Annotated in this window: 110 protein-coding genes (2 of these 110 only partly in view); 53 read left to right on the plus strand and 57 right to left on the minus strand. The window is 63.8% G+C overall.

Annotated features, from left to right (window positions below; all coding sequences use genetic code 11):
- From ACGYKA_RS01895 to coxB, 9 genes are all read right to left on the minus strand, one after another.
- Positions 1–545, minus strand: the 5' portion of a protein-coding gene (locus tag ACGYKA_RS01895; protein ID WP_271689988.1) for a GNAT family N-acetyltransferase. The gene continues 40 nt to the left of window position 1, outside the view; the window shows 545 of its 585 coding nt (coding positions 1–545); it begins with the start codon at positions 543–545; its stop codon lies off the left edge, out of view.
- Positions 542–1,804, minus strand: a complete 1,263-nt coding sequence (locus tag ACGYKA_RS01900; protein ID WP_271693184.1) for a pitrilysin family protein — start codon at positions 1,802–1,804, stop codon at positions 542–544. Before ACGYKA_RS01900 ends, ACGYKA_RS01895 begins: the two co-directional genes overlap by 4 nt.
- Positions 1,801–3,189: a threonine synthase gene (thrC, locus tag ACGYKA_RS01905; protein WP_394411245.1), complete on the minus strand. Its 1,389-nt coding sequence runs from the start codon at positions 3,187–3,189 to the stop codon at positions 1,801–1,803. Before thrC ends, ACGYKA_RS01900 begins: the two co-directional genes overlap by 4 nt.
- Positions 3,190–3,193: 4 nt before the next feature.
- The gene (locus ACGYKA_RS01910; RefSeq protein WP_394411248.1) at positions 3,194–3,880 is read right to left on the minus strand and encodes an SURF1 family protein; all 687 of its coding nucleotides are present in this window, start codon (positions 3,878–3,880) and stop codon (positions 3,194–3,196) included.
- Between the two features lie 95 nt (positions 3,881–3,975).
- Positions 3,976–4,782 carry a cytochrome c oxidase subunit 3 gene (locus tag ACGYKA_RS01915; RefSeq protein WP_271688018.1) on the minus strand — a complete coding sequence of 269 codons (807 nt, stop codon included), beginning with the start codon at positions 4,780–4,782 and terminating at the stop codon, positions 3,976–3,978.
- 35 nt (positions 4,783–4,817) lie between these two features.
- Positions 4,818–5,393, minus strand: coding sequence for a cytochrome c oxidase assembly protein (locus ACGYKA_RS01920; protein ID WP_394410158.1), 576 nt, complete (start codon positions 5,391–5,393; stop codon positions 4,818–4,820).
- Complete coding sequence (locus ACGYKA_RS01925; protein ID WP_271688021.1) at positions 5,393–5,560, minus strand: cytochrome C oxidase assembly protein; 168 nt, start codon at positions 5,558–5,560, stop codon at positions 5,393–5,395. Before ACGYKA_RS01925 ends, ACGYKA_RS01920 begins: the two co-directional genes overlap by 1 nt.
- A complete protein-coding gene (cyoE, locus tag ACGYKA_RS01930; RefSeq protein ID WP_209219111.1) occupies positions 5,560–6,495 on the minus strand; it encodes a heme o synthase in 936 nt (311 codons plus the stop codon). The genes ACGYKA_RS01925 and cyoE overlap by 1 nt, the downstream gene beginning before the upstream one ends.
- Before the next feature lie 60 nt (positions 6,496–6,555).
- Entirely contained in the window at positions 6,556–7,473 is a 918-nt protein-coding gene (gene coxB / locus ACGYKA_RS01935; RefSeq protein ID WP_394411251.1) for a cytochrome c oxidase subunit II, read from the minus strand.
- A 179-nt stretch (positions 7,474–7,652) separates the two neighbouring features.
- Between coxB and tldD the strand changes: the two genes are divergently transcribed.
- The 6 genes from tldD (at position 7,653) to ACGYKA_RS01965 (ending at position 15,410) form a co-directional block, all read left to right on the plus strand.
- On the plus strand, positions 7,653–9,074 hold the full coding sequence (gene tldD / locus ACGYKA_RS01940) for a metalloprotease TldD (protein ID WP_394411254.1): 1,422 nt from the start codon (positions 7,653–7,655) through the stop codon (positions 9,072–9,074).
- 99 nt (positions 9,075–9,173) lie between these two features.
- Entirely contained in the window at positions 9,174–10,328 is a 1,155-nt protein-coding gene (dprA, locus tag ACGYKA_RS01945; protein ID WP_394411257.1) for a DNA-processing protein DprA, read from the plus strand.
- A gap of 243 nt (positions 10,329–10,571) precedes the next feature.
- The gene (gene topA, locus ACGYKA_RS01950) at positions 10,572–13,241 is read left to right on the plus strand and encodes a type I DNA topoisomerase (RefSeq protein WP_394411260.1); all 2,670 of its coding nucleotides are present in this window, start codon (positions 10,572–10,574) and stop codon (positions 13,239–13,241) included.
- Between the two features lie 158 nt (positions 13,242–13,399).
- Positions 13,400–13,987 carry a L,D-transpeptidase gene (locus ACGYKA_RS01955; RefSeq protein WP_271688028.1) on the plus strand — a complete coding sequence of 196 codons (588 nt, stop codon included), beginning with the start codon at positions 13,400–13,402 and terminating at the stop codon, positions 13,985–13,987.
- Positions 13,988–14,082: 95 nt separating this feature from the next.
- Positions 14,083–14,787: a CoA transferase subunit A gene (locus tag ACGYKA_RS01960; protein WP_271688029.1), complete on the plus strand. Its 705-nt coding sequence runs from the start codon at positions 14,083–14,085 to the stop codon at positions 14,785–14,787.
- Positions 14,787–15,410: a CoA transferase subunit B gene (locus ACGYKA_RS01965; RefSeq protein ID WP_067267257.1), complete on the plus strand. Its 624-nt coding sequence runs from the start codon at positions 14,787–14,789 to the stop codon at positions 15,408–15,410. Before ACGYKA_RS01960 ends, ACGYKA_RS01965 begins: the two co-directional genes overlap by 1 nt.
- 45 nt (positions 15,411–15,455) lie before the next feature.
- Here ACGYKA_RS01965 and ACGYKA_RS01970 read toward each other — a convergent pair whose 3' ends face one another.
- Positions 15,456–16,271 carry a lytic transglycosylase domain-containing protein gene (locus tag ACGYKA_RS01970; protein WP_394411263.1) on the minus strand — a complete coding sequence of 272 codons (816 nt, stop codon included), beginning with the start codon at positions 16,269–16,271 and terminating at the stop codon, positions 15,456–15,458.
- Between the two features lie 359 nt (positions 16,272–16,630).
- On the opposite strand from ACGYKA_RS01970, the gene ACGYKA_RS01975 reads away from it, so the two are divergent.
- The 15 genes from ACGYKA_RS01975 to ACGYKA_RS02045 all read left to right on the plus strand — a co-directional run bounded on the left by ACGYKA_RS01975 (position 16,631) and on the right by ACGYKA_RS02045 (position 32,700).
- Complete coding sequence (locus ACGYKA_RS01975) at positions 16,631–16,834, plus strand: Flp family type IVb pilin (protein ID WP_394411265.1); 204 nt, start codon at positions 16,631–16,633, stop codon at positions 16,832–16,834.
- A 417-nt stretch (positions 16,835–17,251) separates the two neighbouring features.
- The gene (cpaB, locus tag ACGYKA_RS01980; protein ID WP_394411271.1) at positions 17,252–18,112 is read left to right on the plus strand and encodes a Flp pilus assembly protein CpaB; all 861 of its coding nucleotides are present in this window, start codon (positions 17,252–17,254) and stop codon (positions 18,110–18,112) included.
- A 204-nt stretch (positions 18,113–18,316) separates the two neighbouring features.
- Positions 18,317–19,744: a type II and III secretion system protein family protein gene (locus ACGYKA_RS01985; protein ID WP_394411274.1), complete on the plus strand. Its 1,428-nt coding sequence runs from the start codon at positions 18,317–18,319 to the stop codon at positions 19,742–19,744.
- Positions 19,745–19,748: 4 nt separating this feature from the next.
- Complete coding sequence (locus tag ACGYKA_RS01990; RefSeq protein ID WP_394411277.1) at positions 19,749–20,426, plus strand: OmpA family protein; 678 nt, start codon at positions 19,749–19,751, stop codon at positions 20,424–20,426.
- Between the two features lie 289 nt (positions 20,427–20,715).
- The gene (locus ACGYKA_RS01995; RefSeq protein ID WP_394411280.1) at positions 20,716–21,960 is read left to right on the plus strand and encodes a CpaE family protein; all 1,245 of its coding nucleotides are present in this window, start codon (positions 20,716–20,718) and stop codon (positions 21,958–21,960) included.
- 24 nt (positions 21,961–21,984) lie between these two features.
- The gene (locus ACGYKA_RS02000) at positions 21,985–23,454 is read left to right on the plus strand and encodes a CpaF family protein (RefSeq protein WP_394411283.1); all 1,470 of its coding nucleotides are present in this window, start codon (positions 21,985–21,987) and stop codon (positions 23,452–23,454) included.
- Positions 23,455–23,465: 11 nt separating this feature from the next.
- A complete protein-coding gene (locus ACGYKA_RS02005) occupies positions 23,466–24,428 on the plus strand; it encodes a type II secretion system F family protein (protein WP_394403748.1) in 963 nt (320 codons plus the stop codon).
- A 10-nt stretch (positions 24,429–24,438) separates the two neighbouring features.
- Positions 24,439–25,416 carry a type II secretion system F family protein gene (locus tag ACGYKA_RS02010; protein WP_394411286.1) on the plus strand — a complete coding sequence of 326 codons (978 nt, stop codon included), beginning with the start codon at positions 24,439–24,441 and terminating at the stop codon, positions 25,414–25,416.
- Positions 25,416–26,015, plus strand: coding sequence for a tetratricopeptide repeat protein (locus ACGYKA_RS02015; RefSeq protein ID WP_394411289.1), 600 nt, complete (start codon positions 25,416–25,418; stop codon positions 26,013–26,015). The genes ACGYKA_RS02010 and ACGYKA_RS02015 overlap by 1 nt, the downstream gene beginning before the upstream one ends.
- 27 nt (positions 26,016–26,042) lie before the next feature.
- Positions 26,043–26,894 carry a tetratricopeptide repeat protein gene (locus tag ACGYKA_RS02020; protein WP_394411292.1) on the plus strand — a complete coding sequence of 284 codons (852 nt, stop codon included), beginning with the start codon at positions 26,043–26,045 and terminating at the stop codon, positions 26,892–26,894.
- A gap of 3 nt (positions 26,895–26,897) precedes the next feature.
- Positions 26,898–27,392 (plus strand): prepilin peptidase, encoded by a 495-nt coding sequence (locus ACGYKA_RS02025; RefSeq protein ID WP_394411295.1) that lies wholly within the window; start codon positions 26,898–26,900, stop codon positions 27,390–27,392.
- A gap of 121 nt (positions 27,393–27,513) precedes the next feature.
- Complete coding sequence (locus ACGYKA_RS02030) at positions 27,514–28,821, plus strand: ATPase (RefSeq protein WP_271688044.1); 1,308 nt, start codon at positions 27,514–27,516, stop codon at positions 28,819–28,821.
- 45 nt (positions 28,822–28,866) lie between these two features.
- The gene (locus ACGYKA_RS02035; protein WP_271688045.1) at positions 28,867–31,320 is read left to right on the plus strand and encodes a ligase-associated DNA damage response DEXH box helicase; all 2,454 of its coding nucleotides are present in this window, start codon (positions 28,867–28,869) and stop codon (positions 31,318–31,320) included.
- Positions 31,321–31,606: 286 nt separating this feature from the next.
- A complete protein-coding gene (gene pdeM, locus ACGYKA_RS02040) occupies positions 31,607–32,278 on the plus strand; it encodes a ligase-associated DNA damage response endonuclease PdeM (protein WP_271688046.1) in 672 nt (223 codons plus the stop codon).
- Positions 32,278–32,700 (plus strand): PaaI family thioesterase, encoded by a 423-nt coding sequence (locus tag ACGYKA_RS02045; RefSeq protein ID WP_271688047.1) that lies wholly within the window; start codon positions 32,278–32,280, stop codon positions 32,698–32,700. The genes pdeM and ACGYKA_RS02045 overlap by 1 nt, the downstream gene beginning before the upstream one ends.
- Here ACGYKA_RS02045 and folD read toward each other — a convergent pair.
- From folD to ruvC, 17 genes are all read right to left on the minus strand, one after another.
- Positions 32,697–33,587, minus strand: coding sequence for a bifunctional methylenetetrahydrofolate dehydrogenase/methenyltetrahydrofolate cyclohydrolase FolD (gene folD, locus ACGYKA_RS02050; RefSeq protein WP_271688048.1), 891 nt, complete (start codon positions 33,585–33,587; stop codon positions 32,697–32,699). The genes ACGYKA_RS02045 and folD overlap by 4 nt on opposite strands.
- 74 nt (positions 33,588–33,661) lie before the next feature.
- A complete protein-coding gene (locus tag ACGYKA_RS02055) occupies positions 33,662–35,338 on the minus strand; it encodes a formate--tetrahydrofolate ligase (protein WP_394411298.1) in 1,677 nt (558 codons plus the stop codon).
- 111 nt (positions 35,339–35,449) lie between these two features.
- On the minus strand, positions 35,450–36,034 hold the full coding sequence (locus ACGYKA_RS02060) for an MOSC domain-containing protein (RefSeq protein WP_394411301.1): 585 nt from the start codon (positions 36,032–36,034) through the stop codon (positions 35,450–35,452).
- 40 nt (positions 36,035–36,074) lie between these two features.
- Entirely contained in the window at positions 36,075–36,728 is a 654-nt protein-coding gene (locus tag ACGYKA_RS02065) for a hypothetical protein (RefSeq protein ID WP_394411304.1), read from the minus strand.
- 146 nt (positions 36,729–36,874) lie between these two features.
- The gene (gene ftsH / locus ACGYKA_RS02070) at positions 36,875–38,791 is read right to left on the minus strand and encodes an ATP-dependent zinc metalloprotease FtsH (RefSeq protein WP_067262909.1); all 1,917 of its coding nucleotides are present in this window, start codon (positions 38,789–38,791) and stop codon (positions 36,875–36,877) included.
- A gap of 101 nt (positions 38,792–38,892) precedes the next feature.
- Positions 38,893–40,164, minus strand: coding sequence for a tRNA lysidine(34) synthetase TilS (gene tilS, locus ACGYKA_RS02075; protein ID WP_271688053.1), 1,272 nt, complete (start codon positions 40,162–40,164; stop codon positions 38,893–38,895).
- A 6-nt stretch (positions 40,165–40,170) separates the two neighbouring features.
- Positions 40,171–41,049 (minus strand): tol-pal system protein YbgF, encoded by an 879-nt coding sequence (ybgF, locus tag ACGYKA_RS02080; RefSeq protein WP_394411765.1) that lies wholly within the window; start codon positions 41,047–41,049, stop codon positions 40,171–40,173.
- 73 nt (positions 41,050–41,122) lie between these two features.
- A complete protein-coding gene (gene pal / locus ACGYKA_RS02085; RefSeq protein ID WP_067262930.1) occupies positions 41,123–41,647 on the minus strand; it encodes a peptidoglycan-associated lipoprotein Pal in 525 nt (174 codons plus the stop codon).
- A 98-nt stretch (positions 41,648–41,745) separates the two neighbouring features.
- Positions 41,746–43,089 (minus strand): Tol-Pal system beta propeller repeat protein TolB, encoded by a 1,344-nt coding sequence (gene tolB / locus ACGYKA_RS02090; protein ID WP_209273931.1) that lies wholly within the window; start codon positions 43,087–43,089, stop codon positions 41,746–41,748.
- 1 nt (position 43,090) lies between these two features.
- Positions 43,091–44,182, minus strand: coding sequence for an energy transducer TonB (locus tag ACGYKA_RS02095; protein ID WP_394411307.1), 1,092 nt, complete (start codon positions 44,180–44,182; stop codon positions 43,091–43,093).
- A gap of 60 nt (positions 44,183–44,242) precedes the next feature.
- Positions 44,243–44,716, minus strand: a complete 474-nt coding sequence (tolR, locus tag ACGYKA_RS02100) for a protein TolR (RefSeq protein ID WP_394411309.1) — start codon at positions 44,714–44,716, stop codon at positions 44,243–44,245.
- A 3-nt stretch (positions 44,717–44,719) separates the two neighbouring features.
- Positions 44,720–45,415, minus strand: a complete 696-nt coding sequence (gene tolQ / locus ACGYKA_RS02105; protein WP_394411312.1) for a protein TolQ — start codon at positions 45,413–45,415, stop codon at positions 44,720–44,722.
- 130 nt (positions 45,416–45,545) lie between these two features.
- Complete coding sequence (locus ACGYKA_RS02110; RefSeq protein ID WP_394411315.1) at positions 45,546–45,944, minus strand: YbgC/FadM family acyl-CoA thioesterase; 399 nt, start codon at positions 45,942–45,944, stop codon at positions 45,546–45,548.
- The gene (locus ACGYKA_RS02115) at positions 45,941–46,564 is read right to left on the minus strand and encodes a hypothetical protein (protein ID WP_394411768.1); all 624 of its coding nucleotides are present in this window, start codon (positions 46,562–46,564) and stop codon (positions 45,941–45,943) included. The genes ACGYKA_RS02110 and ACGYKA_RS02115 overlap by 4 nt, the downstream gene beginning before the upstream one ends.
- Before the next feature lie 30 nt (positions 46,565–46,594).
- On the minus strand, positions 46,595–47,614 hold the full coding sequence (gene ruvB / locus ACGYKA_RS02120) for a Holliday junction branch migration DNA helicase RuvB (RefSeq protein ID WP_271693148.1): 1,020 nt from the start codon (positions 47,612–47,614) through the stop codon (positions 46,595–46,597).
- 76 nt (positions 47,615–47,690) lie between these two features.
- Complete coding sequence (gene ruvA / locus ACGYKA_RS02125) at positions 47,691–48,368, minus strand: Holliday junction branch migration protein RuvA (protein WP_067263546.1); 678 nt, start codon at positions 48,366–48,368, stop codon at positions 47,691–47,693.
- A complete protein-coding gene (gene ruvC / locus ACGYKA_RS02130) occupies positions 48,365–48,871 on the minus strand; it encodes a crossover junction endodeoxyribonuclease RuvC (RefSeq protein WP_067263543.1) in 507 nt (168 codons plus the stop codon). The genes ruvA and ruvC overlap by 4 nt, the downstream gene beginning before the upstream one ends.
- A 353-nt stretch (positions 48,872–49,224) precedes the next feature.
- On the opposite strand from ruvC, the gene ACGYKA_RS02135 reads away from it, so the two are divergent.
- Positions 49,225–49,443 carry a DUF1127 domain-containing protein gene (locus tag ACGYKA_RS02135; protein WP_209218191.1) on the plus strand — a complete coding sequence of 73 codons (219 nt, stop codon included), beginning with the start codon at positions 49,225–49,227 and terminating at the stop codon, positions 49,441–49,443.
- Between the two features lie 89 nt (positions 49,444–49,532).
- On the opposite strand, the gene ACGYKA_RS02140 is transcribed toward ACGYKA_RS02135, so the two are convergent.
- From ACGYKA_RS02140 to ACGYKA_RS02155, 4 genes are all read right to left on the minus strand, one after another.
- Complete coding sequence (locus ACGYKA_RS02140; RefSeq protein WP_394411317.1) at positions 49,533–49,877, minus strand: hypothetical protein; 345 nt, start codon at positions 49,875–49,877, stop codon at positions 49,533–49,535.
- A gap of 110 nt (positions 49,878–49,987) precedes the next feature.
- The gene (locus ACGYKA_RS02145; RefSeq protein WP_271688066.1) at positions 49,988–50,860 is read right to left on the minus strand and encodes a 50S ribosomal protein L11 methyltransferase; all 873 of its coding nucleotides are present in this window, start codon (positions 50,858–50,860) and stop codon (positions 49,988–49,990) included.
- Positions 50,861–50,942: 82 nt separating this feature from the next.
- Entirely contained in the window at positions 50,943–52,175 is a 1,233-nt protein-coding gene (locus tag ACGYKA_RS02150) for an MFS transporter (RefSeq protein ID WP_394411319.1), read from the minus strand.
- Between the two features lie 249 nt (positions 52,176–52,424).
- The gene (locus ACGYKA_RS02155) at positions 52,425–54,614 is read right to left on the minus strand and encodes a primosomal protein N' (RefSeq protein ID WP_394411321.1); all 2,190 of its coding nucleotides are present in this window, start codon (positions 54,612–54,614) and stop codon (positions 52,425–52,427) included.
- Between the two features lie 122 nt (positions 54,615–54,736).
- On the opposite strand from ACGYKA_RS02155, the gene fsa reads away from it, so the two are divergent.
- Positions 54,737–55,390, plus strand: a complete 654-nt coding sequence (fsa, locus tag ACGYKA_RS02160; protein WP_067263530.1) for a fructose-6-phosphate aldolase — start codon at positions 54,737–54,739, stop codon at positions 55,388–55,390.
- 63 nt (positions 55,391–55,453) lie between these two features.
- On the opposite strand, the gene ACGYKA_RS02165 is transcribed toward fsa, so the two are convergent.
- Positions 55,454–56,374 carry a nitrilase-related carbon-nitrogen hydrolase gene (locus ACGYKA_RS02165; protein ID WP_394411324.1) on the minus strand — a complete coding sequence of 307 codons (921 nt, stop codon included), beginning with the start codon at positions 56,372–56,374 and terminating at the stop codon, positions 55,454–55,456.
- 271 nt (positions 56,375–56,645) lie between these two features.
- Between ACGYKA_RS02165 and ACGYKA_RS02170 the strand changes: the two genes are divergently transcribed.
- From ACGYKA_RS02170 to ACGYKA_RS02180, 3 genes are all read left to right on the plus strand, one after another.
- Complete coding sequence (locus ACGYKA_RS02170; RefSeq protein ID WP_067263525.1) at positions 56,646–57,353, plus strand: DUF484 family protein; 708 nt, start codon at positions 56,646–56,648, stop codon at positions 57,351–57,353.
- Positions 57,350–58,294, plus strand: a complete 945-nt coding sequence (locus ACGYKA_RS02175; protein WP_271688070.1) for a tyrosine recombinase XerC — start codon at positions 57,350–57,352, stop codon at positions 58,292–58,294. Before ACGYKA_RS02170 ends, ACGYKA_RS02175 begins: the two co-directional genes overlap by 4 nt.
- 106 nt (positions 58,295–58,400) lie before the next feature.
- Entirely contained in the window at positions 58,401–58,829 is a 429-nt protein-coding gene (locus tag ACGYKA_RS02180; RefSeq protein ID WP_394411327.1) for a PACE efflux transporter, read from the plus strand.
- Here the strand turns inward: ACGYKA_RS02180 and meaB are convergent.
- Entirely contained in the window at positions 58,826–59,800 is a 975-nt protein-coding gene (gene meaB / locus ACGYKA_RS02185; protein WP_394411330.1) for a methylmalonyl Co-A mutase-associated GTPase MeaB, read from the minus strand. The two genes, ACGYKA_RS02180 and meaB, sit on opposite strands and share 4 nt — an antisense overlap.
- A gap of 61 nt (positions 59,801–59,861) precedes the next feature.
- Between meaB and hrpB the strand changes: the two genes are divergently transcribed.
- The gene (gene hrpB, locus ACGYKA_RS02190; RefSeq protein WP_394411771.1) at positions 59,862–62,303 is read left to right on the plus strand and encodes an ATP-dependent helicase HrpB; all 2,442 of its coding nucleotides are present in this window, start codon (positions 59,862–59,864) and stop codon (positions 62,301–62,303) included.
- Between the two features lie 54 nt (positions 62,304–62,357).
- Here the strand turns inward: hrpB and msrB are convergent, their stop codons facing one another.
- From msrB to ACGYKA_RS02210, 4 genes are all read right to left on the minus strand, one after another.
- Positions 62,358–62,840: a peptide-methionine (R)-S-oxide reductase MsrB gene (msrB, locus tag ACGYKA_RS02195; RefSeq protein WP_394411333.1), complete on the minus strand. Its 483-nt coding sequence runs from the start codon at positions 62,838–62,840 to the stop codon at positions 62,358–62,360.
- 82 nt (positions 62,841–62,922) lie between these two features.
- The gene (locus ACGYKA_RS02200) at positions 62,923–63,477 is read right to left on the minus strand and encodes a fasciclin domain-containing protein (RefSeq protein WP_067268384.1); all 555 of its coding nucleotides are present in this window, start codon (positions 63,475–63,477) and stop codon (positions 62,923–62,925) included.
- A gap of 171 nt (positions 63,478–63,648) precedes the next feature.
- Positions 63,649–64,341: an anti-sigma factor domain-containing protein gene (locus ACGYKA_RS02205; RefSeq protein ID WP_394411336.1), complete on the minus strand. Its 693-nt coding sequence runs from the start codon at positions 64,339–64,341 to the stop codon at positions 63,649–63,651.
- Entirely contained in the window at positions 64,338–64,838 is a 501-nt protein-coding gene (locus ACGYKA_RS02210; protein ID WP_209218390.1) for a sigma-70 family RNA polymerase sigma factor, read from the minus strand. The genes ACGYKA_RS02205 and ACGYKA_RS02210 overlap by 4 nt, the downstream gene beginning before the upstream one ends.
- 256 nt (positions 64,839–65,094) lie before the next feature.
- Between ACGYKA_RS02210 and ACGYKA_RS02215 the strand changes: the two genes are divergently transcribed.
- The 4 genes from ACGYKA_RS02215 to ACGYKA_RS02230 are packed head-to-tail and all read left to right on the plus strand — an operon-like array spanning position 65,095 to position 69,184.
- Positions 65,095–66,297: an NAD(P)/FAD-dependent oxidoreductase gene (locus tag ACGYKA_RS02215; RefSeq protein ID WP_394410260.1), complete on the plus strand. Its 1,203-nt coding sequence runs from the start codon at positions 65,095–65,097 to the stop codon at positions 66,295–66,297.
- Entirely contained in the window at positions 66,294–67,073 is a 780-nt protein-coding gene (locus ACGYKA_RS02220; RefSeq protein ID WP_394411339.1) for an HpcH/HpaI aldolase/citrate lyase family protein, read from the plus strand. Before ACGYKA_RS02215 ends, ACGYKA_RS02220 begins: the two co-directional genes overlap by 4 nt.
- Positions 67,074–67,085: 12 nt before the next feature.
- Positions 67,086–67,928 (plus strand): NAD-dependent epimerase/dehydratase family protein, encoded by an 843-nt coding sequence (locus ACGYKA_RS02225; RefSeq protein ID WP_394411342.1) that lies wholly within the window; start codon positions 67,086–67,088, stop codon positions 67,926–67,928.
- 23 nt (positions 67,929–67,951) lie between these two features.
- Positions 67,952–69,184: a mandelate racemase/muconate lactonizing enzyme family protein gene (locus tag ACGYKA_RS02230; protein WP_394411345.1), complete on the plus strand. Its 1,233-nt coding sequence runs from the start codon at positions 67,952–67,954 to the stop codon at positions 69,182–69,184.
- Positions 69,185–69,408: 224 nt separating this feature from the next.
- On the opposite strand, the gene ACGYKA_RS02235 is transcribed toward ACGYKA_RS02230, so the two are convergent.
- Positions 69,409–71,583, minus strand: a complete 2,175-nt coding sequence (locus tag ACGYKA_RS02235; RefSeq protein ID WP_394437808.1) for a thiamine pyrophosphate-dependent enzyme — start codon at positions 71,581–71,583, stop codon at positions 69,409–69,411.
- 125 nt (positions 71,584–71,708) lie between these two features.
- A complete protein-coding gene (locus ACGYKA_RS02240; protein ID WP_394411351.1) occupies positions 71,709–72,932 on the minus strand; it encodes an acyl-CoA dehydrogenase in 1,224 nt (407 codons plus the stop codon).
- Between the two features lie 97 nt (positions 72,933–73,029).
- Between ACGYKA_RS02240 and ACGYKA_RS02245 the strand changes: the two genes are divergently transcribed.
- Both ACGYKA_RS02245 and ACGYKA_RS02250 read left to right on the plus strand, forming a co-directional pair.
- A complete protein-coding gene (locus ACGYKA_RS02245) occupies positions 73,030–73,929 on the plus strand; it encodes a LysR substrate-binding domain-containing protein (protein WP_271688083.1) in 900 nt (299 codons plus the stop codon).
- Positions 73,930–74,018: 89 nt separating this feature from the next.
- A complete protein-coding gene (locus tag ACGYKA_RS02250; protein WP_394411354.1) occupies positions 74,019–74,348 on the plus strand; it encodes a hypothetical protein in 330 nt (109 codons plus the stop codon).
- Positions 74,349–74,418: 70 nt separating this feature from the next.
- On the opposite strand, the gene ACGYKA_RS02255 is transcribed toward ACGYKA_RS02250, so the two are convergent.
- Together ACGYKA_RS02255 and ACGYKA_RS02260 are read right to left on the minus strand one after the other, a co-directional pair.
- Positions 74,419–74,832, minus strand: a complete 414-nt coding sequence (locus ACGYKA_RS02255) for a VOC family protein (protein WP_271688085.1) — start codon at positions 74,830–74,832, stop codon at positions 74,419–74,421.
- Between the two features lie 178 nt (positions 74,833–75,010).
- Positions 75,011–76,570 carry a bifunctional metallophosphatase/5'-nucleotidase gene (locus ACGYKA_RS02260; protein WP_394411357.1) on the minus strand — a complete coding sequence of 520 codons (1,560 nt, stop codon included), beginning with the start codon at positions 76,568–76,570 and terminating at the stop codon, positions 75,011–75,013.
- 129 nt (positions 76,571–76,699) lie between these two features.
- On the opposite strand from ACGYKA_RS02260, the gene ACGYKA_RS02265 reads away from it, so the two are divergent.
- Genes ACGYKA_RS02265 through arsC form a run of 3 tightly spaced genes read left to right on the plus strand, consistent with a single transcriptional unit; the run spans position 76,700 to position 78,428 of the window.
- Complete coding sequence (locus tag ACGYKA_RS02265; protein ID WP_394411360.1) at positions 76,700–77,050, plus strand: DUF952 domain-containing protein; 351 nt, start codon at positions 76,700–76,702, stop codon at positions 77,048–77,050.
- The gene (locus ACGYKA_RS02270) at positions 77,047–78,090 is read left to right on the plus strand and encodes a quinone-dependent dihydroorotate dehydrogenase (protein WP_394411363.1); all 1,044 of its coding nucleotides are present in this window, start codon (positions 77,047–77,049) and stop codon (positions 78,088–78,090) included. Before ACGYKA_RS02265 ends, ACGYKA_RS02270 begins: the two co-directional genes overlap by 4 nt.
- Complete coding sequence (arsC, locus tag ACGYKA_RS02275) at positions 78,087–78,428, plus strand: arsenate reductase (glutaredoxin) (RefSeq protein WP_394411366.1); 342 nt, start codon at positions 78,087–78,089, stop codon at positions 78,426–78,428. The genes ACGYKA_RS02270 and arsC overlap by 4 nt, the downstream gene beginning before the upstream one ends.
- Here the strand turns inward: arsC and ACGYKA_RS02280 are convergent.
- Genes ACGYKA_RS02280 through ACGYKA_RS02290 form a run of 3 tightly spaced genes read right to left on the minus strand, consistent with a single transcriptional unit; the run spans position 78,425 to position 80,731 of the window.
- Positions 78,425–79,777, minus strand: coding sequence for an MATE family efflux transporter (locus ACGYKA_RS02280; protein ID WP_394411774.1), 1,353 nt, complete (start codon positions 79,775–79,777; stop codon positions 78,425–78,427). The two genes, arsC and ACGYKA_RS02280, sit on opposite strands and share 4 nt — an antisense overlap.
- 22 nt (positions 79,778–79,799) lie before the next feature.
- Complete coding sequence (locus ACGYKA_RS02285; protein ID WP_209218213.1) at positions 79,800–80,312, minus strand: PaaI family thioesterase; 513 nt, start codon at positions 80,310–80,312, stop codon at positions 79,800–79,802.
- Complete coding sequence (locus tag ACGYKA_RS02290; protein WP_067261213.1) at positions 80,309–80,731, minus strand: PaaI family thioesterase; 423 nt, start codon at positions 80,729–80,731, stop codon at positions 80,309–80,311. Before ACGYKA_RS02290 ends, ACGYKA_RS02285 begins: the two co-directional genes overlap by 4 nt.
- A 119-nt stretch (positions 80,732–80,850) precedes the next feature.
- Between ACGYKA_RS02290 and ACGYKA_RS02295 the strand changes: the two genes are divergently transcribed.
- Positions 80,851–81,231 (plus strand): MerR family DNA-binding transcriptional regulator, encoded by a 381-nt coding sequence (locus ACGYKA_RS02295; protein ID WP_067261191.1) that lies wholly within the window; start codon positions 80,851–80,853, stop codon positions 81,229–81,231.
- A gap of 9 nt (positions 81,232–81,240) precedes the next feature.
- Here the strand turns inward: ACGYKA_RS02295 and ACGYKA_RS02300 are convergent, their stop codons facing one another.
- Positions 81,241–81,465, minus strand: a complete 225-nt coding sequence (locus ACGYKA_RS02300; RefSeq protein WP_271688094.1) for a hypothetical protein — start codon at positions 81,463–81,465, stop codon at positions 81,241–81,243.
- A gap of 99 nt (positions 81,466–81,564) precedes the next feature.
- Positions 81,565–82,326 carry a LuxR C-terminal-related transcriptional regulator gene (locus ACGYKA_RS02305; protein ID WP_394411369.1) on the minus strand — a complete coding sequence of 254 codons (762 nt, stop codon included), beginning with the start codon at positions 82,324–82,326 and terminating at the stop codon, positions 81,565–81,567.
- A gap of 185 nt (positions 82,327–82,511) precedes the next feature.
- Between ACGYKA_RS02305 and ACGYKA_RS02310 the strand changes: the two genes are divergently transcribed.
- From ACGYKA_RS02310 to ACGYKA_RS02340, 7 genes are all read left to right on the plus strand, one after another.
- Complete coding sequence (locus tag ACGYKA_RS02310; protein ID WP_067261195.1) at positions 82,512–82,913, plus strand: MerR family DNA-binding transcriptional regulator; 402 nt, start codon at positions 82,512–82,514, stop codon at positions 82,911–82,913.
- A gap of 52 nt (positions 82,914–82,965) precedes the next feature.
- Positions 82,966–84,747 carry an acyl-CoA dehydrogenase C-terminal domain-containing protein gene (locus tag ACGYKA_RS02315; RefSeq protein ID WP_394411371.1) on the plus strand — a complete coding sequence of 594 codons (1,782 nt, stop codon included), beginning with the start codon at positions 82,966–82,968 and terminating at the stop codon, positions 84,745–84,747.
- A 49-nt stretch (positions 84,748–84,796) separates the two neighbouring features.
- On the plus strand, positions 84,797–85,009 hold the full coding sequence (locus ACGYKA_RS02320) for a hypothetical protein (protein ID WP_067261198.1): 213 nt from the start codon (positions 84,797–84,799) through the stop codon (positions 85,007–85,009).
- Between the two features lie 23 nt (positions 85,010–85,032).
- Positions 85,033–86,181 carry an acyl-CoA dehydrogenase family protein gene (locus ACGYKA_RS02325; RefSeq protein WP_394411374.1) on the plus strand — a complete coding sequence of 383 codons (1,149 nt, stop codon included), beginning with the start codon at positions 85,033–85,035 and terminating at the stop codon, positions 86,179–86,181.
- A 134-nt stretch (positions 86,182–86,315) separates the two neighbouring features.
- Positions 86,316–86,954, plus strand: coding sequence for a glutathione S-transferase family protein (locus tag ACGYKA_RS02330; RefSeq protein WP_271688103.1), 639 nt, complete (start codon positions 86,316–86,318; stop codon positions 86,952–86,954).
- A gap of 15 nt (positions 86,955–86,969) precedes the next feature.
- Positions 86,970–88,184 (plus strand): acetyl-CoA C-acetyltransferase, encoded by a 1,215-nt coding sequence (locus ACGYKA_RS02335; RefSeq protein ID WP_394411377.1) that lies wholly within the window; start codon positions 86,970–86,972, stop codon positions 88,182–88,184.
- Between the two features lie 20 nt (positions 88,185–88,204).
- Positions 88,205–90,406, plus strand: a complete 2,202-nt coding sequence (locus tag ACGYKA_RS02340; protein WP_394411380.1) for a 3-hydroxyacyl-CoA dehydrogenase NAD-binding domain-containing protein — start codon at positions 88,205–88,207, stop codon at positions 90,404–90,406.
- 225 nt (positions 90,407–90,631) lie between these two features.
- Here the strand turns inward: ACGYKA_RS02340 and ACGYKA_RS02345 are convergent, their stop codons facing one another.
- Positions 90,632–91,273, minus strand: a complete 642-nt coding sequence (locus tag ACGYKA_RS02345) for a sulfotransferase family 2 domain-containing protein (protein WP_394411383.1) — start codon at positions 91,271–91,273, stop codon at positions 90,632–90,634.
- Complete coding sequence (locus tag ACGYKA_RS02350) at positions 91,270–92,202, minus strand: DMT family transporter (RefSeq protein WP_209218225.1); 933 nt, start codon at positions 92,200–92,202, stop codon at positions 91,270–91,272. Before ACGYKA_RS02350 ends, ACGYKA_RS02345 begins: the two co-directional genes overlap by 4 nt.
- Before the next feature lie 94 nt (positions 92,203–92,296).
- Between ACGYKA_RS02350 and ACGYKA_RS02355 the strand changes: the two genes are divergently transcribed.
- Together ACGYKA_RS02355 and ACGYKA_RS02360 are read left to right on the plus strand one after the other, a co-directional pair.
- Positions 92,297–93,922, plus strand: coding sequence for an AMP-binding protein (locus ACGYKA_RS02355; protein WP_394411386.1), 1,626 nt, complete (start codon positions 92,297–92,299; stop codon positions 93,920–93,922).
- 84 nt (positions 93,923–94,006) lie between these two features.
- Positions 94,007–95,020 (plus strand): hypothetical protein, encoded by a 1,014-nt coding sequence (locus ACGYKA_RS02360; protein WP_394411389.1) that lies wholly within the window; start codon positions 94,007–94,009, stop codon positions 95,018–95,020.
- 69 nt (positions 95,021–95,089) lie between these two features.
- Here ACGYKA_RS02360 and ACGYKA_RS02365 read toward each other — a convergent pair whose 3' ends face one another.
- The 5 genes from ACGYKA_RS02365 to ACGYKA_RS02385 form a co-directional block, all read right to left on the minus strand.
- A complete protein-coding gene (locus ACGYKA_RS02365; RefSeq protein ID WP_394411391.1) occupies positions 95,090–96,523 on the minus strand; it encodes an SPOR domain-containing protein in 1,434 nt (477 codons plus the stop codon).
- 87 nt (positions 96,524–96,610) lie between these two features.
- On the minus strand, positions 96,611–97,252 hold the full coding sequence (gene upp / locus ACGYKA_RS02370) for a uracil phosphoribosyltransferase (protein WP_067263778.1): 642 nt from the start codon (positions 97,250–97,252) through the stop codon (positions 96,611–96,613).
- A gap of 70 nt (positions 97,253–97,322) precedes the next feature.
- Positions 97,323–98,513, minus strand: a complete 1,191-nt coding sequence (locus ACGYKA_RS02375; RefSeq protein ID WP_394411394.1) for a phosphopentomutase — start codon at positions 98,511–98,513, stop codon at positions 97,323–97,325.
- Entirely contained in the window at positions 98,513–99,817 is a 1,305-nt protein-coding gene (locus tag ACGYKA_RS02380; RefSeq protein ID WP_394411397.1) for a thymidine phosphorylase, read from the minus strand. The genes ACGYKA_RS02375 and ACGYKA_RS02380 overlap by 1 nt, the downstream gene beginning before the upstream one ends.
- Before the next feature lie 4 nt (positions 99,818–99,821).
- A complete protein-coding gene (locus ACGYKA_RS02385) occupies positions 99,822–100,214 on the minus strand; it encodes a cytidine deaminase (RefSeq protein ID WP_394411399.1) in 393 nt (130 codons plus the stop codon).
- Positions 100,215–100,434: 220 nt separating this feature from the next.
- On the opposite strand from ACGYKA_RS02385, the gene ACGYKA_RS02390 reads away from it, so the two are divergent.
- A complete protein-coding gene (locus ACGYKA_RS02390) occupies positions 100,435–102,708 on the plus strand; it encodes an NADP-dependent malic enzyme (RefSeq protein ID WP_394411401.1) in 2,274 nt (757 codons plus the stop codon).
- Positions 102,709–102,750: 42 nt separating this feature from the next.
- Here ACGYKA_RS02390 and ACGYKA_RS02395 read toward each other — a convergent pair whose 3' ends face one another.
- Positions 102,751–103,512 carry a MipA/OmpV family protein gene (locus tag ACGYKA_RS02395; RefSeq protein ID WP_394417180.1) on the minus strand — a complete coding sequence of 254 codons (762 nt, stop codon included), beginning with the start codon at positions 103,510–103,512 and terminating at the stop codon, positions 102,751–102,753.
- Between the two features lie 190 nt (positions 103,513–103,702).
- Between ACGYKA_RS02395 and ACGYKA_RS02400 the strand changes: the two genes are divergently transcribed.
- The 3 genes from ACGYKA_RS02400 (at position 103,703) to ACGYKA_RS02410 (ending at position 108,177) form a co-directional block, all read left to right on the plus strand.
- Positions 103,703–105,595: a propionyl-CoA synthetase gene (locus tag ACGYKA_RS02400; RefSeq protein ID WP_394411405.1), complete on the plus strand. Its 1,893-nt coding sequence runs from the start codon at positions 103,703–103,705 to the stop codon at positions 105,593–105,595.
- 225 nt (positions 105,596–105,820) lie between these two features.
- Positions 105,821–106,915, plus strand: coding sequence for a carboxynorspermidine decarboxylase (locus tag ACGYKA_RS02405; protein ID WP_394411408.1), 1,095 nt, complete (start codon positions 105,821–105,823; stop codon positions 106,913–106,915).
- 20 nt (positions 106,916–106,935) lie between these two features.
- Positions 106,936–108,177 carry a saccharopine dehydrogenase family protein gene (locus ACGYKA_RS02410; RefSeq protein ID WP_271688118.1) on the plus strand — a complete coding sequence of 414 codons (1,242 nt, stop codon included), beginning with the start codon at positions 106,936–106,938 and terminating at the stop codon, positions 108,175–108,177.
- Positions 108,178–108,241: 64 nt separating this feature from the next.
- Here ACGYKA_RS02410 and ACGYKA_RS02415 read toward each other — a convergent pair whose 3' ends face one another.
- The gene (locus ACGYKA_RS02415; RefSeq protein ID WP_067267282.1) at positions 108,242–108,439 is read right to left on the minus strand and encodes a CsbD family protein; all 198 of its coding nucleotides are present in this window, start codon (positions 108,437–108,439) and stop codon (positions 108,242–108,244) included.
- Between the two features lie 123 nt (positions 108,440–108,562).
- Complete coding sequence (locus ACGYKA_RS02420) at positions 108,563–109,324, minus strand: NAD kinase (protein ID WP_067267283.1); 762 nt, start codon at positions 109,322–109,324, stop codon at positions 108,563–108,565.
- Positions 109,325–109,505: 181 nt separating this feature from the next.
- Here ACGYKA_RS02420 and glyA point away from each other — a divergent pair, with 181 nt between their 5' ends.
- On the plus strand, positions 109,506–110,783 hold the full coding sequence (gene glyA, locus ACGYKA_RS02425) for a serine hydroxymethyltransferase (RefSeq protein WP_259945921.1): 1,278 nt from the start codon (positions 109,506–109,508) through the stop codon (positions 110,781–110,783).
- A gap of 276 nt (positions 110,784–111,059) precedes the next feature.
- Positions 111,060–111,458 carry a cupin domain-containing protein gene (locus ACGYKA_RS02430; protein WP_271693095.1) on the plus strand — a complete coding sequence of 133 codons (399 nt, stop codon included), beginning with the start codon at positions 111,060–111,062 and terminating at the stop codon, positions 111,456–111,458.
- A gap of 18 nt (positions 111,459–111,476) precedes the next feature.
- On the opposite strand, the gene ACGYKA_RS02435 is transcribed toward ACGYKA_RS02430, so the two are convergent.
- Entirely contained in the window at positions 111,477–111,851 is a 375-nt protein-coding gene (locus tag ACGYKA_RS02435; RefSeq protein ID WP_394411411.1) for a hypothetical protein, read from the minus strand.
- Between the two features lie 53 nt (positions 111,852–111,904).
- Here ACGYKA_RS02435 and ACGYKA_RS02440 point away from each other — a divergent pair, with 53 nt between their 5' ends.
- A protein-coding gene (locus ACGYKA_RS02440; RefSeq protein ID WP_394411414.1) for an alpha/beta fold hydrolase crosses the window boundary here: on the plus strand, positions 111,905–112,672 show its 5' portion. It continues 18 nt past the right edge of the window; 768 of the gene's 786 nt are visible here — the first part of the coding sequence; its start codon is at positions 111,905–111,907; the stop codon falls past the right edge of the window.

Consider the following 112,672-nt stretch of genomic DNA (forward strand, 5'->3'; position numbering starts at 1 on the left):
GAGGCGTAGAGCACATGGGTCCGCCAGCGGCCATCGATTTGCAGATAGCTCTGCGCGACACCCTCGTATTTGAAGCCCGCCTTTTCAAGCAGGCCGCGGGAGGCTTGATTTTCCGGCAGGCAGGCGGCCTCGATGCGCGACAGGTCGAGGCGGGTGAAGGCCTGATGCACCGTCGCTTCGATCGCCTCGCGCATGTAGCCTTGGCGGGCAAAGGGTTCGCCCGTCCAATAGCCCAAGGTGCCGGATTGGGCCGGCCCCCGGCGGATGTTGTCGAGGGTGATCGCACCGACAAGGTTTTGATCGCTGCGCCGGATCAGGAAGAGCGGCATGGCATTGCCCGAGGAGACCGAGCGCTGCGCCCAGTAGACGCGGTTGGTGAAAGCCTTGCGGGTGAGGTGATCCTCGGCCCATGTCGGCTCCCACGGGCGCAGGTAGTCGTTGCTGGCGCGGCGCAGGGCCGCCCAGGCGCGGAAATCGGCGTGGATCGGCGGGCGCAGGGTCAGCCGTTCCGTTTCAATCCGCAGTTTGCGTCGCCCCAGCATCAGGCGGCGCGTCGGTTGTGAAGGTCGTCCAGCGTCGGGGCGGCGTCGACCGGACCGTAGAGCGCGAGAGCCGCCGGGGCTTGCGTGGCCATGCGTTCGGCGAAGTCGCGCACGTCGCCGGTGGTCACCGCGTCGATCTGCGCGACGGTTTCTTCCAGCGGCGGCACGCGGTCCCAGATCTGGATCAGCCGGGCAAGACGTTCGGCACGGTTTGAGGGGCTTTCCAGCCCCATGAGCAGCCCGGCCTTCATCTGCGCGCGGGCGCGGGCGACTTCGGCAGGCGACATGTCGGAGGCCGCGCGCTTCATCTCGTCGATGGTGATATTGGCCAGTTCGGGCAGTTGTTCGGCGCTGGTGCCGGCGTAGATCGTGGTCATGCCCGTGTCGGCATAGGCGCCTGCTTGGGCGAAGATCGTGTAGCAAAGGCCGCGATTCTCACGAATCTCTTGGAACAGGCGGGAGGACATGCCGCCGCCCAGAGCTGAGGCGTAGATTTGGGCGATGTAGATGTCGTCGGAGCGGTACCCGGGGCTTTCAAAGCCGAGGGCGAAATGGGCCTGTTCCAGCTGTTTGACCTGTCGATATTCGCCGCCGCCGAAACGGGCGCTGTCGATCTGGTAGAGCGTCTTGGCGGGCATGTCGCCAAAGAGGCTTTCGGCGAGTTTGACGATTTTGTCGTGGTCCACCGCACCGGCAGCCGAAAGGATCATCTGCTCGGGCCCGTAGTGATCGGCGATGAAACGTTGCAAGTCATCGCGCGAGAAGGCGGAGACCCGCTCGCTCGGCCCAAGGATCGTGCGACCGATGGGCTGATCCGGGTAGGCCTGCTCTTGCAGCCAGTCGAAAATCACATCGTCGGGCGTGTCGAGCGCTTGGCCGATCTCTTGCAGGATCACGCCGCGTTCGACTTCGACTTCCGAAGGGTCCAGTACCGGGTTGCGCAGAATGTCGGCAATCACGTCGAGGCCGAGCGCCACGTCATTTTCCAACACGCGGGCATAATAGGCCGTCACTTCGCGCGAGGTATAGGCGTTGATATAGCCGCCCACATCCTCAATCGCCTCGGCGATTTGCAGCGAGGAACGGGTCGCGGTGCCTTTGAACGCCATATGTTCAAGGAAATGCGCGATACCGTTTTGCTGCGGGGTCTCGTGGCGCGCGCCTGCGTTGACCCAGACGCCGATGGCGGAGGAGGCAAGCCCCTCCATATGTTCGGTGACGATGCGAAAGCCGTTGGGCAATGTGGTCTGTTGTAGGCTCACGCGGAGAGGTTTCCTTTGATATGCGCTTTGAGCGCGTCGAGGTCGTTGGGCAGCCGGGTGAAACGTTCTTCCCGGTCGAAAAGGTCCGCCATGCGGGGCGGCAGGCCCGGGCGAATGCCGGTTGCGGCTTCGACCGCGTCGGGGAATTTGGCCGGATGGGCGGTGGCGAGGGTGACCATCGGCGTGGCCGGATCGCGCAGATCATCCGCGACTTTCACACCGACAGCGGAATGCGGGCAAAGCAGCTCGCCGGTGGTGCGGCGGCGGTCGGCGATGGTGGCGGTGGTTTCCTCTTCGGAGACGCGGCCCGAGCGGTAGATGTCTTGCAGCGCTTGCATCGCCCCTTGAGAGACGTCGAAACCGCCCTGCCCCAACTCGTCCATCAACTGCGCCACGGCACCGGCGTCGCGGTCATAGGCGTCAAAGAGGGCGCGTTCGAAATTCGAGGAGACCTGAATGTCCATCGAGGGGCTGATTGACGGGGTCACGCTCCCCTTGTGATAGCCCTGGCCCGAGAGGCAGCGGTGTAGGATGTCGTTCTGGTTCGTGGCAACGACGAGATCGGCGATGGGCAGGCCCATGCGCTTGGCGATATAGCCTGCGAAAATGTCGCCGAAATTGCCGGTGGGCACGGTGAAGCTGATCTCACGCAGGGGCGCGCCGAGGCTGGTGGCGGCAGTGAAGTAATAGACCACCTGCGCCAGCACCCGGCCCCAGTTGATCGAGTTCACGCCCGCCAGCCGCACGGAATCGCGGAAGTCGAAATCGTTGAACATGTCCTTAAGGCGGGCTTGGCAATCGTCGAAATCTCCGTCGATGGCCAGCGCGTGCACGTTGGATTCCGCAGGCGTGGTCATCTGGCGGCGCTGCACGTCAGACACGCGGCCATGGGGGTAGAGGATGAAGACGTCGACATTGTCGAGCCCCTTGAAGGCTTCGATCGCGGCGGAGCCGGTGTCACCCGAGGTGGCGCCCACGATGGTCACCCGCTCGCCCTTGCGGCCCAAGGCGGCTTGGAACATCTGGCCGATAAGCTGCATGGCGAAGTCTTTGAACGCCAGTGTCGGCCCGTGGAACAGCTCAAGCAGGAAGTGGTTCGGGGCGAGTTGCACCATGGGCGCGCGGGCGGTGTGGCCGAAGCCCTCATAGGCGCGGGCGATGATGGCGCGGAATTCTTCGTCCGTGAAAGTGTCGCCGATGAAGGGGCGCATAACCGTAAATGCGACCTCTTCGTAGCTCTGGCCCTGCATGGCGCTGATTTGTTCCGCGCTCAGCGTCGGGATCGTTTCGGGGACGTAGAGGCCGCCGTCACGGGCAAGGCCGGTCAGCATCGCCTCTTCGAAGGACAGAACAGGGGCGGAGCCACGGGTAGAGATATAGCGCATAGGGTCAGTCGACTTTCGGCGTTGCAGGGGCGCGGCGGCGGCGCAGGAAAAGGACGGTCATCGCCAGCCAGATGGCGGCGAGGGAAAACCAGGTGATCGCATATTGCAAGTGATCGTTGGGGATGCGGCCGGTATCGACGGGCAGCGGGGTGATCTTTGGTTCCGGTCCGGCGCCTTCGCGCATGACGATCAAAAGCGGTTCGGTGTCGAGGGTTTCGGCCATGACATCCACATCGCGGGCGAACCAGATGTTGCGATCCATGTCGGCCTCGGGCGTGAAGCTGTCGACCTCTTGCGGCCATTGCAGGTTGCCGGTCAGTGTGGCGGTGCCAGCGGGGGCGATGGCGTCTTTGTTCGACGTGGCGGTAAAGCCGAGGTCGATGAGCACGCGCCGCCCGCCTTCCAGTTCCATGGGTGCGATGACGCGGTAACCTGCGCCTTTCTGCTTTTGGCTGACCAGCACATGCAGCGCCTGCTCCCCGATCTCTCCGCTGACGGTGACGGGCAGATAGGCGTCGGCTTCCGGGTCAGGATCGGCGGGCAAGGCAACGGGCGTGGCGGCGATGCGGTTGTTGATGTCGGCGATGACCGCCTCTTTCCACGCCAGCCGCTGCACCTGCCAGACCCCGAGTGCGACGAGGATGGCTGCCCCGCCAAGGCCGACGATGATGAAGAACAGGCTGCGCCGCATTCGAATCTCTCTGGCTGAAACGACAAACGCGCGAAGAGGGCTTCGCGCGTTTGGGTTTTACGGGTGTGGGGCGCGGATGCAACCCCGCCCTATGGTCAGGGCTGGCCCCACATGTAGACGGCGAAGAAGAGGAACAGCCAGACCACGTCAACGAAGTGCCAGTACCACGCCGCCGCCTCGAAGCCGACATGGCGTTCGGGGGTGAAGTGGCCGCGCATGGCGCGCAGCAGGCAAACGAAGAGGAAGATCGTGCCGATAATCACGTGGAAACCGTGGAAGCCGGTCGCCATGAAGAAGCTGGAGAAATACATGTCGCCGCCGAATGTCCAATCGTCATGGACCAGCAGTTCATAGTATTCGTAAGCCTGCAGCGCGGTGAAGAGCACGCCGAGGATCACCGCGATGGTCAGGCCCGAGATCAGGTCTTTGCGGTTGTTCTCATGCGCCAGCGCGTGGTGCGCCCATGTCACGGCACAGCCCGACAGCAGCAGAACCAGCGTGTTGATCAGCGGCAGGTGGAAGGCATCGACCGCATGAATGTCGGGCTGGACGTATTCCGTGCCGACATATTCATACATCGGGTAAAGGGCCTGTTTGAAGAAGGACCAGAACCACGCCACGAAGAACATGACTTCGGACATGATGAAGAGGATGAAACCATAGCGCAGGCCGATGCGCACCACGCCGGTGTGATCGCCCACTTCGCTTTCGGAGACCACTTCGGCCCACCATCCGAACATGACGTAGAGGGTGGCCACCAGACCGCCCAAGAAGACGAAGGGGGTCATCCCGTGCATCCACAGGACAGCGCCCGCCAGCATGACAAATCCGCCTACCGACCCCAGCAGCGGCCAGGTCGAGGGGGGGAGAATATGGTAGTCGTGGTTTTTTGCATGGGCCATGGTTGCGGGTCCCTCACCTTTGTTCAATCAGGTCGTTAATTGGTTGTTGTGGCGCTGTCCTGATCAAGGGCGGCATAGCCCTCGGGCAGGTCAATTTCGTAGAATGTATAGGACAGAGTGATGGTATGTACAAACTTCCCATCACGGTCTTCGACCATTTCCGGGTCGACGAAAAAGCTTACCGGCATCTGCACGCGCTCGCCTGGGGCCAGCACCTGTTCGGTAAAGCAAAAGCAGTCGATCTTCTCGAAGAAGGCCCCGGCGGTATACGGGGTGACGTTATAGCTCGCCTGCCCCGCCACCGGTTTGTCGGTCGGGTTGTACGCCTCGTAAAAGGCCAACCCGGTCTCGCCGATGCGGATCTCCATTTCGCGGACCACGGGTTTGAATTCCCACGGCATGCCGTCGTTCAGGGAGCCGTCGAAACGGACCTTGACCGTCTTATCCAGCACGTCGGCGCTGGCGGCAGAGACCTGCCCCGGCGTGCCGCCAAAGCCGGTGACGCGGCAGAACCAGTCGTAAAACGGCACCGACGCCCAGGCGAGCCCGCCCATGAGCACCACCACGCCGACGGTTTGCATCACTGTTTTCTGAGGACCGGAAAGCGCCATTACTGTGTCACCTCGCGTTGCTCCGGGGGGAGTTCGAAATCGGTCTGGGTGATCTTGACGTAGGTCAACGCCATAATCAGCACCACGAAGGCACCCAGCATCAGGCCCACGCCGATGTTGCGGCCGCGGCGGCGATTGTGAAGCTCATGCTCTGGTCGGATGCCCATTACCAGCCTCCCAAGCCAAAGGTGCGCAGGGCCGCTTCGCCCAGGATCGCGCCGAAGTGCAAGAAGAGATAGGCCAGCGACAGGCGGAAGAACTTGCGCTCTTCGGCATAGTCGTCACCCTCGGCCATGACCTCATCCCGCTTCCAGATACGGTAGGCCCCCAAGAGGAAAGCCGCGTTCAGCACCAGCGCCACGGCGAAATAGAAGATGCCGCCGATGGCCGTGAAGGCCGTGCCAATGGCCAGAGCGGCCAGAAGGACGGTGTAGACGAGGATATGCAGCCGCGTGGCCGGGCGGCCATGGGTCACGGTCAGCATCGGCACCTTCGCGTCGTCGTAATCCGAGCGCATGAAGAGCGCCAGCGCCCAGAAATGCGGCGGTGTCCACATGAAGATCAGCGCGAACATCAGCCATGCCTCGACCGAGAAACTGCCCGTGGCGGCGACCCAGCCGATCACCGGCGGGAAGGCCCCCGCGGCACCGCCGATGACGATGTTCTGCGGCGTCAGACGCTTGAGCCACATGGTATAGAAAACAGCGTAGAAAAGGATGGTGAAAAGCAGCATCCCGCCCGCCAGTAGGTTGGTCGCCAGCGCCAGCATCATCACCGACAGACCCGAGAGCGCAACGCCGAGCGTCAGCGCCTCTCCGGGTTGGACCCGGCCCGAGGGGATCGGGCGCCCGCGCGTGCGGCGCATCACCGCGTCGATATCGGCATCCCACCACATATTCAGCGCGCCCGAGGCTCCGCCGCCAATGGCGATGAACAAGATCGCGCAAAAGCCGATGACGGGATTGACCGAAACCGGCGCGGCCAACAGCCCCACGAAGGCCGTGAAGACGACCAACGACATGACGCGCGGTTTCAGCAGGGCGAAGTAATCCCCCAGCTGCGCGTCGTATTCACTTGTTGGCGTATTGGTGATGTCAGTCATCCCGAACCTTCCAAGGGTAAACACGGGGCATGGGCCTGCGCCCTGCCCCGTGGCACTGGCTTACTTAGAGGCGACGGTCAGCGGCTGTTCGATGCCAGCATATTCCGCCTTGGCATTGCCAAGCCATTCCGCATAGGCCTCTTCCGAAACCACTTTGACGGTGATCGGCATATAGGCGTGCGCCTGACCGCAAAGCTCGGAACACTGGCCGTAGTAGACGCCTTCCTGCTCGGCGGTGAACCACAGTTCGGCCAGACGGCCCGGCACGCCATCCTGTTTCACGCCGAAGGCGGGGATGGTCCAAGAGTGGATCACGTCGCTGGCGGTCACCTGCACGACGATGGTCTTGCCCACGGGGATCACGACGGATGTGTCGGTGGCCAGCAGGAAGTCGTCGCGGCTATAGCCTTCGTCTTCGAGCTTGGCGACCATCGCGTCATCCAGCACGAAGGGGGTCACGTCCTCATCACCGTCGCCCAGCGTCGCCGGAGCGCCGATCATGTAGCTGTCAAAGGCGATCTCTTCGTCGACATATTCATAGGTCCAGTACCACTGGTTGCCGATGGCCTTGATCGTGATGTCCGCTTCGGGGATTTCCTGCTGACGGAACAGGATCGGCAGCGAATAGGCACCGATCAGCACAAGGATGAGAATCGGCCCGATCGTCCAGGCGATTTCGATCGGGGTGTGGTGGGTAAAGGACGAGGGGTTCGGGTTCCGCTTTTTGTTGTAGCGGATCATGACCCAGATGATCAGGCCGGTCACGAAGACGGTGATCGCGGCGATGATCACCAGAATCAGGTGATCCAAATCATGGATATCCCGCGCCAATTCGGTAACGGCGGGTTGAAAGCCTGTCTCGCCGTCAACAGGTCTGCCGATGACATCAAGCCCGTCAATGCGCAGGCTGTCCTGTGCCAATGCAGGCAGGGCGGCAAGGCTGGTCAAAAGACCGGAAAGGGGGAGTAGATGTTTCATATGTCGTCCTGATCTTGTGACCATTAAGAAGCCGATAAGCACCCCAAACCGCGGCTGCGATCCGGTGCCGTTGTAATCCTGGGTGCTTACAATCATATTCTGCCTACAAGATAAAGTCACATGCTTGCGTCATAGAGCCGCGCGAGACAGTTTTGTGACAGCAAGCAAGGATACCCCCGATGAGCCGCGCGCATTTCACCCCCTTCGAGGCCGATCTGGACCGAGAAACCGCTCTGAGCGTGCTGCGCGAGGCCGTGGCCGGCGCCGATGACGGTGAATTATTTCTCGAACGGCGCCGCTCTGAGGCGCTGGTTTTCGACGACGGACGCCTCAAAACCGCCAGCTATGATGCCGCCGAGGGCTTTGGCCTGCGCGCCGTGCGCGGTGAGGTGGCAGGCTACGCCCATTCGACCGAGCTGAGCGAAGCGGCCCTGCGCCGCGCGGCGGAAACGGCGCGGCTGGCGGTCGGCGATGGCGGCGGCACTTGGGCAGATGCGCCTCAGGCCAGCAACACGCGTCTCTATACGGACGAAGACCCCATTGCGGGCCACGCCTTCCCGGTCAAGGTCGATACCCTGCGCGAGATCGACGCCTATGCCCGCAGCCTCGATTCCCGCGTGGTACAGGTGAGCGCTACGATCGCCGCCAGCATTCAAGAAGTCGAGATTCTCCGCCCCGAGGGGCATTCGGTGCGTGACGTGCGCCCGATGACGCGGGTCAATGTCTCGGTCATTGTCGAGCAGGATGGCCGCCGCGAGAGCGGCGGTGTCGGCGGCGGCGGGCGGATCGGGCTCGACGGGATGCTGGCCCCCGAAGACTGGCAGGCGAAGGTCCGCGAAGCCCTGCGCATCGCCTGCGTGAACCTTGAAGCCGTCCCCGCGCCCGCGGGCGTGATGGACGTGGTGCTTGGCCCCGGCTGGCCCGGCATCCTGCTCCACGAAGCCATCGGTCACGGGCTTGAGGGCGATTTCAACCGCAAGGGCTCCAGCGCCTTTGCCGGGTTGATGGGCCAACAGATCGCAGCCAAGGGCGTGACCGTGCTAGACGACGGCACGATCCCCGACCGGCGCGGCTCGATCTCTGTCGATGACGAGGGCACCCCCTCGGCGCGCAATGTGCTGATCGAAGATGGTAAGCTGGTCGGCTATATGCAGGACCGTCAGAATGGGCGGCTGATGGGCAGCGCCTCAACGGGCAACGGGAGGCGGCAATCCTATGCGCATATCCCGATGCCGCGCATGACCAACACCTATATGCTGGGCGGCGACGCGGCACCGGGCGATATCGTGGCCGACCTCAAGGACGGGATCTATGCCGTGGGCTTCGGCGGCGGCCAGGTCGATATCACCAATGGCAAATTCGTCTTCTCCTGCACCGAGGCCTACCGTGTGCAGAACGGCAAGATCGGCGCGCCGGTCAAAGGCGCGACCTTGATCGGCGATGGGGCCACGGCCTTGCAAAAGATCCGCGCCATCGGCAACGACCCGACGCTCGACCCCGGCATGGGCAACTGCGGCAAGCAGGGGCAGTGGGTGCCGGTGGGTGTGGGCCAGCCCACTCTGATGATCGGCGGGCTGACCGTCGGCGGGGCCGCGACCTGACGGTGGCACGCTGGGGTTGAATCAAATACGCGGGAAAATCTTCATAGGTTGTTAAGCACTAAATCCTATACCTGATTCTGCAACGGACGGAGTTTCGGGATGACTGACAAGGACCTACATCCTTCTTCCACTCACCCCCCACTCCCACCCACCCAGGAAGATGAACAGTTTGCCCGGCTTCGTCTGTTGCGCTCTCGCCGTGTGGGTATTTCGACCTATCGGCGCTTGCTCGATGAACATGGCTCTGCCCAAGAGGCGCTGAAGGCGCTGCCGGAAGTCGCGCGTGCCGCCGGAATATCAGACTACCGCATCTGCCCCGAAGGGGTCGTTCAGGCGGAACTCAACGCCGCCCGCCGCGACGGGGCCCGGCTGTTGGTTGAGGGTGAGGCACCCTACCCGCGCCTGCTCAGCGACCTTCCCGATGCGCCGCCCTTCCTATGGCTGATCGGCGACCCGGCATTGCTGGGCCGTCCGATGATCTCCCTCGTGGGCGCGCGAAACGCCTCTTCGCTTGGGCTGCGCATGGCCCGCAGCCTCGCCGCCGAACTGGGCGAAACTGGCTTCGTCGTGGTCTCCGGCCTTGCTCGGGGCATCGACGCGGCGGCTCATGAGGCCGCATTGCCCCGCGGCACCATCGCCGTGCAGGCGGGCGGGGTCGACATTATATACCCTAATGAGAACACCGCGCTGGCCGGTCAAATTGCCGCGCAGGGGCTGCGGCTGTCAGAGCAACCGATGGGGCTGCAACCGATGGCCCGGCATTTCCCCCGCCGAAATCGCATCATCTCGGGCCTGAGCCGTGCAACGGTGGTGGTTGAGGCGGCGGCCCGCTCGGGCAGTTTGATCACCGCCCGCGACGCTCTCGATCAGGGCCGTGACGTGCTGGCGGTCCCCGGCCATCCGATGGACGCCCGCGCGGCAGGCTGCAACATGCTAATCCGCGACGGCGCGGTGCTGGTGCGCTCTGCCGCGGATGTGTTGGAGGTTTTGCCGGATGAGAAAACTCAGCCCCCGCTACCCCGCAGCAAGCCCCCCGCGGCCCCGCGCCCGGAAACGCCGCCGCGAAACCAAAGCCCTGTCGCGAAGCTCCATGCGCAGATCCTCTCTCGTCTCGGCCATGCGCCGGTTGCGGAGGATCAGCTGATCCGCGACTTGCAAGTGCCGAGTAGCGATGTCGCCCCCGCGCTCCTCGATCTTGAGATGGAGGGGGAAATTCAGCGCCAACCCGGCGGGCTGCTCAGCCGCTCCGCCTGACGCCGCGAAGGAGCGCGGCCCGGTCAAAGCGCCGCGAAATCGGAGACCAACCGCGGGGCAGTTGGTCGGGCCAATCAAGCCTCGCAAGCCGACCGTCGATGCCGGCGAAACGGCCCATCCGGCCTGCGAAACCGCTGCGCCGCAAACCCGTGTTACGCAGCAGTTGCATTGACAAACACCCCTGCAATCCCACATGAGACAGCGCAAAGCCGCCCCCGTTTTTGATCTAAGGTGCCTGTATTTATGCCCGTCGTCGTCGTCGAATCCCCAGCCAAGGCCAAAACGATCAACAAATATCTGGGCGACGATTACACCGTTCTCGCCTCCTACGGCCACGTCCGCGACCTGCCGCCAAAAGACGGCTCGGTGGATACCGACGCCGATTTCGACATGAAATGGGAGGTCGCCAGCGACAGCAAGAAACACGTCAAGGCCATCGCCGATGCGCTGGCCCAAGACAACGCATTGATCCTCGCGACTGACCCCGACCGCGAAGGTGAGGCGATCAGCTGGCACCTGCAAGAGGCGCTGACCAAGCGCAAATCGATCAAGAAAGACACGCCCGTCAGCCGCGTGGTCTTCAACCAGATCACCCAGAAGGCGGTGACCGAGGCGATGCAGAACCCGCGCCAGGTCGACATGCCGCTGGTTGAGGCCTACCTCGCCCGCCGCGCGCTGGATTATCTGGTGGGCTTCAACCTTTCCCCCGTCCTCTGGCGCAAGCTGCCCGGCGCCAAATCCGCGGGCCGCGTGCAATCGGTAACCCTGCGCCTCATCGTCGAGCGCGAGATGGAGATCGAGGCGTTTCGCGCCCGCGAATACTGGTCGGTGAAGGCGCTGCTCGCCACACCGCGCGGTCAGGAATTCGAGGCCCGCCTCGTCTCGCTCGCCGGGAAAAAACTCGAGCGCTTCGATCTGGCCGACGCCACGCAGGCCGAGATGGCCGTGCAGGCGATCACCTCCCGCGCGCTGAAGGTCATGAACGTCGAGGCGAAGCCGGCCAGCCGCAACCCCTCGGCCCCCTTCATGACCTCGACCCTGCAACAGGAAGCCAGCCGCAAATTCTCCATGGGCGCGCGCCAGACCATGTCGACCGCGCAACGCCTCTACGAGGCCGGCCACATCACCTACATGCGGACCGACGGTATCGACATGGCGCCAGAGGCCGTCTCGATGGCGCGCGATGCGATCAAGGACCGTTTCGGCGCGGATTACGTGCCGAAAGAGCCGCGCATTTACAAGAACAAGGCGAAGAACGCGCAGGAAGCCCACGAATGTATCCGCCCGACGGATATGACCAAGGACGCCAAGGCGCTGAATCTCGACGCCGATCAGGCGAAACTCTATGACCTGATCTGGAAACGCACCCTCGCCTGCCAGATGGAAAGCGCCCGACTGGAGCGCACCACCGTTGAGATTGGCAGCGACGATGCGCAGGTCGGCCTGCGCGCCAACGGCCAGGTCGTGCTCTTCGACGGCTTCCTGCGGGTCTACGAAGAAGGCCGCGACGATGTCGTCGACGAGGACGACAAGCGCCTGCCCCAGATCAGCCAAGGTGACGCGATGGACAAGCGCAGCGTCACGCCCGAGCAGCATTTCACCCAGCCCCCGCCGCGCTACACCGAGGCGACGCTGGTCAAGAAGATGGAAGAGCTCGGCATCGGCCGCCCCTCGACCTATGCCAGCATCGTCACCACGATTCAGGACCGCGAATATGTTCGCAAGGATGGCAACCGCCTGATCCCCGAGGACAAGGGCCGTCTGGTGACCGCCTTTCTTGAAAACTACTTCCGCCGCTACATCGGCTATGACTTCACCGCCGATCTGGAAGACCAACTCGACAAGGTCAGCGCCGGGGATGCCGCCTATAAGGAAGTGCTGCGCCGCTTCTGGCGCGATTTCTCGGCGGCCATCGCCGAGACATCCGAGCTGCGCATCACCGAAGTGCTGGAAAAGATTAACGAGGTGCTGGAGCCGCATCTCTTCCCGCCCACCGAAGACGGCAGCGACCCGCGGCTTTGCCCCAATTGCGAGATTGGCCGCCTGTCGATGCGCACCGCGCGCTCGGGCGGTGCCTTCATCGGCTGCTCGAACTACCCCGAATGCCGCTATACCCGCCCCTTCGGCCCGCCCGACCCGGAGGCCGAAGCCTCAGCCATCCCGCCCGACGGCAAGCTGCTGGGTGAGGATCAGGGCGACGAGATCCGCGTTTTCAAGGGCCGTTTTGGTCCTTATGTCCAGCGCGGCCCCGTCACCGAAGAGAACAAGAAACCCCCGCGCCAGTCGATCCCCAAGAATTGGGTGCCCGAGGATCTGACGCTGGAGCAGGGCGTAATGCTCTTGTCGCTCCCTCGTGAAATTGGCCCCCACCCCGAGGATGGCGTCATGGTCTGGGCCAACATCGGGCGCTATGGGCCTTACATCAAGCACGCCGAAAGCACCTCGCATCGGGGCGGCACCAATGCCAATCTCGAAGGCATCGATGAGGTTTGGACCGTCGGCATGAATCGCGCGGTGCAGTTGTTGGCCGAGAAAGTCGCCAGCCGCGGTGGCCGCGGCAAGGCCGCGAAACCGATCCGCGAGATGGGCGAGCACCCGGATATGGGCGGCGCGGTCAACGTCATGGAGGGCAAATACGGGCCTTATGTGAAATGGGAAAAGGTCAATGCCACGATCCCCAAGGAGATCGAACCGGCAGACCTGACCATGGAGCGCGCGGTGGAGTTGATCGAAGAGAAGCTCGCCAAATCCCCCGCCAAACGCAAAGCGGCGACGAAGAAGGCACCGGCCAAGAAGACGGCAGCCAAAAAGCCCGCGGCGAAAAAGACGGCCACCAAAAAGGCCCCGGCAAAGACGGCGACCAAGAAACCTGCGGCCAAGAAAACAACCGCGAAAAAAGCCGACAGCGCGTAAGCCGCGCATAGGCACAGCAACCGCGCCGGGGGATCGGCGCGGTTCCGCCTGTGGCCTGCAACCTGCCTTTATATCCAGCATCATGAATATGTGATTTGCCATTCGCCTTCGATTTTCGGATCAGGGGCGGCGGCAAGACCACTATGAAAGGCAGATCAATGTCAGGCATGAAATTTACCCGGCGCGGGCTGATCGCCGCGAGCAGCGCGGCGCTGATGACGCCCCAGATCCTGCGCGCGCAGGAACCCGGCCAAGCGCCCCGCGAATATTCCGCCGAACCTCCGGTGTCGCGCAACACGTCGAGCTTTGCCACCCAGCGTTGGCAGGACCATTTCGACAGCCTTGGCAAAGGCGCGATCGTGGCCGACACCACCAGCCGCGCCCTGCATTACTGGAGCGCGGACGGCCAGACCTACAAGGTCTACCCCACCTCGGTGCCCGCCACCGAAGAGTTGACCAAGCGCGGCTATACCGAGATCGTGCGCAAGAAAGTCGGCCCTGATTGGACGCCCACCGCCTCGATGATGGAGCGTTTCCCGCACTACAAATACATGCCGCCGGGCCCGGACAATCCGCTCGGCACCCATGCGATGTATCTTAGCTGGCCTGCCTATATCATCCACGGCACCCATGACACGCGCAAGATCGGGCGGCGGTCCTCGGACGGTTGCATCGGGCTTTATAACGAGAAGATCGAAGAACTTTTCGGCCTCTGCCCCGTGGGCACGCAGGTGCGCATCATCTGACCTTCCGGGCGGCCTTTCCTGCGTAGCACCACGTAATTGACACTGCCACGACGCAGGGTCACATATGGCGCAGCGAAACTGTAGGGAGGTCGCCCGTGAACAAAATCTATGGATCCGCCGCCGAGGCGCTGGAAGGCGTTCTGTCGGATGGCATGCTGATCGCCGCCGGGGGCTTTGGCCTTTGCGGCATTCCGGAATTGCTGTTGCAGGCGATCAAGGAAAACGGGGCCAAAGACCTCACCTTTGCGTCCAACAATGCGGGCGTCGATGACTTCGGCATCGGCATTCTGCTGCAATCGCGGCAGGTGAAAAAGATGATCTCCTCCTATGTGGGGGAGAATGCCGAGTTCATGCGCCAGTATCTGTCGGGCGAGCTGGAATTGGAATTCAACCCTCAGGGCACATTGGCCGAGCGCATGCGCGCGGGTGGTGCGGGCATTCCGGGTTTCTACACCAAGACCGGCGTCGGCACCCAGATCGCCGAGGGCAAGGAAGTGAAACAGTTCCACGGTGAGGATTACATCCTCGAAGAGGGCATCTTTGCGGATCTGTCGATCGTGAAAGCGTGGAAGGCCGATGACACCGGCAACCTTGTCTTCCGCAAGACCGCGCGCAACTTCAACCCGCCCGCCGCCATGTGTGGCAAGGTCTGCATCGTCGAGGTCGAAGAGATTGTCCCCCGCGGAAGCCTCGACCCCGACCACATCCACCTGCCGGGCATCTATGTGCATCGCATCATTCAAGGCGAGCATGAGAAACGCATCGAGAAGGTCACGACACGCAAGCGGGAGGAAGCCTAATGCCTTGGGATAGAGATCAGATGGCGGCACGCGCCGCAGAGGAACTCGAAGACGGCATGTATGTGAACCTCGGCATCGGTATTCCGACGCTGGTGGCGAACTATGTCGGCGACAAGGACATCACGCTTCAGTCGGAAAACGGCATGTTGGGCATGGGCCCCTTCCCTTACGAGGGCGAGGAAGACCCCGACCTCATCAACGCCGGCAAGCAGACCATCACCGAGCTGAGCCGCACCGCTTACTTCGACAGCGCCATGTCCTTTGGCATGATCCGCGGCGGCAAGATCGCGGCGGCGATCCTCGGCGCCATGGAAGTGGCTGAGAACGGCGATCTGGCGAACTGGATGATCCCCGGCAAGCTCGTTAAGGGCATGGGCGGCGCGATGGACCTCGTGGCCGGTGTCCGCAAGGTCATCGTGGTGATGGACCACCAGAACAAAGCCGGTGACTCGAAGGTGCTGAAAGAATGCACCCTGCCGCTGACCGGCAAGGGTGTGGTCGACCGGATCATCACCAACCTCGGTGTGCTCGATGTGGTCGAAGGTGGCTTGAAAATCGTCGAATGCGCCGATGGCGTGACCGAGGACGAGCTGCGCGCCGCGACCCAAGCGACCATCGTTTGAGAAAACAGCCCTCGGCGGCATCCGCCGGGGGCATGCCCGTCGCGCTCAGTTCATCGCAGCAAAGACGCAGCCATCGCTGATCAGTTCCGGCGGTGTCAGGCAAAGCCCCTGCGCCACTTGGAACGCCGCCAGCACCTTGGGCACATAGTCGCGCGTCTCAGCAAAAGGCGGCACGCCCGCATGTTTGCGCACCGACCCCTCACCCGCGTTATAGCCCGCCAGCACGAGAATCGGATCGCGGTCGAACTCCCCCATCAGCCAGTTGAGATATTTGACCCCGCCTGAGATATTCTCGGCCGCGACCATACTGTCACGCACGCCAAAACGGGCGGCGGTATCGGGCATCAGTTGCATCAGGCCAGCCGCCCCCGCCCGGCTCACCGCATCGGCACGCCCTGCGGATTCCACGCTGATCACCGCCAGCACCAGCGCGGGCGAGACATTGGTGCCAACCGTGGCGCGCAGAATATCCACCCCATTGCTGCGCGCGATATCTTGCAGATGTTGCAAGCGCGGCGCGGGCACTTTGCCGCCGGACAGCGCCGCCATCGCAGGGGCCAACCGCCCTGCCCCGCTCCGCTCAGCCGCGGGAGAGATTTTATCCCAGAACCAATCGAACTGCCCAGCATTCAATGGCGCAATCGCGCCGCTCGGGGTGGCGGCAACGGCGGGGCCTGTATCCACCTCCGCCGCTGCCGCGGCGCGGGCCGCCGGATCGATTTGCACCGTGATGCGTTTGGCCCCCTTCTTGGGCGGGCCGACCCGTTTGGCCGAGAACTCAGGGAACGGTTTCGGCCCCTCTGCCATGGCGGCAGGGGCCATGAGAGCCGTGACCAGCGAGAATGCCAATATGCGATACATGCCTGCTCTACCTTGCGTCTGACGCGCCTTTGCGCGGCAATATCACACGAATCGTGGAATCGGGCCAGCGCTTGAAGCGGGGATCATGGCAATTTCGCCGCAATTGCGGTGTTAGACGGTGGGAAAGAGCAGCCGGAAGACCCGACACAAGAATTAAAGCGCCATTAAACAGAGGGTTAACATGTTTCCGAAAGAAAAGCACGGACAGTCCGGAAAAGGCACGTTTGCTGCCAAATTCGCGCCCCAATCTGACGGCTATATAGGGTCATACCAAGTCGGACAGCTTCAAATGAGAGAACGAGGCAAACCGGACGGCGAGGTTAAGACCTTTTACTCAGTGATCCTTGGAGGGACATGACATGATGAACTTTATCAAAAACTTCCGCAAAGACGAAGACGGTGCCGTGACAGTTGACTGGGTCGTTCTGACCGCTGCGATCGTTGGCTTGGCCGTGGTTGCTTTCAACACAATCGGTGACAATACAGCGGATCTGACCACCGAAATTGGCACCGCCATCGATGGCGTTTCGGCAACTCGCGCAGCCGATGATTCCGGCTCTTAAGTCTACACCTGGGCAAAACCTATAGGTTCTACGAAGATTTAGGACCGCCTCCCTCTTGGGGCGCGGTCCTTTTTCAATGCTAGGGTAAAGCACATCCATTCATAGGGTACGTATGCGCAGCCATTTCAAGAAATTCTTCTGCGACCAAAACGGGGCGGTCAGCGTCGAATGGGTTGTCCTGACCGCGGCGCTCGTGAGCCTAGCGATCTTCGTGCTGAGCGTATTCTCAGACAGCCTAGACGGACTTGTCGAATACATCCGGGTCCAACTGACGACTTAAGACGCCCCCACAAACGCGACACGGCAAGCATCTTCGCATCGCCGCCATGGGAACCAATTCTCGCCATATTCGGCAGCTAACTTTCTGGGGTGATAAAAGCGAGCCGAGATTCGCTTCCATAGCAAAGAGGTAACATCATGCGAGCCGTATTCGGATTGGTTCTTTTGGTAGGTGTCGCACTTGCCGGCGGGGCCGTATATCTGGCGAAAGACCGGATTTCACAGTATCAGGCAGCCAACGCGCAGGCTCAGGCCGCGCTGGCGCAGGTCGTGCCAACGAAAACCGTTTGGGTGGCCGACAAGCCTTTGAAATACGGACAGCCCCTCACCCGCGAAGACGTTCGCGCCGTGAAATGGCCAGAGAATGCCATTCCTGAGGGTTCATTCTTCGAAGAAACCGTATTGTTCCCTGAGAACACAAAAGAACAACGCATCGTGCTGCGCAACATCGAGAAAGATGAAGCGATCATGGCCGTGAAGGTGACCGAGCCGGGCGAGGACTCTGGCCTTACCTCCCGCCTTGCGCGCGGAATGCGGGCCTTTGCACTTAAAGTTGATGTTTCCAGCGGCGTTTCGGGCTTCCTGCGCCCCGGTGACCGGGTGGATATCTATTGGACGGGCCGCGTAAACGTTGGCAACCAATCCAGCAATGGAGATGTCACCAAGCTAATCGAATCTGGCGTGCAGCTGATCGCCATCGACCAGAGCGCCGATGCGCTGGTGATGGAAGAAGCCTCGATCGCCAAGACAGTGACGGTGGCCGTGAAGCCGCAACAGGTCGCCGCCCTCGCCCAAGCGCAATCGACCGGCAAACTCTACCTCTCCCTCGTCGGCACAAATGACGACACCGTGGCCGAAGCCATCGAAGTCGACCAACGCTCGCTTCTGGGAATCGAGGCACAAGAGACCATCGCCGAAGTTACCAAAGAGAAGGTTTGCACGATCCGCACCCGCCGCGGGGCCGAGGTGGTAGAACTGCCGATCCCCTGCACAAACTGACCTGAAAACAACCTCTTGCTAAGTTAATGAAGGCGCCGCACTCCCATGCGGCGTCTTTCATTTTTGCAGGTATGTTGCGCATAGCCCACATGCACAGCGCCCGCGAAGAGCTTGATTCTTGCAATAAATTTGGAATTGCCGCAGAGTGTTGCCAAACGAGGGCAAAAAGACCCATCCCGAGGCGTGATCAAAAAGGCAGGTCACATGAAAATCGATAGATTTCTTAAAGCGGTCCTTCTGGGGCTGACACTGGGCGCAATGCCGATGGCATTGACCCTGCCCAGTTCAGCTAGCGCCGACACGCTGCGCGTTGTCAAACGCGGCACTAATTCCAGCCTCGACGTCCCGATGAACCGCGCCGTGGTGGTGGAAAGCGACATTCCCTTCGCGGAACTCAGCATCGCCAACCCCGGCATCGCGGATATCTCCTCCCTGTCTGACCGTACGATCTATGTGTTGGGCAAATCGCCGGGGCTGACCACGCTCACGCTGCTCGACGCGGCGGGACAGCTGATCACCAATGTCGATGTCCGCGTCGCGGCGGATGTCTCTGAATTCAAAGAACGGCTGCGTCAAATCCTGCCGGGTGAGAAGATCGAAGTGCGCACCGCAAATGACGGTATCGTGCTGTCGGGCATCGTCTCTTCCACGCAACGGCTGCAACGCGCGCTCGATCTGGCCGAACGCTACGCTCCCGAACGGGTCAGCAACCTGATGAGCGTGGGCGGCATTCAGCAAGTCATGATGAAGGTCCGTTTTGCCGAGATGCAGCGCAACGTGTCGAAATCGCTTGGCTCTTCACTGGCAATCAACGGCGGCTCCGATTTCAGCGCGGGCACCGGCAGCACCAATACGTCAGGCGGGGTCGCGACCTCGCTTGGCGGGTCGATCCCATCGGCAAACCAGAACGCAGGCGCGGTGCTTTTCGGCTTCAACGCAGGCTCTACCCAAGTGGGCATCCTGTTGGAAGCATTGGAAGAAAAAGGCGTCGTGCGGTTCCTGGCAGAGCCGAACCTCGTGGCGCTTTCGGGGCAAGAGGCCAAGTTCCTCGCCGGGGGCGAATACCCGATCCCGGTCGCCCAAACCAGTGATACGGTGTCGGTGGAGTTCAAACCCTTCGGCGTAGAACTCGCCTTTATTCCGCGCGTCGTCGACAAGGATATCATCAATCTTGAGATGAACGCCGCCGTTTCGGCCATCGACGCAAGCAACAGCATTTCATTGGGCAACGGCATCGAGATTTCCGCCTTCACCCGGCGCGAGACATCGACCACGGTCGAGATGCGTGACGGCGAAAGCTTTGCCATCGCGGGCCTTTTGACCGACGACTTCACCGACAGCACGCGTCAACTGCCGTGGATCGGCGATGTGCCGGTGCTGGGCGCGCTGTTCCGGTCGGCAGATTACCAGCGCAGCCAGACCGAATTGGTCATTATCGTCACCGCCCATCTGGTCACCCCGACCCGTGGCGAAGCGCTGGCCCTGCCCACGGACCGCATCAAACCGCCCTCTGAGAAAGACCTGTTCCTGCACGGTCGCACGGCGGATGGCACCCGCACCCCCAGCCGGGGTGCTGCGGGCGAAGTGGCCAAGCAGGACTTCCGCGGTTCCTACGGTTATGTACTGGATTGATCCGATGACACGCAGACATATCACGTTGATCGCGGGCACCGCGGCCCTTGCCGGGCTCGCCGCCTGCGCGCCCAGCAACGATCCGGTCTATACGCAGTTCTACCGCGAGGCGGGGTCGGTCGTGGACACGGGCCAATTCGGCAATGCCACATTGCACAACCGCCAAGTCATGACCGGCGAAAAGCGTGTGACCTTTGATCTGGCGAACCGTTTCTCTAATGAAGTCCGCTCGACCGTGACCTTCGCCTTCAACTCGGCCCGACTGGACGCGAATGCGAAAGCCATCCTGCGCCAGCAAGCCAGCTGGATTCGCCAATTCCCCGAGATTCGCTTCCGCGTCTATGGCCACACCGATCTGGTCGGCTCGCAGGCCTATAACCGCGCCTTGGGGCTGCGCCGGGCGCAGGCCGTGGTGCGCTATCTCTCGACCTTGGGAATCAGCCCCAGCCGTTTGGAAGCCGTTGTTTCCTTTGGCGAAACTCAGCCTCTGATCGTGACCCAGGGCCGCGAGCGTCGCAACCGGCGCACGGTGACCGAGGTCAGCGGCTTCGTCCAGGGCCACCCGATGCTGCTGGACGGCAAATATGCGCAGATCATCTACCGCGAATATGTAGCCAGCGCCGTGCCCCCCTCTCAGCTAAGCTCCGGTGCCACCGAAGCAGGTGGCGGCGGCGGGGAGTAAGGGTAAGCCCTTCTTTCGCATATAAAATATCCCCCCGCGCCTTCGGGCCGCGGGGGTTTTCGTCTCTGAAAAGCCATGTCCAATCGGGCGCGAATGGACGTATCGTTTCAAGATACCCAACAATAGAGGCTTTTTGGCCCCAATCTCGCCCCAGTTGGGGGTGATATTCGACGCAGAAGGATAAATGTGCCCGGCTCAAGAGCCGCGCATGAGGCAGAGGTCAGAGCGTTCGCAGCGACAGAATATCGCCGCCCTCCGGCCAAACCGTTGATGTAAAGGACAAAAGGTCATGAGCAGCACTATGCCACAACCCGAAGCAGCGCCGATCGTTGCCTGCACAATCAGCCGTGATGTACAGAACTTCGACCTTTTGATCGAAGATATGGAAGCCACTTTGGGCGAAAGCTGGGGTGATCTGGGATTCGCCGAGGCGCTAGCCTTCTTCAGCCAACCCGAAGCCGAGGCGATGGAATTCGTCGCCCTCGCCATGGATGAGACCGACGAGGACAACCTCGTTTTGATGAGTGAAATCATCACGCAGGCCAAGGCGCGCGACATCCGGGTGATCCTGATCGCCGAAGACATGACCCCCGCCGCATTGCATTCGCTGCTGCGGAAGGGGGCGGATGAGTTCGTCCCCTATCCACTGCCCGAAGGCGAATTGGCACAGGCCATTGCCCGCGTCCGCGCCGGAGAGAACGCCCCCCCTGCCCCCACAGCCGACAGCAGTGCGCCGCAGTTGAAGGCCGGTGCGCAAAAGGACGGCGCGCTGATCGTGGTGCATGGCTTGGCCGGTGGCACTGGGGCCACGACCCTTGCGGTAAACCTTGCTTGGGAACTGGCCAATGCAGACAAGAAAAACCCGCCCTCGGTCTGCCTGCTGGATTTCGACCTGCAATATGGCTCTGTCGCGACCTTCCTTGATCTGCAACGCCGCGAGGCGGTCTATGAGATGATGTCCGACACGGAATCCATGGATGAAGAGATCTTTGGCCAAGCGCTGCAAACCTTTGAAGACAAGTTGCATGTGCTGACCGCCCCGGCAGAGATGCTGCCGCTCGACATCGTGACCAACGAAGATATCGACCGCATCCTCAACATGGCGCGCAACCAGTTCGACTATGTCATCGTCGACATGCCCTCGACGCTGGTACAATGGTCCGAGACCGTGCTGACCAGCGCGCATGTCTACTTTGCCATGCTGGAACTCGACATGCGCTCGGCCCAGAACGCGCTGCGCTTCAAACGGGCGCTGCAGTCTGAGGAGCTGCCCTTTGAAAAGCTGCGCTATGTGATGAACCGCGCGCCGAAATTCACCGATCTCAGCGCCAAGAGCCGGGTCAAGCGCATGGCCGAATCGCTGAGCATTTCGATCGACGTGCAGATGCCCGATGGCGGCAAGGCGGTGACCCAGGCCAATGACCACGGGCTGCCGCTGGCCAATTCCGCCCCGAAAAGCCCACTGCGCCGCGAAATCGCCAAACTGGCAAGCTCCATCCACGATCTCAAGGGCGAGCAGGCCAAAGCCGCCTGAGCCCCCTAGCGAAAGAGCGTACCGATGTTCTCGAAATACAAGAAGCCAGCCTCTGCCACCCCGAAAGCCGCCGCCCCCGCGCCGGCGCGTGAGGCCAAGCCCGCCAAAGCCGCCCAGCCCGCCCCCGCGGCACCTGCGCCCGCGCCGGCGGCCAAACCGGTTTCAATGCGCCGCGCGGTCAAACCCGCCGCCGCTTCCCCCGAGGACCGTGAGGTCAAGCGCAAGCAGCGGATGAGTGAGATCAAGCTCGAATTGCACCGCGCGCTCTTGGACAACCTCAACCTCGCCGCGCTGGAACATGCCTCGGAAGCTGATTTGCGGCAGGAAATCAACGATATCGCCGTCGAGATCCTTTTGGAAAAGAGCATCGTGCTCAACCGCGAAGACCGCATGACGCTGAACTCCGAGCTTTATGACGAGGTCACCGGTCTTGGCCCCCTGGAGACGCTGCTGAAAGACGACAGCGTCAACGATATTCTGGTGAACGGCCCGCAACAGATTTTCGTCGAACGCGACGGTAAGCTGCAATTGACCGACATCACCTTCAAAGACGAAAAACACCTGCTGCGGATCATCGACAAGATCGTCTCGGCGGTGGGGCGTCGGGTGGATGAAAGCAACCCTTACGTTGACGCGCGTCTCAAGGATGGCTCGCGTTTCAACGCCATGGTGCCCCCGGTGGCCGTCGATGGCTCGCTCGTGTCTATTCGTAAGTTCAAGAAAGACAAGCTGGGCATCGACGATCTGGTGAACTTCGGCGCCTTCTCGGAAGAGATGGCCGCCTATTTGCAGGCCGCCGTGGCCACGCGTCTTAACATCATCGTGTCGGGCGGTACGGGGTCGGGTAAGACCACCACGCTCAACGCGCTGTCGTCTTTCATCGACAATGCCGAACGCATTCTGACCATCGAAGACACCGCCGAATTGCAACTGCAACAGACCCACGTGGGCCGGATGGAAAGCCGCCCGCCCAACGTCGAAGGCAAAGGCGAAGTCTCCCCCCGCGACTGTCTGAAAAACGCCCTTCGGATGCGCCCCGACCGCATCATCGTCGGCGAGACGCGCGGCGAAGAGGTCATCGACATGTTGCAGGCGATGAACACTGGCCACGACGGCTCCATGACCACGATTCACGCCAACTCGGCCCGCGATGGCATCAGCCGTCTGGAAAACATGATTGCCATGGCCGGGATCGAAATGCCGCTCAAGGCGATGCGCAGCCAGATTTCCTCGGCTGTGAACCTGATCGTGCAGGCCAGCCGCTTGCAAGACGGCTCGCGCCGGATGACCTCGATCACCGAGATCACGGGCATGGAGGGCGAGGTCATTTCGATGCAAGAGATCTTCCGCTTCCAGCGCGTCGGCCTGACGCCCGAGAACAAGATCATCGGCCATTTCACCGCCACCGGCGTGCGCAGCCACTTCTCTGAGCGGTTCCGCATGTGGGGCTATGACCTGCCCGCCTCCATCTACGAACCCGTGGCGGCCCAGTAAGGATTGATGCAATGAGTGCCGAACCAATCATCTATGGTCTGATCTTCATCGGCGTTCTGGTGCTGGTCGAGGGGCTGTACCTTGTCGCATTCGGCAAATCCATTAGCCTCAACAGCCGCGTGAACCGCCGCCTTGAGATGCTGGAGAAAGGCGCCCGCCGCGAAGAGGTGCTCGATAAGCTGCGCAAGGAAATGCAGCAGCATATGAACGCCAAGTCGATCCCGCTCTACTCCCTGCTGTCAGAACGTGCGCAGAAGGCCGCGATTGCCTTCACGCCGCAGCAGTTGTTGATGATCATGGCCGGGTTGGCCGCTTTGGCCTTTCTGGGGCTGACCATCGGCACCGATACCTCCGTGTCGGTGCGCGCGCTGATGTCCATCGCCATGGGCGTGGGCGCGGTTTTCTTCTGGGTGTCGCATAAGGCCAGCAAACGCATGGCGATGATCGAAGAACAGCTTCCCGATGCGGTGGAGCTGATGGTGCGCAGCCTGCGGGTGGGGCACCCTTTCTCCAACGCGATCTCCATCGTGTCGAAGGAAATCCAAGACCCGCTTGCCTCGGAATTTGGCGTAATCGCCGATGAAGCCGCCTATGGCCGCGATCTGGGCGAGGCGCTGAAAGATATGGCCGAACGGCTCGACATGCAGGATTTGCGCTTTCTTGCTGTCGCCGTCACCATCCAGCAGCAATCGGGCGGCAACTTGGCTGAGATCCTCGCCGGTCTGGCCAAAGTGATCCGCGCCCGTTTTCGCCTGTTCCGCCGTGTCAAAGCAATCACGGCCGAGGCGAAATGGTCGGGCAAGTTCCTATCGGCCTTCCCGCTCGCCGCGCTGGTGGTGATCAACCTCGGCGATCCGCATTACTACGACGAGGTGCGCGATCACCCCTATTTCATTCCCGCCTGTTTCCTTGTGGGGATCTTCCTTGTGCTGAACCTTTTCGTGATGCGCATCCTTACCAATATCAAAGTCTGAGAGGCCGGTGATGGAATTTTTCAATCAGCTTAACGATCAGATCAACCAAGCCTTGGGGCCGATGGGGCTGATCATCATCATCGGCACTCTGGGCGTCGCCTTGGTGGCGATCACGCTGGTCTTGATGCTGCGCCAGCCCGAAGACCCGCTGACCAAGCTCAAACGCACCAGCTCAGCCCCGACCGGCGACAGTTCGCGCGAAAAGCTGCGCCAATCGGATCAAAACGCGCAGTTGCAGAAATTCGCCAAGTTTCTTGAGCCTGAAGACGTGGCCGAACTTAGCGCCAAACAGTTGATGCTGCGCCAAGCGGGCTATCGTTCGCGCGATGCGGTGCGGCTTTATTACTTTGCCCAATTTGCCCTTGGGATGCTGGGGCTGGTCGGCGGTCTGGTCTATACCAATGTCTTGGGCGGCGGCGAAGGGCAGACCACGCAGCAGACCATGATGTGGGCCATCGGCCCCGGTGCAATTGGTTACTACCTGCCGAAATACTGGGTCCGCCGCCGGGTCGATTCCCGCAAAGAAGAGATCACCCGCGGCTTTCCCGACGCGCTGGATATGATGCTGGTCTGCGTCGAAGCCGGGCAATCGCTGGACCAATGCATCGTCCGCGTCGCCCGCGAGTTGCGCGCCTCCTACCGCGCCCTTTCCGAAGAGTTCGAGATGGTCGCCTATGAGATGAAAGCCGGTAAGGACAAAGTATCGGTGCTCAACGACATGGGCGAGCGATGCGGCGTGCAGGATGTCTCCTCTTTCGTGACCGTGCTGATCCAATCGGCAGCCTTTGGTACCTCCATCGCCGACGCCCTGCGCGTCTACGCCGCCGAGATGCGCGACAAACGCGTGATGCGGGCCGAGGAAGCGGCAAACAAGTTGCCAACCAAGATGACCCTTGCCACTATGGGCCTCACCGTGCCGCCGCTGCTGATTATTCTGATCGGCCCCTCGGCACATGGCATCTCGCAACTGGGTCAGGTAGGGAATTAATGACGGGCAAAATTCGGCGCAGCCTCACCCGCGCCGTTTTCATCGGGCCGATCTTGGGCCTTGCTCTGGCCGCCTGTTCGACAGGCGGCTTTTCCGCATTGCGTGGGGATCAGACATCCGAAAACCTCTATGCCCCCGGCGTGAACCAACGGGCCGAGGCGGTTGATGGGATCGAGGTGGGCCATAGGCTCATCGCGGCGGGGCAATATGAACTGGCCATCAAATCCTTCAACCGCGCCGCGCTGGAGCATGGGCTCACGGGTGAAATCCTCTCGGCCCTCGGCAGCGCCAACCTCGGGCTCGGGCGTTTGGGACAGGCGGAAACCCTGCTGCGCCGCGCCGTTGAGAAAGACGCCGCCGAACCGGAAGTCTGGAACAACCTTGGCGTCGTGCTGATGGAAAGCGGCCAGACCGCCAAGGCCGAGCATATTTTCCGCAAAGCCTATGCGCTCGACAATGGCGAAAGTGACGCAATTCGGGACAATCTGCGCTTGGCGCTCGCAAAAACGGAAAAATCTGTTATAACAGAAGTCAATGAGGATAATTACAAATTGGTGCGGCGCGGCAGCGGGGATTACCTGATCCGTCCGACACCATGACCCGGCAGAGCAGTAAGAGGACGCAAAATGCGCCATCCAATCATTCTGGCCGTCTGCATGGCAGGCGTCACCGCCCTTGCGGGCTGCGGTGAAAAAGACGCGAACGCCACCGTTGAACGGGCCTTCAAGGACGTCAACGTGGTGGATGAGACCAACCTCTCCGACGTGATGCTGACAGTGGCCGACCCGAATGAGGCGGTGAGCTATTTCGCGCGTTCGATCAAGGAAAGCCCCGACCGCATCGACCACCAGCGCGGGCTCGCCACGTCACTGGTCCGCGCCAAACGCACGACCGAGGCCGTGACCGAATGGGACAAGGTCGTCAAGATGGAGGGCGCCACCCCCGAAGACCGCGTGCAACTGGCCGATGCGCTGATCCGTTCGGGCAATTGGGCGCGGGCCGAGACGGTGCTCAACGGCATCCCCCCCACCCATGAGACCTTTGCCCGCTACCGGCTTGAAGCCATGGTCGCCGACAGCAAGGAACAGTGGGACCGCGCCGACAGCTTTTACGAGATCGCCGTCGGCCTGACCACCACCCCCGCCGCCGTGATGAACAACTGGGGCTACTCCAAACTGACCCGCGGCGATTACGCCGAGGCCGAGCGTCTTTTTGGCGAGGCGATCCGTCAGGACAACACGCTTTTCACCGCCAAGAACAACCTCATCATGGCCCGCGCCGCGCAGCGCGACTACACCCTGCCCGTGATGCCGATGGAGCAATCTGAGCGCGCACAGCTTTTGCACACGATGGCCCTGTCGGCGATCAAACGCGGCGATGTGGAGACCGGCAAGGGCCTCCTGCGCGAAGCGATCGACACGCACCCGCAGCATTTCGAAGCCGCCGTCCGCTCTCTGCGCGCATTGGAAAACGGCTGATCCATGGCGATCTCTGCCACGGCGGCCCTGTGGTTTCTGCCCTTTGTCCTGCCGATCTGCTTCTATGTCGCCTTCACCGACATGAAGCAGATGCGGATCACCAATCAGGCAGTCTTGGTGCTCACCGCGATCTTCGTGCTGCTGGGGCTGTTTCTGCTGCCCTTTGACACCTATCTCTGGCGCCTGCTGAGCCTTGTCGTGGTTCTGGTGGTCGGCATCTTCCTGAACGCCGCCGGGGTCATGGGGGCCGGTGACGCGAAATTCGCCGCCGCCGCCGCGCCCTATATCGCATGGGGCGATCTGCGCCTCTTAATGATGCTTTTCATGGCCACCCTTCTCGCCGCCGCCGCCACGCACCGCGGGGTGAAATACACCCCCCTGCGCCGTCTCGCGCCCGATTGGCAAAGCTGGCAGGAGACCAAGAAATTCCCCATGGGCCTCGCCCTTGGCACCACGCTGGGGCTCTATCTGATCTTGGGGGCGCTCTTCGGGGTCTGACCGCCCCGCTGCAAACTCTTTTCATTGCGAAAAAGCGTCCACATTCACGCCATATTCAAGATTTACCCTCCAGTCTGACCGACAAGCCGCACCGCCGCATGACTTTCCAAGGAAGCCATTGATGAACGCCCCGACCAGCACCGTGCTTGCCCCGCCGCCCCCCAAGCGGTTGGAGGATATGAAACTGCCCATCGTGATGATGCGCGACATTCTTCTGAAAACGATTTTTCGCAAGAACGTCGAGATGGTCAGCGATCTGGCCCAAGCGCTCTGCCTGCCGATCCCGGTCACGCAGGAGATGGTCGACCAAGCCCGCAGCCAACGCCTGATCGAAGCCACCGGCACGCTCAGCGCCACTAGCGGCAATGAGATGGGCTATCAGTTGACCGATGCAGGCAAGGCGCGCGCATTGGACGCGCTGGCGCAGTCGGAATATTTCGGCGCCATGCCCGTCCCGCTTGAGGTTTACCGAGAGCAGGTCAAACGCCAATCCGTGCGCAATCTGCAAATCACCCGTGACCAGTTGACCGGGGCCATGGGCCATCTGGTGCTGCCCGACAGCCTGCTGGATCACCTCGGCCCCGCCGTCTCTGCCGGGCGGTCGATCTTGATGTACGGCCCGCCGGGCAACGGTAAGTCCAGCATTTCCAATGGCATACGCGACGCGCTTGGTGATCGGGTCTATGTCCCCCGCGCCATCGAATACGCAGGCCAAGTCATCACCGTCTATGACCCGATCGTCCATTCCGCCGCCGAGGCCGAGGTGCAAGACCCAACCTCCCTGCGCCGGATCACGCGCTACGACGCCCGCTATGTCTGCTGCGAACGCCCCACCGTCATCACCGGCGGCGAGCTGTCGCTCGACATGCTCGATCTGGTCTACAACCCCACGGCGCGGACCTATCAGGCGCCGCTGCAGCTCAAGGCGACCGGCGGCATCTTCATCGTCGACGACCTAGGCCGCCAGAAAGAGCCGCCGCAAAGCATCATCAACCGTTGGATTGTCCCGCTGGAGGAAAGCAAAGACATCCTCGCCCTGCAATCGGGCGAGAAATTCGAGGTGCCCTTCGACACGCTGGTGATCTTCTCGACCAACTTCCACCCGAACGAGATTTTCGACCAAGCCGCCCTGCGGCGTATCTTTTTCAAGATCAAGGTCGATGGGCCGGACCAAGAGAACTTCCTCAAGATCTTTGCCATGGTCGCCCGCAAACGCGGCATGCCGCTGGATGAGGCGACGCTGGTCCATCTGCTCAAGGTAAAATACCCGACCATCAACAATGTCTATGCGAATTATCAGCCAAACTTCCTGATCGACCAGATGATCGCGATCTGCGATTTCGAAGGCATCCCCTATCAGATGAACCCCGATCTGGTGGACCGGGCATGGGCCAATATGTTCGTTCGCGACGAGGTGATCGTTAAATAGCCTCCGCCGCTGGCACCGCGCCCTGCCGATACTACATTGGGTGTCATGCGCGCCCTACCCCCCAAATTCGCCGATTGGTTCGCCCAGAACGGCTGGTCTTTGCACCCGCACCAGCAAGAGATGCTGGACCGTGCCGAGGCCCCCGCCCTGCTGCTCATCGCCCCCACAGGGGGCGGCAAAACGCTGGCCGGTTTCCTACCCACCCTCGTCGATCTGTCCGAGCATGATCACGAGGGGATGCACACGCTCTACATCTCGCCGCTGAAGGCGCTCGCGGCAGACATCAAGCGCAACCTCACCCGCCCGGTCGAGGAGATGCGCCTGCCGATCCGCATTGAGGACCGCACCGGCGACACCTCGCACGCGCGCCGCCGTCGCCAACGCGCCGACCCGCCGCATATCCTGCTGACCACGCCCGAAAGCCTCGCCCTGCTGACCTCCTATGAGGACGCCGGGCGCACCTTTCGGGGCCTCAAACGCGTGGTGATTGACGAGATTCACGCGCTGGCCGAAAGCAAACGCGGCGACCAGCTGATGTTGGCGCTGACCCGGCTGCAAGCGCTGTGCCCGGGTCTGAAACGCGTGGGCCTCTCGGCCACTGTCGAAGACCCCGCCGCCATCGCCCACCTGATGGCTTGCCACCCCGACCCCTGCGAAGTGCTCATGGCCGATCCTGGCCCCGCCCCCGACATCCAGATGCTGCGCACCGAAGAAGCCCCCCCCTGGGCCGGCGGCGGCGCCGCCTATTCGATCCCCGCGGTCCTCGAACAGGTGCGCCAACACAAGACGACGCTCATCTTCCACAACACCCGCGCGCAGGCCGAGATCTTCTTCCACAAACTCTGGCTCGCCAACGAGGACGCCCTGCCCATCGCCATCCACCACGGCAGCCTCGACCGCGCGCAGCGCGAAAAGGTCGAGGCGGCGATGGTACGAGGCGATTTGCGCGCCATCGTCTGCACCGGCACGCTGGATCTGGGGATCGACTGGGGCGACGTGGACCTCATCATCCAGATCGGCGCGCCGAAGAACGTGAAACGTCTGGTCCAGCGCATCGGCCGTGCCAACCACCGCTACAATGCGCCCTCCAAGGCGCTTCTGGTCCCCGCCAACCGCTTCGAAGTGGTGGAATGCGTCGCAGCGCTGGAGGCCGTGCTCGAAGGCGCGCTCGACGGCGACCCGCGGGGCGACGGCCCGCGCGACGTGCTCTGCCAGCACATCCTCATCGCCGCCTGCGCTGGCCCCTTCGACGCCGAGGACCTCTTTGCCCAAATCCGCACCGCCGGCGCCTATGCCAACCTCTCGCGCGCCGCCTTCGATGCTTGCCTCGATTTCTGCGCCACGGGGGGCTACGCGCTGCGCGCCTATGACCGCTGGCAAAGGCTGCTGCAACGCCCCGATGGGCAATGGCAACTGCGTGACCCCCGCGCCGCGCAACGCATCCGTATGAACATCGGCACCATTCAGGACACCGACAAGCTCAAGGTCCGCATGAAACGCAACCGCGGCGGCAAACCCCTTGGCGAGATCGAAGAGGGCTTTGCCGCCACGCTGACCAAAGGCGATACCTTCCTGATCGGCGGGCAAATCGTGCGCTACGAAGGGCTGCGCGAAACCGTGGTCGAGGTCAGCCGCAACGCCGCCAAAAAGCCAAAAGTGGCGACCTTCGGCGGTACGAAATTCGCCACCTCCACCCAACTCTCGGCCCGCGTGCAACAAATGTTCACACAAGACAGCTGGCCCGAACTGCCGCCCCACACCGCCGAATGGCTCAGCCTGCAACGCGAGGTCAGCCAACTGCCGCAGCCCGGCACGCTGCTGGTGGAAAGCTTCCCCCATGACTTTGCCGAACAGACGGTGTTCTACGGCTTTGCCGGACGCAACGGCCAACAAACGCTCGGCCTTCTGCTCACCAAACGCATGGAAGACCTTGGCCTACGCCCCTTAGGCTTCGTCGCGACGGACTATGCCACGCTAATCTGGGGACTCTCCCCTGTCGACGACCCCGCCCCGCTGCTTGATCCGACAGTGCTGCACGAAGGGCTCGACAGTTGGCTCGCGGGCAATGCCGTGATGAAACGCACTTTTCGCGCCGCCGCCACTATCGCCGGGCTGATCGAGCGCAACAGCCCGCAGGCGCGCAAATCCGGACGGCAAACGACCTTTTCCAGCGATATCCTCTACGACACGCTGCAGCGCTATGAACCGGACCACCTGATGCTCGACATCACCCGCGAAGAAGCCCTCAGCGGTTTGGTGGATTTCGGCAGAATCGAAGAAATGCTCGGGCGGATCGCCGGGCGGATCACCCATCGCAAGCTCTCCCGCGTGAGCCCCCTGGCCGCGCCGCTGTTTCTCGAAATGGGCCGCGTTCCGGTCGAAGGCGCCGGGCAGGATCGTCTGTTGGCAGAAGAGGCGGAACGCTTGATGGAAGCCTCCGGCCTCGCGCAACTCACCCCGCCGCCGTCGGATCAGCCGCCATGGCGGGATGGTCGTTGAACTTGAGCGTTTCGCGGGCAGAGAGGTTCTGCAAGGTATTTGAAAAAGGATGAAGATAATTAAGGGTTCTTTAATTAAGGTGGCGCATCTTCCTCTCGCGGTACAGGCTGAGGAGCCGATGACCGCAAAGGATGAAGGCGCGTCTCCGGTCCGGTGACCACCCGATCGCGGGGCGCGCTTTCTGCAATTCATCCTTTCTTAAATACCTCTGCGCTGACCATTCCATCTGCGCAACCTTCGCGTTTGGCCCCTTGCCAAATCAGAGCTGATCTCAGATGAACAAAGGATGAACGGACTTGAGTTTTCATTCGCCGGGGCGGGGCTGACTGCGCTTGGTTCTGGCGCGCTTTGGTGGCGCGAAAGGGATTTGCTTTGTGTGAGCGACCTTCACTTGGGCAAGTCGGAAAGGATCGCGCGGCGCGGCGGGTCGGCGCTGCCGCCTTATGAGACGCGCGATACGTTGAACCGTTTGGCGGCGGACCTGTCTTTCACGCAAGCGCGTCATGTGATCTGCCTTGGCGATAGTTTTGATGACCTCGGCGCGGCGCAGGCGTTGCCAGAGGAAGAGCGGCTTTGGATTCTCGGCCTGCAGGCCGGGCGGCGGTGGGATTGGATCGAAGGCAATCATGATCCGGGCCCGGTTGGGTTGGGCGGTACGCATTTGGGTGAGTTGGCGCTCGGCCCGCTGACCTTTCGGCATATTGCGGCGGAGGGGACCTCCGGCGAGGTGTCGGGGCATTATCATCCCAAGGCATCGATCCGCGCGCGGGGCCGCAGCATCTCGCGTCCGGCGTTTTTGTTTGACAGCAAGCGGCTAATCCTGCCTGCATATGGCACCTATACCGGCGGGCTGCGCAGCCAGTCGCGGGTGCTTTGTGATTTGATGGGGCCAGAGGCCTGTGCGGTACTCACGGGGCCGCACCCTGTGGCGATCCCCATGCCCGGAAAGAAGCGATGATGGATGATCAGATTGAACGACGGGTGCGGGAGGGTTTTGCCAAGCAGACCATGATGCAGACCCTGGGGGCCGAGATCATCGATGTGCAGTCGGGTCTGGTCAAGGTTGCGGCGCCGGTCCTGCCGGGCGCGATGCAGCAGCAGGGTTTTGGCCATGCGGGGCTGACCTTTTCCATCGGCGATTCCGCGGCGGGCTATGCGGCCTTGAGCATGTTGCCGCCGGAGGTCGATGTCGTGACCTCGGAGATCAAGATCAACCTTCTGGCTCCCGCTCGGGGAGACCGGCTGATTGCCACGGGCCGGGTGGTGAAACCGGGCCGGCGGCTTTGTGTGGTCACGGCGGAGGTGCATGCGGAAACGCATGGCGCCGCCAAGCTCATCGCCATCCTGCAGGGCACCATCGTGCCGGTGCCAGGCGCTTAGGCGGTCAGCCCTTCGGGTTCTGCCAACCCATTGGCGCGGCAGCAGGCGGTGACCGTATTGGCCAGCAGGCAGGCGATGGTCATCGGCCCGACCCCGCCGGGCACCGGGGTGATGGCCCCGGCGCGCTGGCTGGCGCTGTCGAAGTCCACGTCGCCGACCAGTTTGGTTTTCTCGCCGGTCTCGATCCGGTTGATGCCCACGTCGATCACCGTCGCGCCCTCTTTGATCCAATCGCCGGGCACCATCTCGGGGCGGCCAACGGCGGCGACCACGATATCGGCGCGGCGCACCACCTCGGGCAGATCGCGGGTGCGGCTATGCGCGATGGTCACCGTGCAGCTATCGCCCAAGAGCAGCTGCGCCATCGGTTTGCCGACGATGTTGGACCGGCCAATGACCACCGCGTTCATACCCGTCAGATCGCCGTGATGGTCGCGCAGCATCATCAGGCAGCCCAGCGGGGTGCAGGGCACCATGCTTTTCTGCCCTGCGCCCAGTAGGCCGACGTTGGAGATGTGAAAACCGTCCACGTCCTTGGCGGGCGAGACGGCATTGACCACGCGGGTTTCGTCCAGATGATCCGGCAGCGGCAGTTGCACGAGGATGCCGTGGATCTCGGGGTCGTTGTTCAACGCGTCGATCAGCTTGAGCAGGTCGTCCTGATCGACGGTCGCGGGCAGCTTGTGTTCGACCGACTTCATGCCGACCTCGCGAGTCATTTTGCCCTTGGAGCGGACATAGACTTGGCTTGCCGGGTCTTCGCCCACCAGCACCACGGCGAGGCCGGGGGTGACGCCGTGATCCGTCTTCAGCCGGTCGACATGGCCCGCGACCTTCTCACGCACCGTTGCTGCAAAGGCTTTGCCATCGATGATTGTCGCTGCCATATCCGTCTCACTTTCGCTTGCTGCAGGTTGAACATGCTCTACATCACCGCGACGGCGGGTCATTGCAACCCGCCTTAGAACAATCCCTCCACATCGCCATCGGCGTTGAGCTTGATTGCCTCGGCAGAAGGCACCCGCGGCAGGCCCGGCATGGTCATGATCTCACCGCAGATGACGACAACGAAGCCCGCCCCTGCCGAAAGGCGCACCTCGCGGATGGGGACGCTGAAACCCGTGGGCGCGCCGCGCAGGTCGGGATCGGTTGAGAAACTATACTGGGTCTTGGCCATGCAGACCGGAAGATTGCCATAACCCTGCGCCTCCCAATCCTTCAACTGGTTGCGCACCTTTTGGTCGGCCAGCACTTCGTCGGCACGGTAGACACGTTTGGTGATGGTCTCGATCTTTTCGAACAGCGGCATCTCGTCGGCATAGAGCGGGGCGAAATTCGCGTGATCGCCATCGGCGATCTCTGCCACGCGGGTGGCCAGATCCGCGGAGCCTTCCGAGCCCAGTTCCCAGTGGCGCGAGAGGATCGCCTCGGCCCCTTGGGCCGCGACATATTCTTTAACCGCCGCCACTTCGGCCTCGGTATCGGTGACGAAATGGTTGATCGCCACCACCACGGGCACGCCAAAGGATTTCACGTTTTCGATGTGGCGGCCAAGGTTAGCACAGCCCTGTTGCACGGCCTCGACATTCTCGGTCCCTAGGTCGGCTTTCGCCACGCCGCCGTTCATCTTCATCGCGCGCACCGTGGCGACGACGACCACCACAGAAGGCGCCAGCCCCGCCTTGCGGCATTTGATGTTCATGAATTTCTCGGCCCCGAGATCGGCGCCAAAGCCTGCCTCTGTCACCACATAATCTGCCAGTTTCAACGCCGTGGTCGTGGCGATGACCGAGTTGCAGCCGTGGGCGATATTGGCGAAGGGCCCGCCGTGGACGAAGGCTGGGTTGTTTTCCAACGTCTGCACGAGGTTCGGCTGCATCGCGTCTTTCAAAAGCACCGTCATGGCCCCATCCGCCTTGATGTCGCGGGCATAGACCGGACTACGGTCGCGGCGGTAGGCGACGATCATCGCGCCAAGGCGCTCTTGCAGATCGGTGAGGTTCTTGGCCAGACAGAGGATCGCCATGACCTCGGAGGCCACGGTGATGTCAAAGCCCGACTCGCGCGGGAAACCGTTGGGCACACCGCCCAAGGAGGCGGTGATCTGGCGCAGGGCGCGGTCATTCATGTCGACCACCCGGCGCCATGTGACACGGCGGGTGTCGATCTCCAACTCGTTGCCCCAGTAGATGTGGTTGTCGATCATCGCCGCCAGCAGGTTGTGGGCGCTTGTGATGGCGTGGAAATCGCCGGTGAAATGCAGGTTCATCTCTTCCATCGGCACCACTTGGGCATAGCCGCCGCCCGCGGCACCCCCCTTCATCCCGAAGTTCGGCCCGAGCGAGGCTTCGCGGATGCAGACCGCCGCCTTTTTGCCGATCCGGTTCAACCCGTCGCCGAGCCCGACGGTGGTGGTGGTCTTGCCCTCCCCTGCCGGGGTCGGGTTGATCGCGGTGACGAGGATCAGCTTGCCGTTCGCACGGTCCTGCACGGAATCGATGAAGGATTGGCTCACCTTCGCCTTGTCATGGCCATAGGGCAGCAGGTCGTCGCTTGAGATGCCCAGCTTCGCGCCGATTTCTTGAATAGGGCGTTTCGCCGCTTCGCGGGCGATTTGAATGTCGGTTTTGAAAGCCATGAGAATCCCCTGTTGCCGTTGGTGGCGATCTTTATTCTTTAGCCATAGCGCGACAAGCCCCCGACGGGGGGCCGTGTTTCCGACACTCAAAGTTCGCGAAACGGCGCGCGCTTAGCCCAGATGCGGCCAGACCGGCTGGTTCGGCACGAAAAGCCGCAGCGTGTCGCCCAAGCTCAACGGCCCCTCCCGCTCGACCCATGCGGTCACGCCGCGTTTGCCTTGGGCGGCGGCTTTGAAGGTTTTGCCATGGCCGGGGGCCTCCACCTCGATCTCGCGGGCCGGCAGGTTGCAGGGACCGTTTTCGATGTCCACGACCAAGGTGGTGCCATGCTCGTTTTGTAGCCGCGACCCCGGCGGGACGAGGGTGAAATCCGGGATCCCTTCAAGGATGATCGAAGCGCCCAGCAGGGTCGGGTCGAGCTTGGGAAGGTCGATGGCGGCGGCGATCTCGGCCATCTCTTCGGCGGAGAGGATGGAGAGTTGACGCGTGTTGCGTATCTCCGTCCCCTTGGCATGCAGGTTGCGCACACGCACGCAGGCCGGACGGGTCAACCCTGCGTGAAAATCCCCTTCGATGCCCGCATAGGTCGCAAAGGCCTGCTCAACCGCGACCGAGCGGATGTTTTCGCGGTCCTGAGGGACCATGCCCAGCCAAGTGATCCGGGCGGTATGGTCTGTCTTGCGCAGTTCGGGCATGGGGCGTCCTTTGGGCTGGTTTGGCAACGCCATCCTATGCCTATTGCCGGATCAGATGCACCTTGAAACCGCCCCCGCTCAATGAGGCTTTGGCAAGGGTGCCCGCCCTGTAGACAAGCGCCATCCCAAAGGATTTGAGATAAAAGGGAGAGACATAGCCCGGCCCCATGACGACCCGGTAGGAAATATCGCAGAACACCGAAGCCCCCTCCTCTCGGCTGCTCTGCGTCGCGATCTGCACCACGCGGCGGCCATCGTAGAGCGACAGCGGCGCGGGGCAGCTTTTGCCGGTGGCAAGGGCGGCGAAAAGCTCGGGCGGGAAGAGGACACCGGCAGGCACCGCTCCGGCCTCCGACATTTTCGTCATTTCCGAAGCCGGGGTGATCGCCACCGAGGTGACCTGCCCCGCGGTCCGGTCAATCGCGATATCGCGCGTCTCGCTCCCCCGGTTGGACCCGAGATAGCTGACCGCGGTGCCACGCGACTGGGTGGCCGCCTTGAAGCTGCCGTTCTTGATGCCGAAAGGCGCGTTGTCGAGCGACAGCAGGAAGGCCGCGTTCCGGCTTTGCCCGTTGAACTGCAAGGTCCCCAGCTGCCGCCCGCCTAAAGCGACAGCGTAGGTCTGCGGCTCGGCCCAGACCGGTCCGGCGGTGAAAGCGAGTAGAAGGGCGAGGGCAGAAAGGATGCGTCGCATAAGACCCGGCTTGTTCAAGAATTCCGTCCCTGTCTAACGCGATGGCGACTGTGAAGCGATAGTGGAATTCCCGCCCCCGACCGGAGGGAGTGCCGAAAACGAAAAGACCCCGCCGAAGCGGGGTCTTTCAAATGTCGTAGGTCGGATCAGACCGAAGGTTCAGGTTCCATCCCGCCATCCTTCGGCGGGGTTTTCTTGCCCTTCGCCTTGGGGATCGCGGTGACGCTCGGCGCGCTGCCGGTGTCGGAGTTGTCGTCGTCGGAATCCTCTGCTGGCGGCAGGCCGTCCATGACGCGTTTGATCTCATCGCCGGTCAGGGTCTCATATTCCAGCAGACCTTGGGCCAAACGCTCGAACTCCACCTCTTTCTCGGTGATGATCTTCATCGCGCGGTCATAGCCGTCTTGGATGAACTGCTGCACCTCTTTCTCGACCAACTCCTTGGTATTGGCTGAGACGGAGAAGCCCGCAGTGTTGCCCTGATAGCCCTGCGCGGCTTCGGAATAGTCGATGTTGCCGACCTTATCCGACATGCCCCATTGCAGCACCATCGCACGCGCCAGCGCCGAGGCTTGCTGGATGTCGCCCGCCGGACCGTTGGAGACCGAGTCGGGCCCGTATTTGTGGATTTCCGCCGCCTTGCCCGCCATGGCCATGGCCAGACGCTGGTGGCATTCGTCCTTGAACATGTTCAGCCGGTCGATCTCAGGCAGGCTCATCACCATGCCGAGCGCGCCGCCGCGCGGGATGATCGTAGCCTTGTAAACCGGGTCGCATTTGGGCAGCGTCATGCCCACCAACGCGTGACCGGCCTCGTGATAGGCGGTCATCTCTTTCTGCTCGGCGGTCATGACCATGGAGCGGCGCTCGGGCCCCATCATCACCTTGTCCTTGGCCTGTTCGAAATCGACCATAGTGACGAAACGGCGACCGACGCGGGCGGCCATCAGCGCGGCCTCGTTCACGAGGTTCGCCAGATCCGCACCCGAGAAGCCCGGCGTACCGCGCGCGATGATGCGCAGGTCGACGTCCGGCCCCAGCGGGGTCTTGCGGGCATGCACCGAGAGAATCTTCTCGCGGCCCTTGATGTCGGGGTTCGGCACGGTGACCTGACGGTCGAAACGGCCCGGACGCAGCAGCGCGGGGTCGAGCACGTCGCGACGGTTGGTCGCGGCGAGGATGATGACGCCCTCGTTGCTCTCGAAACCGTCCATCTCGACCAGAAGCTGGTTCAGGGTCTGCTCACGCTCATCGTTGCCGCCGCCATAGCCTGCGCCACGGTGACGGCCCACGGCGTCGATCTCGTCGATGAAGACAATACAGGGGGCGTTCTTCTTGGCCTGTTCGAACATGTCACGCACGCGGCTGGCACCGACACCCACGAACATCTCGACAAAGTCGGAGCCCGAAATGGTGAAGAAGGGCACGCCCGCCTCGCCCGCAATCGCACGGGCCAGCAGCGTCTTACCGGTGCCCGGAGGGCCCACCAGCAGCGCGCCTTTCGGGATCTTGCCGCCGAGGCGCGAGAACTTCTGCGGGTTGCGAAGGAATTCGACGATCTCTTCAAGCTCTTCCTTGGCCTCGTCGATGCCCGCGACATCGTCAAAGGTCACCCGGCCATGCTTTTCGGTCAGCATCTTGGCCTTGGATTTGCCAAAGCCCATGGCCCCGCCTTTGCCGCCGCCCTGCATGCGGTTCATGAAGTAAATCCACACGCCGATCAGCAGCGCGATAGGCAAAAGCGACATCAGGAAGGTCTGGAAACCGGACTGTTGCTGGGGGCGCGCTTTGACGGGGATGTCGTTGTCGATCAAAAGCTGGGTCAGCTCGGCATCGCCGGGTTTAATCGTCAGATAGTCGGCACCATCCGCTTGGCGGAATCGCACCTGCTCACCATCCAATGTCACATTTCGGACATCCCCATCCTGTACGGAGGTGACGAATTCGGAATAGCTGACTTCGTTGTTTTGCAGCGACCCGCTGGACCCGCTGAACAGGTTGAACAGCGCCAGCACAAGCAACATCAGGACAACCCAGAAGGCGAGGTTACGAACATTTCCCAAGGGAATTCTCCTAAATTCACATGGCCGCGGGCAAGTCCCGCAACCCAAGGGGCGCCCGTTCGGGCAACCACCATACTAAGATAGACATGATGCGCTCATGTTCAATGCGATAATGGCGCGGTTTTGTTCCATTCCGCGCCGCTTTCGCGCCGGACATGCCATTTCTGGTCCAGCCCGGCAAGGGGCGCGGCAAGCAGCCGCGGGCCCTGCCAGATGGCCGGGGTCGACAGCAAGGCAGCACGGGGTCGCCCAAGGCTGCGCCAATCGGGGCATTGGGCCAGCCCCTCTGGGCCAAGCGCGCGCAATTCGGCCTCGGGCGGCAGCCCTTCGGGGGGGATCGCACGCCAGCGTCCGTCCCAAAGCTGATCCGCAGGCACGCGCAGATCGCGCACCGCGTTATACTCGCGAAAGATCCAGATTTCACCGCGCCGGAGCAGTGCCTGACACCCCGCCAGCGTGGCCGCCTGCCCTTCCGCTAGCCCCGCGATCAAAGCGGCCACGGGGCCGCGGCGCGGGGGGTAAGCGCCGCCGTTGATCTGCCCGAGCGCGCAAAGCATCAGGCGGCGGCGGATCTCTTCCGGCTCGGCGAAAAAGGCATCGGCCTGCATCACCTGCGCGCCCGCCTCCATACGCAGGATATCGCCCGCGGCGCGGTCGGTTTGGGCGTCCAACGCCGCCCGGGCGGTGGCCATGTTGCGCGCGACCTCGGCCAAAGTCTCTACATCGATGCCAAGCGGCGCGAGGGCATCAAGGCTTTGGCGGGTTTTGATCCGGGCATAGCGCGGGTCATCATTGCTGGGGTCTTCGACCCAGTGCAGCCCCGCCCGCCGCAGATGATCGCGCAGGGCCGCGCGCCGGGCGAAAAGCAGCGGGCGCAGCCATGTGACACCAAATCTTTCGCTGCGCGGCGCCATGGCCGCAAGCCCATCGACCCCCGACCGGCGCGCCAAGCGCATCAGCACCGTCTCGGCTTGATCGTCCGCCGTATGGCCAAGGGCCACGACGGGAAGCCCGCGCCGCGCGGCCCAATCGGCCATCAGGCGATAGCGCGCCTCACGCGCGGCGTTTTGAAGATTCCCCTGCCCGTCCCAATCGCGCCAGTGCAGTGTTTCATGGGCCAACCCCAGTCGGGCGGCATGGCGCGCGACCATGGCGGCCTCTTCCGCCGCTTCCGGGCGCAGCCCATGGTCGACGGTCACGGTCTCGAGATGGCTGCCCTTCGCCGTCGCCAGCCCATGCAGGAGCGACAGCAGGGCCATGGAATCGCCCCCGCCCGAGACGGCGACGCCAAGGCGGGGCGGCAGCGCGCCGCCCAAGCCAGAAAGCAACCCCTCGGTCAGCCCTGCATCAGCCGTTGCGGCGGGTGCAGTCATCTGCGGTCAGGAACAACCCAGCGTCTGGCGCTGCGCCTCGGCTTGGCTGACCTGCGGGGCGTTCGGAAAGCGCACGGCGACTTCCGAAAGGGTCACGCAGGCTTCTTGGGTCTGTTCCAACACGCCAAGAGCGCGGCCCAGCTCGAAGAGCGACCGCGGGGCCACCGGCCCTTCGGGATCGGTGCTGAAGGCCGCAAGATAGGCGCGCGCCGCTTCGCGGTTGTCGCCCAGACCGGTCAGGGCTTCGCCCCGGCGCATCTCGGCCTCGGCGGCTAGCGGACCGCCGGGGTAGGTCGTATTGAAGGACGCAAAGAGATCGGCGGCGCTGCGAAAGTCACCTGATGCGAGCGCCTCCTGCGCCCGCTCGAAATCGGCCTTCTCGCTAACCGCCAGCTCTGCTTCGTTGATCGGGGTGATGATGCCGCCGGAAGCGCCCGCTTCGCCGTTGCCGGGGGTCACTTCGACCACCTCACGGCCTGCTTCCGGGGCGGGGGACGCTTCGGGGGCGGGGGCTGCCACGGCGGGCGCCTCCCCTCCGCCGAGGGTCGACGTCTCACCCAAAGCGCCCAGATCGCCGCCCTCAAGCTCGACCAAACGGTACTCCAGATCGCCGATCCGGTTGGTGCCATCGGCGACGATCCGGTTGATGCGGTTCTCCATCTCCTCGGTCTTGGAGGTGAGGCGCTGCAACTCGCTCTCCATGGTGCTGACCCGCTCCAACACCGAATTGCCGCCGGTCTCGACCGAGGCGCCGCCGGTGGTCGACAGTTCGCGGCGCAGCTTTTGCACCTCGACGTTGAGCACGGTCAGCTGCTGGCGAATATCCGCCAGCGTTTGATCGTTGTCCTGCGCCATAAGCGCGGCGGGGGCGGTCATCAGCCCCATCACGGCCACGAAGATATATCGCTTCAGCACATCGGCCTCCTTGGATTGGTCATTGCTTGGGCAGTTGCCGCGATCAGCTGGTCAGCGCGCCGCCAGCCAGCACGGTCACCGCGCGGCGGTTCTTGGCATAGCAAGCCTCGGCCGAGCAGATCTCGATCGGGCGTTCCTTGCCGTAGCTGATGGTCTTGAGCCGCGAGGCCGCGATCCCGCGCGAGATCATATATTCGCGCACCGCGTTGGCGCGGCGACCGCCAAGGGCGATGTTGTATTCGCGGGTGCCCTGCTCATCGGCATGGCCTTCGATCACGGCTTGGTAATCGGAATTGGCCTGAAGCCATGCGACCTGCCCGTCAAGCGTGGCGCGACCTTCGTCGGTCAGGGTGGATTGGTCCACAAGGAACAGCACCCGGTCGCCCACGGCCTGCTGGAAATAGGCGGTGGAGGTTGGGTCATTCGCGCTGCCCGGCACCACGCCGGCGTTGACCCCGGCCCCTGCATTTGCCCCGCCCATGCCATCGGCACCAAAGCGGTCAGGGTTGGTACAGGCCGACACGGCCAATGCGGAAATCAAAAGCGTGCTGGTCAGAATGCGTTTCATGGGGTCTGCCTTCTATGTGGTGGCGTTATCGTTGCTGGTATTAACACAGGCGCGGGATCATTGGAATTGCCCGCACCCGTGTGTGGCATGTGGAAACCTTAGTCTTGCAGCGGTGACCACGAGGGGTCAGAGCCGCCTTCGGGCGTGCGCACAGGCTTGAGGTTGCGCCCCGAAATATCGACGGAATAGAGCGAGGAGGACCCGCCCGCCCCTTGGGTCTCGCGCGCAAACATGATCACCCGCCCGTTGGGGGCCCAAGTCGGACCCTCATCGAGGAAGGAGGCGGTCAGCAGACGCTCTTCGGACCCATCGAGGCGCATCACACCGATGTGGAAGCGGCCCTTGTTCTGCTTGGTAAAGGCCACCAAATCCCCGCGCGGCGACCAGACGGGCGTGCCGTAGCGCCCCTCGCCAAAGGAAATCCGCGTCGCCTCGCCCCCGGTGGCGGGCATGACGTAAAGCTGCGGGCTGCCGGAACGGTCACTCTCAAAGACAATCCGGCTGCCATCGGGCGAAAAGCTCGGCGCCGTCTCGATCGCAGGCGTGTTCGTCAGGCGCACCGACTGGCCGCTGTTGATGTCCATCGAATAGATGTCCGTGTTGCCGCCTTGGCTCAACGAATAGACCACCGTCTGACCGCTGGGCGAGAACCGCGGCGCGAAGGCCATGGAGCCTTCGGCGCTTTGCAGCGCGCGGCGTTGGACGGTGCCGATATCCAAGACATAGATGCGCGGGAAGCCACTTTCATAGCTGGTGTAGAGCACACGGTCCCCGCTGGGCGAAAAACGCGGCGCCAGCACGATGGAGCCGGATTCGGTGAGGTATTTCAGGTTCGCCCCGTCATAGTCCATCACGGCCAGACGTTTCTGGCGGTTGTCCTTCGGCCCGGTCTCAGAAACGAAAACCACGCGGCTGTCGAAATAGCCGCCCTCGCCGGTGATCCGGCTGTAAACCGCATCGGCCACCTTATGCGCCATGCGGCGCCAGCCGTCGACGGTGCCGCTGAATTGCAGACCGCCCTGCCCGCTGGCATCCAGCAGTTCCTCGCCCGAGAAAACGTCATAGACGCGGAACTTCACGTTCACACTGTTGCCGGTGACATTGACAGCCCCGGTGATCAGCGCCTGCGCGTTGATCGCCTTCCAATCGGCGTATTCGACCGGCGCGTTGAAGTCGCTCACGGTGGAAATATAGGCGCTGGCCGGAATCTCGCGGAAGAGGCCAGTGCCGGTCAGATCGTCCGAGACGACGCGGGCGATGTCGACGGCCAGTTGGCCAGCCTCACCGCTTTCGGGCTGAAAGCTGGGGACGGCAAAGGGCAAGGGTTCGATGGTCGGGTCGTCAATCACGATGCGCAACGGCTCGGCGCGCGCGGTGTCCGGGGCCGCCGCGAAGACGGTCGCGGCCCCCAGTGCCAGAAGTCCCAGAAGTCTCGTCAGCATGTTATCGGCTCCTCATTGGGTCGAATGTCATCTCGATGTCTTGCCACTGGCTGTATTTCTCCTGTGGCAGGTCGTAGCCGCGGCTGCCGCAGCGGATGATTGCACGTTTGGCCGCCTCGAAGGCCTGCCTTGCTGCGGCATCGCCACCGCCCGAGGCGCTGAGCATCCGGATCGACCCGATTACCGGCGTGCCGTCCTGATTCATCTGCAGCCCCACGATCACCGTGGTCCGTGCCGCTTCGGTCGACAGCGCGCCGATGTTCCAGCAGGCCGAAACCGCGACGCGCAGGCTCTCGCGCTCGCTAGCATTCAGCGGCGGGCCGCTCGGCACCGGGGCCTCGGCCTCCGGCTGGCCGAGGACTTCGCTCAGCGCATCGGCGATGGCGTCTTCGGTCGTGTCCTGCGTGGGTGCCTCGGCGGGCGCCGGTGTCGGTTCGGGGGCGGCTTCCTCCTCGGGTTCCTCCGGGGCCTCGGCCACCTCGACGGGCGGCGGCGGGGCCGGACGGCCACCGGGCGGACGGGCCGAGGCCGCCGGGGCCTGATCGGCCTCGGTCACGATTTCGGTCGTGCTGTCCTCGGGCGTCTGCGCCTCTTGCGGCTCTTCTTCGACGACGACTTCCGGCTCGGCCTCGGGTTCGGGCGCGACGGCGGGCCGTTCATCAAGGTCGGGGCGCGCTTCGGGCTCGGGCGGGGCCACGGGCTCGGGCGCCACGCGCGGGGCCTCGCGGGGGCGGGCCTCGGGGGCGATCTCGGGCACCAGCACGGCGGTGTCGCCGATGGGTTCGTTGAGTTCGGGCGCGCTGTCGTCCACTTCGGTCTGCGGCGGCAGTTCCAGCTCGGTCACCTCGGGCGGCGTGTCCTCGGGCGGGGTTTCGGTCTGCACCGGCTCGGGCTGTACGATCTCGGCATCCGGCTCGGCGGTGACCTCGGGCGCCTCCTCGCTCGGCGCGGGCAATGCGGGCTGGGCCACCTCGGTGGTCGAAGCGGGCGGCTGCTGGGCCGCGACGAGCGCGTCATATTCCGCCGCCGAGATCACCGAGACCTCGGTCATCTCAACCGGGTCCGGCTCGGAGGTGAAAATGTTCCCGAACAAAAGCCAGCCGATAAGACCCAGATGCCCGGCACCTGATATGTAATGCCCGGTATGCACCGCTCAGCCACCCGACGTGTCGCTGCCGTCCATCGCCGGGCCGCCGATGTCGGTCACCAGACCGATGTTGGAAAATCCGCCCGCGTTGAGCGCGCCCATGACCTCCATGACCTGCGCATAGGGCACCGCGCCATCGGCGCGCAGGAACACCCGGTCGCTGGCGCGCTCTGCCGCGATGGCGCGCAGCTTGGTCACCAGCTGGTCGCGTGGCGTGTCGGTGGTCTGGATCTGCACCGCGCCTTGGGCGGTGACGGTGACGGTCAGCGGCTCTTCCTGCTCGGCTGGCAGGGCCGTGGCGGCGGTCTTGGGCAGTTCCACCGGCACGCCGACGGTCAAAAGCGGGGCCGCGACCATGAAGATGATCAGCAGCACCAGCATCACGTCCACGAAGGGCGTGACGTTGATCTCGGCCATCGGCTGGGCGCGGCCGCGCCGCCGCCCGTTGCCGCCTTGCTTTTTCATGACACCCGCACCCATGGCTCAGCTGTCCAACTGGCGACTAAGGATGGTCGCGAATTCGTCCGAGAAGGCCTCGTAGGTGCCCAAGATCCGGTCACTGTCGGCGCTCAGCTTGTTGTAGAAAACCACCGCCGGGATCGCGGCCAGAAGGCCGATGCCGGTCGCCAGAAGCGCCTCGGCGATGCCCGGGGCCACGACGGCGAGGTTGGTGTTCTGCTGGGCCGCGATCTCGATGAAGGAGTTCATGATGCCGAAGACGGTGCCGAAGAGGCCAACGAAGGGCGCGGTGGAGCCCACGGTCGCCAGTACCGGCAAGCCCTTCTGCAGGCGCTCCGCCTCCTTGGCGATGGCCACGTCCATCGACCGGTCGATGCGTGCGGTGGCACCGGGGATCAGCGCACCGTCCTCGCGGTGCGAGCGGCGCCATTCCGACATGCCGGCGGCGAAGATCTTCTCCGAGGGGCCGTCGGGGTCCGGTCCGATGTTGTCGAAAAGCCCGTCCAGCGGCTCACCCGACCAGAAGGCCTGATCGAACTGCGCCGCCTCGGCGCGGGCGCGGCGGTATTGGATGGTTTTCTGAATGATGATCGACCACGACCAGAAAGAGGCCCCGATCAGCATGATCATTACAAGTTTAACCGTGACCGTCGCCTTCGCGAACAGACCCCACAGGGAGAAATCGATCCCCTGTGCCAATGCCAGCGTCTCTGCTTCCATTTAACTATGCTCTTTTACTGCCGCCCCTTCGGGGCATTCTGCCTCTGGGTTCTATCTCTGGGCCCTGTTTTCCGGCCTCAATTTGGAGCAAAGCTAACGGACTGCAACCTAGATTGCCAGAATTATGGTATCACCGCGCCGGATCGCCCTCCGACAGGCGGAGTTTCGCTGGCAGCCGCGTGGGTTTTCCGCCCGTCGTCATGCAAACGGCGGTAACTTTGGCGCGAAAGATGACCTTGCCGTCGCGCAGCACATTTTGGTCGAACACCCACCGCACCGGCCCTTCGGCCTGATGGGTGGTCTGCACCTCCAGCCGGTCGCCAAAGCGCGCAGCGCCGAGGTAATCCGCCTCCACCCGCGTTACGACAAAGACCAGCCCCTCGTCGCGCATGGCGCGTTGATCAAGACCGATCTGTTCGACGATATCCGACCGCGCCCGTTCGATATAGCGCAGGTAGTTGGCGTAATAGACAACGCCTGCCATATCGGTGTCTTCATAGAAGATGCGGACCGGGAAGCTATGGCTCATGACGCCACCTGCACCCGTGCGGCAAGGCGCAGCGCAAGGCTCGCATCATTGGCGGCGGGGGGCATCACCGGGTCATAGGCGGCGCGGATCACATCCGCCACCTCAGGGCGCAGGACCAGCGCGTCATTGGCCATCGCCAGCGGGGATTGTTCCTGAAAGGCATCCTCGGACCACAAGAGGATGACCTGCACCGCTTGGCTCAGCGCCAGCACCTGCGCAGTCATGTCTTGCAGGCTCTCGTCCATGCGCAGGAAGACGAAAGCCGCCTTGATCGCGCCGGTCTCGTCAAATCGGAAGAAGCGGTATTGGTTCGCCCCCGCCGCCTGCAACCGCTCGACCTGTGCCGCGAGGTCAGGCACCAATCCATCCATCCCCGGCACGTCGAGCAGTTCCGCCCAATCGGCGAAGAAGAACATCATCAGGTTGCTGCCCAACTCGGGGTCGGTTTCGGCCATGTCGTGACCGGCAAGCTTGGCCACCGCTTCGAGCGCGCCTTTCACCACCGGCAGCGCCTCTTCCTCGATCCCAAAGGCCACGGGGGCGATGGGGCGGCCCCAGCGGGCAAAGGCGAACTGCCCGTCGCGGCGGGTGAAAAGGGTCTCGATCTGCTCTGCGGTCATCGTCATCTGGTCTACCTTCGCTCCGAAACGTCAGCCGAAAAGGTCGCTCTGCCCTCGGGGCGCGGCAAGCCCGAGATGGCTCCACGCCTTGGCGGCCAACATCCTGCCGCGCGGGGTACGCTGGATCAGGCCTTGCTGCAACAGGAACGGCTCAATGACCTCCTCCAGCGCATCGCGGCTTTCCGAAAGCGCGGCGGAAAGCGTCTCGATCCCCACCGGGCCGCCCTGATAGTTCTCGGCCATCAGGCGCAGGTAGCGCCGGTCGGCCCCGTCGAGGCCGAGGTGATCGACCCCGAGCCGCGTCAGCGCCATATCGGCCAACTCGCGCGTCACGCGGCCATCGCCTTCGACCACGGCGAAATCCACCACCCGGCGCAACAGCCGCCCGGCGATGCGCGGCGTGCCGCGGGCGCGTTTGGCGATCTCGCGCGCGCCGCCCTCGTCCGCCGGGGCACCGAGCTTGCGGGCGTTGCGGTCGACGATGATGTAAAGCTCGTCCTCGGTGTAGAATTGCAGCCGCGTCGGGATGCCGAACCGGTCGCGCAGCGGCGTGGTCAGAAGCCCCATGCGGGTGGTCGCGCCCACGAGCGTGAAGGGTTGCAACTCGATCCGCACGGTGCGCGCGGCGGGGCCTTCGCCGATCACCAGATCAAGCTCGAAATCCTCCATCGCCGGGTAGAGCACCTCTTCAACGGAAGCGTTCAGCCGGTGGATCTCGTCGATAAACAGCACGTCGCGCGCCTCGAGATTGGTGAGGATCGCCGCGAGGTCACCGGCCTTGGCCAGCACCGGGCCGGAGGTCATGCGAAAGCCCACGCCGAGCTCGCGCGCCATGATCTGCGCCAGTGTCGTCTTGCCCAAGCCCGGCGGCCCGTGAAACAGCGTGTGATCCATCGCCTCGCCGCGCTGGCGGGCCGACTGGATGAAGACCGACAGGTTCGCCCGCGCCTCCGCCTGCCCAACGAATTCGCTGAGCATTTGCGGCCGCAGCGCGCGGTCGGTGTCTTCGGGCAGCGGGTCGGGCCGCACGGTGGGGTCGATGTCGGTCATAGGGCCTCGTTATGCCGTAGGGTGCGTGGTTCTTCCAGCGGAAGGTTCACGCACCAACCGCCGCGCGCATTCGTGCTCACCCCTTCGGCGCCAGCAGCTTGAGCGCCGCGCGAATGAGCGCCTTGGTATCGGCCTCGGGCGTCTCGCCTGCCGCCTGCGCCACGGCGCCCGCCGCATCGCCCGGGGCATAGCCGAGGTTACCGAGCGCCGAAAGCGCCTCGGACTGGGCAGAGGCATTGGGGGCGGCAGGTTTCGGCGCGGGGCGCGGGGCGGCGGCTTCGATCACCGCCTCGTCGGCGGCGGCCTCAGTCTCGCCCATGGCGTCGGCCACGGTGCCGGTCATCGCCATGACGCCGGGCGCCTTGTCCTTGAGGTCAAGCACCACGCGCTGCGCGATTTTCGGGCCGATGCCCTTCGCGGCCTTCACCGCGTTCCAGTCACCAAGCGCGATGGCGCGGCTCACGCCATCCGGCCCCAGCGTGCCGAGGATCGCGAGCGAGGCCTTGGCCCCCACCCCCTGCACCGAGGTCAGCAGCCGGTGCCATTCCTTCTCCACCAGCGTCTGGAAGCCGAAAAGCTGCATCAAGTCCTCGCGCACCACGAGGTCGGTATAAAGCGCCACAGCCTCGCCCACGCCCGGCAGTGCGGCCATGGTCCGGTCGGAGACATAGACGAGGTAACCCACCCCGCGCACGTCGATCAGCACGTGATCCGCGGCGCGGTAGTCGATGCGGCCCGAAAGCTTGCCGATCATGCGCTTGCCCTCGCCACCGCCTGCGCCAGCGTGCTTGCCCCGCCGTGATGAGCGTGGCAGATTGCGATGGCCAGCGCGTCGGCGGCATCCGGCCCCGCAATCTCGATCCCCGGCATCTGCATCTTAACCATATGCGCCACCTGCCCCTTATCCGCATGGCCGACGCCGACCACGGTTTTCTTGACCTTGTTGGGGGCATATTCGCCCACCGTCAAACCAAACTGGGCGGGCACCAGCATGGCGATGCCCCGCGCCTGCCCCAGCTTCAGCGTCCCGGCCCCGTCTTTGTTCACGAAGGTCTGCTCAACCGCTGCCGCTTGGGGCCGCCATGCCGTCAGCACGCGCGTAAGCTGCCCATGCAAGGACAAGAGCCGCGCGCCAAGGTCGTCGCCTTCGGAGTGACAGATGCCATTGGCCACATGCGCGATTCGGCTGCCCGAGACATCGATCACGCCCCAGCCCAGATTGCGCAGCCCCGGATCTATGCCGATCACCCGTATCATCTCTGCCCCTCGATAAAATTGTTGCTTTTTTGGTGCACTAGCACGAAAGGCGAACATCGCAAAGCCCTGATGCGCGGCGGGCACTTTGCGACAGGCGCTCTGTCGCTTTCGAACCGCGGTGTCGAATTGCGCCTCTCCATGGCTCAAAACCGACATGCCGGACGGTGAATTTTTCCCGTAATGAGAGTGGGTTAACCCTATTTTCGACCCATGCAAAAAACGCAAGGCTCACTGCCGTTTTTGAGGGATTGCGCGGGGCGAATTTCGGGCATACTTGCCGAAAATTCCGTTCGGTAAGGAAGGCCATCCCGCCCCCTGCCGACGCAACCTGAGAGCAAACAAAGGACGGCCCCATGGCAGCTTTCGACACCACCCGCACCGCTTACGGCTCCCCCTCGGCCGTCACACGTATCCTTGGCTTTTTCGGCGCCTTCTTCGCTGCTGTCGAAGCTTGGCAAGACAGCCGCGCCACCCGCAAGGCGCTGTCGGACCTGACCGATCTCGAGTTGCAAGACATCGGCTTGATCCGGGGCGACATCGACCTTGTGGCGCAGAACCACTTCGTGCGTTGACCCTACGGGATATGCATCAGCCCCATTAGAAAAGCCGTAGCGGAGAGCCTCCGCTACGGCTTTTTCTTTACGCGATGGGCGGTGCCACGTTACCGCATGATCGGGCCGGTCAGCTCGGCCAATGTCTGGGTCACCGGGTCGATGGCCATCATCTTGGCGCCGATCTGCTCAAGGTTCGACCCATTGGCGAGGCGCGAGAGGCGTTCGTTATAGGTCACCGGGCCGATCGCGGCGAGGGCGAAGGCTTTGAAGCCGAAAAACACCAGAACGATCAGGAAAAGACCTGTCATCGGGAACCCACGGCGGGCGCGTTTCGGCAAGACAGAGATCAACCCATCGCGTCCGACGCGGGTGACATATCCTCGTTCCAGCTTCCGATGCTTGCGCCCCAGAAGTTCGATCCGTTTCGCGAATTGAGCGTGTCCTTCAGCCATCACAGCCTCCGTAGCAATCCGGCCCCCACCGTTTGCTGGCAATTTGAATAAAGTCCAAATGTGGCAACAAAGCGGCAAAAGGGTCGAATGCAACGAAAATGAGGCGTGAATTATACTTTCGTTTGAAGCGTTAGTGTCGTCCAGTCACCAATGCTCTCGCGGTGGGTCAGATTGATGCCGGATCGTGCATAAACCTCGATCACCTCTTCCGCCTGTTCGTTCAGCAGGCCGGAGAGAATCGCATAGCCGCCGGGTTGCAGCGCCGCCGCCATGTCGGGGGCCAGCGCCACCAGCGGTCCTTTGAGGATATTGGCGAAGACCAGATCGAAAGGCGCGGCTTCGGCCAGCGCGGGGTGGTCGAAGCCCGCCGCTTCCACGCAGGTCACGCGGCCCGTTAGCCCGTTGGCATCGACATTGGCCTGCGCCACTTCGACCGCGACCTCGTCGATGTCACTGGCCAGCACGGTTTCCGGCCAGATGCGCGCGGCGGCCATGGCCAGCACCGCGGTACCGCAGCCGATGTCGGCGACGTTGCGGCCGTGGAACCCCTCGTTCGCCAGCCGGTCGAGCGCCTTGAGGCAGCCCAAGGTGGTGCCGTGGTGGCCGGTGCCGAAGGCCATGGCGGCCTCGATCAGCAGCGGCTCGCAGTCCTCGGGCACCTTGTCCGCGTCATGGCTGCCGTAGACGAAGAAGCGGCCCGCCTCCACCGGTGCCAATTCGCGCCGGACATGGGCGACCCAGTCGGTCTCGGGCAGTTCGGAGACGGTGAACTCCTTGGCGCCCATGGCTTTGGCCAGCACGGCAAGTGCTGCGGTATCGGGCGCTTCTTCGAAGTAGCCGCCGACTTCCCACAGGCCCGAGCCGTCCTCGACCTCGAAAACGCCCACGCCGGTGGGTTCGGGGGTCAGCCGCTCCATCGCCTCGCCCAGTGCATAGGCGGGGTCGCGGCCTTCGAGGGTGGTCAGGGCGGTGAAAGTGGGCATGGCGCGGTCCTTTGCTGCGGTGCGGTTGCGTTTCGCCTAGGGCCGCGCGCGCGCCGGGTCAAGCCATGTTGGGTTTTGCGCCTTATTCGGCGGCCTGCGGCAGGACACTTTGAAAGATCGTCTCATGCCCCGGCGCGGGGTGGCGCGGGATCAGCAGCGACAGCATCAGCGACACAGCCGCCATGCCCGCCGCGAGGAAGAACACCGCCGCTGGAGAGGCCAGCCACAAGAGCCCCAAGAGCACCGGCAGGAAGACCGCGGCGATATGGTTGATGGTGAAGGCCACCGCCGCCGTGGGCGCAATATCCGCCGGATCGGCGATCTTCTGGAAGTAGGTTTTCAGCGCCAGTGCGAGGGCAAAAAACATGTGATCGAGCACATAGAGCGTCGCCGCGATCACCACGCCCCAGCCGAGGTAATAGACCCCGCCATAGGCCAGAAAGACGCAGATCAGCCCGATATACTCGAAGGCCAGCGCCCGGCGCTCGCCGAAAAAGCCCACGGCACGGCCCATCAGCGGGGCAAAGAGCATGTTGGCCAGAAGGTTGATGAGGTAGAGCGTCGTGATCTCATGCACTTCGAAGCCGAAACGCTCGACCATCATGAACCCCGCGAAGACCACGAAGATCTGCCGCCGCGCGCCGGACATGAACTGCAGCGCGTAGTAGAGCCAGTAGCGCTTGCGCAGCACCATCTTCTTGTTCTGCACCGTGGGTGCCTCGAACTGCGAATAGGCCAGCATGGCGGTGAGTGCGATGATAACGGTGACACCGCCGCCGATCATGTAGACGATGTCGTAGCTGAGGCTCAGTGTTTCCCAGAGCGCCATGATCGCGAGATAGGCGACCAGCGTGGCCAGCGAGCCCGCGGCCATGAGCCAGCCGATCATCCGCGGGGCGTCCTCAATCTTCAGCCATTGCAGTTGCAGCGACTGGTTCACCGTCTCGTAGTAGTGGAACCCGATGGAGCTGAGCATGGTGATCGTCAGGATACCGCCCATGGAGGGGAAATAGGCCGTGACCGCCGTGGCCGCGCCCAGAAGCGCGAGCGAGACCAGCCCCAGCACCTGTTCGCGCATGAAGAGCAGGATGGCGATGACACCGATGGCAAAGAAGCCCGGGATCTCGCGCACCGTATGCAGCAGCCCGATGTCGGACCCGTCGAAATCGGCCACCTCGATGACGAAGTTATTGAGCAGCGCCGACCATGTGTTGAAGGCGATCGGCATGGCCAGCGCCATGAGGAACAGCAGGGCCACGGGACGGCGCCAGAACGGCAGGCGCTTGGCCTCTTCGAGGGTGATGAAACGGGTCATGGGATTTCATTACGCCCAAGGCCCGGAGATGGCGAGAGAAAACGCGCAGAGCCCGGCAGCGCCAGACCGGGGGCTGGCGCACACGAACTGTCAGGTGGGCACTTTATGGCAGCAGGTCATATGAAACTTGCGCAAGCCGCCACTCCGATTGCAAAAGCGCCAGACCATGAGCCGGTCTGGCGCTGCCCGGCGGCCTTCGGCCTTGATTCCGGGCTGTTTTGTTCGATGCAGATGCCCTGCCAGCCAGCCTCAATAAAAACTCTGCGGATCGATATCCACCGCCAGCCGCAAGTCTCCCTTGAGCCGCAGCCCGCCGACCCAACGGCCCAGCGCCTCCTGCAGCGCCACGCCTTTATCCGCCTTCACCAACAGCCGCACACGATGCCGCCCGCGCACCCGGGCGATTGGCGCGGGGGCGGGGCCGAAAACCTGCGCCCCCACGGCACGCAAAGGCGCATCATGCCGCGCCAGATGGTTGCCCAGATCAAAGACCGCCGCCGCATCGCTGCCGCTCAGGATGATCCCCGCCATGCGCCCATAGGGCGGCACCCCGGCTTGCCGCCGTTCCCCGGCCTCGGCGGCCCAGAAGGCTTCCTCCTCACCCGTCAAGATCGCCCGGATCACCGGATGCTCGGGCTGGTAGGTCTGCAACAGGGCCGCGCCGGGCGCCTCGGCCCGGCCCGCACGCCCCGCCACCTGCCGCATCAATTGGAACGTCCGCTCCGCCGCGCGCAGGTCCGACCCGGTGAGCCCGAGATCGGCGTCGATCACCCCCACCAGCGTCAGCTTGGGAAAGTTATGCCCCTTGGCCACCAGCTGCGTGCCGATGATAATGTCCGCCGCCCCCTCGGCGATCCCCGCGATCTCGGCCTTGAGCGCGCGGGCCGAGCCGTACATGTCCGAACTCAGCGTCGCGATCCGCGCCTCGGGCCAGAGCGCTGCGGCCTCCTCGCCCAGACGCTCCACCCCGGGGCCCACGGGGGCGAGCTTGCCCTCGACCTCGCAAGAGGGGCAGGCCTCGGGCATCGGTTTGCTCTCTCCGCATTGGTGGCAGACGAGGCGCTTGAGAAAGCGGTGTTCGACCATCCGCGCATCGCATTGGTCGCAGCCGATCTGCTCGCCACAGGCACGGCAAAGCGTGACCGGCGCATAGCCGCGGCGGTTGATGAAGAGCATCGCCTGTTCGCCGCGCGCCAATCGCGCATCGACCTCGCGCTTCATCTCGCCCGAAATCCACTTGTCCCCCGGCAGCCCCGCCTGCCGCATGTCGATCGCGCCCATCTGCGGCATCACCGCCGGGCCGAAACGCGAGGTCAGTTCCAGCCGCCGGTACTTCCCGGCCTCGGCATTGGCCCATGTCTCGAGGCTCGGCGTGGCGCTGGCCAGCACCACCTGCGCGCCGCAGATTGAGGCCCGCAGCACCGCCATGTCCCGCGCGTTGTAAAGCACCCCGTCCTCCTGCTTGTAGGAGGTGTCATGTTCCTCATCCACGACGATCAGCCCGAGGTTCTGAAACGGCAGAAACAGGGCCGAGCGCGCGCCGATCACCAGCTGCGCGTTGCCCTGCCCCACCATGCGCCAGATGCGGCGGCGCTCCGTCATCGTGACGCCGGAATGCCACTCGGCGGGCTTGGCGCCGAAACGCTCTTCGACACGCTCCAAAAACTGCTCGGTCAGCGCGATTTCGGGCAAGAGCACCAGCGCCTGCCGCCCGGCCTGCACCGCCGCCGCCACGGCTTCGAGATAGACCTCCGTCTTGCCCGAGCCGGTGACCCCGCGCAAAAGCGTCGTGCCGTAGGTCCCGGACTTGATCCCCTCGCGCAGCACTGCCGCCGCCTTGGCCTGATCCTCGGTCAGTGCCTTGCCGGGCAAGGATGGATCAAGCCGCCGGAACGGCAGATCGCGGGGGCTTTCCTCCTCGCGCACCGCACCTTGGTCCACCAGGCCCTTCACGACCGAAGACGTCACCCCGGCCATCTCAGAAAGCTCCTTCAACGTGAAGGCCAGATCGCCGTATTCCTCCAACACCGCCATGACCCGCTGGCGTGCATCGGTCATGCGCGACGGCATGCCGTCCCCGGCGCGGTAGATCTTGCGCATCGACGGCGGATCGCCGAGGCCCGGCGCGCGGGTCGCCAACCGCAGCATGGCGGGCAGCGGCGTGAGCGTATAGGCAGCGGACCGCAGCAAAAACTCGCGCATCTCCTCGCGCATCGGCGGCGCGTCGAGCACCCGGATCACATGGCGCACCTTGTTGATGTCGTAGTCCCCGGCCCCCGGCCCCCAGACCACACCCATCACCTTGCGCGGGCCCAGCGGCACCTCGACAAAGGCCCCTGCATGGCAACCACCCTCGGGCGCGCGATAATCCAGCGCGCGGCCCAAAGGCTGGGTGGTCATCACCGACAACAACTCACCATGGTGGTAGAATTCAGCCATACCTGCCGCATGCTCCGTGTCGCTTGGGGGAATTGAGGCTTTAAGCATCGCAGATCATGCGGTAAAGCCAAGGCAACGAATTGACCCGATAGCGATCACATTCCAACCCGGAAGGAAAGCCCATGAAATTCTTCGTAGATACCGCCGAGATCGACGCCATTGCCGAACTCAATGACCTTGGCATGGTCGACGGCGTGACCACCAATCCCTCCCTCATCCTGAAATCGGGCCGCAACATCCTTGAAGTCACCAAAGAGATTTGTGACCTCGTCGATGGCCCGGTTTCCGCCGAAGTCGTGGCGCTGGAAGCCGACGCGATGATCGCCGAGGGCCGCAAATTGGCCGAGATCGCCGACAACATCACCATCAAACTGCCGCTGACATGGGACGGGCTGAAAGCCTGTAAGGTTCTGTCGGGCGAAGGTCACATGATCAACGTGACACTCTGCTTCTCGGCGAACCAAGCGCTGATCGCGGCCAAGGCGGGCGCGACCTTCATCTCGCCCTTCATCGGGCGCCTTGACGACATCAACCTCGATGGCATGGACCTGATCCAAGACATCCGCACCATCTATGACAACTACGGTTTCGAGACGCAGATCCTCGCCGCCTCCATCCGCAGCGTGAACCACATTCTGGACGCCGCGCGCATCGGTGCCGACGTGATGACCGCGCCGCCCGAGGTGATCAAGAAACTGGCCGCGCATCCGCTGACCGACAAGGGGCTGGAGCAGTTCATGGCCGATTGGAAAAAGACCGGTCAGAACATCCTCTGATCCGGCCTTAACGCGCGAACATCAAACCCCTTCCGCCCGTGGCGGAGGGGGTTTTTCTTTGCCTTAGGCCGCACTCCCTTCGACCGTCAGGTGATCGCCCGACCACAGGCCCGGACGCACCTCGGCCTCGGCCGCGCCTGCGCGGATGCGGCGGCATTGCCCCACGGGGATCGCCGGGGCTTGCAAGACCAGATCCATGCCCTGCGCCGCCGTCTGGGGCGGCAGGGCCGCATGCATCCCGTCCAATGCCACCGAAACGTCGCAGGGCAGGTAAACGCTCGCCCCGCCCACGCCGGTATCCTGCTGCCACGGGGTCAGCGGCGCGCCCACCGCGCCGACACAGCAAACGGCGGTCTGCAATTCAATGGCCCGCGCCCGTGCGCAACTGAACACGCGGTTATAGCCGGTGATCATATCGGTCTTGGCGGGAATGATCACCAGATCGAGGTTCAGCTCCCCCAGTTTGGACCAGAGCGCGGTATATTCCGCATCAAGACAGATCGCGATGACACAGCGCAGCCCGTTCCACTCGAACAGGTTGATCCCCGTGCCCGCGATGGTCACGCCGCTGGCGCCATTCGCCTCAAGCGGGGTCAGGCTCAGCTTGTTCTGCACTTGCAGCCCGCCATCGGGGGTTAGAAACCACGCTTGATTAAGGTAACCTTCGGGCGCATCGACCGTAGGGAAGGCCACGGGAAAGGTGCCGGGCAGCAGGGCCACGCCGGTTTGCTCAACCATGCGCCGCATCGGGTCGAGCGCCAGCGTGGCGGTCTGCGCGAGCCAGCCAAGCTGCTCTTCCGCAGGCAGGTCGGCGGGGGCGAAACTCAGCCACTGCGCGCAGCAAAACTCGGGCATCACCAAAAGCTGCGCCTCACGCTCGGCGGCCTGTTGCAGACGCGTCTCGACACTGGCGAGCCAGCTTTGCAGCGAGTCCGGCGCGACCTGAAGGTTGGCGGCCCAAAGATCGACAGAGACATGTTCCATGTAAGATTTCCTCTCCCGGCAAAGACCTCTCCCACCGCATCCGGGGATATGCGGCAGGCTTCGATCAGGTACGCGCGGCCCTACGGCTGAAATCCGCGCGTCGACCGGGGCCAACACGTCTGCGCCGCTTTTGTTCCGCCAGGCTTCGGTCTACATCCCGGCCTGACGCAAGGCGGCAACAAAGACCGCAGGCGGCAGGACCCGTGACCAATTGGGGGCAGATCTTGACGCCCCAGCATGCTATGACACTGCAAATCAAAAAGAGACGCCCATGAGCAGCAGCCCCAAAATCGACGACGCCCTGCGGGAGGCGATCATCTCAGCGCCTGACGTCATTCTTGACGACAGCGACGTGATGCAGGCGCTGATCGCGGCGAATGAAAAGGCCATGGGCGGCAATATCGTCGACCTGCGCGGCATCGCGATGGAGCGGCTGGAAACCCGTCTCGACCGGCTGGAGGACACCCACCGCAGCGTCATCGCGGCGGCCTATGAAAACCTTGCCGGGACCAATCAGATCCACCGCGCCATCCTGCGCATGCTCGACCCGGTGGAGTTCGAGACTTTCCTGCGCGATCTCGGCGGCGAAGTGGCCGATATCCTGCGCGTCGATGCGGTGCGGCTGGTGTTGGAATCCACCCAGAACGACAATGACCCGGCGGTGCAGCGTTTGGGCGATGTGCTCAGCGTGGCCGAGCCAGGGTTCATCGACGACTACCTGAGCCAAGGGCGCGGCGGCATGGTGCGGCAGGTGACCCTGCGCGCGCTGCAAGACGGATCCGAAGCGCTCTATGGCAGCAAGGCGGGATGGATCCGGTCCGAGGCTTGTCTCAAGCTTGATTTCGGCCCCGGACGGCTGCCCGGCCTGTTGGTCATGGGCGCCGAAGACCCGCATATGTTCGGCCCGCAACAGGGCACCGATCTGCTCACCTTCTTTACCGGCGTGCTGGAGCGATCCATGCGCCGCTGGCTGTCTTGAGCGAGAAGGCAAATCCGCTGCTGATCAGCCCCGCCGCGCGGGACGCGCTTCAGACGTGGTTGGAACACCAAAGCGCGCTAAAGGATGCGGCCGAAAATACGATCATCGCCTACCGGGGCGATGTGACCGAATTCCTCACCTTCATGACGCTGCATAAGGGCGACACCCAAGGTCTGGGTGCGTTGGCGAAAATCACCATCAGCGATATGCGCGCATGGATGGCCAGCACCCGCAGCGGCGGGGCGGGGTCACGGTCAGTCGCGCGCAAGCTCTCGGCGGTGAAAGCCTTTTACCGCTGGCTGGCCGAGCGGGAGGGGTTCGAGCCCACTGCCGTTCTGCTCGCCCGGTCGCCGAAGTTCACCAAGAAACTGCCCCGCCCGCTGGCCGAAGACGCTGCCCGCGCGCTGATCGACTGTGTCGAGACCCAAGCCCGCGCGCCATGGGTGGCGGCGCGTGACGTGGCGGTGCTGACCCTGCTCTGGGGCTGCGGGCTGCGGATTTCCGAGGCGCTGGCGCTGAAAGGCGGCGATGCCCCCCTGCCCGCCAGCCTGCGCATCCTTGGCAAAGGCGGGAAGGAACGGGTCGTGCCGGTCTTGCCCGCCGCACGCGCCGCGGTCGCAGACTACCTCGCCCTCTGCCCGCACCCGCGTGAGGCGCAGGCCCCGCTGTTTCGCGCCATCCGCGGCGGTGGCTTGGGCGCGCGCGCCGTGGCGCAGGTGATGGCCGATGCGCGGATGCAACTGGGCCTGCCCGCCAGCGCCACGCCCCACGCCATGCGCCACAGCTTTGCCACCCATCTGCTCGACGCGGGCGGTGATCTGCGCGCCATTCAGGAGCTGTTGGGCCATGCGTCCTTGTCGACCACGCAGGCCTATACCGCCGTCGATACTGCGCGGCTGATGGAGGTCTATAACAACGCCCATCCCAAGGCGGGCCGCTGAGCCCCTTGCACCCCGCGCGTCAATCGCCATATTGGCCCCAAGCGAGGACGACCTCCCCCATTTGGGCAGCCACTCGGGACGACCCGACCAATACCGGGACCACCCCATGCGCAGCACCGCAGACCGCATCCGCCACGCCCTTAGTTTTGAGATCATCGCCCTGCTGATCGTCACCCCCGCCAGTGCTTGGCTCTTTGACAAGCCCATCGGCCATATCGGTGTCGTCGCTGTGGTCAGCGCCAGCATCGCGACGGGGTGGAACTATCTCTACAACCTCGGTTTCGACCACACCCTGCGTCGGTTGCGCGGCACGGTGAAAAAGACGGTGCCGATCCGCGTGCTTCATGCCGTGAGTTTCGAGATCGGGCTGCTCTTCGTGCTCTTGCCCTTCATCGCGTGGTATCTTGAGATTTCCCTGCGCGAAGCCTTCTTGATCGACGTGTCCTTGGCGGTGTTTTACCTGATCTACGCCTTCGTCTTTAACTGGATCTACGACGTGCTCTTCCCCGTCTCGGAACCCGCAAACGCGTCTTAATCTGCCCTAAGGCGGCGGACGAATTCCGCCGCCGCTTCCGCCGGATCACGCGCCCCATCGGCCACCGCATCACTAAGCCGCGTCAGATCGTCCTTCGCCTGGGGTGTCTCCAACTGCGCCAGCAGCCGCTGCTTCACGTCCTGTTCGAACCAATAGCGCGCCTGTGCGGCGCGGGTGCGGTCCCAGAAACCATGCGCGCGGCGCCATTCGATCAATTCCTGCAAAGCGGCCCAAGTCTCATCCAGTCCGTTCTCTTCCAACGCCGAAACGGCGGTGGCGCGCGGGAACCCCTCGGGGTCTTGCGGGCGTTTGCGCAGCAGACGCAGGGCACCGGCATAGTCAGCGCGCGTCCGCGCGGCGGTGGATTTCAGATCGCCGTCGGCCTTGTTGATGACGATGAGGTCGGCAATCTCCATGATGCCGCGTTTCACGCCCTGCAACTCATCCCCGCCAGCGGGGGCCAGAAGCAGCACGAAGGCGTCCGACATCTCGGCCACCACGGTTTCCGACTGGCCGACGCCCACGGTCTCGATCAGCACCACGTCAAAGCCCGCCACTTCGCAAAGCCGCACCGCCTCGCGCGAGCGGCGCGCGACGCCGCCCAAATAGGTCTGGCTGGGCGAAGGCCGAATGAAGGCATTGGGATCACGGCTCAGCCGGTCCATCCGCGTCTTGTCGCCCAGGATCGAACCGCCGGTGCGCGCCGAACTGGGGTCCACCGCCAGCACCGCCACGCGTTTGCCCTGCGCGGTCAGCATCATGCCGAAGCTTTCGATGAAGGTGGATTTGCCCACCCCGGGTGTGCCCGACAGCCCGATGCGCAGCGCCTGCCGGTCGCTGGGCAACTTCGCCAGCAGTTCCGCCGCCGCCGCGCGGTGATCGGCGCGGCCCGATTCCACCAAGGTGATCGCCCGCGCCAAGGCGCGGCGCTCTCCTGCTATGAGGCCCTCGGCCAATCTCTCGATATCCATGGGCAACTTTTGCGGGGGGCGGGTGGAATTGTCCATCCCCACCCTTGGCGCGGCGCGCGCGATGACCGATAACCGCGCCATGTCCAACGCTGATTTCGCCCTGCCCATCGACGCCGTCCTGCCGGATGTGATCGCCGCCCTGCGCGACACGGGCCGTGTGGTGCTGCAAGCGCCCCCCGGCGCGGGCAAAACGACGCGGGTGCCGCTGGCGATGCTGGAGGCCGGGCTGACCCCGGGCCGCATCCTGATGCTGGAACCGCGCCGCCTTGCCGCCCGCGCCGCCGCCGCGCGGATGGCGGAAAGCCTTGGCGAAGAGACCGGCCAGACCGTCGGTTTCCGCGTGCGCGGTGCCTCGGCGGTGTCGAAATCCACGCGCATTGAGGTCGTCACCGAAGGCATCCTGACCCGCATGTTGCAGGACAACCCGGACCTGCCGGGCGTCGGTGCGGTGATCTTCGACGAGTTTCACGAGCGCTCGCTCAACGCCGATCTGGGCCTTGCGCTGGCGCTCGAGGTCGCGGGCGCCCTGCGCGACGACCTGATGCTGGTGGCTATGTCCGCCACGCTCGACGCCGCGCCGGTGGCCGCGCTGATGGCGGCACCGATCGTGACCTCAGAGGGCCGCAGCTTCGAGGTCGAGCCGCGCTGGCGCGACAAGCCCGTGGGCAAGCAGCGGTTTGAGAATGCCGTGGCCGATCTTACCCTGAAGGCGCTGTCTGAGGCGCCCGGCTCGGCCCTCGTCTTTCTGCCCGGCGAGGGCGAAATCCGCCGGGTCGAAGCGCTTCTGCGCCCCGCCCTTCCGCAGGATTGCACCCTCGCCCCGCTGTTCGGCGCGCTCGACTTCAAGGCCCAGCAGGCCGCCATCGCGCCCGCGCCCTCGGGCCGCAAGGTGGTGCTGGCGACCTCCATCGCCGAGACCTCCCTGACCATCGAAGGCATCCGCATCGTCGTCGATGGCGGCCGGTCGCGCCGCGCGCTTTTCGATCCCGCCTCCGGCATGTCGCGGCTGGTGACCGAGCGGGTGACCCGCGCCGAGGCCACGCAGCGCGCGGGCCGGGCCGGACGCCTCGACACCGGGGTCGCTTACAAACTGTGGACCCGGGGCGAGGAAGGCGCGTTGGCTGCCTTTCCCCCGGCCGAGATCGAGGCTGGCGACCTCACTGGTTTCGCGCTGGAACTGGCGCTCTGGGGCGCGCAGGCCGAGGAGTTGAGCTTCGTCACCCCGCCCCACGCGGGCCGTCTGGCCGAGGCGCAGGCGGTCTTGCAGATGTTGGGCGCGCTCGACGCTGCGGGCCGCATCACCGAACATGGCCGCGCCTTGGCAAAGCTTCCCCTGCACCCGAGGCTGGCGCATATGGTCACGCGCGGCGGGCCACGTGCGCCGATGCTGGCCGCCCTGCTGGCCGAACGCGATCCGATGCGCGGCGCGACCGTCGACCTTGCGCTGCGAATGGACGCATTGGCCGGAAAACGCACCGCCACGCCGCCCCATGCGCCCACGCTCTCCCGCATCAAGGCCGAGGCGAAACGCCTTGCCCGCAGTGCGAAGGGCGACGGGCCGGACGCCTTGGGCGTGCTGGCGGCCCTCGCCTACCCCGACCGCGTCGGTCTGCACCGCAAGGGCGAGGCGCCGCGCTACGTGCTTTCGGGCGGCAAGGGCGCGGTGCTGCCCGAGACCGACCCGATGGCGGGCGCGCGGCTCTTGGTGGCCACTGACCTCGACGGCGACCCGCGTGAGGCGCGTATCCGGCAGGCGGCGCTGATATCGGACGCCGAGCTGCGCGCCACCTTTGCCGATCAAATCCACTGGCAGGATGTCTGCCTATGGTCGCGCCGCGAGGGGCGTGTGCTGACCCGCAAGCAAGAGGTCTTCGGCGCGCTGGTTCTGGAAGACCGCACATGGCCCGATGCGCCCGCCGATGCGGTGGCGGTTGCGATGCTGGACGGTGTGCGGCAATTGGGGCTGAACCCCGGCAAGACGGCGGCGCTGTTTCTGGCCCGCGCCCGGCTGATGCCCGCGCCCTTCCCCGATTTCAGTGAAGCGCATCTGATGGAGACGCTGGAAGACTGGCTGCTGCCGCATCTGGCGGGCGCGCGCAGCAGCGCCGATTGGAAAGGGTTCGACATCACCCCGGCGCTGAAAGACAGGCTGAGTTGGGAGCAGCAACAAGAGTTGGACCGCTCGGCCCCAGCCCATTTTGAAACCCCGCTCGGGCGACGCGTGGCCATCGACTATAGCGGTGAGACCCCCGGCATCGCGTTGCGTTTGCAAGAGATGTTCGGCGTGACGCGGCACCCGACGGTGGGCGGCCAGCCGTTGCAAGTCACCCTGCTGTCGCCCGCGCAGCGCCCGGTGCAGGTCACGATGGACATCCCCGGCTTTTGGGCAAGCTCCTATGCCGATGTGCGGAAGGACATGCGCGGGCGGTATCCGCGTCACCCCTGGCCCGAAGACCCCACAGTGGCGGACCCGACCCTGCGCGCCAAACCACGCGGCACCTGACAGGGCAACGCGCGCCGACAGCGGCGCGCGCTCCGTTTGGGTGAGACCGATCTGTTAAGCCGCGACGAATTTTAGCGAGACGCCGTTGATGCAATGCCGCTTGCCCGTCGGCTCCGGCCCGTCATCAAAGATATGGCCCAGATGGCTGCCGCAGCGGTCGCAATGCACCTCGGTCCGCCGCATGAAGAAACTGTTGTCGGCCATGGTCCCGACCGCATTGTCGAGCGGCTGATAGAAGCTCGGCCAGCCGGTGCCGCTTTTGAACTTGGTCGCCGCATCGTAAAGCGGCTGATCGCAGCCTTTGCAGATGAAGGTGCCGGGGCGTTTCTCGTCGTTCAGCGGGCTGGTAAAGGCGCGCTCGGTATCGCCTTCGCGCATCACGGCATATTCCAGCTCGCTCAGCATCGCGCGCCACTCGGCCTCGCTGCGGGTAATCTCGAAGTCGCCCTCGACATAGGCCGCCGATGCGCCACGCGCGCCCAACCCGATGGCGGTGGCGCCCAGAAAGGTCGATGTCAGAAAATGACGTCTGTTCATGGTGTTACTCCTCGCGTTCGGATTGGGTTAACGCCGGACCAGCATGGAGGTACTGGCCCGGCCACATCATGCGGGTTGCCTCTTACTTGGGCACCAGCACGCTGTTTACAACGTGGATCACCCCGTTGGACTGGTTCACATCTGCGATAGTCACGCGCGATGCATTGCCGCTTTCGTCGATGATATAGACGTTGCGGCCCTTCACCTGCGCCGACAGCGCATCGCCGGAGACGGCGTTGAAATGGTAGAACCCATCGCTGGAGGCGCGAGCCTTGGCGGCGATATCGGCGGCGGACCATTTACCGGCCACCACATGAGCGGTCAGCACTTTGGTCAGCATGTCCTTGTTCTCGGGCTTGAGCAGGGTCTCGACCGTGCCCGCGGGCAGCGCGTCGAAGGCGGAGTTGACCGGGGCGAAAACGGTGAACGGCCCTTCGGAGGCCAGCGTGTCGACCAGACCGGCGGCCTTCACGGCGGCGACCAGCGTTGTGTGATCGGCGGAGTTCACGGCGTTTTCGACGATGTTCTTATTCTCGAACATGGGCGCGCCGCCCACTTCGGGATTGGCGGCGATGGCACCGGTGGCCAAAAGCGCGGCGGTGGCGGTGGCGGCGGCGAATGTCTTGAGCGTCTTCATTGGATTTCCTCCCTTGAATGCCCCCCGTTGTGGGCGGCGATACTGGACCCACGGGGCAGAGGTGAGAGGAGTTTCAGAATGGTTCAGAAAATTTGCGGAAAAATCATAACGCGCTGTAAAGGAAACGAAAAATGAAACGCCCTGCTCGGTCAAAGCAGGGCGTTTCGGGGTTTAGAGTTCCGCCACGGCACCGGCGGCCATAACGGCCCCGGTGGGGATACCGCCGGGTGCACCGCCCGGTGGCTCGTCCGTGATCGCCAAGGTGATCTGCGCCGCCTCGGGTGCCAGATCGGCGGGCAAGGTCACGCGGTTAACCTCCCCCTCAGGCAGCACGCCCAAAGAGATCGGCGCGCGGTCCGGCAGGATCGCCCAAAGCTCCAGCACGCGGCCCGCGGGCGCGTCGCCCGAGACACGGCGCAACGCGATATCGCCGCGCGACATGTCCATGACGGCAAGCAATTCCAGCGCGCTGTCCTCGGCCGCCATGCGGGTGGCATAGACCTCGGCCGGGAGCTGCATCGGCGGCTCGCGCAGCATCGGCAGGGCAAGGAAGGCCACGGTGGCCAGTGCTGCCACCGACACCCCCTGCCACAGCCAGAGCCGCTGCAGCAGTGGCACATGCCGCGCGGGGAAGAGCCGAGACATCAGCGCGCGGCGCAGCTTAGCGGGCGGGGCGACGGGGGCGATATCGTCGGTCATCGCCACGAAACGCTCCTGCCAATCGGCCACGCGGCGGGCAAAATCACGGTCTTGCATCAGCCGGGCGCGTGCCGCGGCACGGTCTTCGCCTTCCAACAGGCCCAAGGCCATTTCGGCGGCCAGCAGATCGTCGTCTTCGGGCGGGGTGATGGGGGTGTCGCTCATATGCTCATACACTCCCGCAGGGCCATCAAACCACGGCGCAGCCATGTGCGCATGGTGTTAAGCGGCACGTTGAAACGCTGCGCAAGCTCGGCATAGCTGTCGCCATCAAGGTACGCCCCGCGCACCGCAGCACCGCGATCCGCTTCAAGATCATCCAGACAATTGGTCAGCCGCTTGGCCTCTGACGCGGCCACGGCGGATTGCTCGGGGTTCGGCCCCGGCGCGGCCAGTTCCAGCCCCGGCGTGTCGATATCCTGATGGCCCTTACGGGTGGCGCGCAGCCGGTCGATCGCCGTGTTGCGCGCAATGGTAATCAGCCACGTCATCGGCGACAGGCCATTGGCCTGATAGCGGTCGGAATTATTCCAGATTTTGACGAAACTGTCCTGCATGGCATCCTCTGCTGCGGCGCGTGTGTCCAACACACGCAGGCAGACCCCGAATAGTTTCGCCGACACCCGATCATAAAGCGCCTCAAAGGCGGCACGGTCCCCCATTGCGACCTGCGCAATCAGACGCTCAATCTCTTCGCGGTCGCTGTCCAAGGGCCACTCCTTTGGGCGGTCATCTGTGTTGCGGCATCGCGCTCATGGTGCGACAGCCGCAGTAAAAGTCAACCCTGCCTCATTCATGGGCACAGGCGCAACCCATCGCCGCAAAACGAAAATTCGCGCCGCGCTTCACAAAGATTGCAGGCTTTGAATGCTTAGGCTACCCACGATTCAGAGGGGAATGCGCAAAGGGAGACTGTGCATGCAAAACGCGCTTGAGACGTCCTATGACGTGGTGATCGTGGGCGGGGCCATCTATGGTTCGGCTTTGGCTTGGTGGCTAACCAACACGCCGGGGTTCGACGGCGAAGTGCTGGTGGTCGAGCGTGATCCAACCTATGAATTCGCCTCGACCAGCCATACGAATTCCTGCATCCGCCAGCAGTTCAGCGCCCCCGTGAACATCCAGATTTCGCAATTCGGGGCCGAGTTCATCAAAAACTTCCGCCAGTTCATGCATGACGATCCCGAGGTGCCGGAACTGGCGCTGCAAAGCTTTGGCTACCTCTATCTTGCCGACACGCCCGAGTTTGCCCAGACCCTGCGCGAGGCGCAGGGCATCCAAACCTCCATGGGCGCGCACACCCAGCATATGACCAAGGATGAGATCGCCGCGCGCTATCCCTTCTACATGCTCGACGATGTGATCGCTGCCAATCACAACACGGTGGATGAGGGCTATTTCGACGGCGGCACGATGTTCGACTGGTTCAAACGCATGGCCAAGCGCCGCGGCGTGACCTTTGTGCATGACGAGGTGACCGGCATGGTGCTGAACCCCGCGGGCAGTGCGGTGGATGCGGTGACGCTGAAGTCCGGCGCGACGGTCTCCTGCGGGACGGTGGTCAATGCCTCTGGCCCTCGCGCGGCGGCGACGGCGCAGATGGCCGGGATCACCCTGCCCGTGGTGCCGCGCAAACGCTACACCTTCATCTTCGACGCCGCCGAGCCGCTTGAGATGGACCTGCCGCTGACCATCGACCCCAGCGGCGTGCATATGCGCCAAGAGGGCAAATATTATATGGCAGGCTGCCCGCCGGAGGATGACTACGACGCGGCCTATGACGATTTCACCTTCGACCATTCGATCTGGGAGGAAAAGGTATGGCCCACCATCGCCACCCGCGTTCCGGCCTTTGAGCGGGTCAAGGTGATCAATGAATGGGTCGGCCATTACGCCTATAACACCGTCGACCAGAACGCGATTCTGGGGCGGCACGACAAGGTCGCGAACTTCGTCTTCATGAACGGCTTTTCCGGCCACGGCTTGCAGCAGGCCCCTGCCATCGGGCGCGGCACGGCAGAGTTGATCACCCATGGCGGCTACCGCACGCTCGACCTCACCCCGCTAGACTACGCGCGGATCGTGCGTTCCGAGAAATTCGTCGAAAGGGCCGTGATATGAAATTGCGCGAGAACAGCTTCCTCACGGCCATCCGCGCCGGTCAAAAGCAGCTTGGCCTCTGGGTCTCCCTCTCCAACGGTTATGCCGCCGAGGTGGTGGCCCATGCGGGCTATGACTGGGTGATGCTGGATATGGAACATGCGCCCAGCGACATGGCCTCGGTCCTGGGGCAGTTGCAGGCGTTCTCGGGCAGTGAGACCACGGCGATGGTGCGGCCCGACTGGAACGATGCGGTCAAGGTCAAACGGCTGATGGACCTCGGCGCGCCGGGGCTGCTGTTTCCCATGGTGCAGACACCTGATGAGGCCCGCGCCGCCGTGGCCGCCTGCCGCTATCCGCCCCGCGGCATTCGGGGCGTGGCCGGGCTGAACCGCGCCAACCAATTTGGTCGGGTCGCGGATTACAATACCGAGGTCGAGAACCAGACCGCCATCCTGATCCAGCTTGAAACCCGCGCCGCCGTCGAAAACGCCGCCGCCTTTGCCGAGGTTGAGGGGGTCGACGGTATCTTCTTTGGCCCCGCCGATATCGCCGCCGACATGGGCCATCTGGGCCAGACCCTGCACCCCGAGGTCTGGGAGGTGATCCGCCCTGCGGCCAAACTCTTGATGGACAAGGGCATTCCCGTCGGCACGCTGGTCACCGACCCCGAGTTCGCCGCCCAACTGCTGAACGAAGGCTTCACCTTTGTCGCCTGCGGCACGGATGTGGGCCTTTTGGCCCAAGGTGCCGATGCCCTGCGCGCGAAGGTGCGCGACAAGATTTCTGAGACGTGAAAGGAAGATGTAATGAAATTTAAGAAACTGGTCCTGACAGGCGCCGCCGGGCGCCTCGGCTCCTATCTGCGCGAGCCGCTGGCCGCGATGTGCGAAGAACTGGTCAGCTCCGACATCGCCGAGGACATTGGCAAGCTTTACGACGGTGAGCGTTATCAGAAGGCCGATCTGGCGGAATACGACCAAGTCGCGGCCCTGATGGAGGGCGCCGACATGGTGGTGCATTTCGGGGCCATCGTGGACGAGAAACCCTTCATGGAACTCTTGGGCCCGAACTTCGTCGGCTCTTACAACGTCTGGGAATCGGCCTATCAGGCCGGGGTGCGCCGCGTGGTCTATGCCTCTTCGATCCATGCGGTGGGGATGCACAAAAAGGCCGATTTCATCGGCATCGACGCGGCCCACAAGCCCGATACGTTCTACGGCCTCGCCAAATGCTTCACCGAAGACCTCGGCTCCATGTATTGGGACAAGCGCCAACTCGAATCCGTGCATCTGCGCATCCTGAGCGCGGCACAGGTCAACAACTCCCGCGCGCTCGGCTCTTGGCTCAGCTATGACGACCTGATCCAGCTGGTGACCCGCGCGGTGGACACGCCCTCGGTCGGTTTCTCGGTGATCTATGGCGTGTCGAACAACGACCGCGCCCCGGTGGACAACTCAAAAGCCGCCTTCCTCGGCTACCGTCCCAAGGATAACGCCGAGCAGTTCGCCGAACAGGTGCTGGCCGAGGAAGGCCCCGTCGACATCACCGACCCCGGCCAGATGTGCCACGGCGGCCCCTTCGCCAAGGTCGATCTGGGCGAAAGCGGCATCGCGCAGATGACCATCGTCGACGACAAAAAAGAGACCTAAGCGACCAGACGAAAGGGACCGTCATGAAACTGCAAGACCTCGATATCATCGTGACGGCCCCGCCCGCCCCCGGCTGGGGCGGGCGCTATTGGATATTGGTCAAACTGACCACCGACACCGGCATAACCGGCTGGGGCGAATGCTATGCCGCCAGCGTCGGGCCGGACGCGATGCGCGCCGTGATCGAAGACGTTTTTGCCCGCCATATGCAGGGCGAGAATCCCGAGAATATCGAGTTGATGTTCCGCCGTGCCTATTCCGCAGGCTTCACCCAGCGGCCAGACCTGACCGTCATGGGCGCGTTTTCGGGGCTTGAGATCGCCTGTTGGGACATCTTGGGCAAGGACCGCGACCGCCCGGTGCATGCGCTGATCGGCGGGCGCACCAATGACCGGGTGCGCGGCTATACCTACCTCTACCCGCTGCCGCATCACAGCATGGCGGATTTCTGGACCTCGCCCGAGATGGCGGCGGAATCGGCGGCGGATTGCGTGGCGCGCGGCTATACGGCGGTGAAATTCGACCCCGCCGGCCCCTATACGCTGCGCGGCGGGCATATGCCTGCGATGTCGGACATCAGCACCTCGGCGGCGTTCTGCAAGGCTATCCGAGAGGCGGTGGGCGACCGCGCCGACCTGCTATTTGGCACCCATGGGCAGTTCACCACCGCGGGCGCAATCCGGCTGGGCCAAGCGATCGAACCCTATAGCCCGCTGTGGTACGAAGAGCCGATCCCGCCAGACGCGCCTGAGCAGATGGCCAAGGTCGCGCGCGGCGTGCGCGTCCCTGTGGCCACGGGCGAGCGGCTGACCACCAAGGCCGAATTCGCGCCTTTGTTGCGGGCCGGGGCGGCGGAGATCCTGCAACCGGCCCTTGGACGTGTGGGCGGCATCGCGGAGGCCAAGAAGATCGCCACCATGGCCGAGGTCTATAACGCGCAAGTGGCGCCGCATCTCTATGCCGGGCCGGTGGAATGGGCCGCGAATGTGCAGCTTGCCACCGCCATCCCGAACATCCTGATGTGCGAATGTATTGAGACGCCGTTCCATGACCAATTGATCAAAGGGTCGATCCGGGTGGAGGACGGCTTCATCACCGCCCCCAAAGCGCCCGGTCTGGGGATCGAAGTGGATGAGGCGCTGGCCCGCGCGCATCCTTACACAGGCGATGGCCTGCATCTGGAGATGCGCGAAGAGCCTTGCGATTATGTGAATGGGAATAACTTCCAAGGCGGCGCACCGGCGGATAGCCACTAAGGGCCATCGCCTGCCCGCGGGTCGGCGATCCAACGTGCCTTCGTGCCGCTTTATGGTTCAACCATGATGTGCTTGAGCAATGTGCCACCCAGCCTCATCAAATCGCCTACCCGGTCGCACCGAAGGTGCGCCCAGCATATTCTGGCACGCCTTCGGCGTGACGGGCGGGCAGGCGATGGCCCGGCGCCTGCGGCTTGTTCCGGGCCGGGTGGCAGAAGCTAACCCTACCCCAGCAAGTCCCGCGCCGCCGTCACGATGCCCTCGCGCGAAGGCAGCGTTGCCGCGTAGGCTGGCCCCGTGGCGATAAAACTGTCCTCCGCCGTCAGCCGAGCAAACTTTGCCACACCGCGCTCCGCCATCAGCGCCATCAGCGCCTCGGCCTGCCCGCCCGTCCGACGACACTCGTCAACGATCAGCACCGGACGATCCCCGATGGCCTCGATCAAAGCATCCTCCGGCAAAGGCGCCAGCCAGCGCAGGTCGATCACCCGCGCATCAACACCTGCCTCGGCCAAATCGCGCGCCGCCTGCTGGCTCAGATAATGCCCGTTGCCGTAGCTCACGATCGCCAGATCACCGCCCGCACCCGTGACCCCGACCTCGTCCAGACCGATCCGCCGGTCAGGCGCCGGATAGTTCCGCATCCAGCCGCCGTCCCCGGCCTCCATCAGGTCGCGCATTGGGTAGAGCGCGATGGGCTCGACAAAGACCACAACGCGCTGCTCCTCCCGCGCCAGACGGTGCGCCTCGCGCAGCATCATCGCCGCGTCGTCCCCCGCCGAGGGGCAAGCGATGACGATACCCGGAATGTCGCGCAGCACGGCCAGTGAGTTGTCGTTATGGAAATGCCCGCCGAACCCTTTCTGATAGCCCAGCCCCGCAATGCGCAGCACCATTGGGTTGCTCCATTGCCCGTCTGAGAAGAAGGGCAAAGTCGCCGCCTCGCCGCGCAGCTGGTCCTCGGCATTGTGCAGATAAGCGAGGAACTGGATCTCCGGCATCGGCACGAAGCCGTTGTGCGCCATGCCGATGGCGAGGCCGAGGATGCTCTGCTCATCCAGCAGCGTGTCGATCACCCGACCGGGGCCAAAACGGTTCTGCAGCTTCTGGGTGACGCCATAGACCCCGCCCTTGCGACCTACGTCCTCGCCCATCAGCATGGTCTCGGGGTGCGAAAGCATCAGGTCGTGCAGCGCCCAGTTGATCAGCCGCGACATCGGCTGGGGATTGTCCATCTGCCCCATGTCGCTGCCAAAGGTGTCAGCCCGCGCCTCCGCGCTCGGCCCGTTGCTGGGCGCGCAGTCGCGCTTGGGCGGCACGAGGCTCGCCATGACGTCCGACGCCGTCTTCAGCCGGGGGCGTTTCACCACCTCGTCAGCCGCCTTCGCGACCGCGGCTTGCGTATCGCGGTAGATCGCCAGCGCCTCTTCGTTGGAAGCCCCAGCCTCCACCAACAGCCGTGCGGAATGCAGCAGCGGATCGTTGGCCTCATCCGCCTCCACCTCAGCGCGGGGCAGATAGGAGGTCGCCACATCCGCCCCGGCATGGCCATAGAGCCGCACGGTGCGCAGATGCAGGAAAGCCGGCTTGCGATGCACGCGCACGTAGTCCCCCGCCGCCTTCGCCGCCGCATAGGCCGCGTGCAGATCGAGCCCGTCGCCCTCGAAATACTTCAACCCCGGCCGCGCCGACATCGACGCCTTGATCCATCCCGTCGGTGTCTTGGTCGAAATCCCGATGCCATTGTCCTCGCAGACAAAGAGCAGCGGCAGCGGCACGCCCTGCACGGCGGTCCAGCAAGCGGCGTTGATCGCGCCCTGCGCGGTGGAGTGATTGGCCGAGGCGTCGCCGAAGCTGCACATGGCGATGCCGTCGCGCGGCAGGATCGCGTGCTCAGGCCGGTGCCGCCGCGCCATGCCGATGGAATGCGCGGCCCCTACCGCCTTGGGCAGATGGCTCGCGATGGTAGAGGTCTGCGGCGGGATCATCAGTGGGCGCGAACCCAGCACCTTGTGCCGCCCGCCGCTGGTCGGGTCCTCCGCCGAGCAGGCAAAGCTCAGGAGCATGTCGCGCATCATGTCCTGCCCCCCGGCCTGATCGGCACGGGCGATCTGAAAGGCCGCGTCGCGGTAATGCAGGAAAGCGATGTCATCGACGCGCAGCGCCGCCGCCACCGCTGCCATCCCCTCGTGGCCGGAGGAACCGATGGTGTAGAACCCCTGCCCCTCCTTCTGCATGACGCGGCTTTGCAGATCAAGCGCTCGGCTCAGCACCTGCGCGCGGTAGAGCTGCTCCAACTGGTCGCGATCAAGCGCCTTTTGCGGGGAGGTGGAAACGGGAAAATCCCCCGCCGCAACGCGACGGAGGAAGTTCTCATGAACGATGGCAACGCGGTCCATGGGGCCTCTTGAAATAGAAATTAATCGCTCTCGGCGAAAGCATGTCGGCCAGAAAGAAAGGCGGCGCCCCTCTTTCTGGCCATAAGTTTTTTCGGTGGCCGGGGGGTGCCCCCCGAAGCCAGTATTTAGAAGAACGCCTGCAGGCCGGTCTGGGCGCGGCCCAGGATCAGCGCATGCACGTCATGGGTGCCCTCGTAGGTGTTCACCGTCTCGAGGTTCATCATGTGGCGGATCACCTGGAATTCGCCAGAGATGCCGTTGCCGCCGTGCATGTCGCGCGACATGCGTGCGACGTCGAGCGCCTTGCCGCAGTTGTTGCGCTTCACGATCGAGATCATCTCGGGGGCGGCATTGGCGGCGTCCATCAGGCGGCCCACCTGCAGTGACCCCTGCAGGCCAAGCGAGATTTCGGTCATCATGTCCGCGAGTTTCTTCTGAAACAACTGGGTCTGGGCCAGCGGCTTGTTGAACTGCTTGCGGTCGAGACCGTATTGCAGCGCGGCGTGCCAACAGAATTCGGCGGCGCCCATCGCGCCCCAGGAGATGCCGTAGCGGGCGCGGTTGAGGCAGCCGAAGGGACCTTTCAGGCCTTCCACGTGCGGCAGCAGCGCATCCTCGCCCACTTCGACACCGTCCATCACGATCTCGCCGGTGATCGAGGCGCGCAAGCTGAGCTTGTTGCCGACCTTCGGCGCGCTGAGACCCTTCATGCCCTTTTCCAGCACGAAGCCGCGGATTTTGCCGTCATGCGCCTCGGACTTGGCCCAAACCACAAAGACATCGGCGATGGGGGAGTTCGAGATCCACATCTTGGAACCGGTCAGCTTGTAGCCAGTGTCGGTCTTCACGGCGCGGGTTTTCATGCCCGCGGGGTCGGAACCCGCATCGGGCTCGGTCAGGCCAAAGCAGCCGATCCATTCGCCCGAGCAGAGCTTGGGCAGGTATTTCTGGCGCTGCTCCTCGGAGCCATAGGCATAGATCGGATACATGACGAGGCTCGCCTGCACCGACATCATCGACCGGTAGCCGCTGTCCACACGCTCGACCTCACGGGCGACGAGACCGTAGGAGACGTAGCTGCCGCCCAGACCGCCGTATTCCTCGGGGATGGTGACGCCAAGAAGGCCCATCTCGCCCATCTCGCGGAAGATCTCGGGGTCGGTCTTTTCCTCGGCAAAGGCTTCGATAACACGCGGTTGCAGCTTTTCCTGCGCATAGGCGCGGGCGGAATCGCGGATCATGCGCTCGTCTTCGGTCAATTGGCTGTCGAGGCGGAAGGGATCCTGCCAGTCGAAGGTTCCAAGATCGGGTTTGTCCTTGGCGCGCAGCTTGGGGGCGTCAGCGGTCATGATGCATCCTTTCGGGTGATGTGATTTGCGGCAGTATTGCAAATCGGCGGCGCGAACTCTATCGCTGCTTTGTCCTGAGTTCATGAGAAAAAGTCATATGATCGCGCCGCGCCGCTTCCTGCCTTCGATCTCGGCCCTGCTGTCTTTCGAGGCGGTCGTGCGGCTCGGCACCGCCACGGCGGCGGCGCAGGAATTGAACCTCACGCAAAGCGCGGTCAGCCGTCAGATCAAGACGCTGGAGGAACAGCTGGGCGTGACGCTGATGATCCGTCAGGGCCGCCGTCTAACCCCGACGCAAGCCGGATTGGATTATGTAACGCAGGTGCGCGACATCCTGAACCGGCTGGCGCAGGCCTCGGTCTCGGCCCGGACAAACCCCACGGGCGGCACGCTTAATCTGGCGATCCTGCCTGCCTTCGGGATGCATTGGCTGGCCCCGCGCCTGCGCGATTTCGCGCGCGACCACCCGGAGGTGACGGTGAACCTATCGACCCGGCTGCGGCCCTTTACCTTTGCGGGCAGCCGATTCGACGCCGCCATTCATTTTGGTCATGAAGATTGGCCCGGCGTGCGCTACCTGCCGCTTTTGCCGGAAACGGTGGTGGCGGTCTGCGCGCCCGACCTGCTGCCCGCACCCTTGGAGGATGCACGCGACGTGCGCCATCTGCCGCTGCTTCACCTAGAAACCCGCCCGCGCGGATGGGCGCGCTGGCTGTCCTCGCTCGGGGTGACGGATGAGCCGCCGGGCGGCATGATGTTCGACCAATTCTCGACCATGGCGCAGGCGGCCATTCACGGGCTGGGGGTGGCGCTGCTGCCGACCTTCTTCGCCCGCCCCTACCTGCGCGACGGGCAATTGGTGCTGGCCGCCTCGCCCACCACGCAGAGCATCGGCAACTACTACCTCGTCTGGCCTGACGACCGGGACGAGACGGCGGCGCTTGCGTCATTCCGCGGCTGGCTGGCCCAGCAGGCGGAGCCTGCGACGGCAGGATGAGCCGCGCAAAGCTGGCCCAAGTTATGCCGCATTTACCTTGTATGAAACCGGCTAACCCGCCCGCATCGGGCGTTCCAAAGGAGCAGATGATGCTAAGTTCATACCGCAAAAGCACCGGCGCTCTGGCCCTTGCCCTGAGCCTCTGTGCCGCTGGCGCCATGGCCGAAAGCCGCAACGTGCTGATCGTCGACGGCGCCTATTTCCCATCGCTGTCCCATGTGCAGCCGGGCGATCAAGTGGTCTTTACCAACAACGCCACCGGCAGCCATACGATCACCGGCGAGGATGAGGCATGGACCAGCGGGCCGATCCCCGTGAACGGCAGCTACACGCTCAACATCACCGCACAGACCCCGACGCGTTTCAGCGGGCAAACCTTGGAAGAGCCTGCTTTCGAAGGGGCGATCAGCTTCGACTGAGCCCGCACCGGTTTCAGCCCTTCAAAGCCCCGCTTGCGACAGCGGGGCTTTGTCGTTTCAGCGCTTGGCCTTATTGGGCAAAAACGCGGTCCATATCGGCGAACCCTTTGACCTCGATCGGATTGCCCGACGGGTCGCGGAAGAACATGGTCGCTTGCTCGCCCGGCTCCCCTTCGAAACGCAGCGAGGGTTCGATCACGAAGTCGACCTCTGCGCCCTTCAGCCGCTCCGCCAGCGCCTTCCAATCCTCCATCCGCAGGACGACGCCCAGATGCGGCATCGGCACCATATGCTCACCGACCTTGCCGGTGGCCTCTGTCTTGAAAGGCTCGCCCAAATGCATGGAGATCTGATGGCCGAAGAAGGAATAATCGACCCAAGTTTCGGTCGAACGGCCTTCGGTGCAGCCCAGCACATCGCCGTAGAAGGCGCGGGTCTCATCAAGGTCGCGGACGTTATAGGCAAGGTGGAAGGGGGTGAGCATAGCGGTCTCCTATTTGGTTACCGCATGTGTATCCCTTGGCGGGAGAGGTGCAAGGGGCTGGCTTGTGGGGGGACGCGCAGCTTGGGCATCAGCCCGGAATCAAGGGCCCTGCCCGGCTATTTGCAAACAAAAAGGGCGCGCCCCGCTGGACGCGCCCTCTCGCTGAGGCCCGGGGCCCTTACTTCATCTTGATGCGGCCATCGGTGTAGGGTTTGTAGCTGCCGTTCTTCGCCAGATACTCCGCCGTCACATCCGCCAGATCGGGGCCGAAGTCATAGGCATTCTCGGCGTCCTTGAACATCGCGTAGCCGTCGCCGCCATTGCGGACATAGTTGTTGGACACGGCGCCATAGGTCTTTTCGGGATCAATCGGTTCGCCACCCACCATCACATCGCTGATGCGGCTGCCGGGCTCGGCCTTGGGATCAAAGGTATAGGACATGCCCGCCACCTGCGGGAAACGGCCCGCGCCGTCTTCCAACTGGCTCACCCCGTTTTCCAAGGCTTCGATCAGGGTCGCACCGCTGATCTGGAAGGTCGAGAGCGCGTTCTGGAACGGCAGCACGGTCAGCACCTCGCCCATGGTCACCTCACCCGCGTCGATGGAGGCGCGCAGGCCGCCCGCGTTGGAGATCGCCACGTCGATGCCCTGATCCTTGACCCGGTCCAGCATCGCGTCAGAGACAAGGTTGCCCATGGCGCACTCCTGCGCGCGACAGATGTCACGGCTGCCTTCGATGGTCTCCGATGTCTCGGCCACGACCTTCTGGCGCAGCTCCTCCAGCGGGGCGGCGCGTTCGGCCACCAGATCGACCGTCGCCTGATCCTCTTCGACCGAGGCGTCGAGCAGGATCGGATCGCCGGAGATCGCAGTCACCTCGCCCGCATCATCGAAGGTGACGTTCAGCTCGCCCAGATATTTGCTGTAGGCATAGGCCTGCACGATCGGCACGTCGTTGACCATGGTCGGGTAAGCGCCCTCGGCCCGCTCTTCGCTGTTGCTCAGAAGCGTATGAGAATGGCCGCCGACGATCAGGTCGACGCCGGTCAACTCCTCGGCCAGCCGCTTGTCGCCCGCCAGCCCGATGTGAGTGAGCAGGATGATCTTGTTAACCCCATCCTCGGTCAGCGCGTCGATCTCGGCCTGTGCCGCATCCGCTGCGGGAGAGAAGATCACCTCCGCCCCGGGCGAGGAGGTCTCGGGCGTATCTTCGGCAAGGACGGAAACGATGCCGATCCGCTCTCCACCAACCTCAACCACGGTGGATTTGCCGATCTCGCCCTCCAGCCCCTCGACACCGCTCACGTCGATATTGGCCGAGAGCACGGGGAAATCGACCTGTGCCACGAAATCGGCCAACCCCTCGGGGCCGTCGTCAAACTCGTGGTTGCCCACGGCCATCACGTCATAGTCGAGCTTCGACATGAACTCAGCCGCCATGTCACCCTTGTAGCGCGTGTAGAAAAGCGAGCCTTGGAACCAGTCGCCCGCATCCAGCAGCAGGTGGTTCTCGCCCGCGCGTTCGCGTGCGGCTTCGATGGCGGTGACCATGCGCGCGACGCCGCCAAAGCATTTGCCCTCGGCGTTATCCTCGGCGCTGCAGGGGCCGTCATATTTGCTGATCGGCTCGAACCGGTCATGGAAATCATTGGTATGCAGAATGGTCAGATTATACTCTGCCGCCGCCATGCCGCTGGTCAAAGCCAGCGCAGCGGTCGCGGTCAGGAATCGTTTCATGATAGTTCCCCTGTTGCTTGTTATGCCGGTATCGTGGCGCGGGGTTTGGCCCGTGTCAAAGGTCATATGACCTGCCCTATGGTCACCCGCGGGTCTTGACCCCGCCCCGCCCGGCGGGCATCAGAAGCCATGCTGATTTTCAAGATATTCCGCGCAGACGAATGGGCTGCGCTGCGCAAGAATGGGGTCTCGGACGGGGCGCCGGTCGATGTCACCGATGGCTATGTGCATTTCTCCACCGCCGAACAGGCCGCTGAGACTGCCGCCAAACATTTCAAGGGGGAGGACGGTCTGTTCCTTCTCGCGCTTGAGACCGACGATCTGGGTGATGCGCTGAAATGGGAACCCTCGCGCGGCGGTGCGCTTTTCCCCCATCTCTACCGCCCGCTCAAGATCGAAGACGTGGTCTGGGCGCAGCCTTTGCCGTTGGTCGACGGCGTGCATGAATTCCCCGCCGGATTGGGCGAGGCCAGCAAATGACGCCGCTGTTGGAAAGGCTGGGCCTGCGGGCGCTGCACCGGGTCGATCCCGAAGCGGCGCACGGTCTGGCGATCCGCGCGCTGCGGGCGGGGCTTGCGCCCGCGCCGGGGCCGCAGACCTCTGCGCGGCTGCACACAACGCTTGCGGGGCTGGACCTGCCGAACCCTGTCGGGCTGGCGGCGGGGTTCGACAAGAACGCCACTGCAATCGCCCCCCTCTCCCGCGCCGGTTTCGGCTTTGTCGAAGTGGGGGCCGCCACGCCCCTGCCCCAGCCCGGCAATCCGCGCCCGCGCCTGTTTCGCCTGACCGAGGATCGCGCCGCGATCAACCGTTTCGGCTTTAACAACGAGGGGATGGAGGCGATCTGCGCCCGGCTTTCACGCCGTGGCGCGAGGGTGCCGGTGGGGCTGAACCTTGGTGCGAACAAGACCAGCCAAGACCGCGCCGCCGACTTTGCCCGCGTGATGACCGCCGCGCGCAATCACGTCGATTTCGCGACGGTCAATGTCTCGTCCCCCAATACCGAGAAGCTGCGCGACCTTCAGGGCAAAGCGGCGCTCTCGGCCCTGCTCGAAGGGGTGATGGACGTGCGCGGCGCCACGCCGGTTTTCCTGAAAATCGCCCCCGATCTCAGCGAAGCCGAGATTGAGGATGTGGCCGAGGTTGCCCAAAATTCGGGCGTTGCTGCCATCATCGCGACCAATACCACGCTTGACCGGACTGGCCTTGCCAGCGCCCATGCAGGCGAGGCGGGTGGTCTGTCGGGTGCGCCGCTGTTCGACCGCTCGACCCGCGTCTTGGCGCGGCTGGCGGGGCTGACGGATATTCCGCTGATCGGCGTCGGCGGGGTGTCGGACGCGCAGACCGCCTATGCCAAGATCTGCGCCGGGGCCTCTGCCCTGCAACTTTACACCGCGCTGGTCTTCGGCGGTCTCGGACTGGTGCGAGAGATCACCACCGGGCTGGATGCACTCTTGGCCCGCGATGGTTTTGCCAGCGTGGCCGATGCCGTGAGCAGCAAACGCGAGGATTGGCTATGATCACCCTATGGCATAACCCGCGCTGTTCGAAATCGCGGCAGACGCTGGCATTGATCGAAGCGGCGGGGGTGGAAGTAACCCTCCGCCGCTACCTCGAAGACGCGCCGACACGGGATGAGGTCATCGCCGCCCGCGACGCCCTTGGCCTGCCTGCGATCAAGATGATGCGGACGGGCGAGAAGCTGTTCAAAGAGTTGGGCCTGACCAAGGACAGCCCCGAAGAGGCTCTGATCGACGCCATGGCCGCCCATCCGATCCTGATCGAACGCCCCATCGCCTTTAGCACTGGCCGCGCAGTGATCGGCCGCCCGCCCGAAGCGGTGCAGGCGCTGCTCTAGCCCGCCGCGCGTTCCAAGGCCGGGTAGCGCAGCGCCAGCGTGATGCCGCGCACCACGAAGGACACCAGAAGCGATATCCAAAGCCCGTGATTGCCCAAGCTCGGCACCAATGCCAGCGCGGTCACGGCATAGATCAGAAACGACACCAGCATCATATTGCGCATGTCGCGCGACCGCGTGGCGCCGATGAAGATGCCGTCGAACATATAGGCAGCACAGCCCAGCAGCGGTGCCGCGACCATATAGGGCAGATAGACCCGGGCGAGGTCTTGCACCTGCGGGGCCTTGGCCATCAGGTCGATAATCGCGCCACCGCTGACGGCAAAGACCACCGCCAACAGCAGGCTGACCAACAGCGCCCAAGCGGAGGTCAGCACCGCCCCGCGCCGCAGGACATCGCGCTGCCCCGCGCCGTAGGCCCGGCCAATGATCGCCTCGGCGGCGAAGGCGAAACCGTCCAGCCCGTAGGAGGTGATCATCAGGAATTGCAGCAGCACCTGATTGGCCGCCAAGGTCACATCGCCCAAGCCCGACCCCATGAAGAGGAAGGAGACAAAGATCGCCTGCAACAAAAGCGAGCGGATCAGGATATCGGTGTTCACCTGCATCATGCGCGTCCAGCGCGGCCCGTCAAAGACCTGCGCCCAATCGCGCCACGCCACCCCTGCGAAAGCCGCGCGGCAGAACCACAGGCCCAAGGCCGCGCCGCTCCACTCCGCAAGGAAGGTGGCGATGGCGACGCCTTCGACACCCCAACCGAGGCCCAGAACGAACCACAGGTCCAGCAGGATATTCAGCCCGTTCATCCAGACCTGCAACACCAGCACGGCGCGGCTGCGCTCCTGCGCGATGAGCCAGCCGGTGATCGCATAGATCGAGATCGCGGCGGGGGCAGACCAGATGCGGATCGCCATATATTGCCGCGCCAGCCCCTCGACCTCGGGCGATCCGGGGGCGATCTGGAACGAGGCCCAGAAAAGCGGCCATTGCAGCGCCATCAAGGCCAGCCCCGCCCCCGCGCCGATCAAAAGCCCGCGCGTCAGCAATGCGGCGACCTCGCCCTCTTCGCCATTGCCCGCCGCCTGCGCGGTGAGGCCCACGGTGCCCATCCGCAGAAAGCCGAAAATCCAGTAGAGCGCCGAGAGGATGATCGCCCCCAGCCCCACCGCGCCGATGGGGGCGGCGGCGCCCATCTGCCCCACCACGCCGGTATCGACCGTGCCGAGGATCGGCACGGTGGCGTTGGAGATGACAATGGGAACCGCGATCTTGAGCACGCGGCGGTGGGTCACCACATCGCGCGCCGCCAGCGTGCCACGCTCAACCGCGCGCACCTCTGCGTCGGTCAGTGGCTCGGTCTCTGATTGCGGCTCAGCCACGCCGTTGTGGCATCAGGAAATGGCCCGTGGCCTGCGCAAAAATACGGCTGCGGTTGTCCTGCCATGCCTCGACATGGACACTGGCATAGCGCCGCCCCGAGCGGTTGATCCGCGCCCGCGCATAGGCATCGCGCGGCAGGCCCGACCGCAGGTAATCCACGGTGAAATCGATCGTCTTGGGCAGCCGCGGCAAGTGGTCGGCATCCAGATTGTCCAGATCGAGCGCGCCACTTTCCATATCCTCCCAGATCAGCCCCCAGCTGAGGGTGATGATCGCGGTCGCCTCAAGAAAGGCCGCCGTGGCCCCGCCATGCAGAGCGGGCAGGATCGGGTTGCCGATCAGCTGCTCGGAAAAGGGCATGATGCCGGTCAGCTCATCGCCACGGCGCTCGAACTCGATGCCCAGAAAGCGAATATAGGGCACGCCCTCGACCATGGCGCGCAGCACCCCGTCGCGGCGTTGCTTGATGACCTGAACCGGCTCCGGCTTGCGACGTGTGGTCATGTGTGCCCCTCCACGGTGAAAGTACCGGTCGCCGTGGCGACAAGATTGTCGGCGTCCTCATCCGTCGTCGTGGCCCGCACGAAGGCGACCGAACGGGTGACGTGATAGCAGGTCGCGCGGGTGATGATCGTCTGCCCCGGTGTAGCGGCGCGCAGATATTCGATCCTAAGATCCATCGTGGCGGTGGCCGCCGGGTTGCTCGGGTGGCTCATCACCGCAGCCCCGCAGCAGGTGTCCATCAGCGCCGAGACCGCCCCGCCGCTGATCACCCCGGTCTGCGGGTCACCGATCAGCTTGTCGTCATAGGGCATGGTGATCACGGCAGAGCCATCGCCCAACTCCTGCAACTCCATCCCCAGTGCCATGGAATGGGGCAGCGCCTGAATGAACTGTCGCGCCAGCTTTAATTTGTCGGACATGCAACCCAACCCCCCTGCGTCTGGTTTTGTCCTTTATCAGGGCGAGATAGCCAAAGGGCAAGACCGCCTGTTGCGCATCCCCGCGCCTGACCATAGTTTGCCTGAAGGGAGAAGATGCTTTGGACGATGAACGCCTGACATTCAAAGAGATGTGCGCGGCATTTGACGTGACGCCACGCACGTTGCGCTATTACGAGTATATCGAATTGCTGCAACCGCACCGTGAGGGGCGCTCGCGTTTCTATGGCCCGCGCGAACGGGCGCGGATGAAGCTGATCCTGCGGGGCCGCAAGTTCGGCTTCGCGCTGGAGGACATCCGCCAATGGCTGTTGATCTATGAGAAAGAGGGGACCGAGGCGCAGATGCGCACTTGGGTCACCATGGCCGATGGTCAATTGGAAGAACTGGCCGAGCAGCGCCGCCAGTTGGACGAAGCCATGGCGGAATTGCAAAAGCTGCGCGACGACACCGCCGCGGCCATCGCCTCGGACAAGGGCTGAGCGGCGGGCTCAGCGGCTGTTGCGCTGCGCCAACTGCCCGATGAGCATCTGCAAGTCCGCCGTGATGCGGATGAGATCGGACACCACATCCGCGCTCGCGTCTCCGGCCAGATCGAATGCGCCGTTTTCGATGGTCTCGGACGCGCCTTTCAGCTCTGCAACTACGCGCGCGCGCGTTTCTGCCACGGAACCGTTTTCAGCCCCGCTACCTGTCTGCTCTTGTTTTTCTGACATGCCTCGTGCCTCTTTAGGTCGAGCGCCCGCACCTACAGCCCCCACGACGTGGGGTCATGTCACGCAGTCACGCGACAGCGACGCGAGGTCAACCTTGCACTAGGGCGCGCCCTCTTTCGGGCGGCGCAACAGCCCGGCGCCGAGCCCGCGAATGGCAGCGGTGGTGCGGTCATTCACCTCAAGCTTGGAGAAAATTCGCCGCACGATCGTATCGACCGTATGGGGCGAAATCCCAAGGATCTCGGCAATGACCCCGTTGCTCTTGCCCGTGGCAATCCACTCCAACACCTCGACCTCGCGCGGGGACAGGCCGAAATCACGCGGCGATTGGCTTTCGGCCAAGGCGCAATAGCGCAGATGCGCGATTTGGGCGGCGCTGAGAAGCTTATACAGCTCCCCCAGGGACAGCCGCGCCTGTTTCGCGGCAAAGCCCAGCCCCACCACGGCGGAATCCCCGCCCGGGCCATGTACCCTGAGCGACACGCCGTCATTCGGATAACGCCGCATCAACCCTTTCATATAGTGGTCTTCCGCAGCAGTCAGCCGCGCCGTGCGGGCCACATCGGACCAGTAGATCGGCATCACCTGCTGCCGGGCCAGCGCCTCGACCGGGCTTTCGCGCAGCTTCTCTATGTCCAGAAACTGCGAATGCCACCGCGGTCCATCTGTCCCACTGCTGTCGAACTGATAGAGGATCGCAGGCGCGCCGGGGCTGTCCCCGTGATAGCTGACCAGATCAATTCCAAGCCGTTGATAGTAGGCCAGACCGCAGGCCAAAATGCCCGCCGCACTTGTGGCGTTCTGCGCACAGTGGACCAGCGCGTCCAGCGTCATCGGCCCGCTTTGATCGAGGTTTGCCATCTCCCACCCGTTCTGATGCCCAGCGCCATGAGGGCGGCGCACGCCCGCCAGCCTTTCAAACCTAAATGAAATTCCCCTGCGCACAAAGTGACGCAACGTATCACTTACGTCAACGTCAGCTCCCATTGTATCAGCAGGGTCAGCCCCCAACTGAAGTCTCGAAACGACGATTGGAGAGTGATGAGATGACCGCCGACACGCTGACCATTCGCCAGATGTGCGACGCTTTCGAAGTGACCCCCCGCACCCTGCGGTTCTACGAAGCGAAAGAGCTGCTCTTCCCATTGCGCGAGGGCCAGAAACGCCTGTTCACCAAAAGCGATCGCGCCCGGCTCAAGCTGATCCTGCGCGGCAAACGCTTTGGCTTCAGCCTCGAAGAAATTCGCCAGCTGCTCGACCTTTATCATATGGGCGACCAGCAGCAGACGCAGATCGCTGCCGCCTATGAGATCGCCCGCGCCCGTCTGGCCGACCTCGAGTCGCGCCGCGAAGAGCTGAACGAGGCCATCGAAGACCTTAAGGACCAGTTGAAATGGGGGGAAAAGATGATCGCCTCCATGAACCAACCCCGCCGCGCCGCCGAATAACCTCTGCGACGCCGCCCCTCACATCCATAAAAAGAAGACCCGGAGAGCAAAGATGCCCAGTTACACAGCCCCTACCAAAGACCTGCAATTCGTTCTGCACGACGTGCTGAAGGTGACCGAAAGCAAGACCCCCGGCTATGATGAGCTGGAGCCTGATTTCACCTCCGCCATCCTTGAAGAGGCGGGCAAGCTGACCTCCGAAGTGCTCGCCCCGCTGAACGTCGTGGGCGACAAGGAAGGATGCCGCTTGGAAAACGGTGTAGTCTATACGCCGAAAGGGTTCAAAGAAGCCTTTGAAAAGGTGAAAGAAGGCGGCTGGCCCGGCCTCGACATGCCCGAAGCCTATGGCGGGCAGAACATGCCCTACGTCCTCGGCACCGCCGTGGGCGAGATGTTCTCCGCCGCGAACCAGGCCTTCACCATGTACCAAGGTCTGACGCATGGCGCGGCCTCGGCGATCCTTGCTCATGGCACCGACGCGCAGAAGGACACCTACCTGCCCAAGATGGTCTCTTGTGAATGGACCGGCACCATGAACCTGACCGAGCCGCATTGCGGCACCGATCTGGGCCTGATGCGCACCAAGGCGGCGCCGCAGGACGACGGCAGCTACAAGATCTCTGGCCAGAAGATCTTCATCTCCTCGGGTGAGCATGACATGGCCGACAACATCATCCACCTCGTGCTGGCCAAGATCGAGGGCGGGCCTGAGGGCATCAAGGGCGTGTCGCTCTTCATCGTGCCCAAGTTCATGGTCAACGAAGATGGGTCTTTGGGGGAGCGCAACGGCGTCTCCGTCGGCTCCATCGAAGAGAAGATGGGCATCCACGGCAACTCCACCTGCGTGATGAACTACGACGGTGCCACCGGCTATCTGCTGGGGACCGAGCACAAGGGCATGCGCGCCATGTTCACAATGATGAACGAAGCCCGCGTCGGCGTCGGCATGCAGGGGCTGGCACAGGCCGAAGTCGCCTATCAGAACGCTGTGATCTACGCCAACGACCGCCTGCAGGGCCGCGCCGTGACCGGTGCCGTGGCGCCTGAAAAGCCCGCCGATCCGCTGATCGTTCACCCCGACATCCGCCGCTCGCTGATGGACCAAAAAAGCTTTGTCGAAGCCGCCCGTGCCTTCATCCTATGGGGGGCCACGATGATCGACGCGGCGCACCGCGCTGAGGATAAGGACGCAGATGGCCTCGTGTCGCTGCTCACCCCGGTCATCAAGGGCTTCCTGACCGACCAAGGCTACGACATGACCGTGAAGGCGCAGCAGGTCTACGGCGGCCACGGCTATATCGAGGAATGGGGCATGTCCCAATTCACCCGTGACGCCCGCATCGCACAGATCTACGAAGGCGCCAACGGCGTGCAGGCGCTTGACCTCGTGGGCCGCAAACTGGCGCAGGACGGCGGCAAGCATGTCATGGCCTTCTTCGACCTCGTGAAGGGCTTCATCAAGGACAACGCAGGCCAAGACGCCGAATTCGACGCGGCCTTTCTTGAGCCCCTGAAGGCGGCCAGCAAGGACCTGCAATCGGCGGGCATGTACTTCATGCAGAACGGCATGAAGAACCCCAACAACGCGCTCGCCGGGTCCAATGACTTCATGCATATGTTCGGTCATGTCTGCCTCGGCCTGATGTGGGCCAAGATGGGTCTGGCGGCGAAAGAAGCATTGAAGAACGGCAGCGGCGACGCCACCTTCTACGAGACCAAGCTGGCCACCGGCCGCTACTATATGGCGCGCCAACTGCCCGCCACGGCCCTGCACCTGACCCGCATCCAATCGGGCGCGGATACGGTCATGGCGTTGGAGGCCGCAAACTTCTAAAACGGGGGGTGGGGGCAAGCCCCCACCCTGCCCAACACCCGGAGAGACCATGCCCAAACGCTTCCGCCTGACCCGCCGCTTCCCCGTCGCCATGACCGAAGAAGGCTACCGCAGGCTGAAGAAGTTCAGCACGGATGCAGGTCTTGATGAGGGGGAAGCGCTGTCGTTCCTGTTCGAGAATTTCAACTCGGTCATGAACGAGGAAAACCTGATCGCGCGGCTGCGCCTGTTCAACGCCGAACTGGACGCCCGCAAACGCTGAACCCTTGGGGAGGGGGCCAGAAGATGCAGACCAAAACATCCAGCTGGATGACCGAAGAACACCAGATGATCGCCGACATGACGGCGCAGTTCATCAACACCGAATGGGCGCCGCATTTCGAGAAATGGCGCAAACAGGGCCAGATGGACCGCGACACATGGGCGCAAGCCGGAGAGCTCGGCCTGCTCTGCCCCTCGGTGCCCGAAGAATACGGTGGCGCTGGTGGCGACTTCGGCCATGAGGCCGCGATCCTGATCGAAGGCTCCCGCGCCAACCTCGCCTCATGGGGCCACGGCATCCATTCCGGCATCGTCGCGCATTACATCCTCGCCTATGGCACCGAAGACCAAAAGAAACGCTGGCTGCCCAAGATGGTCTCGGGCGAGCTGGTCGGCGCACTGGCGATGACTGAACCCTCCACCGGTTCGGACGTGCAGCGCATCAAGACCAAGGCGATCCGTGAGGGCAACGCCTACCGCCTGTCGGGTCAGAAGACCTTCATCACCAACGGCCAGCACGCCAACCTGATCATCGTGGCCGCCAAGACTGACCCCAAGGAAGGCTCCAAGGGCGTCAGCCTCGTCGTCGTGGAAACCCACAAGGCCGAAGGTTTCCAGCGCGGCCGCAACCTCGACAAGATCGGCCTGCATGCCGCCGACACTTCCGAGCTCTTCTTCGACAATGTCGAGATCCCGCCCGAAAACATCCTCGGCCAGGACGAGGGCCAGGGCTTCTACCAGATGATGCAGCAACTGCCGCAGGAACGCCTGATCATCGGCTGCGGCGCGGTGGGCGCGATGGAAGGCGCCGTGGCGCGCACGATTCAATACTGTAAGGAACGCGAGGCCTTCGGCGGCCCGCTGACCCAGTTCCAGAACACCCGCTTCCAACTCGCCGAGGTCAAAACCAAAACCGCGGTGGCCCGCGCCTTCCTCGACGAATGTATCGCGGTACACCTGCGCGGCGAGCTCAGCGTCGATAAGGCGGCAATGCAGAAATACTGGCTCACCGATACCCAAGGCGAGGTGCTGGATGTCTGCTTGCAGATGCACGGCGGCTACGGCTTCATGCAGGAATATGCCGTCGGCGAAATGTGGGCCGACGCGCGGGTGCAGCGCATTTACGGCGGCACCAATGAGATCATGAAGGAACTGATCGCGCACAACCTCTAGCCGCGCGCGGGTTGAAACACCGGCGCAGAGGTATTTGAAAAAGGATGAAGATAAGGCGCCCCCTGCCCCCTTCATCCTTTCACAAATACCTTCCGACATTTCAGCGGGCGCCGACAGAAGAGGAGGAATGACAGGTGACCATACAGCTTTATTGCTTTGGCGAATCGGGCAACGCCTACAAGGCGGCGCTTGCGCTCGAATTGTCCGGGCTCGACTGGGAGCCGGTGAAGGTGGACTTCTTCGGTGGCCAGACGCGCCAGCCCGACTACCGCGCGCAGATCAACAACATGGGCGAGGCGCCGGTGATGATCGACGGCGATCTTCGGCTCACCCAATCGGGCGTAATTCAGGATTACGTCGCGGAAAAGACGGGCAAATTCGGCGGGCGCGACGCGACGGAACGGCGCGAAATCCTGCGTTGGGTGCTATGGGATAACCACAAGCTTAGCTCCGTTGCCGGGATGACCCGTTTTCTGATGAACTTCCTGCCCGAAGACAAACGTCCCGCCGAGGTCATCGCCTTTAATCAAGGCCGGCTCAAGGCCGCGTATAACGTGCTGAACGACCATCTCGACGGCCGCGACTGGATCGTGGGCGACGACATCACCAACGCAGACCTCAGCTGCTGCGGGTATCTTTATTACCCCGAGCCCTTTGGCTTCGACCGCAGCGACTGGCCCCATATCGACGCGTGGCTCACGCGTCTGAGCGAAACACCGGGCTGGAAAGCCCCGTATGATTTGATGCCCGGCAGCCCTGCTGACCGCGCCTGACCCGGAGGACATGACATGACCCAAGACGTATACATCTACGACGCCCTGCGCACTCCGCGCGGCAAGGGCCGCAAGGACGGCGCTTTGCACGAGGTGACCTCGCTGCGACTTTCCGCGCAGACCCTGAACGCCGTGAAGGAGCGCAACAACCTCGAAGGCCATGCCGTCGAGGACGTGATCTGGGGCAACGTCACCCAGGTGATGGAACAGGGCGGCTGCCTGGCACGCTCGGCGGTGCTGGCCTCGGACCTTGATGAGCGCATCCCGGGTCTGGCCATCAACCGCTTCTGCGCGTCGGGCATGGAGGCCGTGAACCTCGCAGCGAACCAGGTGAAGGGCGGCGCTGGCAACGGCTATATCGCCGGCGGTGTCGAGATGATGGGCCGCGTGGCCATGGGCAGCGATGGTGCCGCGATCGCCGTGGACCCGACGCTGGCGATGGAAAAGTACTTCGTGCCGCAGGGCATCTCGGCGGACATCATCGCCACCGAGTTCGGCTTTTCGCGTGACGAGGCCGACCAGCTGGCCATGCAGTCCCAGCAGCGCGCCGCGCGGGCTTGGGAAGAGGGCCGCTTCGACAAATCCGTCATCACCGTCCGCGACCAGAACGGCCTCGCCATCCTCGACCGCGACGAATACATGCGCCCGCAGACCGACATGCAGAGCCTTGGCGGCCTGAACCCCGCCTTCCAGCAGATGGGCGAGGTCATGCCCGGCTTCGACAAGGTCGCGCTGATGAAATACCCGCATCTGGAGCGGATCAACCACATCCACCACGCGGGCAACTCGTCGGGTATCGTCGATGGCGCCGCGGCCGTGCTGGTGGGTAACAAAGAGTTCGGCGAGCAGCACGGGCTGAAGCCTCGCGCCCGCATTCGCGCCACCGCCAAGATCGGCACCGATCCCACCATCATGCTGACCGGCCCGGTGCCGGTGACCGAGAAGATCCTCAAGGACAACGGCATGACCATCGGCGACATTGACCTCTTTGAGGTCAACGAGGCCTTCGCCGCCGTGGTTCTGCGCTTCATGCAAGCCTTCGACGTGGACGACAGCAAAGTGAACGTGAACGGCGGCGGCATCGCCATGGGGCATCCCCTGGGCGCCACCGGCGCCATGATCATCGGCATCCTGCTCGATGAGATGGAGCGCGCCGACAAGGAAGTGGGGCTGGCCACGCTCTGCATCGCGTCGGGCATGGGTGCCGCCACCATCATCGAGCGCGTGTGAGCCGCGAAGGGAGCAAGAGAATGACCGATTTCACAATGAACAAGGATGCCAAGGGCATCGCCACCATCACTTGGGACGTGCCGGGCAAGAGCATGAACGTCATGTCCTTCGACGGCCTGCGCGATCTGGAAAAGCATATCGACGACGCGCTGGCCGATGACGCAGTGAAGGGCATCGTCATCACCTCCGGCAAGGAAGGCTCGTTCGCCGGGGGCATGGACCTGAACCTGCTGGCCAAGATGAAGGAGGACGCGGGCGACGATCCGGCAAAGGGTCTGTTCGAGGGCACGATGCAGATGCACGCCCTGCTGCGCAAGATCGAGCGCGCGGGCATGGACCCCAAGACCAACAAGGGCGGCAAGCCAGTGGCTTGCGTCATTCCCGGTACTGCCGCGGGCATCGGGCTGGAACTGCCGCTGGCCACGCACCGCACCTTTGCCGCCGACAACCCCAAGGCGCGTATCGGTCTGCCGGAGATCCTCGTGGGCATCTTCCCGGGTGCCGGTGGCACCACGCGGATGGTGCGCAAGCTCGGCGCCATGGCGGCCTCGCCCTTCCTTTTGGAAGGCAAGATGGTCGCCCCCGCCGCCGCCCAGAAGGCCGGGATCATCGACGAGGTCAGCGAAGACCCGATGGCCGCGGCGCGCGACTGGGTGCTGAACGCCAAGGACGCCGATCTGGTCAAACCCTGGGACGCCAAGGGCTACAAGATGCCCGGCGGCGCGCCTTATCATCCGGCCGGCTTCATGACCTTCGTCGGCGCCAATGCGATGGTCAACGGCAAGACGCAGGGCGTCTATCCGGCGGCCAAGGCGCTTTTGTCGGCGGTCTATGAAGGGGCGCTGGTGCCCTTCGACACGGCCCTGAAAATCGAGGCGCGCTGGTTCACCAACGTGCTCATGAACCCGTCCTCGGGTAACATGATCCGCTCGCTCTTCCTCAACAAGGAAGCCTTGGAGAAGGGTGCCGTGCGTCCCGAAGGCGTGCCGGACCAGCGCGTCAAGAAGCTCGGCGTTCTGGGTGCAGGCATGATGGGCGCGGGCATTACGCTGGTGTCGGTTCAGGCCGGGATCGAGGTTGTGTTGATCGACCAGACACAGGAAGCCGCCGACAAGGGCAAAGCCTATTCCGCGAATTATTTCGACAAGGGCATCGCCCGCAAGAAATCGACCGAGGAGAAGAAAACCAAGGCGCTTGACCTGATCACCGCCACAACTGATCTCGACGCACTGAAGGGCTGCGATCTGATCATCGAGGCGGTCTTCGAAGACCCCAAGGTGAAGGCCGAGATGACTCAGAAGGTCGAGGCCGTGATCCCCGAGGATTGCATCTTTGCCTCCAACACCTCGACCCTGCCGATCACCGATCTGGCCAAGGCGTCGAGCCGCGCGGAGCAGTTCATCGGCATTCACTTCTTCTCGCCGGTCGAGAAGATGCTGCTGGTGGAGATCATCAAGGGGCAAGAGACCGGTGACCGGGCCGTGGCCAAGGCGCTCGACTATGTGCGCCAGATCCGCAAGACGCCGATCGTGGTCAATGACGCGCGTTTCTTCTACGCCAACCGCTGCATCATTCCTTACATCAACGAAGGTGTGCGCATGGTGCAGGAGGGCGTCGAGCCCGCGCTGATCGAGAACGCCGCGAAGCTGGTCGGCATGCCGCTTGGCCCCCTGCAGCTGATGGACGAGACCTCGATCGATCTAGGCGCGAAGATCGCCCGGGCGACCAAGGCGGCGATGGGCGATGCCTATCCGAACGACGACATCGATCCACTGGTGTTCTGGATGGAGGAAGAGGGCCGTCTGGGCCGCAAGGCCAACGCCGGTTTCTACAGCTACGACGCCAAGGGCAAGCGCGAGGGTCTGTGGCAGGGCATGGGGGACAAGTACCCCGTCGCCGACAAGCAGCCCGAGTTGATCGAGGTGCAGCACCGCTTGCTGTTCTCGCAGACGCTGGAAGCCGTGCGCGCGCTGGAGGAAGGTGTCTTGATGGACATCCGCGAGGGCGACGTTGGCGCGATCCTCGGCTGGGGCTTCGCGCCCTGGTCCGGCGGTCCGCTGAGCTGGCTCGACATGATCGGCGCGCCCTATGCGGCGGAGCGTTGTGACGAGTTGACCGAGAAATACGGTGAGCGCTTTGCCTGCCCGGACCTGCTGCGCGATATGGCGCAGAAGAACCAGAGTTTTTATGGACGGTTCAACCCGGACGCCAAGGCGGCGTAAGGGGGAGAGGGGCGCTTCGGCGCCCCTTTTCATTTGGTAGGAGGGTCATCGTCTTTGATGCCACCCGGCCCGGAATCAAGCCGCAGGCGCCGGGCCATCGCCTGCCCGTCCCCCGGGTAGGCGATTTGGCGAGGTTGGGACTGCCCTCGCGATGGCACGCCACGGTTGAACGATAAAGTGGCAGCGACGCCGCGCGGGTCGCCAACCCACGGGCAGGCGCTGGCCCTAGTGCTCTTGGTAACCGTAGCCAAACCGCGCGATGTCCTTGGCACAGACCTCCGACACCAAATCGCGCAACTCGGGCGTATAGGCCGCCTGCCCCTCCGAGGTGTTTACCCGCGGCAATTCCAACTCAAACCCAAGATGCTCAAACAACGGCGCCGCATCTTCGGCAAAATGCTCCAGCCGAATATAGAGATCGCAGCGCTCCCGCCCTGCCGCATCCTGCATATACCGCCGCGCAGGCCATGCCCGCAGGCTGGCTTGCGTCTGCGGATGCTGCAGGAACCCGGCGAAATCCGTCGCCTTCGCCAGCGCCACCGCCGGATGCTCGAACCCCTGCCCGCGCAGCCAGCGATAGTAGCTCGCCACCCGGTCCCACGGGTTGCGCACCAGCGTGAAGCAGAACAGCCCCGAGAGTTCCTCCGCTGTCACCAACCCGTCGATGTCCGCCAGCGTCGAATGCTTCCACAGCCGCCCCGCGGTCTCGACCCCCTGCACCCGCCGCCGCCGCTTCCGCGCTTTTGGCGTATCGCCCAGCATCACATCGTCTTTCATCGCGCGATCCTCAAGCGCCAGCGCCAGTGAGGTGCCCCCGGTCTTGGGGATATGCACAAAGACGTAACGCCGACCGCGACTGATGATCACTCCACCGCCTCCGGCGCGCGTAGGGTCGAAGGCTCATCGCTGCGCAGGGCGATCACCGCCCCGGCCAGTGCGATCAACGCCATGCCCGCGAAAGCCAATGGCGGTACCTCTTGATCCCAAAGGATATAGGCCCAGAAACTGGCGAAGATCAGCAGCGAATATTCGAAAATCGCCACATGCCCGGCCTCGCCCAACTGGTAGCCGCGCACCAGAAAGCCGATGCCGATGAGCGAGCCCACCGCCTGCACCGCGATCCAGAACCACATCGCGCCGTCGAGCGGCCCCCATGTGCGGCTGACAAAACCTTCGGCCCCCGCCACCTCCGCCCCCGGAAGGACCAAGACACCGATGCCGCCCATGACTGCCAACATGCCGAAGAAGCCCGCGGTCATCACCATCGTGCTCTCCCCCTCGCACCACGCCCGCGTCGCCACGGCACCGATGGCATAGAGCGCCCCGGCCAACAGCGGGAGGAAGGCCACGGGGTCAAGATCGCTCGGGTCAGGGCGGATCACCATCAAGGCCCCGGCAAAGCCCACGGCCACGGCCCCCCACCGCCACGGGCCGACGCGCTTGCCTTGAAACAGGGCCGAGATCATCAGCACGAAAAGCGGCGAGGTGAACAGCCCGGCCACCACCACCCCGATGGGCAGAAAAGCCAGACAGCCGAAATAGATCAACATCGCGCCCGCCTGAAACAAGCTGCGCCCGGCCACGGCCCAGAACCGCCGCGGGCGCAGAATGCCGAAACCCAGGGCCGCCAGCACCATCAGAATGGCCACCGCCATAAGCCCGCGCAGGAAGTGGAACTGCCAGAGCGACCCGCGCTCGGTGATGAAGGGCACGAAATTATCCGTCAGCCCCAAGGCCGCCATACCGCTCACCGCGCAAAGCGCCGCCAGCCCCGATTTTACCGCTGTGTCCTGCATCTGCCCTCCTTTTCCCTCCTGCCCTCTTTTCAAAGTCACGTCCGGGCAGCAATACTCAACCCCAAATCGCAACCAATGCCTTGGGAGGGGTCGCATGGGGTGGATGACGGATGAAAGCGGGCTTGAGAAATGCGCGGCGAATTTCGTGCCGCTCACGCCCTTGTCGCATTTGGCCCGCGCCGCAGAGGTTTTCCCGAACCAGACGGCGGTCATCCACGGCGCGCATCGCGTCACCTATGCCCAGTACCACGACCGCTGCACCCGCCTCGCCGCGCTACTGGCCGAGATCGGCGTGCGCCCCGGCGATGTGGTCGCCACCCTCATCCCCAACCTGCCCGCACAGGCCGAGGCGCATTTCGGCGTGCCCGCCTGCGGGGCCGTGCTTAACACCATCAACATTCGCCTCGATCCCGACACGGTGGCCTATATCCTCGACCACGGCGGCGCCAAGGTGCTCTTGGTCGATACCGAGTTCCTGCCGCTGGCCGAAGACGCCTGCGCGCGGATGGAGGGCACCTGCCCCGCCATCATCGAAGTGCCCGACGCCCCCGCCGGTTTCCCCGCCAGCGGACGACACCCGCAATACGAAGAGTTGCTTGTGGAGGCGAATCCGAACTTTCGCTGGATCATGCCGCAGGACGAATGGGAGAGCCTCGCGCTCAACTACACCTCCGGCACCACCGGGCGGCCCAAGGGCGTGGTCTACCACCACCGCGGCGCCTACCTGATGACCATGGGCACGGTAATCTCTTGGCAGATGGTGTTGCGCCCGGTCTTCATGCAGATCGTCCCGCTGTTTCACTGCAACGGCTGGAACCACACTTGGATGATGCCGCTTTTGGGCGGCACGCTGGTCTGCTGCCGCGACATCACCGCGGCGGCGATCTATGACGCCATCGCCGATCACGGCGTCACCCATTTCGGCGGCGCGCCCATCGTGCTGAACATGCTGGTCAACGCGGGCGAAGAAGACCGCCGCGCCTTCGATCACCGGGTCGAGGTTTTCACCGCGGGCGCGCCCCCGGCCCCCGCGACCCTGTCGAAAATCGAAAAGCTGGGGTTCAACGTCACGCAGGTCTATGGGCTGACCGAGACCTTTGGCCATGTCACCGAATGTCTCTGGCAAGGCGCATGGGACGGGCTGCCAGAGCCTGAGCGCGCCGGGATCAAAGCGCGCCAAGGTGTCGCCATGCCGATGATGGAAGAGATCACCGTAATGGACGCCGAGATGGCCCAAACCCCGCGCGACGGCACCGCGCAGGGCGAGATCATGATCCGCGGCAATGCGGTGATGAAAGGCTACCTCAAAAACCCCGAGGCCACGGCAGAAGCCTTCGCAGGCGGCTACTTCCACTCCGGCGACATCGCGGTGCAGCATCCCGACGGCTACATCCAGATCGCCGACCGCGCCAAGGACATCATCATTTCGGGCGGAGAGAATATTTCGAGCGTCGAGGTCGAGGGTGTGTTGATGGGCCACGGCGCGGTCAACCTCGCCGCCGTGGTGGCGCAACCGGATGAGAAATGGGGCGAGGTGCCCTGCGCCTTTGTCGAGTTAAAGCCGGGGTCTGAGGCCAGCGAAGAGGCCCTGATCGCCTTCGCCCGCGAACGTCTTGCCGGGTTCAAAACGCCCAAGCGGGTGGTCTTTGGCGAGTTGCCCAAGACCTCCACCGGGAAGATCCAGAAGTTCGAGTTGCGCAAACAGGCGGCGGCCCTCTAAGGCGGGGCATTATGTCACCTGCCATTGCTGATCCCGCAGCGCGTGGTAGAGTGGCGAAAACTGACAGGCCCGCAGCAGAACCCCATGACCGCCTTGACAAAATACGCCCGGCTCGAAGCGACGGGCCTTTGGCGCGCCACGCCCGATGCGCAGCGGCGCGAGGTGATCGTCTCTATCGGTGACGCGACGCTGGTGATCAGCGATCTCAAGGATCAGGCGCTGACCCATTGGTCGCTGGCCGCCGTCGACAGGGCCAACCCCGGCCAGACCCCCGCGCTCTATCATCCCGACGGCGATCCGGGCGAAACGCTGGAACTGCCCGACAATGAAACCGAGATGATCGAGGCCATCGAAAAGCTGCGCCGCGCGATCAACCGCAGCCGTCCCAAACCGGGGCGTTTGCGGTCGGTCGGCATGTTGGCCTCCGTCGCGGTGGTGGCGGCGCTGGCGGTCTTCTGGATGCCCGGCGCGCTGCGCGATCATGCGATCAAAGTGGTGCCAGAGGTCAAGCGCGTCTCCTTGGGCACGGCGCTGCTCAAGCGGCTGGAACGCGTCTCTGGCCCCGCCTGCGAAAGCCCCGGCGGCAGCGCCGCGCTGACGCGGCTCACCAAACGGTTGGAGGTCGGGCGCGTGGCGATCCTGCCCGATATGACCCGCGCCAGCCTGCATCTGCCGGGCCGTCTCATCGTGCTCGACCGCGCGGTGCTGGAGGATTACGAAGAGCCCGATGTCGCCGCGGGCTATGTGCTGACCGAGGATGTGGCGCGCCGGGAACATGACCCGCTGCGCGCGCTTTTGGAGGCCGTGGGCCTGCGCGAGAATTTCCGCCTGCTGACCACCGGCGATATCTCTTCCGAGGCGCTTGATGCCTATGCCGAACAACTGCTGATGCGCCCCGCCGCGACCCCGCCGGTCGAGGCTCAGCTGGCGCGATTTGCTAAAGCCGAGCTGCGCAGCAAACCCTATGCCTTTGCGCGTGACATCACCGGCGAAAGCACCCTGCCCCTGATCGAAGGTGACCCGATGAACGGCAAGCTGACCGCGCCGCTGATGTCGGATGCCGATTGGCTGAGATTGCAAAGCATCTGCGGCGGCTGACGGATTGGCCCAAGAAAAAGGCCAGCCCGGGGAAACCGCGGCTGGCCTTTCTCCTTCATTGCAAAACGCTTAGCGCCGCAGATAGGCGTCCCGGTATCCCGCCCGGCGCAATTGGCCAAGCGCCGCTTGGGCAGAGCCGCCCGCAATGGGGCCTGCCTGAACGCTGTGATAGGTCTTGCCGCCCCGTGTCTGTTTGCCGATGCGGGCGGGCAGGCCCAAGGCCGCGATCTGCCGCGCCGCGCGCTGCGCATTGGCGGGGCTGCCAAAGACACCGACCTGCACATAGCCCGCTTTGGTGTTGGGCTGGGCTGTCGGGGCCGAGCGGCTGGAATAGACGGGGGCCTTCTTGATCGGGTGGGCATCCCGGTGGATCGGCGCGGCGTTGCGGTAGCGCAGCACCCGTTTCACCACTTGGCCATCCCGCTCGACGATCTTGACCCGCCCCAGCTTGCGGCGCTGCGTTTCGATATCGAGATAGGGATAGATCAGCGGCACTTTGGCGGTCACGTCTTCGCCGGTGGCCTTGTTGACCAAACGGCGCGGCAGGGTCTGGGTCCAGACCAACAGCATGTCGGCGCGGCCTTCCAAGGTCTGCTCGGCCCGGTGCGGGTTCAGACGGTCGTCTTCCCAAACCTTCCGGTATCCTTTCGGGACTTTCACATTGGTCGTGTTCACCCGATTGATCGCCACATGTTTCGGCACGATCCGCGTCTGCGTGCCCACGGCGCGGGCGGGTTTGGCGCTGACCACCGGTGCGGCGACGGCGGCAGGGGCCACGATCCGCGCGGGTGCAGTGGCAACGCCGGGCATCACACCCGCGCTGCGGTAGGGCTGCGGTGCGGTGCCGCGCTGCGGGCTCGAAGGGGCAAGACGCCCCGTCACAATCGGCTCCGCCTGCGGACCGCAGCGCACGCTATAACCATCCCCGCGCCGCATATAGCGCTGCGACAGGGGCGAAGCGCCGGGGCACGCGGTGACGAAGCCAGCCGGTGCCGGGGCGGCCAGTGCGACGGGTTTGCTGGGCACCACGGGCACGGGGCGCGGCGCGGTCTCGCGCACGACTTTGGGGGCAGTGCTCCGCGCCGGGGCTGGCGCGACACGGCGCACCACTTTTTGCGGCGCGGGCCGGGCCACGGGGGCTTTCGGCTTCGCCTTGGGCGCGGGCGCTTCGGCGACACGGGCCGGGGGCCTCTTGGTCGGGGCGGGGTCGACCTTGGGCTGCGCCGCCTCAACCTTTGCCTCTGCCACTTTCACGCCGTTTGTGGGCTGGAACCCGCAGATTTGCTCGCGCGCGCGGCTCATGCGAGGCACCCAAGACACATTGCCGTCGATGCCCGCGCGGATGAACACACATCCCGCGCTGTCGACATATTGCTTGCCCTTGTAAGAGGACGGCGGAAACTCTGCCGGTTGGCTGCGGCTGTCCTGCGCTTGGGTCTGCGATCCGCCGACGCCCAAGGCTGCGACGATCATCGCCATGGCAATACTTCTGGTAAGTGTCATCTAATGCCCCCACACTATCTGGTAGAACGATGCATCAGCGCGCGGCCTGAGTAAAGCACCGCGCGCCGATTAGCGAAACTTACCCGATCACTTGGTGCCGAACATCCGGTCGCCCGCGTCGCCCAAACCGGGGATGATATAGCCCTTCTCGTTGAGGGACTCGTCCAGCGAGGCCGTGACGATGCGCACATCCGGATGCGCGGCCTTCATCGTGGCGACACCCTCGGGCGAGGCCAGCAGGCAGAGGAAGATGATATTGGTGGCGCCTGCCTCTTTCAGCAGGTTGATCGCCGCGACCGAAGAGTTGCCGGTGGCCAGCATCGGGTCCACGGCAATCACCAGACGATCTTCCATCGCCTCGGGCACTTTGAAGTAATACTGCACCGGTTGGAGGGTCTCTTCGTCACGGTAGAGACCGACAAAGCCAACCCGCGCCGAGGGGATCAATTCGAGCACCCCATCCATCAGCCCGTTGCCCGCCCGCAGGATCGAAATCAGCGCCAGTTTCTTGCCGTCGAGCGTCGGCGCGTCCATCTCTTGCATCGGGGTCTCGACCCGTTTGGTCGTCATCGGCAGGCCGCGCGTCACCTCATAGGCCAAAAGCTGGCTGATCTCGCGCAGCAACTGCCGGAAGACGGCGGTCGAGGTGGCTTTGTCGCGCATGATGGTCAGCTTGTGCTGCACCAGCGGATGGTCGACGATCGTCAGGTGATTGGGGGTATCGGTCATGCGGCAGGCTCCTTTATTTGCCCTGCTTCTAGCCGCACAAGCGCCCCGCTCGCAAGCAAAGGCTGCGCGGCTACTGCGGCACCTCTACCCCCAGATGCCCGGCGACGAGGGCTGCGACATCGGTAAAGCCGATCTGCCCCAACGCCCCCGCCCCGGTCCCTGCAACCAGCACCGGCACCCTTTCGCGGGTGTGATCGCTGCCCGCCCATGTCGGATCATTGCCATGGTCCGCCGTCACCACCAGCATGTCGCCCTCGCGCAGCGCCGCGACCACCTTGCCGATCTCGGCGTCGAACCACTCCAACGCGCGGGCATAGCCCGACACATCGCGGCGGTGGCCGTAAAGACTGTCGAACTCCACGAAGTTGGCGAAGGTCAGGCTGCCCTCTTCGGCCTCTCCCACCAGATCATGCAGATGATCCATCAGCTTGGCATCCGGCCCTTTGCGCAGCTCGTCGATGCCCTGCATGGTAAAGATGTCGCCGATCTTACCCACCGCATAGACCCGCCCTCCGGCGTTCTGCACCCAGTTGGTCAGCACCGGTTTGGGCGGCGTGATGGCATAGTCGCGCCGGTTCGCGGTGCGCTCAAAGGCGCCCACTTCCCCGTTGAAGGGCCGCGCGATGACACGGCCCACCTTCATCTCATGCAGCCGCGGCGCGATGTCTTGGCAAAGCTTCAACAGGCGGTCGAGGCCAAAGGTCTCTTCATGGGCGGCGATCTGGAACACGCTGTCGGCAGAGGTATAGCAGATCGGCCAGCCGCTTTCGCAATGCTCCGCCCCCAGCCGTTCGATGATCGCCGTGCCAGAGGCGTGGCAATTGCCCAAGATGCCATCGGTGCCCGCCAGCCGCGCGACCTCTTCGGTCAGGTCCGCCGGAAAGGTCGGTGTTTCATCCGGGAAGTAATGCCAAGCCCACGGCACCGGCAACCCCGCCAACTCCCAATGGCCCGAAGGGGTATCCTTGCCCTGCGAGATCTCCGTCGCAGCGCCCCAGCGGCCCTCTGGTGTCGCCCCCAAACCCGGCGCTTCCATCCCGCTGGCGAGCGTCAGCGCGGCACCCATCCCCAACCGATCAAGATTGGGCAGGGCAAGCGGTCCGCTCCGCCCCTCTTCGGCCTCTCCCGCGGCACAGGACTGCGCGATATGGCCCAGCGTGTTGGCCCCGGTATCGGGCAGATCGCCGTTAAAGAAATCCCCCGCGTCTGGCGCGCCGCCGATGCCCACGGAATCGATCACGACCAAGAATGCACGTCCCATCAGCCGATCCTTTCCAAAATCAATTCCGGCGCTTTGATCGGCGTATCGCCCAGCGTAATTGCCGCCAAAACCGCCGCCTCTGCCGCATCCGCCGCCTCTGGCCCCGCCGCATGGATCAGCGCCATGGGCTGGCCCGCACGGACCTCATCGCCCAAGCGCAGCACTTCCGACAGGCCCACTGCCGGGTCGATCTGGTCCGCCTCAATCACCCGGCCACCGCCGAGATTGACCACCGCCATGCCAAGCGCCGCACCGTCGATCGCGCTGACGGTGCCGCCGCGCGGCGCGGGCACAGCGCGGATCACCGGAGCTTTGGGCAGGATGCGCCCCCAGTTTTCGGCGAAATCGGCGGGCGCGCCCATGGCGCTCAGCATGCGGGTGAAATGTTCCAATGCGCGGCCATCGCGGACCGCTGCGCGCAGGGCATTGGCCCCGGCCTCGGCACTCGCGGCCAGTCCGCCATTGGCGAGCAGACCGCCCCCCAGTTCAGCCGTTACATCAAGGATTGGCCCGGTAGCCGCCCCGGTTAACACCCGCATCACCTCGGCCACTTCCAGCGCGTTGCCAAGGTTCGGCACCAGTGGCTGGTTCATGTCGCTGATCACCGCCGTCGTCGGGCAACCCGCCGCCGTGGCGGTGCCGCTCAGCGCTTCGGCCAAGGCACGCGCCTGCGCGAGCTCCTTCATGAAAGCGCCCGAGCCGACCTTCACGTCGAGCACCAGCCCATCCAGCCCGGCGGCGAGCTTTTTCGACAGGATCGACGCGGTGATCAGGTCGAGCGAATCCACGGTCGAGGTCACATCCCGCACCGCATAAAGCCGCCGATCCGCCGGGGCGATGTCGCCGCTGGCGCTGACGATGGCGCAGCCCACCTCCCGCACCACGTCGCGAAAGCGGGCCTCTTCCAACTGCGTGCTGACGCCGGGGATCGCCTCAAGCTTGTCGAGCGTGCCGCCCGTATGCCCCAGCCCCCGGCCCGAGATCATCGGCACATAGGCCCCGCAGGCGGCCAGCGCGGGGGCGAGGATCAATGAGACGCAATCCCCCACCCCGCCGGTCGAATGTTTGTCGAGCACGGGGCCGTCCAAGTCCCAGTCCAACACCTGCCCCGAATCGCGCATCGCGAGGGTCAGCGCCACGCGGCCCGGCTGGTCCAAACCATTAAGGCAGATACCCATGGCAAAGGCCCCGGCCTGCGCGTCACTGACACGGCCATCGGCCAGCGCCCCGGCCATCCAGGTTAGCGCCTCTGCATCCAATGCCTCACCATGGCGCAGCCGCGCTAGAATGTCCCGCGCGCTCATGCGGTTAACCCTGCATATGGGCGGCGCCAAAGGCCCCCGGCAGCAAGTCGCCCATGGTGGTCTGCTGTTCCTTGCCCGCCACGGTGGCCATGGTCACGGATACATCCCCGCCCGAGAATTCCGCCAATTTCTGGCGGCAGCCGCCGCAGGGCGTCACGGGCATCTCGCTGCCCGCCACGACATAGACCTCGGCGATCTCACGCTCGCCCGCTGCGACCATGGCGGCAATCGCGCCCGCCTCGGCGCAGGTGCCCTGCGGGTAGGCGACGTTTTCGACATTGCAGCCACTGAACACCGCGCCCGAGGCGGTGCGGATCGCCGCGCCGACCTTGAAATTCGAATAGGGCGCATGGGCGTTTTCCCGCACCAACACAGCCGCGTCGCGCAAATCAGTCATTAGGCTCTCCCTTTTCTAGGACTATAGAAAATTGCCCCGCCCTGTGCGATGCAAAACCACATGTCACCTCAACCGCCTCTTACTGCCCGCGTGAATTGACCTGCAAGGACGACGCAGGGGCATCGCCGTCCGGCGCCGAGACCACCCCCGCCAAAAGCCGCTTTGCTTGCGCGCGAAAATTAGTTTAACGCTAAACCATTATTCGGGAGAAGCATAAACGATGTCCGACACCCCCAACCTGCGCCAAGCTGCATTGGATTACCACGAACACCCCCGGCCCGGGAAACTGGAGATCCGCGCGACCAAACCGCTGGCCAATGGCCGCGATCTGGCGCGGGCCTATTCACCGGGCGTGGCCGAGGCCTGTATCGAGATCAAAAACGACCCCGACACCGCCGCGCGCTATACCTCGCGCGGCAATCTGGTGGCCGTGGTCAGCAATGGCACGGCAGTGCTGGGGCTGGGCAATATTGGCGCGTTGGCCTCGAAACCGGTGATGGAGGGCAAGGCCGTGCTCTTCAAGAAATTCGCCAATATCGACTGTTTCGACATCGAGCTTGATCAATCCGACCCCGAGAAACTGGCCGAGATCGTCTGCGCAATGGAGCCGAGCTTTGGTGCGATCAACCTTGAAGACATCAAGGCGCCCGACTGTTTCGTGGTCGAGAAGATTTGCCGCGAGCGGATGAACATCCCCGTTTTCCATGATGACCAGCACGGCACCGCCATCGTCGTCGGCGCTGCGGCCAAGAACGCGCTGCATGTGGCGGGCAAACGTTTCGAGGACATCAAGATCGTCTCCACCGGCGGCGGGGCTGCGGGCATCGCCTGCCTCAATATGCTGCTGAAACTCGGCGTGAAGCGTGAGAACGTCTGGCTCTGCGACATCAACGGGCTGGTCTATGAGGGCCGGACCGAGGATATGAACCCCAGCAAAGCCGAATATGCACAGAAATCCGACCTGCGCACGTTGGATGATGTGATCGACGGGGCCGACCTCTTCCTCGGCCTCTCCGGTCCCGGTGTGCTCTCGCCCGAGATGGTGGCGAAGATGGCCAAACGCCCGATCATCTTTGCGTTGGCGAACCCCACGCCAGAAATCCTGCCCGATGTGGCCCGCGCCGTGGCACCGGACGCGATCATCGCCACAGGGCGCAGCGATTTTCCCAATCAGGTCAACAACGTGCTCTGCTTCCCCTTCATCTTCCGGGGCGCGCTGGATGTGGGTGCGACCACGATCAACGACGAGATGAAGATCGCCTGTATCGACGGCATCGCCGCCCTCGCCCGCGCCACCACGAGCGCGGAGGCGGCAGCGGCCTATCAGGGCGAGCAGCTGACTTTTGGCGCGGAATATCTGATCCCGAAACCTTTTGATCCGCGCCTCATCGGCGTCGTCTCCTCCGCCGTGGCCAAGGCCGCGATGGAGACGGGCGTGGCAGCGCGGCCCATTGAAGACCTCGACGCTTACAAACGCAAACTCGACGGGTCGGTGTTCAAATCCGCGCTGATCATGCGCCCGGTTTTCGAATCCGCCCGCTCCTCCCCCCGCCGTCTGGTCTTTGCCGAGGGGGAGGACGAACGCGTGCTGCGCGCCGCGCAAGCGATCATCGAAGAAACGGTGGAACGGCCCATTCTGATTGGCCGCCCCGAGGTGATCGAACGGCGCATCGAAAAGGCGGGTCTGAACCTGCAACTGGGCCAAAACGTCGATCTGGTGAACCCCGAGAACGACCCCCGCTACCGCGACTATTGGGAGACCTACCACAGCCTGATGTGCCGCCGCGGCGTCAGCCCCGACATCGCGCGGGCAATCATGCGCACCAACACCACCGCCATTGGCGCGGTCATGGTGCACCGCGGTGAGGCCGACAGCCTGATCTGCGGCACCTTCGGCGAATTTGGCTGGCACCTCAATTACGTCAACCAAGTGCTGGGCCGCGATGGTTTCCGCCCGCATGGCGCGCTGTCGATGATGATCCTTGAAGACGGGCCGCTTTTTATCGCGGATACCCAAGTGAACCTACATCCCACCCCCGAGCAAATCGCCGAGATCGCCATCGGGGCCGCCCGCCACGTCCGCCGTTTTGGCATCGAGCCGAAAGTCGCGCTCTGCTCACAAAGCCAGTTCGGCAATCAGGGCGAAGGGTCGGGCAAACGTCTGCGCGCGGCGCTGGAGATCCTCAACGCGGGCAATCATGATTTCGTCTACGAAGGCGAGATGAACATCGACACCGCGCTTGATGCCGAACTGCGCGCGCGGCTGCTGCCCTGCAACCGGATGGAAGGGGCCGCCAATGTGCTGGTCTTCGCCCATGCCGATGCTGCCTCGGGCGTGCGCAACATCCTGAAAATGAAGGGCGACGGGCTTGAGGTCGGGCCGATCCTGATGGGGATGGGCAACCGGGCGCATATCGTGTCGCCCTCGATCACCGCGCGCGGTCTGCTGAACGTGGGCGCCATCGCGGGCACGCCGGTCGCGCATTACGGCTAAGACAAGACAAGGCGCCGCCCCCAAAGGGCGGCGCAAAGCCGTTTAGAACCGCCAAGTAAAGGCGCGGCTGACGCCAATGCGCATGGTCCATTGATCCTCTGACCCGGCCTGGGTGATCGGGCTGTCGGCGGCGTCATTCAGCAAGCGTTGATAGGCCACGGCCCCTTCCAGCGCCCATGCGTCATCCAGACGATAGGTCGCCTCAACCTCGACACCCGCGCCGAGCAGACCGCCATCGGCCTCATAGGCGGCGAAATTCGTGGTGGCGGTGTCGACGCCGTAATAGGTGTCGGCATAGGTGTCGTTGCCAAGGCTGAAACGCGGGCCTGCGGTGATGGTCCAACGCTCATCGGGGCGGAAGATTACATCGGCACCGATGTCGCCGGTCACGCCTTCATGGCCGCCAAAGCCACGGCGCACCTTGCCGAAGACCTGCCAGTTCACTTCGCGGTAGACCACGCCAAAGCCCAGTTCGACCGCCGCGTCGATATCCTCAAGCCCCGCAAGCTCCGCGTGATCGGAACTGTCACGCTCACCCAGATAGCGGAACGCGCCAGTGAAACCGAAACCGGTCTTGGGCGCTTCGCCAATATTGGTGCCGATCTTGCGCCCGCCCCATTCCAGCGAACCGAAGGTAAAGGCCAGATCCGGCGTCGCGCGATAGCTGCTGGCGCCCGGATAATCCGGCGCCGCCCCGACACCGCCGCGCAGGGCGAAGTTGATGCTACGGTCCTGCGCCGCCGCAGGCAGCGCGGCAACAATGGCGAGGCAGGATGCAAGAGGCAAAGAAAGGGCGAGACGCATAATGGCAGGCTCCGGAAAAACTGTGAATTTCTGCGCAATCTAGCATGACGCGGCGCGACTGACAGGAACAATAGCGTTCCGCTTGCCGAAATCTTTCTAAGCAGCCAGAGTGACTGGAAATAATTGCGCGACACTGCACCTATACCCGGCCCGCGGGTTTGCCGCACAGCGCAACAGGAGGAGGAACACCATGGGATATCGCGACACCTACGACCGCTGGAAGGCCGACCCGGAAGCCTATTGGCTAGAGCAAGCCGAGGCGATCGACTGGGACATCGCGCCGACGCGCGCGCTGTTTGATCGGGGCGACCATATCTACGAATGGTTCGCGGATGCCAGTGTGAACACCTGCTACAACGCCGTGGACCGCCATGTCGACCAAGGCAACGGCAAGCGCGTGGCGATCATCCATGACAGCCCGATCACCGACAGCAAATCCACCCTCACCTATAGCGAGTTGCAGGCCCATGTCGCCTCGCTCGCCGGGGCGCTGGTGGCTCAAGGCGTGGAAAAGGGCGACCGCGTGGTGATCTATATGCCGATGGTCCCCGAAGCGGTGGAGGCGATGCTGGCCTGCGCGCGGATTGGCGCGATCCATTCGGTGGTCTTCGGCGGCTTCGCCTCTAGCGAATTGGCGGTGCGGATCGACGATTGCAAACCCAAGGCGATCATCGCCGCCTCCTGCGGGGTGGAGCCGTCGCGGGTGGTGGATTACAAACCGCTGCTTGATGGGGCCATCGAACAGGCCAGCCACAAGCCTGACACCTGCATCATCCTGCAACGCGGCCAGAAACCCTGCGAGTTGAACCCCGAGCGGGACATCGATTGGTATGCCGCCCAAGACGGCGTGCGCCCGGCTCCTTGCGTGCCCGTGGAGGGGAACCACCCGGCCTATATCCTCTATACATCTGGCACCACCGGCGCGCCCAAGGGCGTGGTGCGGCCCACGGCGGGGCATCTGGTGGCGCTGAACTGGACCATGAAAAACGTCTATAACGTCGAACCGGGAGAGGTCTTTTGGGCCGCCTCGGACGTGGGCTGGGTCGTGGGGCACAGCTATATCTGCTACGCGCCGCTGATCGCCGGGAACACCACCGTCGTATTCGAGGGCAAGCCCGTGGGCACGCCCGATGCGGGCACCTTCTGGCGGGTGATTGAGGAACATGGCGTGGCGAGCTTCTTTACCGCCCCCACCGCTATCCGCGCCGTGAAACGCGAAGACCCCGAGGGCGAGGAGATCAAGAAATACGATCTGTCGAGCCTGCGTGCGCTCTATCTCGCGGGGGAGCGGGCGGATCCCGATACCGTCGAATGGGCGCAGGAGAAACTGGGCAAGCCGGTCTACGATCACTGGTGGCAGACCGAAACCGGCTATACCATCGTCGGCAACCCGGCGGGGCTTGAGGCGCTGCCGGTCAAGGTCGGCTCCCCAACCGTGCCGATGCCGGGCTATGACGTGCAGATTTTGGATGAGCGCGGCGCCCCCCTGCCCGCCGGAGAGTTGGGCGCCATCGCCATCAAACTGCCCCTGCCCCCCGGCACCCTGCCGGGGCTCTGGAACGCCGAAGACCGCTTTCGCAAATCCTACCTCAGCACGTTCCCCGGCTATTATGAGACCGGCGATGCGGGCCGGATCGACGAGGACGGCTATGTCTGGATCATGGCGCGCACCGATGACGTGATCAACGTCGCGGGCCACCGCCTCTCGACCGGCGCGATGGAAGAGGTCTTGGCCGGGCACCCCGATGTGGCGGAATGCGCCGTTGTGGGGGTCAGCGATGAGCTTAAAGGACAGATGCCGGTCGGTTTCCTCTGCCTGACCAAGGGTGTCGACCGCCCGCATGAGGAAATCGTCGCCGAATGCGTCACCCGGATGCGCGAGCAGATCGGCCCCGTTGCCGCCTTCAAACAGGCCGTGGTGGTGGACCGCCTGCCCAAGACCCGCTCGGGCAAGATCCTGCGCGCGACGATGGTCAAGATCGCCGATGGGGAGGATTTCAAGACCCCCGCCACCATCGACGACCCGGCGATCTTGGACGAAATCCGCACGGCGCTGAGGGGCATCGGCTACCCGCAGGGCTAACCAAAGATCACATGGCGGTAGACCTTTGCCTGTCCGGCGCTACAGTTACCCCCACAGAAACGCGCGCGCAGCCCAGCCCGCGCGTTTTTTACAATTGCGTTGCTTGCGCAAAATATGCGAAGCGCCCCCGGAAATGCCCCCCGGCGGGGCCAACCACGACAGCACATTCAGTGGGTCTTTTCCCTCCCGGAGCTTGCCCTCCGGCCGCGCAGAAAGGTTTTCGACGTGCAGACACCCTATTACCTGATCGACAAGGCCAATCTCCGCGACAATATGGAAAAGATCGCCCGCCTCCGCGCGCTTTCCGGTGCGCGTTGCCTGCTGGCGCTGAAGTGCTTCGCCACATGGTCGGTCTTTGACTTCATGTCCGAGTATATGGACGGCTCGACTTCCTCGTCGCTTTACGAAGTGCGGCTCGGGGCCGAGAAATTCCCCGGCGAGACCCATGCATATTCGGTGGCCTATGCCGAGCATGAGATCGACGAGGTGCTGGGCCATGCCGACAAGATCATCTTCAACTCCATCGGCCAGCTCGACAAGTTCGATGCGCAATCCTCAAGCCATATCCGCGGGCTGCGGGTGAACCCCGGCGTCTCCACTTCGGACTTTGATCTCGCCGACCCCGCTCGCCCCTTCAGCCGTCTGGGCGAGCATGAGCCTGCGGCGATCGACGCGGTTGCGGACCGGATCAGCGGGTTGATGTTTCACAACAACTGCGAGAATGACGACTTCGCCCGTTTCGATGAGATGCTGACCCTGATCGAAGACCGCTTCGGCGCGGTGCTGCACAAGATGGAGTGGATCAGCCTCGGCGGCGGCATCCATTTCACCGGCGAAGGCTATCCGCTCGACGACCTGGCACTGCGGCTCAAGGCCTTTGCCGACCGCTTTGGCGTGGAGGTCTATCTTGAGCCCGGGGAGGCCGCGATCACCGGGGCGGCGACGCTGGAGGTCACCGTGCTCGACACGATGTACAACGGCAAGAACCTTGCCATCGTCGACAGTTCCATCGAGGCGCATATGCTCGACCTGCTGATCTACCGCGAGCCTGCGAAGGTCATTCCCGACAGCGGTGACCACGAATGGATGATCTGCGGCAAGTCCTGCCTTGCGGGCGATATCTTTGGCGAGTTTCGCTTTGATACGCCGCTGAAAGCGGGCGACCGGCTCTGCTTCCAGGACGCGGCCGGTTACACGATGGTCAAGAAAAACTGGTTCAACGGCGTGAAGATGCCCGGCATCGCGGTGCGCGAGTTGGACGGAACCACCCGAATGGTGCGCGATTTCGACTATGACGATTTCGCCGCCGCCCTGTCGTGACAAGGAAAGAGGTCAACACTATGAAACGCAATGTTCTTATTATCGGCGCGGGCGGCGTCGCACAGGTCGTGGCGCATAAATGCGCGCAGAATAATGACCGTTTGGGTGACTTGCATATCGCCAGCCGCACGGTCTCCAAATGCGAGGCGATCATCGCAAGCGTGCATGAGAAAAACGCGATGAAGCAGGACGGCGTCTTCAAGGCGCATGCCGTCGACGGGATGGACACTGATGCCGTGGCCGCCCTGATCAAGGAGACCGGCTGCCAGATCGTCATCAACGTGGGCTCCCCCTTCGTGAACATGACGGTGCTTCAAGCCTGCATCGACACCGGTGCTGCCTATATCGACACGGCGATCCACGAAGACCCGACCAAAATTTGCGAGACCCCGCCGTGGTATGGCAACTACGAATGGAAGCGCCGCGAGGCCTGCGCCGAAGCGGGCGTGACCGCGATCTTGGGCGCTGGCTTCGATCCCGGCATGGTCAACGCCTTCGCGCGTTTCGCGGTGGATGAGTTCATGGATGAGGTCAAATCCATCGACATCGTCGATATCAACGCGGGCAACCACGGCAAGTATTTCTCGACCAACTTTGACCCCGAGATCAACTTCCGCGAATTCACCGGCACGGTCTACAGCTGGCAGGAAGGCGCGTGGCAAGAGAACAAGATGTTCGAAGTGGGCCGCGAATGGGACCTTCCCGTGGTCGGCAAGCAAAAGGCCTATCTGTCGGGCCATGACGAGGTGCATTCGCTGTCGGCGAACTACCCGCAGGCCGACGTGCGCTTCTGGATGGGCTTTGGCGATCACTACATCAACGTCTTCACCGTCTTGCAAAACCTCGGGCTGCTGTCCGAACAGCCCGTGACCACCGCCGAGGGGCTGGAGGTCGTCCCGCTGAAAGTGGTGAAAGCCGTGCTGCCCGACCCATCGAGCCTTGCGCCCAACTACACCGGCAAGACCTGCATCGGTGACTTGGTGAAAGGCGTGAAGGACGGCGAGGAGGTAGAGGTCTTCGTCTATAACGTCGCCGATCACAAGGACGCCTATAACGAGGTGGGCAGCCAAGGCATTTCTTACACCGCGGGCGTGCCCCCGGTGGCCTTTGCGATGCTGATCGCCGATGGCACCTATGACACCGCCACCATGGTCAATGTCGAAGAGTTGGACCCCAAGCCCCTCTTTGGTCTGCTCGACGACATCGGCCTGCCCACCCGCGTCAAAGACGACAAGGGCGACCGCGCGTGGCACGAGGCTTGAGCCTCTCTTGAAACGCAAAAGGCGACCCTCAAAGGGTCGCCTTTTCTAATTCTGCCGACGAAACTCAGTATTTCGCGGCGAAGTCATCGACTTGACGCTCGGCCTCGTCTTTGGCGATGCCATAGCGTTCTTGAATCTTGCCGACGAGTTGCTCGCGGTTGCCGCGGGCTTCGGCGATTTCGTCATCGGTCAGATCGCCCCATTGCGATTTCACCGCGCCGGTCATCTGGTTCCAATTGCCTTCGATACGGTCCCAATTCATCTTAGGTCTCCTTTCTTCGGCTGTTAAGACGCGGGAGGATCCCGCTCTTGCAGGCTCAACGCTGGCGCGAAGTCTGGGTTCCGGCGGGCGCGAGGTGCGGCGGAAAGGCGCCGCCCTTGGCGTTCAGTTGAACTGCTCCGAGATCAACCGCTCTTCCAGCCCATGGCCGGGATCGAAGAGGATCCGGTGGCTGACGCTGGGGTCCGAGGAAACTTCAACCGTCGTGACATCGCGGTGCGACTGGCCGTCGGCATCGGCCATCACGGGGCGTTTTTGCGGTTCTTGCACGTCAAAACGTACCGTGGCTCGTTTCGGCAGCAAGGCCCCACGCCAGCGGCGCGGGCGGAAGGCGGCAATCGGGGTCAGGGCCAAAACGTCAGAACCGATGGGCAGGATCGGCCCATGGGCGGAGTAGTTATAGGCGGTGGAGCCCGCAGGGGTCGCCACCAGCGCGCCATCGCAGACCAGTTCCTCCATCCGCTGACGCCCATCTATCGTGATGCGCAGCTTGGCCGCCTGCGGCCCCGCGCGCAGCAAAGACACCTCGTTGATCGCCAGCGCGGTCGAAATCGTCCCGTCGATATGGGTGGCGCGCATGACCAGAGGGTTGATCACCGCCTCTTCCGCCGCCGCCAACCGCGCTTGCAGGTCGCCCTCTCGGTAGGCGTTCATCAAAAAGCCGATGGTGCCCCGGTTCATCCCATAGACCGGCGCGTCCATGTCTTGGGTGCTGTGCAGCGTATGCAGCATGAACCCGTCGCCCCCAAGCGCCACGATCACCTCGGCTTGACGCAATGGCACATCGCCATACCGCCCGATCAAAGCGGCCCGCGCCGTCTGTGCCACGCTGGCCCGGCTGGCCACAAAAGCGATCTTTAAGGACATGTCAGCAGGCTCATTCCGGCGAAGTTTCCGATCATCGGCGTTTGGGGCCAAAACAATCACATTATTCCGTGCGCCACCAGTGTTGACGCACATATCTTGCAACCTGTCGGTTTACAGCCTTCACCTTAGGCCGGGTTTCCGATAGGCAACACGCGAAACCAGCTCCAATGAGGATCCCCTGATGTCCGATTTCTTCACCAAATCTCTCGCTGATTCCGACCCCGCCCTCGCCGCTGCGATCGATGCCGAACTGGGCCGCCAGCGCGACGAGATCGAGTTGATCGCCAGCGAGAACATCGTTTCGGCTGCGGTGCTAGAGGCGCAGGGCAGCATCATGACCAACAAATACGCCGAAGGCTATCCGGGGCGCCGCTACTATGGCGGCTGTGAGCATGTCGACGTGGCCGAGAACCTCGCCATCGAACGCGCCTGCGCGCTGTTCGATTGTCAGTTCGCCAATGTGCAGCCGAACTCCGGCAGCCAAGCGAACCAAGGTGTCTTCACCGCGCTGCTGCAACCGGGCGACACCATTCTGGGCATGAGCCTTGATGCCGGGGGCCACCTGACCCACGGGGCCAAGCCGAACCAGTCGGGCAAATGGTTCAACGCCGTGCAATACGGTGTGCGCAAACAGGACAACCTGCTGGATTACGATCAAGTCGCCGAACTGGCGAAAGAGCATCAGCCCAAGATGATCATCGCCGGTGGCTCTGCCATCCCGCGTCAGATCGACTTTGCCAAGATGCGCGAGATTGCCGACAGCGTGGGTGCCTATCTGCTCGTCGACATGGCGCATTTCGCGGGGCTCGTGGCAGCGGGTGAGCATCCCTCCCCCTTCCCCCATGCGCATGTGGCGACGACCACGACCCACAAGACCCTGCGCGGCCCGCGCGGCGGCATGATCTTGACCAATGACGAGGCGATCTCGAAAAAGATCAACTCCGCCATCTTCCCCGGCATTCAGGGCGGCCCCCTGATGCATGTGATCGCGGCCAAGGCTGTGGCCTTTGGCGAAGCGCAGCAGCCTGAGTTCAAAGCCTATGCCAAACAGGTCATCGCCAATGCGCAGGCGCTGTCGGATCAGTTGATCAAAGGCGGCCTCGACACCGTGACCCATGGCACCGACACCCATGTTGTGCTGGTCGACCTGCGCCCCAAAGGCGTGAAGGGCAACGACACCGAGAAGGCTCTGGGCCGCGCGCATATCACCTGCAACAAGAACGGCGTGCCGTTTGACCCGGAAAAGCCGATGGTGACGAGCGGCATCCGTCTCGGCTCCCCTGCGGGCACGACACGCGGCTTTGGTGAGGCCGAGTTCCGCCAGATCGCCGATTGGATCATTGAAGTGGTCGACGGGCTGGCGGCCAATGGTGCCGATGGCAATGCCGAGGTCGAGGCCAAGGTGAAAGCCGAAGTCGAAGCGCTGTGCCAGCGTTTCCCGATGTATCCGAACCTCTAAGCTCTCTGGCCCTCACAGCGATGCGGGGGCTACTTTACTCTCCGGCCGGGCGGCGCCCGACCACGGGTGGGCATCGCAACCTGCGTTCCTACCCCTTTATTTCTCATCCACGATCTGCGGCCAAGATGATGTGCCCGGCAGCAAAAGCGCCCGCCCATGGGGCGGTCGGACGCTGCATGGCGGCGCAAAGCGCCTTGTTTCCGGGCGATCATCGCCGGATAGCCCCCTTGCCGATCCCCCCTCCCCGCGCCACATTCTTCTGCAAAGGAGAACCGCATGATCATTCACCCCAAGGGCAGCCGCCCCTCTGAACCCGGCCCTGACGATTACTTCACCGGAGAGGTCGAGATGACCCCGCTGATCTCGGCCCCCGCCCCCGCCCGCCTGCGCGGGGTGACGGTGACCTTTCAGCCCGGCGCGCGCACCGCGTGGCATGTCCACCCTCTGGGCCAGACCCTGATCGTTACCGAAGGCACAGGCCGCGCCCAGACCGAAGGCAGCCCGGTGCAAACGTTGAACAAGGGCGATGTCGTCTGGTTCGGCCCCGGAGAGAAACACTGGCACGGCGCCGCGCCCGACAGCGCCATGACCCATATCGCCCTGCAAGAGGCACAGGTCGGTGAGGCGGTCGAATGGATGGAAAAGGTAACGGACGCGGACTACGACCCGGCCTGAGCCCTTGGGCGCGGCGGCCTAAACGTAGCCGCGCCACCAAAGCCAGATCACGAAGCCCACGATGACCACAAGGATGTTGAAGGCCACCACGGCCAGCCGGTCAAGGATGATGCCGCGCCGCCGGGCCTTTGGGTCGATCTCTTTCAAATGCGCCGTAACCCGGTTGAAGGCGGCCCAAACCGGGGCATCCTCCAACTGGCGGGCGATATGGGGATTGGCGACCAGATGCTCGGTCTTGCTGAGCAACATCCCATCGCCGCGAATGCCGCGCGGCAGTTCCGGCCCGGCGCGGTGAAATGCCTCACGCAGATCGCGGGCCTTGATGCGCAGACGGTCCTCGAACAGAGGGCGCAGCGCCTCGGCGCGGGTGTCGAAATCTTGGCGGTCAATCATGGGCGCATCTAATCGCTCTGGTCCCCGGGCTGCAATGCCCGTAATTTGCCTGCATGTTGAATTACTCCGAATATGGCGAAGCCACCGCCGACCGCCCGACCCTGCTTATCGTCCATGGCCTCTATGGCTCTGGCCGCAACTGGGGCGTGATCGCCAAACGCCTCGCGGACGCCCGTCATGTCGTCACCGTCGACATGCGCAACCACGGCAGCAGCCCGCATCACGACACCCACAGCTACCCCGAAATGGCGCAGGATCTGGCCGAGGTAATCACGCATCTGGGCGGCCCGGTGGACATCTGCGGCCACTCCATGGGCGGCAAGGCGGTGATGATGCTGGCGCTGACCCAGCCCGATCTGCTGCGCCGCGTTATCGTCGCCGACATCGCGCCCGTCACCTATGGCCACACGCAGCAAAAGTTCATCGACGCCATGCGCGGCGTGGACCTAAGCGGGGTCGAGCGCCGCTCGGACGCCGAGGCGCAGCTGGCCGAGGCGGGGGTGGAGCGCGCCTTGCAAAGCTTTTTCACCCAATCGCTCGACCTGCCCGGCAAGCGCTGGCGGCTGAACCTCGACGCGCTTGAGGCGGAGATGCCCAAGATCATCGGCTGGCCCGAGGATGTGACCGGCCAGTTCGCGGGGCCGACCCTGTTTCTGTCGGGCGGTGCCTCGGACTATGTCCAGCCCGAACATCGCGATGCGATCAAGGCGCTGTTCCCACAAGCGCGCTTTGCCAAAATCCCCGGCGCGGGGCATTGGCTGCACGCAGAGAAACCGCGCGAGTTCGAAGCCACGCTGCGCATCTTTCTAAACGCCGACGGG

It is taken from the genome of Sulfitobacter sp. 1A15106 (assembly GCF_043556995.1).
Classification (GTDB): domain Bacteria; phylum Pseudomonadota; class Alphaproteobacteria; order Rhodobacterales; family Rhodobacteraceae; genus Sulfitobacter; species Sulfitobacter faviae.

Excerpts from the sequence above, each read along its gene's own strand:
- ACGYKA_RS01925 (WP_271688021.1), bottom strand. The coding sequence starts at position 5,560 with ATGGGCATCCGACCAGAGCATGAGCTTCACAATCGCCGCCGCGGCCGC.
- ruvA (WP_067263546.1), bottom strand. The coding sequence starts at position 48,368 with ATGATCGGCAAGCTTTCGGGCCGCATCGACTACCGCGCCGCGGATCAC.
- tilS (WP_271688053.1), bottom strand. The coding sequence starts at position 40,164 with ATGACTGCACCCGCCGCAACGGCTGATGCAGGGCTGACCGAGGGGTTG.
- ACGYKA_RS02065 (WP_394411304.1), bottom strand. The coding sequence starts at position 36,728 with ATGCGACGCATCCTTTCTGCCCTCGCCCTTCTACTCGCTTTCACCGCC.
- glyA (WP_259945921.1), top strand. The coding sequence starts at position 109,506 with ATGTCCGATTTCTTCACCAAATCTCTCGCTGATTCCGACCCCGCCCTC.
- ACGYKA_RS02395 (WP_394417180.1), bottom strand. The coding sequence starts at position 103,512 with ATGCGTCTCGCCCTTTCTTTGCCTCTTGCATCCTGCCTCGCCATTGTT.
- ACGYKA_RS02145 (WP_271688066.1), bottom strand. The coding sequence starts at position 50,860 with ATGCCCACTTTCACCGCCCTGACCACCCTCGAAGGCCGCGACCCCGCC.
- ACGYKA_RS02245 (WP_271688083.1), top strand. The coding sequence starts at position 73,030 with ATGATCGCGCCGCGCCGCTTCCTGCCTTCGATCTCGGCCCTGCTGTCT.
- arsC (WP_394411366.1), top strand. The coding sequence starts at position 78,087 with ATGATCACCCTATGGCATAACCCGCGCTGTTCGAAATCGCGGCAGACG.
- upp (WP_067263778.1), bottom strand. The coding sequence starts at position 97,252 with ATGACCGATACCCCCAATCACCTGACGATCGTCGACCATCCGCTGGTG.
- ACGYKA_RS02410 (WP_271688118.1), top strand. The coding sequence starts at position 106,936 with ATGAAACGCAATGTTCTTATTATCGGCGCGGGCGGCGTCGCACAGGTC.
- ACGYKA_RS02415 (WP_067267282.1), bottom strand. The coding sequence starts at position 108,439 with ATGAATTGGGACCGTATCGAAGGCAATTGGAACCAGATGACCGGCGCG.
- ACGYKA_RS02355 (WP_394411386.1), top strand. The coding sequence starts at position 92,297 with ATGGGGTGGATGACGGATGAAAGCGGGCTTGAGAAATGCGCGGCGAAT.
- ACGYKA_RS02225 (WP_394411342.1), top strand. The coding sequence starts at position 67,086 with ATGAAATTTAAGAAACTGGTCCTGACAGGCGCCGCCGGGCGCCTCGGC.
- coxB (WP_394411251.1), bottom strand. The coding sequence starts at position 7,473 with ATGAAACATCTACTCCCCCTTTCCGGTCTTTTGACCAGCCTTGCCGCC.
- dprA (WP_394411257.1), top strand. The coding sequence starts at position 9,174 with ATGACTGACAAGGACCTACATCCTTCTTCCACTCACCCCCCACTCCCA.
- ACGYKA_RS02305 (WP_394411369.1), bottom strand. The coding sequence starts at position 82,326 with ATGGCAAACCTCGATCAAAGCGGGCCGATGACGCTGGACGCGCTGGTC.
- ruvC (WP_067263543.1), bottom strand. The coding sequence starts at position 48,871 with ATGATACGGGTGATCGGCATAGATCCGGGGCTGCGCAATCTGGGCTGG.
- ACGYKA_RS02285 (WP_209218213.1), bottom strand. The coding sequence starts at position 80,312 with ATGACCACACGTCGCAAGCCGGAGCCGGTTCAGGTCATCAAGCAACGC.
- ACGYKA_RS02045 (WP_271688047.1), top strand. The coding sequence starts at position 32,278 with ATGGATGATCAGATTGAACGACGGGTGCGGGAGGGTTTTGCCAAGCAG.
- ACGYKA_RS02430 (WP_271693095.1), top strand. The coding sequence starts at position 111,060 with ATGATCATTCACCCCAAGGGCAGCCGCCCCTCTGAACCCGGCCCTGAC.
- ACGYKA_RS02290 (WP_067261213.1), bottom strand. The coding sequence starts at position 80,731 with ATGTCCGACAAATTAAAGCTGGCGCGACAGTTCATTCAGGCGCTGCCC.
- cyoE (WP_209219111.1), bottom strand. The coding sequence starts at position 6,495 with ATGACTGACATCACCAATACGCCAACAAGTGAATACGACGCGCAGCTG.
- ACGYKA_RS02240 (WP_394411351.1), bottom strand. The coding sequence starts at position 72,932 with ATGACCGCTGACGCCCCCAAGCTGCGCGCCAAGGACAAACCCGATCTT.
- thrC (WP_394411245.1), bottom strand. The coding sequence starts at position 3,189 with ATGCGCTATATCTCTACCCGTGGCTCCGCCCCTGTTCTGTCCTTCGAA.
- ACGYKA_RS02140 (WP_394411317.1), bottom strand. The coding sequence starts at position 49,877 with ATGGCTGAAGGACACGCTCAATTCGCGAAACGGATCGAACTTCTGGGG.
- ACGYKA_RS02115 (WP_394411768.1), bottom strand. The coding sequence starts at position 46,564 with ATGACCGCAGAGCAGATCGAGACCCTTTTCACCCGCCGCGACGGGCAG.
- msrB (WP_394411333.1), bottom strand. The coding sequence starts at position 62,840 with ATGAACAGACGTCATTTTCTGACATCGACCTTTCTGGGCGCCACCGCC.
- ACGYKA_RS02215 (WP_394410260.1), top strand. The coding sequence starts at position 65,095 with ATGCAAAACGCGCTTGAGACGTCCTATGACGTGGTGATCGTGGGCGGG.
- ACGYKA_RS02155 (WP_394411321.1), bottom strand. The coding sequence starts at position 54,614 with ATGGCTGAATTCTACCACCATGGTGAGTTGTTGTCGGTGATGACCACC.
- ACGYKA_RS02335 (WP_394411377.1), top strand. The coding sequence starts at position 86,970 with ATGACCCAAGACGTATACATCTACGACGCCCTGCGCACTCCGCGCGGC.
- ACGYKA_RS02385 (WP_394411399.1), bottom strand. The coding sequence starts at position 100,214 with ATGACTGATTTGCGCGACGCGGCTGTGTTGGTGCGGGAAAACGCCCAT.
- ACGYKA_RS02020 (WP_394411292.1), top strand. The coding sequence starts at position 26,043 with ATGCGCCATCCAATCATTCTGGCCGTCTGCATGGCAGGCGTCACCGCC.
- ruvB (WP_271693148.1), bottom strand. The coding sequence starts at position 47,614 with ATGACCGACATCGACCCCACCGTGCGGCCCGACCCGCTGCCCGAAGAC.
- ACGYKA_RS02200 (WP_067268384.1), bottom strand. The coding sequence starts at position 63,477 with ATGAAGACGCTCAAGACATTCGCCGCCGCCACCGCCACCGCCGCGCTT.
- ACGYKA_RS02150 (WP_394411319.1), bottom strand. The coding sequence starts at position 52,175 with ATGACCCGTTTCATCACCCTCGAAGAGGCCAAGCGCCTGCCGTTCTGG.
- ACGYKA_RS02180 (WP_394411327.1), top strand. The coding sequence starts at position 58,401 with ATGCGCAGCACCGCAGACCGCATCCGCCACGCCCTTAGTTTTGAGATC.
- ACGYKA_RS02060 (WP_394411301.1), bottom strand. The coding sequence starts at position 36,034 with ATGCCCGAACTGCGCAAGACAGACCATACCGCCCGGATCACTTGGCTG.
- ACGYKA_RS02205 (WP_394411336.1), bottom strand. The coding sequence starts at position 64,341 with ATGAGCGACACCCCCATCACCCCGCCCGAAGACGACGATCTGCTGGCC.
- hrpB (WP_394411771.1), top strand. The coding sequence starts at position 59,862 with ATGACCGATAACCGCGCCATGTCCAACGCTGATTTCGCCCTGCCCATC.
- ACGYKA_RS02235 (WP_394437808.1), bottom strand. The coding sequence starts at position 71,583 with ATGGACCGCGTTGCCATCGTTCATGAGAACTTCCTCCGTCGCGTTGCG.
- ACGYKA_RS02135 (WP_209218191.1), top strand. The coding sequence starts at position 49,225 with ATGGCAGCTTTCGACACCACCCGCACCGCTTACGGCTCCCCCTCGGCC.
- ACGYKA_RS01985 (WP_394411274.1), top strand. The coding sequence starts at position 18,317 with ATGAAAATCGATAGATTTCTTAAAGCGGTCCTTCTGGGGCTGACACTG.
- tolR (WP_394411309.1), bottom strand. The coding sequence starts at position 44,716 with ATGGGTGCGGGTGTCATGAAAAAGCAAGGCGGCAACGGGCGGCGGCGC.
- ACGYKA_RS01970 (WP_394411263.1), bottom strand. The coding sequence starts at position 16,271 with ATGTATCGCATATTGGCATTCTCGCTGGTCACGGCTCTCATGGCCCCT.
- ACGYKA_RS01915 (WP_271688018.1), bottom strand. The coding sequence starts at position 4,782 with ATGGCCCATGCAAAAAACCACGACTACCATATTCTCCCCCCCTCGACC.
- ACGYKA_RS01965 (WP_067267257.1), top strand. The coding sequence starts at position 14,787 with ATGCCTTGGGATAGAGATCAGATGGCGGCACGCGCCGCAGAGGAACTC.
- topA (WP_394411260.1), top strand. The coding sequence starts at position 10,572 with ATGCCCGTCGTCGTCGTCGAATCCCCAGCCAAGGCCAAAACGATCAAC.
- tolQ (WP_394411312.1), bottom strand. The coding sequence starts at position 45,415 with ATGGAAGCAGAGACGCTGGCATTGGCACAGGGGATCGATTTCTCCCTG.
- ACGYKA_RS02035 (WP_271688045.1), top strand. The coding sequence starts at position 28,867 with ATGCGCGCCCTACCCCCCAAATTCGCCGATTGGTTCGCCCAGAACGGC.
- ACGYKA_RS02210 (WP_209218390.1), bottom strand. The coding sequence starts at position 64,838 with ATGGGGGACCGTGCCGCCTTTGAGGCGCTTTATGATCGGGTGTCGGCG.
- ACGYKA_RS02030 (WP_271688044.1), top strand. The coding sequence starts at position 27,514 with ATGAACGCCCCGACCAGCACCGTGCTTGCCCCGCCGCCCCCCAAGCGG.
- ACGYKA_RS02360 (WP_394411389.1), top strand. The coding sequence starts at position 94,007 with ATGACCGCCTTGACAAAATACGCCCGGCTCGAAGCGACGGGCCTTTGG.
- ACGYKA_RS01920 (WP_394410158.1), bottom strand. The coding sequence starts at position 5,393 with ATGGCGCTTTCCGGTCCTCAGAAAACAGTGATGCAAACCGTCGGCGTG.
- ACGYKA_RS02010 (WP_394411286.1), top strand. The coding sequence starts at position 24,439 with ATGGAATTTTTCAATCAGCTTAACGATCAGATCAACCAAGCCTTGGGG.
- ACGYKA_RS02375 (WP_394411394.1), bottom strand. The coding sequence starts at position 98,513 with ATGGGACGTGCATTCTTGGTCGTGATCGATTCCGTGGGCATCGGCGGC.
- ACGYKA_RS02220 (WP_394411339.1), top strand. The coding sequence starts at position 66,294 with ATGAAATTGCGCGAGAACAGCTTCCTCACGGCCATCCGCGCCGGTCAA.
- ACGYKA_RS02390 (WP_394411401.1), top strand. The coding sequence starts at position 100,435 with ATGTCCGACACCCCCAACCTGCGCCAAGCTGCATTGGATTACCACGAA.
- ACGYKA_RS02380 (WP_394411397.1), bottom strand. The coding sequence starts at position 99,817 with ATGAGCGCGCGGGACATTCTAGCGCGGCTGCGCCATGGTGAGGCATTG.
- ACGYKA_RS02320 (WP_067261198.1), top strand. The coding sequence starts at position 84,797 with ATGCCCAAACGCTTCCGCCTGACCCGCCGCTTCCCCGTCGCCATGACC.
- ACGYKA_RS02170 (WP_067263525.1), top strand. The coding sequence starts at position 56,646 with ATGAGCAGCAGCCCCAAAATCGACGACGCCCTGCGGGAGGCGATCATC.
- fsa (WP_067263530.1), top strand. The coding sequence starts at position 54,737 with ATGAAATTCTTCGTAGATACCGCCGAGATCGACGCCATTGCCGAACTC.
- meaB (WP_394411330.1), bottom strand. The coding sequence starts at position 59,800 with ATGGATATCGAGAGATTGGCCGAGGGCCTCATAGCAGGAGAGCGCCGC.
- ACGYKA_RS02260 (WP_394411357.1), bottom strand. The coding sequence starts at position 76,570 with ATGAAACGATTCCTGACCGCGACCGCTGCGCTGGCTTTGACCAGCGGC.
- tolB (WP_209273931.1), bottom strand. The coding sequence starts at position 43,089 with ATGCTGACGAGACTTCTGGGACTTCTGGCACTGGGGGCCGCGACCGTC.
- ACGYKA_RS01975 (WP_394411265.1), top strand. The coding sequence starts at position 16,631 with ATGATGAACTTTATCAAAAACTTCCGCAAAGACGAAGACGGTGCCGTG.
- ACGYKA_RS02365 (WP_394411391.1), bottom strand. The coding sequence starts at position 96,523 with ATGACACTTACCAGAAGTATTGCCATGGCGATGATCGTCGCAGCCTTG.
- ACGYKA_RS02015 (WP_394411289.1), top strand. The coding sequence starts at position 25,416 with ATGACGGGCAAAATTCGGCGCAGCCTCACCCGCGCCGTTTTCATCGGG.
- ACGYKA_RS01990 (WP_394411277.1), top strand. The coding sequence starts at position 19,749 with ATGACACGCAGACATATCACGTTGATCGCGGGCACCGCGGCCCTTGCC.
- ACGYKA_RS02000 (WP_394411283.1), top strand. The coding sequence starts at position 21,985 with ATGTTCTCGAAATACAAGAAGCCAGCCTCTGCCACCCCGAAAGCCGCC.
- ACGYKA_RS02315 (WP_394411371.1), top strand. The coding sequence starts at position 82,966 with ATGCCCAGTTACACAGCCCCTACCAAAGACCTGCAATTCGTTCTGCAC.
- folD (WP_271688048.1), bottom strand. The coding sequence starts at position 33,587 with ATGGCAGCGACAATCATCGATGGCAAAGCCTTTGCAGCAACGGTGCGT.
- ACGYKA_RS02300 (WP_271688094.1), bottom strand. The coding sequence starts at position 81,465 with ATGTCAGAAAAACAAGAGCAGACAGGTAGCGGGGCTGAAAACGGTTCC.
- ybgF (WP_394411765.1), bottom strand. The coding sequence starts at position 41,049 with ATGGGGCTGATGACCGCCCCCGCCGCGCTTATGGCGCAGGACAACGAT.
- ACGYKA_RS02435 (WP_394411411.1), bottom strand. The coding sequence starts at position 111,851 with ATGATTGACCGCCAAGATTTCGACACCCGCGCCGAGGCGCTGCGCCCT.
- ACGYKA_RS02165 (WP_394411324.1), bottom strand. The coding sequence starts at position 56,374 with ATGGAACATGTCTCTGTCGATCTTTGGGCCGCCAACCTTCAGGTCGCG.
- ACGYKA_RS02110 (WP_394411315.1), bottom strand. The coding sequence starts at position 45,944 with ATGAGCCATAGCTTCCCGGTCCGCATCTTCTATGAAGACACCGATATG.
- tldD (WP_394411254.1), top strand. The coding sequence starts at position 7,653 with ATGAGCCGCGCGCATTTCACCCCCTTCGAGGCCGATCTGGACCGAGAA.
- ACGYKA_RS02270 (WP_394411363.1), top strand. The coding sequence starts at position 77,047 with ATGACGCCGCTGTTGGAAAGGCTGGGCCTGCGGGCGCTGCACCGGGTC.
- ACGYKA_RS02255 (WP_271688085.1), bottom strand. The coding sequence starts at position 74,832 with ATGCTCACCCCCTTCCACCTTGCCTATAACGTCCGCGACCTTGATGAG.
- ACGYKA_RS02230 (WP_394411345.1), top strand. The coding sequence starts at position 67,952 with ATGAAACTGCAAGACCTCGATATCATCGTGACGGCCCCGCCCGCCCCC.
- ACGYKA_RS02420 (WP_067267283.1), bottom strand. The coding sequence starts at position 109,324 with ATGTCCTTAAAGATCGCTTTTGTGGCCAGCCGGGCCAGCGTGGCACAG.
- ACGYKA_RS02005 (WP_394403748.1), top strand. The coding sequence starts at position 23,466 with ATGAGTGCCGAACCAATCATCTATGGTCTGATCTTCATCGGCGTTCTG.
- ACGYKA_RS01955 (WP_271688028.1), top strand. The coding sequence starts at position 13,400 with ATGTCAGGCATGAAATTTACCCGGCGCGGGCTGATCGCCGCGAGCAGC.
- ACGYKA_RS02025 (WP_394411295.1), top strand. The coding sequence starts at position 26,898 with ATGGCGATCTCTGCCACGGCGGCCCTGTGGTTTCTGCCCTTTGTCCTG.
- ACGYKA_RS02310 (WP_067261195.1), top strand. The coding sequence starts at position 82,512 with ATGACCGCCGACACGCTGACCATTCGCCAGATGTGCGACGCTTTCGAA.
- pdeM (WP_271688046.1), top strand. The coding sequence starts at position 31,607 with ATGAACGGACTTGAGTTTTCATTCGCCGGGGCGGGGCTGACTGCGCTT.
- pal (WP_067262930.1), bottom strand. The coding sequence starts at position 41,647 with ATGAAACGCATTCTGACCAGCACGCTTTTGATTTCCGCATTGGCCGTG.
- ACGYKA_RS02400 (WP_394411405.1), top strand. The coding sequence starts at position 103,703 with ATGGGATATCGCGACACCTACGACCGCTGGAAGGCCGACCCGGAAGCC.
- ACGYKA_RS01910 (WP_394411248.1), bottom strand. The coding sequence starts at position 3,880 with ATGCGGCGCAGCCTGTTCTTCATCATCGTCGGCCTTGGCGGGGCAGCC.
- cpaB (WP_394411271.1), top strand. The coding sequence starts at position 17,252 with ATGCGAGCCGTATTCGGATTGGTTCTTTTGGTAGGTGTCGCACTTGCC.
- ACGYKA_RS02340 (WP_394411380.1), top strand. The coding sequence starts at position 88,205 with ATGACCGATTTCACAATGAACAAGGATGCCAAGGGCATCGCCACCATC.
- ACGYKA_RS02265 (WP_394411360.1), top strand. The coding sequence starts at position 76,700 with ATGCTGATTTTCAAGATATTCCGCGCAGACGAATGGGCTGCGCTGCGC.
- ACGYKA_RS02055 (WP_394411298.1), bottom strand. The coding sequence starts at position 35,338 with ATGGCTTTCAAAACCGACATTCAAATCGCCCGCGAAGCGGCGAAACGC.
- ACGYKA_RS02250 (WP_394411354.1), top strand. The coding sequence starts at position 74,019 with ATGCTAAGTTCATACCGCAAAAGCACCGGCGCTCTGGCCCTTGCCCTG.
- ACGYKA_RS02350 (WP_209218225.1), bottom strand. The coding sequence starts at position 92,202 with ATGCAGGACACAGCGGTAAAATCGGGGCTGGCGGCGCTTTGCGCGGTG.
- ACGYKA_RS02325 (WP_394411374.1), top strand. The coding sequence starts at position 85,033 with ATGCAGACCAAAACATCCAGCTGGATGACCGAAGAACACCAGATGATC.
- ACGYKA_RS01995 (WP_394411280.1), top strand. The coding sequence starts at position 20,716 with ATGAGCAGCACTATGCCACAACCCGAAGCAGCGCCGATCGTTGCCTGC.